Annotated in this window: 105 protein-coding genes and 1 pseudogene (1 of these 106 running past the window's edge); 68 read left to right on the top strand and 38 right to left on the bottom strand. The window is 32.0% G+C overall.

Features of this window, described 5'->3' with window-relative positions; genetic code table 11:
• The 3 genes from CN692_RS18390 to CN692_RS18375 form a co-directional block, all read left to right on the top strand.
• A protein-coding gene (locus CN692_RS18390; protein ID WP_098120606.1) for a GerAB/ArcD/ProY family transporter crosses the window boundary here: on the top strand, positions 1 to 508 show its final stretch. Its footprint begins 590 nt before the window's first position; 508 of the gene's 1,098 nt are visible here — the last part of the coding sequence; the start codon falls outside the window, past its left edge; it ends in the stop codon at positions 506 to 508.
• A 559-nt stretch (positions 509 to 1,067) separates the two neighbouring features.
• Positions 1,068 to 2,108, top strand: coding sequence for a CotS family spore coat protein (locus tag CN692_RS18380; protein ID WP_179874478.1), 1,041 nt, complete (start codon positions 1,068 to 1,070; stop codon positions 2,106 to 2,108).
• Between the two features lie 246 nt (positions 2,109 to 2,354).
• Entirely contained in the window at positions 2,355 to 2,687 is a 333-nt protein-coding gene (locus tag CN692_RS18375) for a hypothetical protein (protein WP_257144068.1), read from the top strand.
• 223 nt (positions 2,688 to 2,910) lie between these two features.
• Here the strand turns inward: CN692_RS18375 and CN692_RS18370 are convergent, their stop codons facing one another.
• Genes CN692_RS18370 through CN692_RS26805 form a run of 4 tightly spaced genes read right to left on the bottom strand, consistent with a single transcriptional unit; the run spans position 2,911 to position 6,868 of the window.
• A complete protein-coding gene (locus CN692_RS18370) occupies positions 2,911 to 4,074 on the bottom strand; it encodes a Ger(x)C family spore germination protein (protein ID WP_098120603.1) in 1,164 nt (387 codons plus the stop codon).
• Positions 4,061 to 5,164, bottom strand: coding sequence for a GerAB/ArcD/ProY family transporter (locus CN692_RS18365; RefSeq protein WP_098120602.1), 1,104 nt, complete (start codon positions 5,162 to 5,164; stop codon positions 4,061 to 4,063). Before CN692_RS18365 ends, CN692_RS18370 begins: the two co-directional genes overlap by 14 nt.
• A gap of 25 nt (positions 5,165 to 5,189) precedes the next feature.
• Positions 5,190 to 6,737 carry a spore germination protein gene (locus tag CN692_RS18360; protein WP_098120601.1) on the bottom strand — a complete coding sequence of 516 codons (1,548 nt, stop codon included), beginning with the start codon at positions 6,735 to 6,737 and terminating at the stop codon, positions 5,190 to 5,192.
• A gap of 5 nt (positions 6,738 to 6,742) precedes the next feature.
• Positions 6,743 to 6,868 carry a hypothetical protein gene (locus tag CN692_RS26805; protein ID WP_098120600.1) on the bottom strand — a complete coding sequence of 42 codons (126 nt, stop codon included), beginning with the start codon at positions 6,866 to 6,868 and terminating at the stop codon, positions 6,743 to 6,745.
• Positions 6,869 to 7,165: 297 nt separating this feature from the next.
• On the opposite strand from CN692_RS26805, the gene CN692_RS18350 reads away from it, so the two are divergent.
• Both CN692_RS18350 and CN692_RS18345 read left to right on the top strand, forming a co-directional pair.
• Positions 7,166 to 8,449 carry a helix-turn-helix domain-containing protein gene (locus CN692_RS18350; protein WP_098120599.1) on the top strand — a complete coding sequence of 428 codons (1,284 nt, stop codon included), beginning with the start codon at positions 7,166 to 7,168 and terminating at the stop codon, positions 8,447 to 8,449.
• A gap of 299 nt (positions 8,450 to 8,748) precedes the next feature.
• Positions 8,749 to 12,900 carry a S8 family serine peptidase gene (locus CN692_RS18345; protein ID WP_098120598.1) on the top strand — a complete coding sequence of 1,384 codons (4,152 nt, stop codon included), beginning with the start codon at positions 8,749 to 8,751 and terminating at the stop codon, positions 12,898 to 12,900.
• Positions 12,901 to 13,388: 488 nt separating this feature from the next.
• On the opposite strand, the gene CN692_RS18340 is transcribed toward CN692_RS18345, so the two are convergent.
• Complete coding sequence (locus CN692_RS18340) at positions 13,389 to 14,405, bottom strand: NAD-dependent epimerase (protein WP_257144067.1); 1,017 nt, start codon at positions 14,403 to 14,405, stop codon at positions 13,389 to 13,391.
• 251 nt (positions 14,406 to 14,656) lie between these two features.
• Here CN692_RS18340 and CN692_RS18335 point away from each other — a divergent pair, with 251 nt between their 5' ends.
• The 4 genes from CN692_RS18335 (at position 14,657) to CN692_RS18320 (ending at position 20,082) form a co-directional block, all read left to right on the top strand.
• Positions 14,657 to 15,751, top strand: a complete 1,095-nt coding sequence (locus tag CN692_RS18335; RefSeq protein WP_098120596.1) for a CotS family spore coat protein — start codon at positions 14,657 to 14,659, stop codon at positions 15,749 to 15,751.
• Positions 15,751 to 17,454 carry a glycosyltransferase family 4 protein gene (locus tag CN692_RS18330; RefSeq protein WP_098120595.1) on the top strand — a complete coding sequence of 568 codons (1,704 nt, stop codon included), beginning with the start codon at positions 15,751 to 15,753 and terminating at the stop codon, positions 17,452 to 17,454. Before CN692_RS18335 ends, CN692_RS18330 begins: the two co-directional genes overlap by 1 nt.
• A 410-nt stretch (positions 17,455 to 17,864) precedes the next feature.
• Positions 17,865 to 18,770, top strand: a complete 906-nt coding sequence (gene galU, locus CN692_RS18325; protein ID WP_098120594.1) for a UTP--glucose-1-phosphate uridylyltransferase GalU — start codon at positions 17,865 to 17,867, stop codon at positions 18,768 to 18,770.
• A 1-nt stretch (position 18,771) separates the two neighbouring features.
• Positions 18,772 to 20,082 (top strand): UDP-glucose dehydrogenase family protein, encoded by a 1,311-nt coding sequence (locus CN692_RS18320; RefSeq protein WP_098120593.1) that lies wholly within the window; start codon positions 18,772 to 18,774, stop codon positions 20,080 to 20,082.
• Positions 20,083 to 20,124: 42 nt separating this feature from the next.
• On the opposite strand, the gene CN692_RS18315 is transcribed toward CN692_RS18320, so the two are convergent.
• Positions 20,125 to 20,907 (bottom strand): HipA family kinase, encoded by a 783-nt coding sequence (locus CN692_RS18315; RefSeq protein WP_098120592.1) that lies wholly within the window; start codon positions 20,905 to 20,907, stop codon positions 20,125 to 20,127.
• Positions 20,900 to 22,009 carry a glycosyltransferase family 4 protein gene (locus CN692_RS18310; RefSeq protein WP_098120591.1) on the bottom strand — a complete coding sequence of 370 codons (1,110 nt, stop codon included), beginning with the start codon at positions 22,007 to 22,009 and terminating at the stop codon, positions 20,900 to 20,902. The genes CN692_RS18315 and CN692_RS18310 overlap by 8 nt, the downstream gene beginning before the upstream one ends.
• Before the next feature lie 384 nt (positions 22,010 to 22,393).
• On the opposite strand from CN692_RS18310, the gene CN692_RS18305 reads away from it, so the two are divergent.
• Genes CN692_RS18305 through menC form a run of 4 tightly spaced genes read left to right on the top strand, consistent with a single transcriptional unit; the run spans position 22,394 to position 26,415 of the window.
• On the top strand, positions 22,394 to 23,248 hold the full coding sequence (locus CN692_RS18305) for a MurR/RpiR family transcriptional regulator (RefSeq protein ID WP_098120590.1): 855 nt from the start codon (positions 22,394 to 22,396) through the stop codon (positions 23,246 to 23,248).
• 24 nt (positions 23,249 to 23,272) lie between these two features.
• Positions 23,273 to 24,403, top strand: a complete 1,131-nt coding sequence (locus CN692_RS18300) for an amidohydrolase (protein ID WP_098120589.1) — start codon at positions 23,273 to 23,275, stop codon at positions 24,401 to 24,403.
• A gap of 19 nt (positions 24,404 to 24,422) precedes the next feature.
• Positions 24,423 to 25,265: a GNAT family N-acetyltransferase gene (locus CN692_RS18295; RefSeq protein ID WP_257144066.1), complete on the top strand. Its 843-nt coding sequence runs from the start codon at positions 24,423 to 24,425 to the stop codon at positions 25,263 to 25,265.
• A gap of 34 nt (positions 25,266 to 25,299) precedes the next feature.
• On the top strand, positions 25,300 to 26,415 hold the full coding sequence (menC, locus tag CN692_RS18290; RefSeq protein WP_098120588.1) for an o-succinylbenzoate synthase: 1,116 nt from the start codon (positions 25,300 to 25,302) through the stop codon (positions 26,413 to 26,415).
• A 47-nt stretch (positions 26,416 to 26,462) separates the two neighbouring features.
• On the opposite strand, the gene CN692_RS18285 is transcribed toward menC, so the two are convergent.
• The 3 genes from CN692_RS18285 to CN692_RS18275 are packed head-to-tail and all read right to left on the bottom strand — an operon-like array spanning position 26,463 to position 29,815.
• Complete coding sequence (locus CN692_RS18285; protein WP_098120587.1) at positions 26,463 to 27,647, bottom strand: hypothetical protein; 1,185 nt, start codon at positions 27,645 to 27,647, stop codon at positions 26,463 to 26,465.
• Positions 27,648 to 27,664: 17 nt separating this feature from the next.
• Entirely contained in the window at positions 27,665 to 28,864 is a 1,200-nt protein-coding gene (locus tag CN692_RS18280) for a DUF58 domain-containing protein (RefSeq protein WP_098120586.1), read from the bottom strand.
• On the bottom strand, positions 28,865 to 29,815 hold the full coding sequence (locus CN692_RS18275; RefSeq protein ID WP_098120585.1) for an AAA family ATPase: 951 nt from the start codon (positions 29,813 to 29,815) through the stop codon (positions 28,865 to 28,867).
• 349 nt (positions 29,816 to 30,164) lie between these two features.
• On the opposite strand from CN692_RS18275, the gene CN692_RS18270 reads away from it, so the two are divergent.
• From CN692_RS18270 to CN692_RS18250, 5 genes are all read left to right on the top strand, one after another.
• On the top strand, positions 30,165 to 31,334 hold the full coding sequence (locus CN692_RS18270; protein WP_179874477.1) for a CapA family protein: 1,170 nt from the start codon (positions 30,165 to 30,167) through the stop codon (positions 31,332 to 31,334).
• 527 nt (positions 31,335 to 31,861) lie between these two features.
• Positions 31,862 to 32,410, top strand: a complete 549-nt coding sequence (locus CN692_RS18265; RefSeq protein WP_098120583.1) for an RNA polymerase sigma factor — start codon at positions 31,862 to 31,864, stop codon at positions 32,408 to 32,410.
• Positions 32,407 to 32,865 (top strand): zf-HC2 domain-containing protein, encoded by a 459-nt coding sequence (locus CN692_RS18260; RefSeq protein WP_098120582.1) that lies wholly within the window; start codon positions 32,407 to 32,409, stop codon positions 32,863 to 32,865. The genes CN692_RS18265 and CN692_RS18260 overlap by 4 nt, the downstream gene beginning before the upstream one ends.
• Positions 32,866 to 32,879: 14 nt before the next feature.
• On the top strand, positions 32,880 to 33,335 hold the full coding sequence (locus CN692_RS18255; protein WP_098120581.1) for a hypothetical protein: 456 nt from the start codon (positions 32,880 to 32,882) through the stop codon (positions 33,333 to 33,335).
• Positions 33,332 to 34,543: a DUF4097 family beta strand repeat-containing protein gene (locus CN692_RS18250; protein WP_098120580.1), complete on the top strand. Its 1,212-nt coding sequence runs from the start codon at positions 33,332 to 33,334 to the stop codon at positions 34,541 to 34,543. Before CN692_RS18255 ends, CN692_RS18250 begins: the two co-directional genes overlap by 4 nt.
• 63 nt (positions 34,544 to 34,606) lie before the next feature.
• On the opposite strand, the gene CN692_RS18245 is transcribed toward CN692_RS18250, so the two are convergent.
• From CN692_RS18245 to CN692_RS18220, 6 genes are all read right to left on the bottom strand, one after another.
• The gene (locus CN692_RS18245; RefSeq protein WP_098120579.1) at positions 34,607 to 35,533 is read right to left on the bottom strand and encodes a metal ABC transporter substrate-binding protein; all 927 of its coding nucleotides are present in this window, start codon (positions 35,531 to 35,533) and stop codon (positions 34,607 to 34,609) included.
• An 18-nt stretch (positions 35,534 to 35,551) separates the two neighbouring features.
• Positions 35,552 to 36,427, bottom strand: a complete 876-nt coding sequence (locus CN692_RS18240; RefSeq protein ID WP_098120578.1) for a metal ABC transporter permease — start codon at positions 36,425 to 36,427, stop codon at positions 35,552 to 35,554.
• A complete protein-coding gene (locus CN692_RS18235) occupies positions 36,424 to 37,173 on the bottom strand; it encodes a metal ABC transporter ATP-binding protein (protein WP_098120577.1) in 750 nt (249 codons plus the stop codon). Before CN692_RS18235 ends, CN692_RS18240 begins: the two co-directional genes overlap by 4 nt.
• A 284-nt stretch (positions 37,174 to 37,457) precedes the next feature.
• Positions 37,458 to 38,123, bottom strand: coding sequence for a DUF2642 domain-containing protein (locus CN692_RS18230; RefSeq protein WP_098120576.1), 666 nt, complete (start codon positions 38,121 to 38,123; stop codon positions 37,458 to 37,460).
• 35 nt (positions 38,124 to 38,158) lie between these two features.
• A complete protein-coding gene (locus CN692_RS18225) occupies positions 38,159 to 39,517 on the bottom strand; it encodes an arsenic transporter (protein WP_098120575.1) in 1,359 nt (452 codons plus the stop codon).
• 248 nt (positions 39,518 to 39,765) lie between these two features.
• Positions 39,766 to 40,095 carry a DUF1904 family protein gene (locus CN692_RS18220; protein WP_098120574.1) on the bottom strand — a complete coding sequence of 110 codons (330 nt, stop codon included), beginning with the start codon at positions 40,093 to 40,095 and terminating at the stop codon, positions 39,766 to 39,768.
• A gap of 1,004 nt (positions 40,096 to 41,099) precedes the next feature.
• On the opposite strand from CN692_RS18220, the gene qoxA reads away from it, so the two are divergent.
• The 6 genes from qoxA to katG all read left to right on the top strand — a co-directional run bounded on the left by qoxA (position 41,100) and on the right by katG (position 48,418).
• Positions 41,100 to 41,972, top strand: coding sequence for a cytochrome aa3 quinol oxidase subunit II (gene qoxA, locus CN692_RS18215; RefSeq protein ID WP_098120573.1), 873 nt, complete (start codon positions 41,100 to 41,102; stop codon positions 41,970 to 41,972).
• A gap of 2 nt (positions 41,973 to 41,974) precedes the next feature.
• A complete protein-coding gene (qoxB, locus tag CN692_RS18210) occupies positions 41,975 to 43,939 on the top strand; it encodes a cytochrome aa3 quinol oxidase subunit I (protein WP_098120645.1) in 1,965 nt (654 codons plus the stop codon).
• Complete coding sequence (locus CN692_RS18205) at positions 43,908 to 44,507, top strand: cytochrome c oxidase subunit 3 (protein WP_373604976.1); 600 nt, start codon at positions 43,908 to 43,910, stop codon at positions 44,505 to 44,507. Before qoxB ends, CN692_RS18205 begins: the two co-directional genes overlap by 32 nt.
• On the top strand, positions 44,504 to 44,785 hold the full coding sequence (qoxD, locus tag CN692_RS18200) for a cytochrome aa3 quinol oxidase subunit IV (RefSeq protein WP_098120571.1): 282 nt from the start codon (positions 44,504 to 44,506) through the stop codon (positions 44,783 to 44,785). The genes CN692_RS18205 and qoxD overlap by 4 nt, the downstream gene beginning before the upstream one ends.
• A 423-nt stretch (positions 44,786 to 45,208) precedes the next feature.
• Positions 45,209 to 45,703 carry a hypothetical protein gene (locus tag CN692_RS18195; RefSeq protein WP_098120570.1) on the top strand — a complete coding sequence of 165 codons (495 nt, stop codon included), beginning with the start codon at positions 45,209 to 45,211 and terminating at the stop codon, positions 45,701 to 45,703.
• A 516-nt stretch (positions 45,704 to 46,219) separates the two neighbouring features.
• Entirely contained in the window at positions 46,220 to 48,418 is a 2,199-nt protein-coding gene (gene katG / locus CN692_RS18190; RefSeq protein WP_098120569.1) for a catalase/peroxidase HPI, read from the top strand.
• Positions 48,419 to 48,678: 260 nt separating this feature from the next.
• Here the strand turns inward: katG and CN692_RS18185 are convergent, their stop codons facing one another.
• The gene (locus tag CN692_RS18185; protein WP_098120568.1) at positions 48,679 to 49,890 is read right to left on the bottom strand and encodes an MFS transporter; all 1,212 of its coding nucleotides are present in this window, start codon (positions 49,888 to 49,890) and stop codon (positions 48,679 to 48,681) included.
• Between the two features lie 203 nt (positions 49,891 to 50,093).
• Between CN692_RS18185 and CN692_RS18180 the strand changes: the two genes are divergently transcribed.
• Positions 50,094 to 50,738 (top strand): DNA alkylation repair protein, encoded by a 645-nt coding sequence (locus tag CN692_RS18180; protein WP_098120644.1) that lies wholly within the window; start codon positions 50,094 to 50,096, stop codon positions 50,736 to 50,738.
• Positions 50,739 to 51,001: 263 nt separating this feature from the next.
• Positions 51,002 to 52,141 carry a D-alanyl-D-alanine carboxypeptidase family protein gene (locus CN692_RS18175; RefSeq protein ID WP_179874476.1) on the top strand — a complete coding sequence of 380 codons (1,140 nt, stop codon included), beginning with the start codon at positions 51,002 to 51,004 and terminating at the stop codon, positions 52,139 to 52,141.
• Positions 52,142 to 52,227: 86 nt separating this feature from the next.
• Here the strand turns inward: CN692_RS18175 and CN692_RS18170 are convergent, their stop codons facing one another.
• Together CN692_RS18170 and CN692_RS18165 are read right to left on the bottom strand one after the other, a co-directional pair.
• On the bottom strand, positions 52,228 to 53,238 hold the full coding sequence (locus CN692_RS18170; protein WP_098120566.1) for an inorganic phosphate transporter: 1,011 nt from the start codon (positions 53,236 to 53,238) through the stop codon (positions 52,228 to 52,230).
• 11 nt (positions 53,239 to 53,249) lie between these two features.
• Complete coding sequence (locus tag CN692_RS18165; RefSeq protein WP_098120565.1) at positions 53,250 to 53,870, bottom strand: DUF47 domain-containing protein; 621 nt, start codon at positions 53,868 to 53,870, stop codon at positions 53,250 to 53,252.
• A 328-nt stretch (positions 53,871 to 54,198) separates the two neighbouring features.
• Between CN692_RS18165 and CN692_RS18160 the strand changes: the two genes are divergently transcribed.
• The 5 genes from CN692_RS18160 (at position 54,199) to CN692_RS18140 (ending at position 59,396) form a co-directional block, all read left to right on the top strand.
• The gene (locus CN692_RS18160; RefSeq protein WP_257144064.1) at positions 54,199 to 55,587 is read left to right on the top strand and encodes an aldehyde dehydrogenase; all 1,389 of its coding nucleotides are present in this window, start codon (positions 54,199 to 54,201) and stop codon (positions 55,585 to 55,587) included.
• A gap of 111 nt (positions 55,588 to 55,698) precedes the next feature.
• Positions 55,699 to 56,673 carry an ABC transporter ATP-binding protein gene (locus CN692_RS18155; RefSeq protein ID WP_098120563.1) on the top strand — a complete coding sequence of 325 codons (975 nt, stop codon included), beginning with the start codon at positions 55,699 to 55,701 and terminating at the stop codon, positions 56,671 to 56,673.
• Positions 56,670 to 57,521, top strand: coding sequence for an ABC transporter permease (locus CN692_RS18150; RefSeq protein ID WP_098120562.1), 852 nt, complete (start codon positions 56,670 to 56,672; stop codon positions 57,519 to 57,521). Before CN692_RS18155 ends, CN692_RS18150 begins: the two co-directional genes overlap by 4 nt.
• Complete coding sequence (locus CN692_RS18145) at positions 57,522 to 58,322, top strand: ABC transporter permease (RefSeq protein WP_098120561.1); 801 nt, start codon at positions 57,522 to 57,524, stop codon at positions 58,320 to 58,322.
• A 27-nt stretch (positions 58,323 to 58,349) separates the two neighbouring features.
• A complete protein-coding gene (locus CN692_RS18140) occupies positions 58,350 to 59,396 on the top strand; it encodes a polyamine ABC transporter substrate-binding protein (RefSeq protein ID WP_098120560.1) in 1,047 nt (348 codons plus the stop codon).
• Positions 59,397 to 59,465: 69 nt separating this feature from the next.
• Here CN692_RS18140 and CN692_RS18135 read toward each other — a convergent pair whose 3' ends face one another.
• Positions 59,466 to 59,891: a MarR family winged helix-turn-helix transcriptional regulator gene (locus CN692_RS18135; RefSeq protein ID WP_098120559.1), complete on the bottom strand. Its 426-nt coding sequence runs from the start codon at positions 59,889 to 59,891 to the stop codon at positions 59,466 to 59,468.
• Between the two features lie 203 nt (positions 59,892 to 60,094).
• On the opposite strand from CN692_RS18135, the pseudogene CN692_RS27200 reads away from it, so the two are divergent.
• A pseudogene (locus tag CN692_RS27200) lies at positions 60,095 to 60,293 on the top strand (histidinol dehydrogenase); the annotation flags it as partial.
• 250 nt (positions 60,294 to 60,543) lie between these two features.
• On the opposite strand, the gene CN692_RS18125 reads toward CN692_RS27200, so the two are convergent.
• On the bottom strand, positions 60,544 to 61,152 hold the full coding sequence (locus tag CN692_RS18125; RefSeq protein WP_098120643.1) for a YitT family protein: 609 nt from the start codon (positions 61,150 to 61,152) through the stop codon (positions 60,544 to 60,546).
• A gap of 643 nt (positions 61,153 to 61,795) precedes the next feature.
• Here CN692_RS18125 and adhE point away from each other — a divergent pair.
• The 3 genes from adhE (at position 61,796) to CN692_RS18110 (ending at position 66,098) form a co-directional block, all read left to right on the top strand.
• On the top strand, positions 61,796 to 64,399 hold the full coding sequence (gene adhE / locus CN692_RS18120; RefSeq protein ID WP_098120557.1) for a bifunctional acetaldehyde-CoA/alcohol dehydrogenase: 2,604 nt from the start codon (positions 61,796 to 61,798) through the stop codon (positions 64,397 to 64,399).
• Between the two features lie 93 nt (positions 64,400 to 64,492).
• A complete protein-coding gene (locus tag CN692_RS18115; protein WP_098120556.1) occupies positions 64,493 to 65,401 on the top strand; it encodes an RluA family pseudouridine synthase in 909 nt (302 codons plus the stop codon).
• Positions 65,402 to 65,411: 10 nt separating this feature from the next.
• A complete protein-coding gene (locus CN692_RS18110) occupies positions 65,412 to 66,098 on the top strand; it encodes a copper homeostasis protein CutC (RefSeq protein ID WP_098120555.1) in 687 nt (228 codons plus the stop codon).
• A 219-nt stretch (positions 66,099 to 66,317) separates the two neighbouring features.
• Here the strand turns inward: CN692_RS18110 and CN692_RS27195 are convergent, their stop codons facing one another.
• Entirely contained in the window at positions 66,318 to 67,154 is an 837-nt protein-coding gene (locus tag CN692_RS27195) for a CAP domain-containing protein (protein WP_373605043.1), read from the bottom strand.
• Between the two features lie 346 nt (positions 67,155 to 67,500).
• Between CN692_RS27195 and CN692_RS18100 the strand changes: the two genes are divergently transcribed.
• Complete coding sequence (locus CN692_RS18100) at positions 67,501 to 67,812, top strand: cyclic-phosphate processing receiver domain-containing protein (protein ID WP_098120554.1); 312 nt, start codon at positions 67,501 to 67,503, stop codon at positions 67,810 to 67,812.
• Positions 67,813 to 68,461: 649 nt separating this feature from the next.
• Here the strand turns inward: CN692_RS18100 and nagE are convergent.
• From nagE to phaQ, 5 genes are all read right to left on the bottom strand, one after another.
• Positions 68,462 to 69,829 carry an N-acetylglucosamine-specific PTS transporter subunit IIBC gene (gene nagE / locus CN692_RS18095; RefSeq protein WP_098120553.1) on the bottom strand — a complete coding sequence of 456 codons (1,368 nt, stop codon included), beginning with the start codon at positions 69,827 to 69,829 and terminating at the stop codon, positions 68,462 to 68,464.
• 187 nt (positions 69,830 to 70,016) lie between these two features.
• Positions 70,017 to 70,205 (bottom strand): alpha/beta-type small acid-soluble spore protein, encoded by a 189-nt coding sequence (locus CN692_RS18090; protein ID WP_098120552.1) that lies wholly within the window; start codon positions 70,203 to 70,205, stop codon positions 70,017 to 70,019.
• A gap of 90 nt (positions 70,206 to 70,295) precedes the next feature.
• A complete protein-coding gene (locus CN692_RS18085; protein ID WP_098120551.1) occupies positions 70,296 to 70,739 on the bottom strand; it encodes a MaoC family dehydratase in 444 nt (147 codons plus the stop codon).
• 58 nt (positions 70,740 to 70,797) lie between these two features.
• Positions 70,798 to 71,307: a hypothetical protein gene (locus tag CN692_RS18080; RefSeq protein ID WP_098120550.1), complete on the bottom strand. Its 510-nt coding sequence runs from the start codon at positions 71,305 to 71,307 to the stop codon at positions 70,798 to 70,800.
• A 47-nt stretch (positions 71,308 to 71,354) separates the two neighbouring features.
• Positions 71,355 to 71,774, bottom strand: a complete 420-nt coding sequence (gene phaQ, locus CN692_RS18075; protein WP_098120549.1) for a poly-beta-hydroxybutyrate-responsive repressor — start codon at positions 71,772 to 71,774, stop codon at positions 71,355 to 71,357.
• A gap of 202 nt (positions 71,775 to 71,976) precedes the next feature.
• Here phaQ and CN692_RS18070 point away from each other — a divergent pair, with 202 nt between their 5' ends.
• The 6 genes from CN692_RS18070 (at position 71,977) to CN692_RS18045 (ending at position 76,959) form a co-directional block, all read left to right on the top strand.
• On the top strand, positions 71,977 to 72,465 hold the full coding sequence (locus CN692_RS18070; protein WP_098120548.1) for a polyhydroxyalkanoic acid synthase subunit PhaR: 489 nt from the start codon (positions 71,977 to 71,979) through the stop codon (positions 72,463 to 72,465).
• A gap of 25 nt (positions 72,466 to 72,490) precedes the next feature.
• The gene (locus CN692_RS18065; protein WP_098120547.1) at positions 72,491 to 73,231 is read left to right on the top strand and encodes a 3-oxoacyl-ACP reductase; all 741 of its coding nucleotides are present in this window, start codon (positions 72,491 to 72,493) and stop codon (positions 73,229 to 73,231) included.
• 41 nt (positions 73,232 to 73,272) lie between these two features.
• The gene (gene phaC, locus CN692_RS18060; protein ID WP_098120546.1) at positions 73,273 to 74,355 is read left to right on the top strand and encodes a class III poly(R)-hydroxyalkanoic acid synthase subunit PhaC; all 1,083 of its coding nucleotides are present in this window, start codon (positions 73,273 to 73,275) and stop codon (positions 74,353 to 74,355) included.
• Positions 74,356 to 74,462: 107 nt separating this feature from the next.
• On the top strand, positions 74,463 to 75,680 hold the full coding sequence (locus tag CN692_RS18055; protein ID WP_179874475.1) for an NAD(P)/FAD-dependent oxidoreductase: 1,218 nt from the start codon (positions 74,463 to 74,465) through the stop codon (positions 75,678 to 75,680).
• A gap of 80 nt (positions 75,681 to 75,760) precedes the next feature.
• Positions 75,761 to 76,429, top strand: a complete 669-nt coding sequence (locus CN692_RS18050; RefSeq protein WP_098120544.1) for a DUF421 domain-containing protein — start codon at positions 75,761 to 75,763, stop codon at positions 76,427 to 76,429.
• Positions 76,430 to 76,452: 23 nt separating this feature from the next.
• On the top strand, positions 76,453 to 76,959 hold the full coding sequence (locus CN692_RS18045) for a DUF3189 family protein (protein ID WP_098120543.1): 507 nt from the start codon (positions 76,453 to 76,455) through the stop codon (positions 76,957 to 76,959).
• Between the two features lie 37 nt (positions 76,960 to 76,996).
• Here CN692_RS18045 and CN692_RS18040 read toward each other — a convergent pair whose 3' ends face one another.
• Positions 76,997 to 77,476: a spore coat protein gene (locus tag CN692_RS18040; RefSeq protein WP_172445398.1), complete on the bottom strand. Its 480-nt coding sequence runs from the start codon at positions 77,474 to 77,476 to the stop codon at positions 76,997 to 76,999.
• A gap of 152 nt (positions 77,477 to 77,628) precedes the next feature.
• On the opposite strand from CN692_RS18040, the gene CN692_RS18035 reads away from it, so the two are divergent.
• A complete protein-coding gene (locus CN692_RS18035) occupies positions 77,629 to 78,087 on the top strand; it encodes a DinB family protein (RefSeq protein ID WP_098120541.1) in 459 nt (152 codons plus the stop codon).
• 68 nt (positions 78,088 to 78,155) lie between these two features.
• Here the strand turns inward: CN692_RS18035 and CN692_RS18030 are convergent, their stop codons facing one another.
• Positions 78,156 to 78,500, bottom strand: a complete 345-nt coding sequence (locus tag CN692_RS18030) for a DUF3905 domain-containing protein (protein WP_098120540.1) — start codon at positions 78,498 to 78,500, stop codon at positions 78,156 to 78,158.
• Between the two features lie 232 nt (positions 78,501 to 78,732).
• Positions 78,733 to 80,475 (bottom strand): B12-binding domain-containing radical SAM protein, encoded by a 1,743-nt coding sequence (locus tag CN692_RS18025; RefSeq protein WP_098120539.1) that lies wholly within the window; start codon positions 80,473 to 80,475, stop codon positions 78,733 to 78,735.
• 529 nt (positions 80,476 to 81,004) lie between these two features.
• Between CN692_RS18025 and mtnB the strand changes: the two genes are divergently transcribed.
• The 4 genes from mtnB (at position 81,005) to CN692_RS18005 (ending at position 84,882) form a co-directional block, all read left to right on the top strand.
• Positions 81,005 to 81,640 carry a methylthioribulose 1-phosphate dehydratase gene (gene mtnB / locus CN692_RS18020; RefSeq protein WP_098120538.1) on the top strand — a complete coding sequence of 212 codons (636 nt, stop codon included), beginning with the start codon at positions 81,005 to 81,007 and terminating at the stop codon, positions 81,638 to 81,640.
• A 321-nt stretch (positions 81,641 to 81,961) separates the two neighbouring features.
• The gene (locus CN692_RS18015) at positions 81,962 to 82,150 is read left to right on the top strand and encodes an aspartyl-phosphate phosphatase Spo0E family protein (RefSeq protein WP_142317340.1); all 189 of its coding nucleotides are present in this window, start codon (positions 81,962 to 81,964) and stop codon (positions 82,148 to 82,150) included.
• A gap of 69 nt (positions 82,151 to 82,219) precedes the next feature.
• Entirely contained in the window at positions 82,220 to 82,669 is a 450-nt protein-coding gene (locus CN692_RS18010) for a MarR family winged helix-turn-helix transcriptional regulator (protein ID WP_373604977.1), read from the top strand.
• 518 nt (positions 82,670 to 83,187) lie between these two features.
• A complete protein-coding gene (locus tag CN692_RS18005) occupies positions 83,188 to 84,882 on the top strand; it encodes a M3 family oligoendopeptidase (RefSeq protein ID WP_098120535.1) in 1,695 nt (564 codons plus the stop codon).
• Positions 84,883 to 85,162: 280 nt separating this feature from the next.
• On the opposite strand, the gene CN692_RS18000 is transcribed toward CN692_RS18005, so the two are convergent.
• Positions 85,163 to 88,240 (bottom strand): efflux RND transporter permease subunit, encoded by a 3,078-nt coding sequence (locus tag CN692_RS18000; protein ID WP_098120534.1) that lies wholly within the window; start codon positions 88,238 to 88,240, stop codon positions 85,163 to 85,165.
• A gap of 190 nt (positions 88,241 to 88,430) precedes the next feature.
• Here CN692_RS18000 and CN692_RS26795 point away from each other — a divergent pair, with 190 nt between their 5' ends.
• On the top strand, positions 88,431 to 88,541 hold the full coding sequence (locus CN692_RS26795; RefSeq protein WP_257131702.1) for a DUF6254 family protein: 111 nt from the start codon (positions 88,431 to 88,433) through the stop codon (positions 88,539 to 88,541).
• 212 nt (positions 88,542 to 88,753) lie between these two features.
• On the opposite strand, the gene CN692_RS17995 is transcribed toward CN692_RS26795, so the two are convergent.
• Positions 88,754 to 88,939 carry a YkvS family protein gene (locus CN692_RS17995; RefSeq protein ID WP_088067916.1) on the bottom strand — a complete coding sequence of 62 codons (186 nt, stop codon included), beginning with the start codon at positions 88,937 to 88,939 and terminating at the stop codon, positions 88,754 to 88,756.
• 176 nt (positions 88,940 to 89,115) lie between these two features.
• Between CN692_RS17995 and CN692_RS17990 the strand changes: the two genes are divergently transcribed.
• The 6 genes from CN692_RS17990 to CN692_RS17965 all read left to right on the top strand — a co-directional run bounded on the left by CN692_RS17990 (position 89,116) and on the right by CN692_RS17965 (position 94,612).
• Positions 89,116 to 89,424 carry a spore germination protein GerW family protein gene (locus CN692_RS17990; protein ID WP_098120533.1) on the top strand — a complete coding sequence of 103 codons (309 nt, stop codon included), beginning with the start codon at positions 89,116 to 89,118 and terminating at the stop codon, positions 89,422 to 89,424.
• 114 nt (positions 89,425 to 89,538) lie between these two features.
• Complete coding sequence (locus CN692_RS17985) at positions 89,539 to 89,733, top strand: hypothetical protein (RefSeq protein ID WP_098120641.1); 195 nt, start codon at positions 89,539 to 89,541, stop codon at positions 89,731 to 89,733.
• A gap of 368 nt (positions 89,734 to 90,101) precedes the next feature.
• On the top strand, positions 90,102 to 90,461 hold the full coding sequence (gene nrdI / locus CN692_RS17980; protein WP_098120532.1) for a class Ib ribonucleoside-diphosphate reductase assembly flavoprotein NrdI: 360 nt from the start codon (positions 90,102 to 90,104) through the stop codon (positions 90,459 to 90,461).
• Complete coding sequence (gene nrdE / locus CN692_RS17975; RefSeq protein ID WP_098120531.1) at positions 90,448 to 92,532, top strand: class 1b ribonucleoside-diphosphate reductase subunit alpha; 2,085 nt, start codon at positions 90,448 to 90,450, stop codon at positions 92,530 to 92,532. Before nrdI ends, nrdE begins: the two co-directional genes overlap by 14 nt.
• Before the next feature lie 135 nt (positions 92,533 to 92,667).
• Entirely contained in the window at positions 92,668 to 93,636 is a 969-nt protein-coding gene (gene nrdF / locus CN692_RS17970; protein WP_098120530.1) for a class 1b ribonucleoside-diphosphate reductase subunit beta, read from the top strand.
• Positions 93,637 to 93,655: 19 nt separating this feature from the next.
• On the top strand, positions 93,656 to 94,612 hold the full coding sequence (locus tag CN692_RS17965; protein ID WP_098120529.1) for a quinone oxidoreductase family protein: 957 nt from the start codon (positions 93,656 to 93,658) through the stop codon (positions 94,610 to 94,612).
• 177 nt (positions 94,613 to 94,789) lie between these two features.
• On the opposite strand, the gene CN692_RS17960 is transcribed toward CN692_RS17965, so the two are convergent.
• Positions 94,790 to 94,969 (bottom strand): hypothetical protein, encoded by a 180-nt coding sequence (locus tag CN692_RS17960; RefSeq protein ID WP_098120528.1) that lies wholly within the window; start codon positions 94,967 to 94,969, stop codon positions 94,790 to 94,792.
• Between the two features lie 286 nt (positions 94,970 to 95,255).
• Positions 95,256 to 96,488, bottom strand: coding sequence for a two-component system sensor histidine kinase NtrB (locus tag CN692_RS17955; protein ID WP_098120527.1), 1,233 nt, complete (start codon positions 96,486 to 96,488; stop codon positions 95,256 to 95,258).
• A gap of 124 nt (positions 96,489 to 96,612) precedes the next feature.
• Here CN692_RS17955 and CN692_RS17950 point away from each other — a divergent pair, with 124 nt between their 5' ends.
• Complete coding sequence (locus CN692_RS17950) at positions 96,613 to 97,461, top strand: DUF72 domain-containing protein (RefSeq protein ID WP_098120526.1); 849 nt, start codon at positions 96,613 to 96,615, stop codon at positions 97,459 to 97,461.
• Here CN692_RS17950 and CN692_RS17945 read toward each other — a convergent pair.
• Positions 97,458 to 97,871 carry a disulfide oxidoreductase gene (locus CN692_RS17945; protein ID WP_098120525.1) on the bottom strand — a complete coding sequence of 138 codons (414 nt, stop codon included), beginning with the start codon at positions 97,869 to 97,871 and terminating at the stop codon, positions 97,458 to 97,460. The two genes, CN692_RS17950 and CN692_RS17945, sit on opposite strands and share 4 nt — an antisense overlap.
• A gap of 343 nt (positions 97,872 to 98,214) precedes the next feature.
• The gene (deoD, locus tag CN692_RS17940; protein WP_098120524.1) at positions 98,215 to 98,922 is read right to left on the bottom strand and encodes a purine-nucleoside phosphorylase; all 708 of its coding nucleotides are present in this window, start codon (positions 98,920 to 98,922) and stop codon (positions 98,215 to 98,217) included.
• 302 nt (positions 98,923 to 99,224) lie between these two features.
• Here deoD and CN692_RS17935 point away from each other — a divergent pair, with 302 nt between their 5' ends.
• The 6 genes from CN692_RS17935 to CN692_RS17910 all read left to right on the top strand — a co-directional run bounded on the left by CN692_RS17935 (position 99,225) and on the right by CN692_RS17910 (position 105,122).
• Positions 99,225 to 99,953, top strand: a complete 729-nt coding sequence (locus CN692_RS17935) for a hypothetical protein (protein ID WP_098120523.1) — start codon at positions 99,225 to 99,227, stop codon at positions 99,951 to 99,953.
• 10 nt (positions 99,954 to 99,963) lie between these two features.
• Positions 99,964 to 100,785: an HAD family hydrolase gene (locus CN692_RS17930; RefSeq protein WP_098120522.1), complete on the top strand. Its 822-nt coding sequence runs from the start codon at positions 99,964 to 99,966 to the stop codon at positions 100,783 to 100,785.
• A gap of 194 nt (positions 100,786 to 100,979) precedes the next feature.
• A complete protein-coding gene (locus tag CN692_RS17925) occupies positions 100,980 to 101,867 on the top strand; it encodes a ComEC/Rec2 family competence protein (RefSeq protein ID WP_098120521.1) in 888 nt (295 codons plus the stop codon).
• Between the two features lie 674 nt (positions 101,868 to 102,541).
• Positions 102,542 to 103,678, top strand: a complete 1,137-nt coding sequence (gene nagA / locus CN692_RS17920; RefSeq protein ID WP_098120520.1) for an N-acetylglucosamine-6-phosphate deacetylase — start codon at positions 102,542 to 102,544, stop codon at positions 103,676 to 103,678.
• Positions 103,675 to 104,385, top strand: a complete 711-nt coding sequence (nagB, locus tag CN692_RS17915) for a glucosamine-6-phosphate deaminase (protein WP_142317542.1) — start codon at positions 103,675 to 103,677, stop codon at positions 104,383 to 104,385. Before nagA ends, nagB begins: the two co-directional genes overlap by 4 nt.
• Positions 104,385 to 105,122 carry a GntR family transcriptional regulator gene (locus tag CN692_RS17910; RefSeq protein WP_142317541.1) on the top strand — a complete coding sequence of 246 codons (738 nt, stop codon included), beginning with the start codon at positions 104,385 to 104,387 and terminating at the stop codon, positions 105,120 to 105,122. Before nagB ends, CN692_RS17910 begins: the two co-directional genes overlap by 1 nt.
• 631 nt (positions 105,123 to 105,753) lie before the next feature.
• Here the strand turns inward: CN692_RS17910 and CN692_RS17905 are convergent.
• Positions 105,754 to 106,536: a Cof-type HAD-IIB family hydrolase gene (locus CN692_RS17905; protein ID WP_098120519.1), complete on the bottom strand. Its 783-nt coding sequence runs from the start codon at positions 106,534 to 106,536 to the stop codon at positions 105,754 to 105,756.
• A gap of 169 nt (positions 106,537 to 106,705) precedes the next feature.
• On the opposite strand from CN692_RS17905, the gene glcT reads away from it, so the two are divergent.
• From glcT to CN692_RS17880, 5 genes are all read left to right on the top strand, one after another.
• Positions 106,706 to 107,566, top strand: coding sequence for a glucose PTS transporter transcription antiterminator GlcT (gene glcT / locus CN692_RS17900; protein WP_257144063.1), 861 nt, complete (start codon positions 106,706 to 106,708; stop codon positions 107,564 to 107,566).
• 343 nt (positions 107,567 to 107,909) lie between these two features.
• Positions 107,910 to 109,961 (top strand): glucose-specific PTS transporter subunit IIBC, encoded by a 2,052-nt coding sequence (ptsG, locus tag CN692_RS17895; protein ID WP_098120518.1) that lies wholly within the window; start codon positions 107,910 to 107,912, stop codon positions 109,959 to 109,961.
• A 142-nt stretch (positions 109,962 to 110,103) separates the two neighbouring features.
• Positions 110,104 to 110,367 (top strand): phosphocarrier protein HPr, encoded by a 264-nt coding sequence (locus CN692_RS17890; RefSeq protein ID WP_025568635.1) that lies wholly within the window; start codon positions 110,104 to 110,106, stop codon positions 110,365 to 110,367.
• Positions 110,367 to 112,076 carry a phosphoenolpyruvate--protein phosphotransferase gene (gene ptsP, locus CN692_RS17885; RefSeq protein ID WP_098120517.1) on the top strand — a complete coding sequence of 570 codons (1,710 nt, stop codon included), beginning with the start codon at positions 110,367 to 110,369 and terminating at the stop codon, positions 112,074 to 112,076. The genes CN692_RS17890 and ptsP overlap by 1 nt, the downstream gene beginning before the upstream one ends.
• 151 nt (positions 112,077 to 112,227) lie before the next feature.
• Positions 112,228 to 112,527, top strand: coding sequence for an ArsR/SmtB family transcription factor (locus CN692_RS17880; RefSeq protein WP_098120516.1), 300 nt, complete (start codon positions 112,228 to 112,230; stop codon positions 112,525 to 112,527).
• 63 nt (positions 112,528 to 112,590) lie between these two features.
• On the opposite strand, the gene CN692_RS17875 is transcribed toward CN692_RS17880, so the two are convergent.
• Positions 112,591 to 113,205, bottom strand: coding sequence for a nitroreductase family protein (locus CN692_RS17875; RefSeq protein ID WP_098120515.1), 615 nt, complete (start codon positions 113,203 to 113,205; stop codon positions 112,591 to 112,593).
• A gap of 229 nt (positions 113,206 to 113,434) precedes the next feature.
• On the opposite strand from CN692_RS17875, the gene CN692_RS17870 reads away from it, so the two are divergent.
• The gene (locus CN692_RS17870; protein WP_098120638.1) at positions 113,435 to 114,325 is read left to right on the top strand and encodes an NAD(P)-dependent oxidoreductase; all 891 of its coding nucleotides are present in this window, start codon (positions 113,435 to 113,437) and stop codon (positions 114,323 to 114,325) included.
• A 24-nt stretch (positions 114,326 to 114,349) separates the two neighbouring features.
• Positions 114,350 to 114,799 carry an RDD family protein gene (locus CN692_RS17865; protein WP_179865540.1) on the top strand — a complete coding sequence of 150 codons (450 nt, stop codon included), beginning with the start codon at positions 114,350 to 114,352 and terminating at the stop codon, positions 114,797 to 114,799.
• Positions 114,800 to 115,343 lie beyond the last annotated feature (544 nt).

The following is a 115,343-nucleotide window of genomic DNA, read 5'->3' as shown; positions in this document are numbered from 1 at the left end:
GGTTATATTTTTATTATTAATGCATCATTTTGAACGGCCAAATAAAGCAAAAAAAATTGGTTCAATAGGTATGATTTATGCAGGCATATTACTAACTATTTCTGCAATTGTACATGTGGCAAATTTAGGAGAAATTATTTTTAAAGCTTCAACTTATCCAGTATTATCAAGTGTTTCCTTAATCAATATTGGGGACTTCTTTACAAGATTAGAATCATTAGCTGTAGTAGTATTCGTTATTTTAGGTTTTATCAAAATCTCAATCCTATTTTTTGGAGCTGTAGAAGGAACGATGTTATTATTTCAACTAAAAGAAAACTGGATAATTACATTTTTAATAGGAATAATCATATTATTCCTAAGTGTCCTAACTACTGTTTCTTATGCCCAACATGTACATATTGGACTCGATTTAGTTCCAAAATATTTACATATTCCTTTCCAAATTATTTTACCGATTATTTTATTCATTACATTAAAAATTCAAAAAAAATTATCGTTGTCGTAGTTTAACGAACAGCGTAACACCAAAATATATTAGAAAATAACACATTAATACTTTATCGAGTTTTAAGATCCCTACTTTGTTATATGAAAATGCTAACATTAAATAATGTAAATCAAATCCTTGTAATAAGGTAAATATGTAGATCACCAAAAAACTTAAGGATGATAACAAAATAAAAATAAAGATTTCCTTCATAATTACCCTCCTTTGATGAGTAGTATGCGGAAAATTAAGTTTGATTACTCACAATGAAATGAGAATAAGTTTTGCCTCTTTTTTTAAGAGGCTTTTTATTATAAAAATCTAACCAAAAATTGATTCTAATTAAAACAATTTCTAAAAGAATGTAGTATTTAAACAGGTTAAGTGAAAGTAAAATATAGAGAATGAATGCCAGAAATTTGTTTGGGCTGAAAACGAATAAATTGAACTTTGTAATTGCATCAGAATTTATAAAAATAAACTTATATATCCGAAACTCTTAGTAGATTAGCCGTCTCTAAACTTGTACATATTCATAGATTAAAAAGTGGATAAGTATTATTTGGGAGGTATCATTTTGGACGCTTTTTTTAGTGATATCGTAAAAAAAGTAATTTCAAATTACCCATTAGAAGTTAATCAAAGATCATTAGAGTGCATTGATAATCTAAAAGCTGAGTGTCCTTTTGATACTAATTTCGGTGAAGTGTTATTGAAGAAAGTTGAAATTGAGAAAGAATATATTGATTTTATGATTTATGCAATCGAATTACTAAGAGATAATGGAGTATATACACCAGAAATTTTAACAACAAAATTAGGTGACGGTTTTGTAAAAATGAATGATGAGCATTATATGGTGTTTGAAGCAGTAAATGGCAGGCTTCCAAATATAGAGAATGAAGACGATCTCATAATGATGATAAGTGGGATTGCTACATTTCATAAAGCATCAAGAGAAATTGAAATTACAAATGAACAATTACCGTTAGTTCAATCAGATTGGCAAAAAGAGCTACAAAATAAATATTTAACATTAACGAAATGGAAAGAAGAACGCACTAAAGCTAAAAATCCAACTGAAATCGATAAGCTGTTTTTAAAAAATATTAATACAATATTAGTACAATGTGAGAAATCTATCACATTAATAGATAAATACTATCATGCGAAAGAAGCAGAAGCGACAGCAAGTATGAAATCATTGAGTTGTCAAAATATAGAAAATAACAATTTTTCAATTGGAGAAGATGGTAATTTATATTTCTTAAATATGAGTAAAATAAAAATCGAATTACCGATACATGATATTAGAAGAATTTTATATATGGCAATGAAAAACGAAAAAACTTGGAGTTTAAGTTTAATGAAGAAAATAATCAAATCATATCAAGAGATCAACCCTTTAACATGTATGCTGTTTAAGTTGCTTAAAGCCGAATTAATGTTTCCTCATTTATTTTATGAAACATTTTTAGCGTATTATGAAAATAAAGAAACAAATCGTGTTGAAGCTAGTTCAGTTTCAATGATAAAAAAGAACGTTGCATTAGAATTAAGTAAAGAGAGAGTAATATATACATTCTTTACACAATCAAAAGAAGTACTTAATGATTAAACAAAAAATCTTAATTATTTAAATGAAAAGCTCGAATCCTTTTTGAATGTGGATTCGAGCTTTATTTTTATTGGCAAGAACTATTTGATTTGTATAAAATCTTTTGTTGGATTTACTAGTCTAAATTAATCTCTAAATAGGTTGTTTTAAAAATGTAAATTTATTCAGAACGTAAATTCACCTATTTGGGAATAATATGTAATGATATAATAAGAATAATAAACCGAATAGAAAGGAATGATTTATATGGTCAAAGAAGTAAAAGAGGTATACAAAATTTCTCAACGAGATTTATTGAACGTTAAAGATTATATTCGCTCTCTTAGACGCCCTAGTACTATCTTTGTATGTGAAACTCCTATTACAGTTATTGAGGAGGAACATGAATTGGTCATTAAACCTGAAAAGAAGAGATTAACAAAAGAAGAGAAATTAGCCCTATCTAAAAAGTTAGCTGGAAGCGTAGATCGTTTTTCTCTAGAAGGCGTTGAAGAAACGATTCGTATTGCGAATAGAGAATATGACGAGGATTATAAGAATTTTCAAGATAAGTATAAAGCGTCTAGGACTACGAATTAAATCTATGAAAATATTAAACTCAATTTTTACAAGGGGTTATATAAGCTAATTTTTGTTTATCTCCTTTCTCACTAGACGAACGGTTATTTCCTCTAAATTTAATTCACTTTATGAAAGTCTCCTTGAATAACAACCACATTTTTCTAATTATAAAAAAGTACCCTATAGAGCTCACTTTTTAGGTTCTACTCGATAGGGTAGATTTTAATTTAGCGGAGTATATCTATTTTTCTTTTTTCTTTCCGATCATTCCATAATCTCTTATTGTAATATTTACATCGTAATTTATTTTAGCTTTACTAAATAGTTCATCCCAATTTTTACTCATTTTATTCCATTTTTTCGGGTAATGAATTCTTACTTGGTTACCAAATCCAGCAACATCGGTTTTATATTCATTTTGTAGCTTGTTTGTTACATTGTCTACAATGTTTGTTACTTCCTTTTCGGTTGCTCTTTCAATTCTTTTTACATTTTTCTCTTTAAATACAGACCTTAATTTAGGATTCCAATATTCAGCAACTCTACCTTCTGATTCAATTTTTACGTCAAAAGAGATTTTGTCACCTTTTATATGAGGAGTCACTTTACTTTTCATGGATTCAATTTGAAACCAAGTTGGTCCATCAGATTTTTTGGTGAATGCCTTTACCGCACCACCTTTACCTTGTGCAGTGATCCAATTAATTCCTTCTACTTCTTGTGTACTAAGAGTGCCAATCATTTTATTTTTCTTACCATTAAAAATTGCCCCTCCTGAAAACTTAGCACCTTCATCAGTTGTTTCTAATAATTGTAGAAGGAAACTAGAACCAGAGTTCATTAATCCACCAATTTTAATTAACGGTGTTTTACTGACAATTTCCGAAGTTGCTGATTCGTTAGCAATTTCAACGATTCGTAATGCAGGAATCTTATTTGCTTCATTCGTTTCCAGTGTTTCTTTGGCTTTGCCTTTTGCTATAAAAATTAGAGTACTCCCACGAATATCAATATCTCGAAAATAAAGGTCAGTAAGTTCACGTAGGTTTATTTCTCTAGCAAGGTCTTCACTAATGACAACACATTTTTGATGCGCTCCAAAAATGTACCCATCTCTACTTAGAGTTGTTTCCCATCCAGAGGGTTCTAACGAAATACCTTCTCCGACCACATTTATATAAGGTTTTGTTGGGTTAACTCCACCTGACTTTGTGGTCATTGCCTCAGGAACAACATATTGTAGAGTCGATCTTAATTTTCCGTTGTCATCTTTATCTATAGCAGAACCTACAATAATGTTTAAATCCTCAATAGGTTTACTACTCCAGCAACCCGATAATAAAATTAAGAGAATTATATTAATAATTGAGCTTATAAATATTCGTTTTACCTTACATATTTTCATTAAATTTTTTCCTCACAAATGAAATCACTAGTAGGAGAAGAGGGATAATTCCATATAAATAAAATGCAGTATTTCCGATTGCATCGGCCATTTTTAAAGTTTGATTTATATCCTTTGGAATCATTGCGATAATGTAAATAAATGGTAACGTACCAAACATAAAAGGTTTAATATTTTTTTTATTGAAAATTTGAGCCATACCAAGTGAGCCAATATAGAATGCAATAATATAAGTGGCAAAAATTTGCATGATCCAGATTACTAGAAGTAATGAATCAAATCTTTCTACAATAAGACCTTGTATATCGTAACTGCGAATATAAGTAAGTACGGGCCAAGTTTGCAGTAAAACACCATCAACTGAGAAAGCACCGACTACAGCAACAACTGTAATCGAATAAAATACAAATGGTATACCTATTCCATAGATAATTGCTTTTGATATTTTCTTTTTATCCTTCATAAACATGTAGATAAATAAAACCACTTCAAATCCGGAAAATGAGAGAGAAGTTGTTTTAAGTCCATTAAGGACAGGCTTGAAACCATTACCAAGGACAGGACGTAAGTTGTCTATGTCTATGATTTCGATTCCTAAAAAAATAACTAATAAAAAGAAAAATACAGTGATTGGAAAAATAAGTTCTAATATTCTGGCAATTGGGTTGATTCCGCCAAGAACTATATATAAACCAATCCACAAGAATGGAATTAATATAGCCCAAGAAGGAGTGCCTTGTAGTAAGAATAATCTAGTCGTTTCTGACATGAGCCGAACCTCTAAAGCTGAAAGGCAAGTATAATAAATGATTATAATAATACCTAATGGAATTCCTAAATATTTACCAATTATTTTTTGAGTAAATTGATAATATGTTTCGTTCGGATATTGTTTACATAGCATAACTAGCAAGAACACTAAGAGTAAAATTAATAATCCGGATATGACGACAGAAATCCAACCATCAGGCGTTTTTACTTTATCCGTAATCGTTCTTGGTAAGATTAAAATACCTGCACCAAAAATAAAATTAACCATAAGCATTACAACTTGATTCGTTGATATACGATCAATAGGCTCTGAATTCATAACTTTTTACTCCTCCTTTCTTATACTATTTCATTCTTCTTGTTCTTTTTGACTGCAAGCTTTTTGGTCTATTTTTCATCATAAATGATGGAGCTCTTACGATGAAATCTTTCCAGTCGCTAAATCTTATTGGAGCAGCTGGACTTAGATAAGGGACTCCAAAGCTTTTAAGTTTAACTAAATGACTACATAGTAATAGGAAAAATAATACGACTCCATATAATCCAAATATACTTGCAAAAATCATGGAAATAAAACGAAGCATACGTAGTGCAATTCCTACATTGTATTGCGGAAGTGTAAAGGAGGAAATTGCTGTTACTGCAACAACAATAACCATGATCGTACTTACAATACCTGCTTCAACTGCAGCCTGGCCAATAATTAAACCGCCAACAATTCCTAAAGATTGCCCAATCGGTTTTGGTAAACGAAGTCCGGCTTCCCTTAATACTTCGATAGAAATTTCCATTATTAGTGCTTCGATTAATGGAGGAAATGGAACCCCACCTCTAGTTGCTGCTATATGGAATACTAGCTTTGTTGGGATTAACCCTTGATGAAATGAAATAAATGCAATGTATAAAGATGGAGCAAATAAAGCAATAAAACATGAAAAATATCGTAATAATCGTACTAAAGTAGCAGCGAACCATCTCTCATAATAATCCTCAGGCGATTGTAGTAACATCTGAAAAGTAACAGGAGCAATTAGTGCGAATGGGGATCCATCTAATATAATAGCAACTCGACCTTCCATTAAAGCACTCATAACTCGATCAGGGCGCTCGGTACTTTGAATCTGAGGGAAAGGACTTAAGTAATTATCTTCTATCAATTGTTCAATATAGCCGGAATCTGGAGCGCTATCAATTTCAATTCTTTTAATTCTTTTTTTTACTTCTTCAATTAGTTTTGAATCCGCAATACTTGAAATATAAGCTATAACTAATTCTTTTTTTGAAACTTCACCAATCTCGAATCCGATCATTGTTAAATCTGGATTTTTTCCAGAACGTCTTAACATGGCAGTGTTATCTGCTAAATTTTCAACAAAGCCAAGCCTTGGACCACGAACAAGTGCTTCTGAATCAGGTTCCTTTATATCTCTTGATTTTGTTAGTGCTTCCCCTATTAAAAAGCATTCAGAAATGCCATCTATTAACAAGGCTATTGAACCAAATAAAATATCTGATTTTAATTTTTTAAAAGTACTAACACCTTCAATCGTACAAACAGTGAGAGATCGCTCTTTAATACAACTATTAATTTCATTTATGTTCAGAGATTGCCCATTATTTTTTTGATCAGTGACAACGGCAGTGAGTCCCGACATTAGTTCGCCTAAAATATGCTTTTGAATTAAATCTGCATTCGATAAGCCATCAATAAAAATAATTGCTAGTTGAATATTTGTATCGCCTAATAGAAATTCTCTAAACTTTACATCAGAATTATGTCCGATTTCATTAAAAATCCAACTTAAATTTTCTTGGAGATCACATGACAAATTCTCATTATTATTTTGAGATACATGATTTTCCTGATTCATATTGGATCTCAGCTGCTTCATCTAAATCACTCTTCTTCCATATGATGAACCCATTTAAAAAACTTCCATAAGCCTACAGGAACTATAAAAGTAACAAATGCCTGGATAAAAATCGGATATTCAGGAATTAATGAAATAATTTTTTTGAGCATTAAATCATCCCTAACAAAGTTTTATAAAATATAAAGGTATTATTTCCCATTAGAGGAAAATAATTCGGTGCGTAAATCTTTTCCTTCAACTTTTTAAGTCTCAGCTTAATCATGGCTTGAAAAATTAATTAACTTTAATCAAATAATTGAATATTTCCTATTTTAAAAAAACGACAAAATAGTATAATTAACCTAATAGATTACGTGCGATAGTACCTAATTGTCCTTTTCTTAACTAGACAAAAAGGTGGGGACGATGAACAGAAAGATTATTACCTTGTATGGAGAGGAAAGCCCATGAATCAGATACTTCTATATGATTTTCTTACAATAATGAATGACAAAAATTGGAATAAAGCTGATTTAGCCAAATATTCTGGAATCCATATTAGTGATATTAGTAGAGTATTTAATAATAAAAAGCCACTTTCTTTACATTATTTAGATGCAATTACAGAAGCGTTCGGTTTGGCAGAAGGTCATTTTTACTCAGGCTATACACAATTATGTTTTAATCAGAATCGATATTTGGACAAACGAAGAAGTGTAGCATTCATTTATAAATGTGCAATAAATGGATTTAATCAAGAATTAAATTTTATCGTATCAGAAATGTTAGAGGAAAAATCTAAAACCATTCGTACGAAGAATTTGCAGAATTTATTTGAGATAGCTGAAAAGTTATTTGCTGAAGGAAAAGAGAAAGAGGCGCTGCCTTTATATGAAATCATTATTCACCATATGCCCGATCAAACAGCAGAGGAAGTTGCAATTAGCTATTTTAGAAAGTATTATTTAAATCGATTAACAGAAGAAGGACCAGCTACTCTTGTACATGTTTTAGAATATGTTAGTTATATGCCAGATGATTTTCAAGAACTAACAATTTTATGGATCACGGCTACTTACTATATGTTAAAACAATGGGACAAGGTTCTTCATTATGCAAAGAGATTAGAAAAAATGGCAAGGAATGAAAAGCACTTTGGTTATGCGTTAGTATATCAGGGTTTCGCTTTAAATAGGTTAAGTAATTCGATCGAAGAAGTGCTAAAAATAATTAATAAATATAGCAAGATCAATGATTTTTTCGCAGAGGCTGCAGTAGGTAATCGATATGTAACCTTACTAGATTTCGGCGAGTTACATTATGTCGATGAATACTATGACTGGCTTAAAAATAGAGATGATCTATATGTAGGTATTCCGAGAATTATAGAATCCTATTTAAAATTAGGAAGATTAGAAGACGCTTCAATCGTAATCACTCTCCATGAAAAAGAGATTATTGAAATGGCAAACAGTTCTAATTTGCATAAACAACAATTGTATTTAGACTTTTGCTATGCACAATCATTATTAAAATGTGAAAACAAGCAATATATTGAAGGGTTAAATGAATTAATCAATGTTGCAAGAAAGGTGAAGAATGCAGGAATCATCGAAAAATTTAAATTATGCTTATTATCAATTTGGCATTATAGAGAACATTTAACAGATCAATTAAATGAGGACTATATTCATATGTTAAGTGACGATAAGAATAATCAAGCGAGCAAAGTTTACGCAATGAGCCCATAAATTGCTTTTAGTTTGCATGCTCTGCGCACGCTTTTTTTGATTGCTTCATCAGCCGAATGCTATTCATGGACAATATTAGTAACCCCAATCTGCGAGAATTTTACATTCAGTCTGAAAAATGAATTTTTGTATTTTGCTCGAAAGCCCATAAACATGGGCTTTTTATTTATGATTAAGCAGAAATAGAAGACAAAAAATATTTAAATTTGACAGAATTTTTAAAATAATAAAATTACATAAACTCTTTCTATAATCAATTTGTAAGGCAACATATTGAAATTGGGGGAGAGAAAAGTAAGATGAATCGTTTAATTAAGAGTACAGCAATTTTAACCTTAAGTACTGGTGTTATATTAAGCTCATTTCCAGTTAAACACCACACGCCTTTAGTAAAAGCTGCAACACAATCTTCAATTGAGGATGTACTAGCTAAACTAACACTAGAGCAACGCCAAGCTTTAAATCAATTGGAGCTTACTAGTCAAGAAGGTTTACAGCTACCTTCATCAGTAGATTTAAATAGTTCTAAAAATCTATCTGTTATCGTTGAATTAAAAGATAAGCCAGCAAAAGTTGCTGTAATTGAAGAAGCGGCAAACGGAAATAGTTTATCGCTTTCAGCTGCCGAGCAAAAAGCAGATACAGCTCAAGAAACATTTAAAAATGATTTGCAAACAATTTATAAGGATGACTTAAAAGAGAATAAAAACGTTTATAAAATTAAACGTACATATACAAGCTCTTTAAACGGAGTTTCGATCGAGCTTCCTGCAAATAAAGTAAAGTCATTATTAAAATCAAAAGCTGTTAAAGCTGTTTGGCCAAATAATGTTATACAAATTGAGCCTCCTAAAGCTACAGAAGCTGCACAGGATACTAAGAAAATTGCAACTGAAGTATTCCCTGGAGTAAATAAACTGCATGATGAAGGAATAACTGGAAAAGGAATTAAAGTTGGGGTAATTGATACAGGAATTGATTATAATCATCCAGATTTAACGGATGCATACAAAGGCTATCGTGCACAACCTGGTGTAGATCCAAAGTCAATTAATCCAAGTTTAGTAAAAGGGTGGGACTTTGTAGATAACGACGCTGATCCAATGGAAACAACATATGACGATTGGAAAAAATCTGGTTTTGATCAACCAACAGGTAGTTCATCTTATTTTACAGAGCATGGTACACATGTTTCTGGAATTATCGCTGGACGCGGAAAAAATAACACAGATTACGCGGTAACTGGTGTGGCACCAGATGCTGATTTATATGTTTATCGTGTATTAGGACCATTTGGTTCTGGTTCAACCGAAAGTGTATTAGCAGGTATAGATAAGTCTATAGCTGACGGAATGGATGTTATTAACTTATCATTAGGAAGTAATTCAAATGACCCATTAAATATTGAAAGCCTTGCCTTAAATAATGCAGTTCTATCTGGTGTAACTGCTGTTGTAGCTGCGGGTAACTCAGGGGATGGAATGTACACTTTAGGTGCACCGGGAGCGTCTGCATTAGCAATTACTGTTGGGGCTAACGATACAAGGACCGAGATTGCTACGTCTAAAGGAACTTTACATGGTACAGCAGATGTTTCTGCTGATTTAAAATTGTTAGGTAATGGCTTCGGCGATAATGTTGATAGTTTAAAAGGTAAAAACTTACAGATTGTTAAAGTACCAAATACCGGTTCGGATGCTGACTATAAATCAATTGATGTTAATGGAAAAATCGCATTAGTAAATCGAGGAACAGTTGCACTAGTTGATAAAATTAAATTTGCTAAAAATCATGGAGCTGTTGCAGTCATCATTACAAACAATGTTGCTGGTGAAGGATTTATTCCAGCGTACTTAGGTGGAGGCTATGGTTTAGTTCCGACTTTTACTATGTCTGCTGAACAAGCAACTGCAATGACTTCAAAACTTGGTACGACTTCAACATTCTCATTTGATGAGATGGGGAAAGTAGTAGATGAAGGTAGTAAATTAGCGTCATTCAGTTCTCGTGGACCTGCTCGTATCACATATGATATAAAACCTGAAGTTACAGCACCAGGTGTAGCTGTTTTCTCTACAGTTCCTTCTTATATGCACGGCGAAGATCAAACTGGAAAATATGAATATGCATATGACAATCTATCGGGTACATCAATGGCAACTCCTAATGTAGCCGGTGTTGCAGCATTAATGTTACAGGCTAATCCGAATTTAACACCAGCAGAAATTAAAGAAACACTAATGAACACGGCTGATCCTTTAAACGGAGATTATAGTGTGTTTGAAACTGGTGCAGGACAAGTAGATCCATATGAAGCAATTCATTCAAAAACTAGAATTGAAGTTGTAGATGAAACAAAAGGTCTAACTGATAAAAAAGGTACTTTAAAAACAGTTAAAGATCTAACTGGAGCACTTTCATTTGGCGTATTCACTCCTGCTGGCCAAAATATAAGTGATCAACGTTCACTTAACATTTATAACAATAGTAATCAAGCAAAAACATATGATGTAAAAGTAACGTTTCAAAAAGACCGACGAGGTTCTTTAGATGCTGATAACAATGGAGTTATGATTGTTACTGATAAATCAATTAAGGTCGGTGCAAATTCGAAAAAGAAATCAACTGTCGCAATTGCAGTTCCAAAATCAGCAAAATTAGGTATTTACGAAGGATATGTTACTTATACGAATCACGATAATCCTGAGGAAACATTCCAAGTTCCATTTGGTATTAAAACAGTGGAAGAAGGAATGGGCTCTCTCGAGATGACTCCTCAAGCATTTACTCAAGTATTTGATTCAGCTTATGCTGGTCAGTTAATTTATACAAATGCACTTATGAGTATTAAATCTCACATGCGTACGTTAGATGTTATTCTTGAAGATGGGACTACTGGAAAAGAGATTGGGTTTGTAGGTACAATGGATGGCTTAGGAATGGATGAAAATATTACTTATGGTGTATCCAAAATATTTAATGGATATTACTACAAATTCACAGGAGATGATAATCAGCCAATCGCCTATGATACAGATTTAGCAAAACCCGGCTATTATAAGTTGAAAATAATTGGTACGAATGATGCAGGAACACAATATTCAATTGATGCACCTTTCTATTTTGATAATACAGCACCAAAAATGACGATTAATAGCCCTGATGTATTAGAATATAAAAACGGCCTAACTAGCGTAACAATTACTGGTTCGGTTTATGATAAAGAAACGGAAGAAATGCAAAAACTCGGTATGAAAGTCAATCAAGGAAGTACAAAAGTTTATTATCAAGATCAATTAGGTGGAAGAGCAATTGCAGTACCTGTAAATCCAGATGGAACGTTCACTGCTACAATTCCAACAAACACAACTAGAGCTATGTTACCAGCATTCTACGCAATGGATGCAGCGTCAAATAAAACTTTTAAAGAAGGTAGAGAAGTTTTTGTTACACGCGACGATGTAACTTATGGATTTATGCAGCCTGAAAAGCGTACTTTGAAGAATGGTGAAACTGCTCATGCAACGCTAAAATTAAATAAAGCAAATGGTGTAAAACAAGCTGTTTATAAGTTCTATCATAATACAAGCGTAGCATCGATGAATATAGCTCCAAATCCAAGTGTAGCAGATAAAGTTGATGTGAAAGTTGATGATAAAGTTTGGAGTGGAGATTTATATGAAGCAACAGTGACAATTACAACAAAAGATGGCATTTCTCCATTATCTGGTGACTTAAATCTAGCTGATTTAACGTTTAAAACAGGAAAAGATTATGTGCCTTCTCCGGTTATTTGGCCAGCTTATATGTACAGTGTTAGTGTTACAGATACAACTAATACGACAAAAGCAGTTCCAAGTGGTAATCCTACGATTTTTTATGGGGACCCAACTCAATCTTTATTCCGTGTAGCTAAAAGAGCCGAGGCTTTCTTAGATGCGGCTGGTGCAGCATTACAACAATTTGATTATGCAAAAATGGGCGTAAAAGAAATGGCAATCAGTTCTAATGGAACAGTATATAACGGAAAAAACAACTCTTCTGTTGTTACAGAGATCCACAATTTACCACTAACTGATGATCATTATGAATTTATACTTGATGTTCCTGGACACTTTACAGTACACAAAGACTTTACTATTGGATTTCATGAAGATGGCAAAGTTACAAATCAAAATCTTTTCTATAAGTTAAATCCAGCGATTGCAGGCGACGTAAATAAAGATGATGTAATCGACATTATGGATGTTCTATACTTACAAACTTATTGGGGAACAAATAAACGTGCAGCAGATATTAACTTTGATGGCACAGTAGATGCTAAAGACTTTGCATTTGTTGAGAAAAATTACTTAATGCAAAATCCAACAATTAAATTTGCACCAACGCCTAAAAAGAAATACAAATCTCAAACTTTAGAAACAGTTAAGAGTGCGTTAGGAATAGAATGATCATTTGGAAATCTCAAAGTACTAGTACTTTGAGATTTCTTTTTTGTATTGAATGGTGGCGTGGCGCATAAAGATTAAACGCTGGAAAAGTCATTTGTTTATAAAAACCAGAGATTTGTTCATAAAGCATTGAGTTTTGTTCATAAACCGCTGAGTTTTTTCATAAGGCACCTATTTTCGTGCATAAATCATTGGTTTTGGTTCATAGAGCATTTATGGTGACTTCTTTATATTGAAATGTACCGAACATTAAGTGAACAATATTGATAAAGTTGTGAACTTCGTTGATATACCACAAAACTTCGTTGATCGCACGCAAAAAAACTCGATATCAACCTCATGATAAATAGCTCAAACACATTGAAATCTTATTCAGATTCTTGGCAATCGCCAAAGATTACCTCTAGAGTGTGGATTTTCCACCGAGAAATACAAATAAACCACAAGGAAATTATGATCCTTGTGGTTATTTTCATTATATACGCTATTTAGTTTATCTTTTTATACCCCTTAAACCATTCTACGAATTTAGCGATGCCTTCTTCGATTGAAGTAGATGGGCTATATTGAATATCGTGAACTAGCTGGTCAATATCTGCATATGTTTCAAGTACCTCTCCTGGTACCATCGGCATGTATTGAATGTTTGCTTTTGTACCAAGTTGCTTTTCTAATGTTTCAATAAAATAGTTTAAGTTTACTGGGCTATGATTTCCAATGTTGTAAAGCTTATAGTAAGAAGAAGAATCTGTAGGTGGTCCATTTTTAATGATTCTTACAATTGATTCAATTACGTCATCGATATAAGTAAAATCTCGTTTCATATTCCCATAATTGTATACTTCAATTGGATTTCCGTTAATGATTGAATTGGCAAATTTAAATAGAGCCATATCTGGTCTACCCCAAGGGCCATAAACAGTAAAGAAGCGTAATCCCGTTGTAGGGAGATTAAACGTATGACTATAAGAATGTGCCATTAATTCATTCGATTTTTTTGTAGCTGCATATAAACTTATTGGATGGTCAACTCGATCATTAATAGAAGAGGGAGTTTTTTTATTATTGCCATAAACAGAGCTTGAAGAGGCATATAAGAGGTGTTTAATTTGATGATTTTTACAACACTCTAATATATTGGCGAAACCTACGAGGTTTGATTGGATATATGACCCAGGATTTTCTAAGCTGTATCTTACGCCAGCTTGTGCTGCTAGATTAATAACTAGATCGAAATCATTTTGTTCGAAAAGCTCCATTAACAAATCCATTTTATCGATCGAACCATTTACAAAATTAAAGCTCTCATATTGTTTTAAAAGATCTAATCTATCAAATTTTAGACGTCTGTCATAGTAATCATTTATATTATCAATGCCTACGATTTGTAAACCTTCTTCTAAAAGACGTTTACTTAAATGGAATCCGATAAATCCAGCACATCCAGTAATCAGGATGCTTTTCGTGTCAGCTTTATTAATGATAAAAACCTCCTTACCTAACAATAGTTGAAATATCATATGTAGTTAGAAACGACAAAGTTCGAATGCATTGAGAAATATGTATATAACTAGATTGAGAGAAAATCTTTTAAATAGACTACACATATACCCTCACAATACTTGTACTAAAACATATTATTACAATAGGTCTTAAACTCAGTTAGAGCATAAAAAATAAAAGCAATTCTTGATTACATTTCCTTCAAATAGAAATGTGAATTTTTTTATGGGCTCTATAAAGTAGGAGGGAGAAATTGAATAATATAATAATTGAGCCATGGATCGTCGATGAGCTTATTCACGATGAGTTCTATGTGCCTGAATATATTGAAAAAATTGGGCTTGAAGTACTTAAGTTTTATAATCTTCAAGTAAACAGCATGCAAGTCATTACTACGAAAGCCGACAAAGGTGGAGCAATTTGGAAAATTGAAACGAACGAAGGACCAAAAAGCTTTAAACTTTTACACAGAAGACCTACTAGAAGTATGTTTAGTTTAGGTGCTCAGAAGTATCTGGTTGAAGTTCAACAAGCTAGAGTTCCAGGAATTGTTCGCACTAGAGACGGCGAGGAATTTGTAGAAGCTGGAGGAAAGCTATGGTTCGTTGCAGAATGGATTGAACAATTGGCTCCAGTTTCAAAAGATTTAGAAGGTGCTAAGCAACTCTGTCATGCACTTGGAGAGTTTCATCGTTTAAGTAAAGGGTATGTACCACCGATTCAAGCAGAGGTTGCATCAAGACTACACAAATGGCCAAAAAGTTATGAAAAAATATATAACAAAATGAATTGGTTCAGAACAATTGCCATAGCTTATGAAGAAATGCCTGCTAGTCAAGATTTATTAAATGTAGTTGATATATTTCAAGAGCAAGCAAGAAAAAGCATGGAAGACTTAAATGCTTCAAATTATTTTAATATGGTAAATGAAGGAAACGCTAGCTGGGGATTAGTTCACCAGGATTACGGTTGGTCAAATGGCCAAATGGGACCAAATGGAATGTGGGTTATTGATTTAGATGGCGTTGCGTATGATTTGCCAATTCGAGATTTAAGGAAACTTATATCTGGTACTATGTCCGACTTATTTGGATGGGATGCTACGTGGGTAAGGGAAATGATAAACGCTTATCATGAAGCAAATCCAATCTCACCAGAATTATATGACGTATTAATGATCGATTTTACAATGCCAAATGAATTTTATAAAAACATTAAAGAAGTACTTTATGAACCAGAATTATTTTTAGGTGAATCTACTAAACAATTAATTCAATCAATCGTTGACCTAGAACAGTCAAAATGGGCAACATTAAATGAGATTCGCAACGACTGGAGTGGAAAATGATGAGAATATTGATGGTTTGTACAGAAAACCTACCAGTACCTCCAGTATTAGGTGGTGCGATTCAGACTTATATAGCAGGTAGTTTACCTTATTTAAGTAAAGTTCATGATATAACGATATTAGGAGTAAACGATCCGTCATTACCAGATGAGGAAACGATTGATGGTGTGGATTATGTACGTGTACCCGGTAAAGTATTAGAGCTATATCGTGAAGGTGTAGTTCAATATATCGAAGGAAAGCAATTTGATTTAATCCACATTTTTAACAGACCACGTCTTGTCCTGCCTATTAGAAAAGTAGCTCCAAAGGCAAAAATCACTTTAAGTATGCACAACGATATGTTTAATATTGGGAAAATTGCTGTTGATGAAGCGAATTTAGTTTTAGAAGAAGTTTCTAGTATTGTTACTGTAAGTGATTATGTTGGAAATGTAATTCGTGAACTATATCCTCAAAGTTCAAATAAAATTAGAACAATTTATTCAGGTGTTGATTCTGATCGTTTCTTACCTGGAAATGATTCAAGAATAGTAAGTACGAGAAATACGCTTAGAAAAGAGTTTGGTTTAGAAAATAAAACGGTTATTTTATTTGCGGGTAGACTTTCAGAAAACAAAGGTGTAGACCGTTTAATTAGAGCATTACCAACACTTTCAAAAACCTTCAAAGACTTAGCTTTAGTCATTGTAGGAAGCAATTGGTTTAGTCAAAACAATGTAACGGACTATGTTGCCTATATTCGTGCGATATCAAAAAAACAAGATGTACCGATTATTACAACAGGATTTGTATCGCCTTTTGAAATCCAAAACTGGTTTGCAGTAGCTGATTTATTTGTATGTACTTCTTTATGGCAAGAGCCACTTGCAAGGGTACACTATGAAGCGATGGCAGCAGGTCTTCCGATTGTAACAACTGCGAGAGGAGGAAACCCTGAAGTAATTATTCCAGGAGAGAATGGTTTAATCGTAGAAAACCCAGTAGATCCAAATGAATTCGCTACCAAAATAACAGAAATATTATCAAACAAATCGTTAATGAAGAATATGGGAATAAGAGGTAGAGAGCTTGCAGTTTCTAAATATGTATGGAGTCGTGTAGCTGATGAAATTCTATCAGTATGGAGCAGAACAGAATATGCTTCTACAATTTCGCCGGAACAATTATTACAATATGAACCTCAAACATTATTTAAATCTGCAGTACAAAATAAACAGTTTATTGTGCCTAATGACATTGTTACTGAAGAAGTAGCACAACCAGCTGAAGAATTTAGTGGAGTAACAGCACTTCCAGCTCCAGAAATCATTGAAGTAACAGCACTCCCAGCTTCAGAAATCATTGAAGTTGAAGAACCAACTGTTGAAACGAAAGTAGAAGAATCAGAATCTCTAATTCAGTCTGAAACAAAAGTAATGGAAGAAGTCCTAGTAGGGCGAGTAAAATCAATCCCTAGAGATAAAGAAATAGTAAAAGCTGAAGAGTATACAGCTAATACTAATCCAAGAGGACTAAAACGTATTAGAAGAGTAACTGATCTAGTCGGTAATAATGTAAATAGAAGCAGAATAGTAAATAGATCTAACAATCTATCTAATAACTCATCTAACAATTCATCTAATAAAGTTAATTCCGAACCATATAAATTAAAAAGAATTACTAGCGTCACTGAAGTATATAGAAACAGAAATCGTTATTAGATCATGTTTTGAGGGGAAAGTCTAAATATAAATCGCTGTCTCATAAGTTTAAATACTTTTGAGACAGTTTTTTTATTTTCATGAGGGATTCGTTTCGTGAGACCATTTAGTGAACTTTGCGGATCAAGTTGTGTACTTGCTTAATTAATGGAGAAAGTGATTTGATTTATGCTCAAACAGCCTTATTAACTTCAAAACTGCCTCAGAAATTATTATATTAGCACAAATAATTCTAATTCAGAGACTAATTGCAATTTCTTCTGTTAGATGGCCTACTAAATGAAGATGTATGCTTAAAAACATCTAGTTTTTAAGGCATAATCTTTCTAAACAGAATAGGTATATATGGTGACAAGTCCTCCTTAATTTACATATAAAGTAGAATGAACAAAAGTTTGGAGGCAAGTATAATGAAAATCCGCAAGGCTATTATTCCCGCTGCCGGTCTCGGGACTCGTTTTTTGCCGGCAACGAAAGCGTTGCCAAAGGAAATGTTACCTATAGTTGATAAACCAACTATTCAATATATTGTTGAAGAAGCTGTAGCTTCTGGAATTGAAGAAATCATTATTATTAGTGGTAGAGGTAAGCGAGCGATTGAGGATCATTTTGATAAATCATATGAATTAGAAGAATCATTATCTCGAAAAAATAAGCTAACAGTATTGGAAGAGATGCAGAAAATATCCAATATGGTGAAGATCTTTTATGTGCGTCAAAAGGAACCAAAAGGATTAGGCGATGCAATATTATGTGCTAAGAGTTTTATAGGAAATGAACCGTTTGCTGTTTTGCTAGGGGATGACATCGTTATGTCCACTACACCTTGTCTACAGCAAATTATTAATGTATACGAAAAACATAAAGCACCAGTTATAGCTGTTCAAGGTGTTCCTGATCAAGAAGTGAGTAAATATGGAGTAATTAAACCTAAAGAAAGTACTTATGATACAAATTTATATCAAGTTGATTGTCTTGTAGAAAAACCAAAATTAGAAGATGCTCCTTCCAACTATGCAATTATGGGACGATACATTCTTACTCCAGAGATATTCGATATTTTATCAACACTATCTGTTGGACAAGGGTGTGAATTGCAATTAACTGATGCGATTAATGAATTAAATAAAAATCAGCCTGTCCTAGCATTTAATTTCGAAGGGAAACGATATGATATTGGAAATAAAATTGGGTTCATTATGGCTACGATCGATTTTGCGATCAATAGAGAAGATATAAAAAATGAAGTGATTGCATTTTTAAATGAGGTCATAGCAGAAGACAATCCAAATATGAAGAATCAGGAAGTGGATTAACTTGAAAATTTCTATATTAGGTACGGGCTATGTAGGTTTAACAACAGGAGTCTGTTTAGCAGAGATAGGCCACACAGTTACTTGTATTGATATAAATGAACTTAAAATCAATAATTTAAGTGCCGGTATATCTCCAATATATGAACCAGGAATAGAAGTATTAATAACTAGAAATATAAAGTTAGGAAAATTATTTTTCACAACCTCATACGAAAATGGGTTAGACGATGCTCAAGTTATTGTTGTTGCAGTAGGTACCCCTCAAGGGGAAGATGGAGCAGCAGATTTAACTTATCTTGAAGGTGCAGCAATTGATATCGCAAAAAATGTTAAAAAGGATGTAATTGTTGCTATTAAAAGTACAGTACCAGTTGGAACGAATGAAATCGTGAAGGAAATTATTCAAAAAAATTGTAGCGAAGATATTGTTGTTGACGTCGTTTCAAATCCTGAGTTCCTTAGACAAGGCTCAGCGATTAAAGATACAATGGAAGCAGATCGAATTATTATTGGTAGCAGTAATCAAGAGTCTGCTAGAATTGTTGAAGAAATGTATAAACCATTAAATGTACCAATCTTAATTACTAGTATTCGAAGTGCAGAGATGATTAAATATGCGTCTAATGCATTTTTAGCTAGCAAAATAAGTTATATAAATGAAATTGCAAACCTATGTGAAGCACTCGGTGCAAATGTTGAAGATGTGGCAAAAGGAATGGGGAAAGATAAACGAATCGGTGAAGCATTTTTATATGCAGGGATTGGCTATGGCGGTTCTTGTTTCCCTAAGGATGTTAAAGCATTATTGCACACAGCTCAGTTAAATGGAGTTGAATTTGGATTTTTAAATGAAATTATTTCAATTAATAAATTCCAACACGAATTGCTTGTAAAGAAGGCTATAGAACGATTTGGTGAATTAGAAGGGAAAAAGATCGCATGTTTAGGACTATCATTTAAACCAGATACTGACGATATGCGAGAAGCACCATCTATTAAAATTGTAAATTCTTTAAGAAAATTAGGTGCAGAAGTAATAGCATATGACCCTGTCGCAATTGAAAATGCCAAAAAAATTCTAGGTAGTAATATTACGTACGCTAGCTCAATAAATGAATGTGTAACAGATGCAGATGCAATTTTTATTGTAACCGAGTGGAGAGAGTTTAGAGAACTTGACTTACCAAGCGTATTAAGTAAAATGAAGAATCCAATTATTTTTGACGGAAGAAACTGTATTATGGAAGATCGAATAAGAGATTGCGAGAAAATAGAATATTATCCAGTTGGTAAACCGTCCATCATTAAATAGAATATAAAAACGACTTCTAAAAATTGAAGTCGTTTTTTCACGTTATTCATTTTGTTCATGTAAAGGACGGTAAATCGTTTTTACGAATTTATGTTTTAGGTATGGGAGAATTTTTTTTCTTCGATTTACTAATCTGCCTACAATTGCTTTTTTGTCATCCTTTGAAAGTAACCAATCATCAGGTGTTAATTCCACAATTTCTTCTAATAAGAGGACTGGGAATCTTTGGATGATTTTCAGTTGTTCATTAAATTTTTCTTCACTTTCTATATACTGGGACATGAATTGATGAGTGGAACTTTTCATAATATTTTGAGGCAAAGTTTCTAACTCTGAAACTAACCAACTGTAGGAACCAAATGCTTCAGCATGATCAATAATCCAAAGCTTAAATTTATCTAAGGTTTCTTCATGTAGTAAAATATTTTTTCGAGTACGGTCTCCATTACACAGCCAGTAGTCAAATAAAATGATCCCAGCTAATTGTTCTTTATTTACTATACTTGGAACTGCTCCAACTTGATGACCATTTAAAGTTTCAGGTACATACAAAGACGCGAACTGAAACTTTGAGAGTTGAAGTTCTTCTAGTTCTAATTCTGGTATTTTATTGGAAAATTCTTCAGGAATCGAGACGATTTGAGCGTAAGGAACAGGCAAATCTAAAAATCTAGCAATGCAATAGGCAACCCATTCGTTTGGTAAAGTTTTCTCAAATCCGGAACGAAAATATTTCACAACATAATCTCTACCATCATTAAAGGTAATTAAATGAGCATTTGATTTTCCTTCAAGTTTTTTTATATATGAAACTGGTTCAATCATTTTGGATCACATCGCTATTATTAATTTCACCAATTTTTAAAAGATACTCGCGATAAATATCGGCTACTTTTTGAATCGCAAAATTTTGTTCAACATGCTTTACGGCATTTTCTGAAAGCTTTTGATGAAGTTTTTGATTATCAACTATTTGATAAATCATCTTTACGGCATCTTGTACATCATGTCCCCGAAATAACATACCGGTTTCGCCTTGGAGAACGATTTCCGAAATAGGCATAATATTAGAGGCAACAACAGGAACTCCACATGCCATGGATTCGATAAATGTATTGCCAAAAGACTCGACTTTTGTTGTAGCGATCGTACAACCGCCTGATTGAAGTACTTTTGCGTAGACGTGAGGCATTTGTTGATATGGAATAACCGGAAACCATTTGATCATATCAGTTAGACCTTCATCCTTCCAAGTCAATGCAAAATCTTCTCGTTGGACACTTTGAGCTCCTCCGATTAACCAAATTTCAATATCTGACCGTTCACTTTTAATCCGCTTTGCAATCTCAACTAACATCGGCCAGTTTTTACGTTTATCTACTCTGCCAATCCAACACACTACTTTTTTGTTAGTTGGAAGTATTGGTTGAACATCATATGAAATTTCATCTGTAGCTAATGGATGGAAAAATGTGGTGTCAACACCATTGTAGATTACTTTAATGGGGATATTATCTGTTAAGATGGAGACTAATCTTTTTTGGTAATTCGATGGTACGACAATTGAAACAGGTTCAACTGACCTGAATTTTTTTAAATGTGGCTGAAGTTTAATTAGCTCTGGCGTTCGTGCTTCTACAATAACTGGGCCTTTGTATTTAGCTTTTTGTAACCATTTATATGCTGCTCCTGTATCTACTACAATGATTGCATCATAGGCATTATTTTTAATAATCCCAATGATTTCGTTTTCATCTTTTGTTAAATAGACAGGTGCAATATCTTCCATTATGTGTAATCCACCATGGTCAGTTGTATATAGAAACTCAGTATGAATACCAAACTTTTTAAAGTAAATTGAACGATTCCTCCAGCCAGCATTAACTCCACCAACTGTTAAGAGACGCCATATTATTAAAACTTTCAAATTTTCCCCTCCTTGGATTTAGGGTATACAAATAACTTTTATATCCATTACGAAAACTATTGTATACACATTTATGGCTTTCGACCGGATTCAAATTTTGAATAGTAGTCCTATTTTAGTTAATTCAAATTAAAGTAAATTGTAAGGGCAATTAACTAATTACTACAAATATTTTACGGGCAAGAAGAGAAGGGAATGCAAGAAATTTATGGGACAAATTAGAAAGTTTTTTACTATTTTTTTAAAAACTTTTTCGTAATCATTTACCTCTACTTTTTCTTGCCCCTGCTTTTTGATTATGATAATGTAAATAATAAAGAAGTATTGACTGCAACTTTCTAAAAAAATGAAGTTTAAACTTCGTTGGCGGAAGGATTTAAAAATATGAAACGACCTAGTTTTAAATTGTTAGTAAAAGAGAAGTTTTCACAATTATCTCCGGGGCAAAAAAAAGTAGCTACTTATATGATTGAAAATTTAGAGGAGTGTGCATTTAAAGCAGCTTATCAAATAGGCAGAAAAGCTGATGTGAGTGAGACTACTGTTATTCGACTTTCATATGCACTCGAATTTGAAGGTTTCAGTGATATGCAGTTAAGCGTTCAAAACGAATTTCTACATTTAAATAAAGCAGATTATATGAAAGAAAAAGAAGAAATTAAGGATGTAAGTGGTCATCATACTTATACAAAAATTATCGAAAATGAAGTAAATATTTTAAGAAATTTATTACAACCTTCCAATATTGAGGAAATATCAAAAGCGGTAGAAGCAATAATTAGCTCCGATCAAGTGTTAATTGTAGGACATCGTGTATCTCATATTGCAGCGTATTGGTTTGCAAATACGTTAAGTTCAATTAGAGGTAATGTAATGTATTGTTCTCCAGCGGGAGATTTTTTTGAAAAATTCTGCAATTTGACGGATAAATCAGTTGTCATTGCATTTTCATTCCCAAGATATGCTAAGGAAACATTAACAATTGCCGAATGTACAAAAGAGAATGGAGTTAAGTTAATATCAGTAACTGATCGATTATTGTCACCGATTGGAAGAATTGCAGATATTGTTCTCACGACAGAAGAGAATGTAGAAAGTGGATCAAACTCGGTAGCATCAGTTATTAGCCTATTAAATTTAGTGATTGCTGGTTTATATGAAAAGGATAAAAAGAGAATTCAAATGTATCAACAAAAATTAGAAAAAATCTATTCAACATATGAAGTCTTTATAGAGTAGAAATTAAGCGAGGAGAAATAGCTAATGAATCCACAATCCTTTCTAGACATTAATAAGGAAGAAATAATACAAACTTATCAAGATTTACATAAGTTAGCTGAACCGAGTTGGCATGAAGAACAAACAGCAAATTATTTAAAAGAACGATTAAACGATGCAGGAATCGAAATTAAAACATTTGAAAGTCATTTTGGATTTATTGCTGAAATAAAGGGTGAAGAAGATACAGTTGTTGCTCTAAGAGCAGATATGGATGCGCTAGTTCAAGAGGTTGACGGTGTTGTAATCGCAAACCATTCTTGTGGCCATGATGCTCATAGTACGATGGTTTTATATACAGCGTTGGCCATGGCAGCTAGTAAGATTAAGCCAAAAAATACGATTCGCTTTATCTTTCAGCCAGCAGAAGAAAAAGGTGAAGGTGCACTCCAAATGATGAATGATGGAGCATTAGATCATGTCATTTCATTATTTGGAGTACATTTAAGACCCGAAAGAGAAGTTCCTTTCCAAAAAGCATCTCCAGTCATCATACATGGTTCAGCTGAAACGATTAAAGGTACAATTCAAGGCATTCAAGCACATGCATCTCGACCGCAGGATGGTATTAATGCGATTGAAGTAGCTGCTGAACTTGTATATAAATTAAAACGATTAAACTTAAATACTGACATCCCATACTCGATTAAAATGACTCAAATTCAAACAGAGAATGAAGCATCAAATACGATACCTGAAACCGTAAAGTTCTCCCTTGATGTAAGAGCTCAAACAAATGAGATTATGAATCAATTAAATGCTCGTGCAGTCGAGGTTTTTGAAGAAACGATGGATGAAACAAAAGCTAAGATTTCGTGGGTAATGGAAGAATTTGTTCCAGCGGCGGTTCAAAACGTTCAAGCAATAAAAATGACTGAAACTGCTATTAAAGAAATGATCGGAGTAGACAACCTAGTGCCTGAATGCATTTCAAATGGAGGCGAGGATTTCCATTTCTATACAAATAAATATCCTCAAATTGCAGCGACAATGGTTGGTTTAGGATGTGGTCTAACTCCAGGATTACACCATCCACATATGAATTTTAACTTAGAGGCTCTGCAATATGGAGCAAAAATTTTAACTCAAGCTATCTTATTAGCATCAGAACAATAAGAAATTAGAGGTGAATAGATTGCTAAACGAACTGAATCAATCCGAAGCTACGAATGGTATTACAATACGTGCTCTTCATTTAATAGAAGAAATGGAGCAGGTTCGAACATTAGAATCAAAAATTTGGGGATTTGAGGATTCAATTCCTACTCATCAAACAATTACAGCTGCAAAGAACGGTGGCTTAGTTTTAGGTGCTTATTTTGAAGGAGAAATGATCGGATTTCAATATAGTTTTCCTGGATTCGATGGTCAAACTGTTTATCTTTGTTCTCATATGCTTGGAATCGATCAAGCGTTTCGTAATAAAGGGATCGGAAAATTGCTTAAAATTGCCCAACGAGAAGAAGCGCTGAAACTCGGTTATAAACTAATAACTTGGACATATGACCCTTTAGAAACTGCAAATGGATATTTAAATATTGCAAAATTAGGTGGAGTTTGTCGTACGTATATTGAAAACTGCTATGGTGAGATGGACGATTTGTTAAATAGTGGAATTCCATCTGATCGTTTCCTAGTTGAATGGCATATTTCTAAAAATGAAGATGAAAAAGAAAATTTAAGACAAGTTGAATTGAGTGAAGCACTTGAACATTCTCTGATTGAATGGGAAGAAAATGAAGACGGATTACCTATTCCGAATATAAAAGATTCTTTTGAAGTGAGTGACTTAGCATTTGTTGCTGTTCCAAAGGATTTCCGAACAATAAGAGAATCAAATATTCATATTGCAAATGAATGGCGAATGAAGACTCGAGAGTCCTTTCAAAATTTATTCCGAAATGGTTGGAAAGTAACAGGATTTTATAAGAATTCGGAAACTAATCTGCCAGTCCATTTTTATATACTAAAAAAATAAAAAACGATTATTTATTATAAGGGAGAGTTCGTAAATGAAAATTAAACAAGTAATATTACGCCATATGAAACTGGATTTATTGCATCCATTTACAACAAGCTTTGGAACAGAGTATGACCGCGAGTTTATTCTATTAGAAGCGATAAGTGAAGACGGAATTTCAGGATGGGCTGAATCTGTTGCAATGCTTGATCCTTTATATAATGAAGAAACTGTAAAAACAAACTGGCATATTCTCGAAGATTATTTAATTCCAATCGTCTTAAATAATGAAATTAATCATCCAGATGAACTTTCAGAAAAGCTATTTTCTCATATTCGAGGAAACTATATGGCTAAAGCTGCCATTGAAGGTGCGATTTGGGATCTATATGCTAAGCAAGAAAACATTTCACTTTCTACTGCAATAGGTGGAACTAAAAAGGAAATTGAAGTTGGAGTTAGCATAGGCATTCAAGATTCAATTGATTCTACAATTAAAATCATTGAAAATCGTCTCGAGGAAGGCTACAAACGATTCAAATTAAAAATTAAACCAGGCTGGGATATTGAACTGATCGATAAAGTTAGAAAGGTGTTTCCAAATATCCCTTTAATGGCAGATGCTAATTCAGCTTACACTTTATCGGATATGGATCAGTTAATCGCTTTAGATGACTATAATTTAATGATGATCGAACAACCACTTGCTTACAACGATATTATCGATCATGCAGATTTACAAGCAAAAATGAAAACGCCTATTTGTTTAGATGAAAGTATTCATTCATTAGAAGATGCTAGAAAAGCGATAAAACTAGGAAGCTGTAAAATTATTAATATTAAAATTGGGAGAGTTGGCGGACTAACTCAATCAAGAAAAATACATGATTTATGCATGGAAAATAACATACCATTATGGTGTGGTGGAATGCTCGAATCAGGTATCGGAAGAGCACATAATATTGCAATTACTTCATTACCTAACTTCATTCTACCAGGTGACACAGCTGCTTCCTCACTATATTGGGCTGAAGACATTATAGAACCAGAAGTAACTGTAGAAAATGGAATGATCACTGTACCAAATAAACCAGGCATAGGCTACGAGCCACACATGAAAAATATCGAAAAATATACAATTGCTACTAAAGCATACAAGAAGGCATAATAAAGAAAAAACACAAATTTTTAATAAAATTTGTGTTTTTTTACCCTTTATCTTTGCTCTTTATCCCTATTCCTAATCATTTCTTTAATCCTCTTTACCTGTTCCTCATACTTTTCAATATCCTTTAATTCAGCTTTACCATAGCGTACTGAATTATATGCATTGATTAGTTCGTCTTCATTTGAAATTTGAATACGTTTAAACCATTCATTTAAAGTTTCACCGTTATGGCGACCCATTTTGTGCTTCGATGCATATTTCTGAAGTTGAAAGATTAGTTTTCTTATATGATCAGTAGGGGCATTTGCTTTAAAAAGTCGTCTTTTTATTCTCATAGATTCTGGAATTGTTTCGTATTCAATACCAATATCTTGTTGGAAAGATTGGTTTTCAATACGAATAAATTTAAGCTTTCTAATAACAAACCAAATTGCGATTAAAACAATTATTAGTATGGCTAGCCAAACCCAAGTAGGTACTGATTCTAAAATAAAATGCTGATTTTTTGGATTTTGTGGTATTTGATTTTTAACTGGATGACGGTTAAGTTTAATTTTTTCAACTTTAAAATTTTTGTGATCAGCAAAGTTGAAAATAGGTGACGCTACAAATCCAACTACTTTAAATAATCCATCAAGTACTTTAAAAATACCCCATTTAAATAATGGTACGACTAACGTGAATATACCAGTTAGTATTGCTGCAATTAGTATTGAACCGAACATGCCGCGAGAGTTTTTAATACTTTGTGTAATAACTGCTTGCTGAAAATATCTCCCTAAACTAAAAAGAATTGTAAACATAATAATTAGCCCATATACGAAACTTTTATACTCATAATGGGATGGCCAGGCAAAAAAGAGTACGAATAAACTTGTAAAATAAAAAATTATTTGCAATTTATTTCGTTCTTCATTCCATAATGAAGTGTCTTTAAGAAAAGCCTCAATTCGAAAAAATATAAAGGAAGCGCATAAAATTGATGTAACCGAATTTAAGCCAAGATTGTAGCCAACTACTCCGCAAAAAATGGCAGCAAAATACGAGCTAACACGAGACACTTTAGATTTATTTAAAGAGTAAAATAAAATTAGATTTCCAATAAGAAAAATGCAAATCATAGCCAAAGTAGGCGGTAGTTGATTTTTTGATTCATATAAAAATAGAACGATTAAATATAAATATAGATATTCTAATGAGAAAAAATATGTAGGTAGTAAACGTAAAATCATTTCATTATCCTTTCGACTTAATTCTGCCCAAATGGAACAAGCTTTGGACTTTCTAAATCATCTTGTAGATAATATATATTTTGACCGCGTTTTCGCATTTGCGCGAAGTATCGATCTCCATGCTTACCGAACGGTCCACATAAAATCACAACAGGAGATTTTCGTTGTTGTTTTTCAACGTAATGTAATAATCGATCGATAGGCTGTGTCGTTCTTGCTCCATTAATACGGGCAAGGATTTCAAAAGTTTTACTTAATTGAGATTTTCCTCCACCAATCGGTAAATGATAAACAGGAACTCCACTTTCCATGTTCAAATTTAGAAAGATTTCATACTGAATATTTTTAAGTGTTGCATATTGGACCATATAGGCAATATTACTTGCAATCGATTCAATATTCTCAACGATACTTAGTCTGAAATTTTCATGGTTTGGATTTCTTAAGTTGATGATAAACGTAAATGAATAATCAGCAGTTCGTTCATATATTTTAGTTTGTAGTACTTGCGTCTTGGCACTTGCTTTCCAGTGAATTCGATGAAATGAGTCCGAATATACATAATCTCTAGTTCCAATCGGAGCTAGAAAATCTTCAAAAATACTAGATGGTGTCACAAAATTACCATATGAATTAGTTGACATTATTTGGTCAATTTGAGGTACAGGAATTAAGCTTGGATAAACGATTATTTCTTTTTGTAAAAGTGGTTTATAAGTTAAATGTACATAACCTAAGCCAAAAAAATTTGAAATGGTTAGCTCCAATTCTTTTATTCTCGTAACTCCACGTTTTGTCGCCAAGAGCGGTAAAGAAAGCTGAACAGTCTCATTACCTTTTAATTGAATAGGTATAATTAGTTCTAAATTCGAATCATTACTGATTGTTTTAAACTTTTCACCTTCTAAAATTGGATTTAATTTTATTCGGACTGTAGCGTTTATGATCGGTAACCAATTATTTTGTTTAATTTTGACTGGTAATATAAATTGATCTCCAACGGTAACATGAATTGGTAATCGATCGTTTTCAATCGTAAGGTGATCAGCTATATGATTTAAATAATATCTACTCATTAAACTAAGAATGATTAGAAAAGCACCTAGAAACATTAACAAGTATGAAGACTGATAGAAATTAATAATTAAAAAGATTGCGCCAAAAATAATAAGTACATCAAGGGAGTTCTTTCCATTAATCTCTTTATGCCAAGTCATTTATTGACCAGCTCCAGCTTCTACAGGGACCTCAACTTGTTTTAAAATTGATTCAATAACTTGTATAGCATTGTATTTAAAGGATGCTTCAAGGTTTAATACGATTCTGTGTGAGAGAATATAGGCCGCAACATCTTTTACATCTTGAGGTGTAACAAATGTTCGATTATTAATATAAGCTTTGCCTTGCGACGCTCTCATTAATGCCAATGTACCACGTGGACTAACCCCAAGCTGAACATCTTCATGATTTCGAGTTAGATGTACAATTTTTAAAATATAATCTTCCACTTCATCTGAAATCTTAACAGTCTTCACTTGTTCTTTCATTTCATAAATTTCATCTAATGTTAATACTGTATTTAAGTTCGAAAATGGACTATTTAAACGATATGATTTCATAATGCTTTTTTCTTCTTCAAAAGTAGGATACTTCAAACTGATTTGCATAAAGAAGCGATCCATTTGTGCTTCAGGTAATGGGAATGTACCTTGCTGCGATTCAATTGGATTTTGTGTTGCAATAACGATAAATGGGTTAGGTAGACTAATCGTTTCTCCATCGATTGTTACTTGTCGCTCTTCCATTACCTCTAATAAACTAGCTTGAGTTCTAGGGGTAGCACGGTTTATTTCATCAGCTAATAAGATATTCGTCATAACAGGACCGATTCGAAGTTGAAAATCTTGTTCCTTTGGATGAAAAAATTGAATTCCAGTTACATCACTCGGTAATAAATCTGGAGTAAATTGTATCCGCTTAAACGAACCATTAATCGTTTTTGCAAAGCTTTTAGCTAATTGAGTCTTACCCGTTCCAGGTACACTTTCCAATAAAATATGTCCATTATTTATTAAAGCAATGAAAATCATTTCAACGACATTATCCTTACCGATAATGACGTTGCTTATTTCTTTTTTTAACTGTAATAACTTTTCTGATATACCCATTTTACTCTCCTAACACTTTCGAAATTTAATAGCCTCATAATAATAAGAATTTCGATATTAATTAAAACCGAAAAAGTCATTCATATTGACCATATTATTATTTTAATAGTTCTTTCATACTTAAGTCCAATAATTCTTAATTTTTAAAAAATGTTATCGTAAAGTATTAATAATGATTGATATTTATTAATAAACAATGTAGAATTAAATGCCCATTTGTAAAAAAATGGGAAAGGATTAAATGGATTAGATAATAAATATTAATATGGGACAACTTAAAAATGGACTATTCTTAACCTATCAATAGGCTAAAATCTTTAATCGAGTCCCGAACTTTGGAGAGAAAAATGTGAAAAAATTTATAATCATATCGATAACTTGTATTTTTGCTATATTGACTGCTTGCTCAAAAAATAATCAAGAAAATAATGTAAAAGAAAATAAATCAAAAACAGAACAGGTCAAAAGACCGAATGAAACTGTTGAGAAAAAAGATGAGGTTGTTTCGAAAGTTACTGTTGGTGCTGTCGGTGATATATTAATACATAATGAAGTTTATGAGGATGCTATGCTTCCAAACGGTGTTTACAATTTTAATAAAATGTTTGATGAAGTTAGAAAAACGATGGAACAACCAGATATTTTAGTAGCAAATCAAGAAACAATGATAGGTGGAAAGCAGTTTGGATTATCAACGTATCCAGCATTTAATAGTCCATATGAAGTCGGTGATGCACTAAAAGGTGCTGGAGTTGATTTTGTAACATTAGCAAATAATCATTCACTTGATCGCGGTGAAAAAATAATCCAAAGTGCACTTTCTCATTGGAATGCAATTCACATGCCATATACTGGGGCATTTAAATCGAAGGCGGACCATGACCAAATAAGAGTTTTAGCAAAAAATAATATACGCTTCTCATTTCTTGCTTATACATTTGGTACAAACGGAATCCCTGTTCCTAAAGGCAAAGACTATTTAGTAAATTTAATTGACCTAACCAAAATTAACCGTGATATTGAGAGAGCTAAAAAAATATCTGATGTCGTAGTAGTTGCGATGCATTGGGGTACTGAATATGAAAGAATGCCAAATAATACTCAAAAGGAAATGGCAAAAAAATTAGCAGATATGGGAGTTCAAATTATTATTGGTAATCATCCACATGTACTACAACCACCGGCATGGATAACAGGAAAAACGGGGAATAAATCAATTGTCTTTTACTCGTTAGGAAACTATTTATCAGCTCAAGATGAAATATATGAGTTAATTGGTGGCCTTGCTACAGTAGACGTAGTAAAAACTCAAAAAAACAAAGATGTAAAAATTGAATTAACTAATCCAAGTTTTTTCCCCACTTATAATTATTATCGAGATAATCGAAACTTTAAAATTATGTCTTTAGAAAATATAAATGAAGTAAATTTAAAAAATGGCAAATTGAGATATGAAGAAATAATGAAACATATGCGCACCTATATAAAGGATTTACATAGTATTCCTGAAGTTCAATGAAAATTAAGTAAATCGCAATTAAAATTGGAGAATCGCAAATAAAAAAGGCAAATCGCAATTAAAATCGGAGAATCGCAAATAAAAAGGGCAAATCGCAATTAAAATCGGAGTATCGCAAATAAAAAAGGCAAATCGCAATTAAAATCTGGGAATCGTAAAAAAACAGGGCAATTCACAATTGAAAATGTAAAAACTTAAATAAAGTAGATCAATATTTGATCAAAACAATGTAAAATCAGTCAAAACATACAAAATTACAAAAAAATTGACTGATTACATAAATTTTTTCCTTAAAACTTCACAACCGACGAAACAAAAAAAGCTTGTATTGATCAATATAAGCTTTTTTTTTGTTCATTTATTCATTAAATAAGTATTTTCCCACAAACTACTTAATAGCTGATTTACATGACTTTTTAGCTTTCATTTATATCTTTAAAAATTTTATTAAAAAAACTTTTAAATTTTTGCAGGGATTTTAAAATTGTCTTCGTCTAAAGTTATGGATAGGGAAAAGAGGTGATGCAATGGAGTCGGATGAACAATTAGTAAAAAATATATTAAAGGGAAATCATCAACTATTTAAGGAATTAATTTTAAGATACGAAGCAAAGGTATTTGCAGTAGCATTGAAAGTTTCAACTAATCAAAAGGATGCTGAAGATATTTCACAAGAAGTCTTTCTCCAATTGTATCGTTCTCTTGAAAACTTTAACGGAGAATCAAGTTTGGCAACATGGATTTATCGAATTACAATGAATAAAGCAATTGATTTTAAAAGAAAACAAGTTAAACAACAGGAGCATGAAACGGGTGAGTTACTTTCTACTTTACTAGAAGAGAATATTTTAACACCTGAGGAAGCTTTACTAAAAACGATCGATAAAGAACTTATTCATTCATATTTAATTGAATTGCCACAAGCATATAGCGATGTATTGAAATTGTATTATTTTGAAGAACTGACCTACGCTGAAATAGCTATGAAATTAAATGTAGCCGTTAAAACTGTGGAGTCACGCTTATATCGAGCCAAACGATTAATTAAAGACAAGCATAAAGGAGGGGTCATTTGAAACATTTAACTTCTGATCAATTATTATCGTATCAACAAAATAAGCTTTCAAAAAAAGAATCTCTTATGCTTGAACAGCATTTAAATGAATGTAGCTCATGCGAGGCTGAACTTGAACTTCTTAATGAATTACAAGAGGAATGGATGAATCCACCTGATTATCACTTTTCTGATGACTTCGTGAACGAGATTATGAAGCAAACTGAGTTAATCGAGATTAAGGATCAAGTTAACGAAATGAAATCGAATAATCATAATTCCAAAAAAGTTCGCTTTATCCATTTAGTATTGGCTGCAGCAGCAACATTTTTATTTTTCCAATTTCAATTAGCTGAGCGAATTTCAAATTCAAATCGTCAAGTTGTACAAACAATCGATCAGACATCTTCATTAATTGAAAAAAGTGAAAAAATAACAATATCTATTCCAAAAATATTGAAAGAAAATAAAAAATAATGGAGGTACAAACTTTGAAATCACGTAAAAGATTAGTTTATATATTATCAATTTTACCTGGGCTTGGTCATTTCTATTTAGGATTAATGAGTCGAGGATTGCAGTTTATGCTACTTTTTTTCGGAACAATATTTTTAACAAATTTAATTTCAAGTTTCGGATTTTTTATACCAGTTATTGTATTTTATAGCTATTTTGATGCTCTACAATACCATAGCAAATATCGAGAGGATATCGAATTAATCGATGAGCCAATTTTAAATAATCATTTTAAAGTTAATAAATTTTTAATTGGTTGGGTATTAATCGGTTTCGGTTGCTTATCATTATTAGAAAATGCCTCAGATTATATCTCAAGACACTACAATCTATTTATTGATTATCATCTAGTTCAAAATTTAATAATTAGTTTCGTGTTTGTTGTACTTGGTATTAAATTATTAACTGGAAAGCCGAAGAAAGAAGTATGAGAAACTGGAAAGTTGGCACTATAACTGCTGGAATTATTTTGATTGCAATTGGTGTATTGTGGTTTCTACAAAGTTTTATTTCGATACCATATACGAAGTTTTTAATTAATGCTTGGCCAGTTGCTTGTATTTTATTAGGGATTGAAGTCTTGTTCTTTCATTTAGTAAGAAAAGAAGACACACTCCGTTTTCATGGATTTAGTATTTTTCTACTTGTTTTAGTAATGATCGTTTCAATTGTTTTTAGTATAGGACATTTTTTTATTAAAGAAATTGGATACACGTTTAAATCCAAAAATATGGAAATAAATGATTCACAAACTATTTCTACATCAATTAATGAAGTTATTATTAAAGCAACGGATGGAGAAATAAATGTAAATGGAACTGACTCGAATTCGTTAAAAGTAAACGGTACGATCCGAATACCTGATAATGGTAAAAAAGAAACAGGGAAGTTATCAGATTATTATTCGGTAAAAACACTTGGAAATAAAATGGTTATAGAAATTAATGATGATGACAATAACATATTCCATTTTGGATATAAAAAGGCTGAGTTATCGATTGATTTGCCGAAAAGTATGATGACGAATATTAAAGTAGACGATGGTTCGGTAAATTTAACGAATAAGGCTAATGATACAGTAATTAATTCGAATGACGGTCAAATAAATGTTGAAAATGTATCCGGAAACTTAGTTGCAAAAACTAGAAATGGCTCAATTAGCCTAACTAAAGTGAATTTAACAAATGAAAGTGAAATTGCAACACGTGACGGAGAAATTATAGTTAGGAATATATCTGGCTATTTAAATGCAAGCACAAAAGATGGTAGAATTTCGTTTGACCATGCGAATATGGAAGGTAGAAGTGAAATCATTACAAATGATGGCGAAATAACCCTGAATGAGTTTAAAGGTGAAGTTAACGCAAAAACAAACAACGGTTCAGTTAATGTCGACGATGCATTATTATTTGGTAGTAGTAACATTACTTCAGATGACGGTGAACTTCAAATCAACTTGCTAAAAGATAATAGCATTGCAATTAATGCAGAAACAAATGATGGAAACTTTGATGGGAATATAGGCTGGAAAATGAAAAATAAAGATGAAATCCATTCAAATCAAGCGATTGTTGGAAGTGGAGAAAACCATCTTAATTTAAAAACGAAGAATGGATCGATTTACGTTAATAAAGATTAGAAGATTAATATAGTTAAAGTTAAAAGCCCCAAGCATGGAATGGGGCTTTTTTGTTTTAAGTTATTATTTATTTAACGCGTTAATGATTGTTTTTGTATTCCATTCCATCATACCTAGGTAAGTATCACCAGCTTTACCTGGTTTACCTAAGGAGTCTGTAAAAACAGTACCAGCTATTGGTGAGCCTGTTTCCCGTGACACTGTTTCCATACTCCGTGGATCAACACTAGTTTCCACGAAAAGAACTTTTACATTTTTTTCTTTAATTAAATCAACTACATTTTTTATTTGGCTAGGGGTACCTTGACCTTCAGAATTAATTTCCCAAATATAGCCTGATTGTAAATGATAGGCTTCACTAAAATATTTAAATGCGCCTTCACTAGTAATTAGGAAGCGTTTTTCCATCGGAATTTTATTTAATTCTGTTAAAGTATTTGCATGTAGCTTTTCTAATTTTTGAATATACTCATCTGCATTTTTTTGATAATATGCTTTATTTTTTGGATCTTCTTTTATTAATGCATCTCGTATATTTTTAGTGAAAATGATTCCATTTCGAATATCAAGCCAAGCGTGTGGATCTGTTTCACCTTCTAAACCATTTGACTCTAAGTAAATAGGTTTTACATTTTTACTAACCATATAAACAGGAGCGTCCTTGCCCGACTTATTGGAACTTTTTAAAAGCTTTTTAAACCATGAATTACCTTGTTCAAGATTTAACCCATTATAAAATACAACATCTGCATCAGTTGTTTTCATTAAATCTTTTGGAAGGGGATCATATTCATGAGGATTTGCTCCAATTGGAACTAAACTATGAATCTCAACTTTATTGCCTCCTATATTTTTTACTAGATCAAAAAGAATAGAATAAGTTGTAACGACTTTAAGTTTTTTATTTTTCTCGACCTTTTCATTTGAACAAGCTGATAATGCTATTATGAATAGTAACATCAATGGTATAAATTTCTTTAATATCCTCATGTCTATTACCTCCTTTAATTACTTATGAAATGAAATACTTTTTTTATTTTTCTTTGTCTTCATTAATTTCCATAATAGGCCTTGAGAAGGAGAGAAGAAAAATGCCATTGCAAAGAAGAATGCTGCTACAAGTACAATAGTTGCTCCGGATGCCAAATTGTAAGTGAAGCTAAAATATAGTCCGATGACGGATGATACTACTCCTAATGAAGCAGCTAAATAAATCATGATCCAAAGACGATTTGTTAATAAGTAAGCAGTCGCTGCTGGAGTGATCAGCATGGCAACGACAAGAATAATACCTACTGTTTGTAAAGAGGCGACAGTAACTAAAGTTAAAAGAACCATTAAGCCATATTGAATCCATTTTGTAGGTAAACCATAGCTTTGTGCCATCGTTGGGTCGAAGGTTGAAACAAGTAATTCTTTATAAAATAAATAGACAAGGCTAATGACAACGATACCGATACAGGCTGTAATCAACATATCAGAAGAACGGACTGATAATACATTTCCAAATAAAATATGATATAAATCTGCACTGCTTTTCATAAAAGTGACGAGGATGATACCGACTGCAAATACAGATGTAAACATAATTCCTATTGCCATATCATGTTTAATTCGACTATTTTGGCTAACAAATCCAATTCCGATAGCTGTTAATATGCCAGTAACAACCGCACCGATAAAAAAGTTAAATCCTAACATATATGAAATCGCAACCCCTGGCAGAACAGCGTGTGAAATCGCGTCACCTATTAATGCCATTCCTCTTAAAACAATAAAGCAACCAATGACCCCACAAATAATTCCAACAATAATTGATGTAAATAATGCCTTTTGTAAGAAATCATACGTCATTAATGCTTCAAAAAAATTGAGTACACTCATATTAAATTTACCTTATCCCTTTCAACAGAATAGAATGGATGATTTGTATATGCTTTAGATATAATTGTAGGATTTAGAACTTCCTCAACCGATCCATAGTGAATAAGACGTTGATTCAGTAATAATAATTCGTCAAAGTAAGTTTGTGCCTTAGTTAAGTCATGATGTACTACAATGATTGTTTTACCTGCATTACGCAATTCTTTTAAGATTTTGATAATTGTATCTTCACTTGTCATATCAATGCCTACAAAAGGTTCATCCAAAAATAAAATGTCAGTATTTTGTGCTAAAGCTCTTGCTAAAAATACACGCTGTTGCTGGCCACCTGAAAGTTCTCCTATTTGTCTATTTTTAAAAGATTCCATTCCAACTTTTTTTAAACATTCCATTGCAAACAATTTTTCATTTTTTTTAGGCTTTCTAAAAAAGCCAAGATGAGGAAATGTACCTAATAGTACAACATCTAAAACAGTGATTGGAAAATCCCAATCGATATTATTTCTCTGGGGAACATAAGCGACCATTTTTCGATTTGTTCGAATGGCACTTCCGTTAACTTTAATTGATCCTTTATCGTGTGGAATTAATTCAAGAATTGCCTTTATTAAGGTTGATTTTCCAGCTCCATTCGGACCGATGATCCCAACAAGCTTCCCTTGTTCTACTTCAAAAGAAACATCTTGAATGACAGGGTTTCCATGATAGGATACAAAAAGCTCCTTAATTGTAATTGAATGGCTCATAAATACGCCTCCTTTTTACCTTGTCTATAAATTTTGTGTTAGGGCAACTTTTTAATCAAAAAAATATTGATTTAAAGCATTGTATGTAAGTTAACATTAAAAGATGATTAGAAATGTTGCTCTTGTACAACTTTTTTGTGTTTATCAAAATTGTAATTGCTACCATAAAATTTGTAAAGAAAAAATTAGAATCGTTTAATGTAAAGAATGAGGATAGGGAGAAACGTAGCTTTTTAAGCAAAAAAAAACCTTTAAATACAACGCGTATCAAAGGTCTTATCTAGCTATGGTAGGTGAACAGATTTTATATGTGCTAGCTTTAAATAAACATTTTCTCCACTTGCTACACAAAGCTCTAATTGATTATTATCTACTTTGTTTAAACGCCCAATTTTCATTGGATCTGTTCCACCATCGAAAATGACCAACTTTCCAATTTCCTTTTTTATCTGACTTTCAAAAGATCTGTGTAATGGAGTGGTAGAAGGATGAACAGATAAAGTATCATCATTCAAATTATATGGAACAACTTTATGATTATATGGCGTTATCCATTTTAAATGTGATAAAGAGATATACATTGTATGAAATACAGGTGAATAAAAGACTAAATAATCACTTAGTACATTCATAACATATCCATGAAAAGTTATATTACCAGTTACATAGATTTCTGAAAAGATACCTTTAGCATTTTGTAAAATTTTACGATAAGAAATTGTCTCCATTTCTTGAGTAATGGATGGTTCATTAGGGTTCTTTATTTTTTCTTTCAATTCCTCCGTTTGATATACCATATGGATATGCATCCAAGGAATGTAATAATATTTTATGCCATTGAAAAGGACTAAAATATCTTGTCCTAAATCAGTAAGAATACCTTCGAAAATCACATCTCCAGATAGTTTTACTGAAACTTGTTCACCAAGCAATGTTGATACATCACTCACTTTAATCTCCTCCTATAGGTAATTAAAGAACTAAATTAATGAGCAAAAAATAATTGGATCCAATAAAATAATAATATTAATGTAATAATAGTAGTTAATGGGATCACAATTATTGTAACGCTTAAATAATCTTTCCATTTTACTTTAATTTTATTTTCTTTTAATATGTGCATCCAAATTAAAGATGCTAATGTTCCAATCGGTAATAATAGTGAGCCAATATCACTACCGATAATATTTGCAAGATAGATAGCTTTTAGGGTGACTGGATTTAGACCCATCTCAGTTAAACTAATTGTGCCAATCATAAGAGCAGGGTGATTGTTAAATAAATTTGATAATAGACTTACTAATCCACCCATTACTAAAGTAGCATTAAATAGGCCTTGGTTAACGACTGGTTCAAGTTCTTTTACAAGAAAATCTGTTAGACCAGCATTATGAAGCCCAAAAATAATTACATACATTGAGAATGCAAACAAAAGTATTTGCCAAGGGGTCTTTTTTAAGATATCCACTGGGTTTGTTCTTAAATGGTACCATCTCCATACAAGTAAAATGAGTGAGCCGAGTACCGCAACAAATTCAATTGGAATCGAAATAAAGGATGCAACGAAAAGCAAACATCTCATAACAAATACGAAAGTTAATATTTTAAGCATAAACTTTGTTCTTTTTCTTTTCGTTTCTACAGAGATTTTTGTTTTTAAAGGATGAAAATTTTTGATGAAAAATGATTCTTCAATGTCATTTGTTGAAGCAGGTAAAACTTCTGGAAATTTACTCTTTAATACGAAATACATCATGAGTGACATAAAGGATAAGCCGATCATTGTTGGTACAAACATCATTAACGGCTGCATATATAGTGGCATGTGAACGATTTTTAAACCGATTAAATTTACGATATTACTTACGCCTATTGGAGCACTCGAAGCGGTAGCAATTAATGCACCGGATAATAGGTAAGGTATTTGTTGATGTGGTTTTAGGCGGAGATTTTTTAAAAGAATAATTAGAATTGGTGTTGTTATTAGGATACTACCATCATTATTAAATAGCAGTGTCATTAAAAAACATAGTAATTGGATATACCAGTATAGGCGATAACTTGATCCTTTAGCTAATGTTACTAGGCGTGCTGCGGACCAGTGGAAAAATCCAAAGCTTTCTAAAATAACTGCCATAACAATTGTTGCAATAATTGTTATAGAGGCCCCACCAATTTTACTAATGATGTCAAGAAGGTCATGGCGACTGACGATTCCAGTTAGTAGTATTATTACTGCCCCAATAGTAGCAGGCCATGCTTCATGAATTCCTTTTGGTCTCCAGAAAATGACAGCCATTGTCATTATGAAAACAAAAGCAGTCACAATAATTTCAAAGTTCATTCTCATTCACCTTTCTCTAATCGGAAGTATTTTGGTTACCTACTTGTCCGATTAATATACTAATATTCAATTTTATCGATCATGTACTTAGTTAGATAACTATTTTTTTTAGTTTGTATATTTGTCCACATAGTAAAAATACCGTGAAATGACATTGTCCTATAGGTACAGTTGACCTATAAAAAATGGAAATTATATAAAATAAAAAGGCCAGTGGATTCACTGGACTTTGTTATTTAGATATAGTATTATTCGAATCTCTTTCCATTAATATAATAGCTATCTTCTTTATATGTAATAAATGCTATTTCAAACTCTGGAATATTTAATAAATTAACATGTTTTTCGATTGTTGCAGCGAAACGATCTCTTGTATCAACACCCCGTTCAAACCACTTTACTTCAATAAATGGAAAACTATCTACGACTTCACCATCAAAGATTGAGGTAGAATGGATACAATCGATCGTAAAATTGTCGGTTCCACATTCGCAAACATTTGCAAGTTCTTCTATTAATGGCTTGCTAATTTTGCAAATATCATTTGTTGAAATACCTTTAATTAATAATTGCGGCATACTTTTCCCACCTTTTTTCTACAATTATAACCTATTTGATTTCTAATATTAAACGAGATTGAATTTTAACAATTGGATTTAGAAAATAAATCAACATACTAAAAAATATGAAATGGATGAAAACAATGGTGATCTGTCATCGTATGAGGTAAAGGCGGTTGGGCATGGAAAGAAGTAAAAAAATTATTAGTGAATGCAGGACATATAGTATTTAAGGCATGATAATGTTTTACTGCTTTATAAAAAATTACAATAATTGGTATTGATAATCATTTTCATTTATGGTAATCTAGGATTATAAAAGAAGTGTAAGAAAAAGCCATTGTTTTTCTTAGTTCTTCGATTGGATACACATTTTAAAATTAATGTGGAATGCAACCCTAGAACCCCCCCAACCCTATGAAGAGAAGAACATGCTAGGACAGTAGTTTTTCTCTTCACTAAATTAATAACCCTGTTTTTGACGCAGAGAGATCTGCGTTATTTTTTTTGTTCATTTAGAAAGTATCAATTGGCAACGGTGAAGATAAATCGACGTAGATGCCACTTTTAGGGATAAGTGCAACTACGCCTTTGTATTCACCTGACGGATTGCAAATCGGTGAGTTTTCTTTGTCCGAAAATACTGATTATTCCGTAAAAACTGTTCAAAATTATTATACTAATTTAATAATATGGAATTTTGAAATTGTGAACAAAAAAGTTAATCTAAATCTAATATTTGTCTAAAATGTGAACGTTGTGAAAAAGTGAGCATACATATCTATTCCTTGATACATATAGGTTTTTAGGAAAAAGACATATTTGTAAATATGTCTAAATTGTGAACACTTATTTTTTCCTTTCAAAATAGAAATTAATTGTTTGTTTTTTTAATTAAAGTATCTTACTATAACTGTGGACATTGTTTGTCATTTTGGTGACAATTTATAAAAATACTTAACTAAGAAGCAATTCAAAAAACTGTTTTGTACTTTTACTTACTTAAAGGAAGGAAGAGCGAGATGAAAAAATTTCTAATGAGCATGATGATCATGCTGGTTGCATTAGTATTGGGTGCTTGTGACAAGATTGCAGTTCTTAATCCAAAAGGTCCTGTTGCTAAAACGCAAGCAGATACGATTATCTTCTCAATGTTAATGATGTTAGGAGTTTTACTAGTAGTTTACATTCTCTATATAGTTATTCTTTATAAATATCGAGCTAGTAAACTTCCAAAGGATTACGAACCACCTCACGAAGAGGGAAGTAAAACTCTTGAAATTATTTGGACGGTTATACCGATCATAATTGTTGCAGTTTTATCAGTAGTAACTGTTAAAACAACAAATGCAGTAGAAAGTGTTCCAAAAGGTCATGAAACTGATAAACCACTTGTTATTTATGCAAGTTCTTCAAACTGGAAATGGCATTTCTCATATCCAGAACAAGGAATTGAAACAGTTAACTACGTGAACATTCCAACGAATAGAAACGTAGAATTCCGACTATATTCATTTGGTCCGATTACAAGTTTTTGGATTCCTCAATTAGGCGGTCAAAAATACGCAATGAGTGACATGGTAACTAAATTAAACTTTGTTGCTTCAAATGAAGGTTCATTTATGGGTAAAAACAGTAACTTCAATGGTAAAGGCTTTGCTGGAATGGAATTTGAAGTACTGGCAATGAACAATAAAGATTTTGACGGCTGGGTTAAAGACGTTAAAAATACGGCTCCTGCTTTAACAGAAAAAGAGTTTAATAAATTGCTAAAAATTGAGCATTTAGGCAGAAAGACATATTCTTCAACCCACTTAGAATTTAGACCAGCTCCAGAAGGAAAAAATGCAGGTCATGATCATGGTTCTATGGATAATATGGAGGGGATGAAATAATGATGGGTTATAAATGGGATCACTTTTTTGTAACAGGTGAGCCAATGATCTATGGCGCAATGGTGAGTATCGTTATTGTTTCTCTCGCTATTGTTATTGGTTTAACCAAATTTAAAAAATGGGGTTATTTATGGAAAGAATGGTTAACAACAGTTGACCATAAACGTATCGGTGTAATGTATATTCTTTGTGCATTATTAATGCTTTTCCGTGGCGGAGTTGATGCCTTATTAATGAGGGCACAATTAGCAGGACCAGATTTAAAAATATTAGACGCACAACATTATAATGAAATTTTTACAACTCACGGCTTAATTATGATTTTATTCATGGCGATGCCTTTCATTATTGGTTTAATGAATATCGTCATTCCATTACAAATCGGAGCACGTGACGTAGCATTCCCTTATTTAAATGCAGTTAGTTTCTGGTTATTCTTCGCAGGCGCAATGCTTTTAAACTTAAGCTTTGTTATCGGTGGATCACCTGATGCTGGTTGGACAGCTTACTTCCCACTAGCTAGTAAAGCATTCAGTCCAGGTGTTGGAAATAACTATTACGCAATCTCGCTTCAAATTGCTGGTCTGGGTACATTAATGACTGGTATAAACTTTATCGTAACAATTTTAAAAATGCGTGCACCAGGTTTGAAATTAATGAAATTACCAATGTTTACTTGGAGTATCTTAATTACAAACGTTATTATCGTATTCGCATTCCCAGTATTAACAGTAGCTTTAGCATTAATGATGTTTGACCGTGAATTTGGAACACAGTTCTTCACGATGGCACATGGTAATGATATGCTTTGGGCGAACTTATTCTGGATTTGGGGACATCCTGAAGTTTATATTGTTATTCTTCCAGCTTTCGGTATTTATAGTGAGATTATTTCAACATTCTCAAGAAAGAATTTATACGGATATAAGAGCATGGTTGTCAGTATGATCGCAATCTCTGCTTTAAGTTTCGTTGTTTGGGTTCACCATTTCTATACAATGGGTCAAGGTTCTGTTGTAAATGGCTTCTTTAGTATTACAACAATGGCCATAAGTATACCAACCGGTGTAAAAATCTTTAACTGGTTGTTCACATTAAGGAAAGGTAAAATCGAATTTACCGTTCCAATGCTTTATTCATTAGCATTTATTCCGATTTTTACAATCGGTGGTGTTACAGGGGTAATGCTTGCAATGGCAAGTGCTGACTATCAATATCATAATACGATGTTCCTAGTTGCTCACTTCCATTACGTATTAATACCAGGTACAGTATTTGCTGTAATTGCAGGTTTCTACTACTGGTTCCCAAAAGTTTTCGGTTTCAAATTAGATGAAAAAATTGGTAAAATTACGTTCTGGACAATTATTGTAAGTTTTAACGTAACATTCTTCCCATTATTCTTATTAGGATTAAAAGGTATGACTCGTCGTACTTATACGTATAGTGCAGATTCAGGTTTTGGTCCTTTAAACTTGATTGCTTCAATCGGTGCTGTAGGGTTAGCAATCGGATTTATGTTACTTGTTTACAATATTTATTACAGTGTACGTTATGCACCAAGAGAAACTAGTGGTGATCCATGGAATGCAAGAACTTTAGAGTGGGCTACAAGCAGTCCAATTGCTCCTTATAACTTTGCAGTAATTCCGAAAGTAGATTCATTAGATCCATTCTGGAAAGCTAAAAAAGAAGGTAAATCTTTACTTGAGGGTGAGATTACAGATATTCATATGCCAAGTAATAGTGGTATACCATTCATTTTAGGTATGGCATTTATGGCATTTGGTTTCTTCTTGATTTTTGAATGGTGGGTTCCAATGATAGTATTTGCAGTTCCGATTGCACTTTGCTTAATCGCACGTTCATTCCAACGTGATCATGGATTCCATATTCATAAAGAAGAAATTATTGAAACAGAGAAAAAATTACGAGGTGATCATTATGAACAGCAAGCCTCTATATAGTCTAGGTGAAGAAAGTTCTAATAAGATTCTAGGTTTCTGGATCTTTTTAGGAGCTGAGATTGCTTTATTCGGTACATTATTCGCAGTTTATTTCACTTTAGCAAATAACACAGGTACAGCACCTACTCAAAAAGAATTATTTGAGATGAAAGGTGTAATGATTGAAACATTTGCCTTATTAACTAGTAGTTTTACGATCGGTTTAGTTGTTAACACTATTAAATTACATTCAAAAAAAGCTTTTATTAGCTTCCTTATTATTACTTTAGCTTTAGGTGCAGTTTTCTTAGGAGTAGAGATTACAGAATTCTTTACTTATGTACATGAAGGTGCGACGATCCAAAGTAGTGGAGCTTTATCAGCGTTATTCGTATTATTAGGTACTCACGGTGCCCACGTATCATTCGGTATGTTATGGGGTATTGCAATTTTAATTCAAGTATCTCGTGAAGGTATTACTGAAACTACTGCAAACAAAACATTTATTTATTCATTATACTGGCACTTCTTAGACGTAGTATGGATCTTTATCTTTAGTTTTGTTTACGTGAAAGGACTGATTGGATGAGCGCGTTATTCCCTAAGCATCAAGTGGTTGGCTTCATCCAATCACTTGTTCTAACAATCATAGCTTTAAGTGTTTACTATTTACATTTACCTTTTAATGTGTCACTTATTATCTTAATAGTAACGGCATTATTACAAGGTGGTCTTCAATTAATTGTTTTCATGCACATGAACGAAAATGAAAATAAAAATGTATTATATATCAATTTAGGTTACGCAGTATTTATTGCAGTGGCAATAGTATTTGGTACTCTTTGGACATTAGTTTGGGGTATGTAATATGAGAAAAGCTCTTCGGTGATCGAAGAGCTTTTTTATTTTGTTAAGGTAAATTGAAGTAAGAAGAATAATTGTATAAGGAATTTACAAAGCTAAAAATTAGGGTTGATTATAAGCAAGGAAGTTATTCAATTGGTTGTTTTAGAAATAAGCCATTTTAATGTTGATTCAGCTTGCAATATAAGAGAAGGTTTTATAAAATTTTTTGAGCAACTTACTCTTTTTTAAGTAAATTTAGTAATTACTCTAAGGAGCGTTTCTCTGAGAGAAAGGAACACTTCTTTTTTTTGTGTATATGGCAGAATAGTTGAATAAGTTACACATCAAATTCAACGAAAAAAGTCAATTTACCACTAATTACAAATATCGCTATGTTAGATATAATGACCATATTGTATTACTTGAAATCCAGGAGGAATGAAATTGGAAGATCCAATCTTTCTTTACAAAAATAAACCATTTGGAATTATTTTAATGGATGTAATTTTACTAAGTGGTATTTTGGGTTTGATAGCGTGTTTCATAATAGGAATCGTTAAAATGGATTGGCTTTTCATTGTTATGACAATCATATTTGCATTGATGTTTTATTTTTTATTTATTCCTGAACGAAAAAAAATACGAGGGTATGTAGCTGTATATTCGAATAATATCATTGAAAAGAAAAAAACTACAAAAGAAGTAAAATTGAACGATGTTATAGAAGTGAGATATATAAAGAAAGAAGAATATATTGCAAAACAGCCTTGGAATATTGATTATTTACAATTTTATCTCAATAACCATGATGAACCTATTTTAATTCAGCCTTCATTTGGCGGTACGGTTGCACCTTATAATATGAATGATGAAACAAAGGAGATCCTATCATTTATAAGAGGGAAATTTCCAGATATTAAGGTAACTAAGGAAAAATAAAGACTTAACATTGGATATCGCGTTTTTAGCTATTGCATTTCGACCGTTGGATAATAAATGGGGAGTAAACTTATATTAAAGTTTATAAGCTGCTTAATAGCAGTTTTTTTTGTAGTAAATGGCAGGATACTAGAACAAGGAAAACAGGAATAAAGTATAGAATTAATTACTAGAATAGTACAAGCAAATGATTGTAAAATTTCATTCATTGAATGACTATTCTAGTTGAGATTTTATAAAAGTGTTACCTGTTAAGCAAAGTAATTATAAGAGTTAGTGGAGGGTTGAAGAACGAATAGGTTATATTAATCGATAGAGTATGAACAAACTCACTAACCAAAAATCTATTTTACTAATGACATACAATGTTCATAGATTTATCGAAAAATTCATAATAGTAATACTTATTTCTGTTAATATAAGTAATAGTTTAATATAATGATTACATAATCATTATCATATCTTGTTAGTTACGTATATTTACGTATACATAAACTCTTGAGGAGGAAAACAAATATGGAAACTAATGAAACTTCTAACATTGCAAAGTGCCCGTTTAATCACGGTAGCGCTACTACTCCCAAATCATCTGGTACTGCAAATAAAGACTGGTGGCCAAACCAGCTAAACTTGAACATTCTACATCAGAATGACAGAAAATCAAATCCCATGGACGAAGAATTTAATTATGCAGAAGAATTTATGAAGTTAGACTATCAATCTCTTAAGCAAGATCTCCATATTCTTATGACAAACAGTCAAGATTGGTGGCCTGCTGACTATGGACATTATGGTCCGTTCTTTATTCGTATGGCTTGGCACTCTGCTGGCACATATCGTACGGGTGACGGCCGTGGTGGAGGGGGAACTGGTACACAGCGTTTTGCCCCACTTAATAGTTGGCCAGACAACGGAAATCTTGATAAAGCCCGTCGACTTCTATGGCCGATTAAGCAAAAATATGGCAACAAAATCTCTTGGGCAGATTTATTTATTCTAACAGGAAATGTTGCTATTGAATCAATGGGTGGAAAAACATTTGGATTTGGTGGAGGACGTGCAGACGTTTGGCATCCAGAAGAAGATATATACTGGGGTAATGAAACAGAGTGGCTAGGAGATAAGCGATACAAGGGTGATCGTGAGCTTGAGAATCCACTTGCTGCTGTTCAGATGGGACTTATTTACGTTAACCCTGAAGGTCCAAATGGTAACCCAGATCCGGTTGCAAGTGGTCGTGATATACGCGAAACCTTTGCACGTATGGGAATGAATGATGAAGAAACAGTTGCATTAATCGCTGGGGGGCATACTTTTGGAAAAGCTCACGGTGCTGGAGATGCTGCTCATGTTGGACGAGAACCAGAAGCTGCTCCTGTTGAAGCTCAGGGCTTAGGCTGGCTAAGTACTCATGGCTCTGGAAAAGGTCGAGACACGATCACTAGTGGAATTGAAGGTGCTTGGACTGCAAATCCAACAAAGTGGGATAATGGTTATTTTGAACTATTGTTTGGATATCAATGGTGGCTTACTAAGAGTCCTGCAGGTGCGTATCAATGGCTTGCTGTAAATCCTCATGAGAAGGATCTTGCACCAGACGCTGAAGATCAATCTGTTCGTGTTCCTACAATGATGACTACAGCCGATATGGCATTACGATATGATCCAGAATATGAAAAAATTTCTCGTCGTTTCTATGAGAATCCAGAAGAATTTGCTGATGTATTTGCTCGTGCATGGTTTAAACTAACTCATAGAGACATGGGGCCACGTTCAAGATATTTAGGTCCTGAAGTTCCAGAAGAGGTGTTAATTTGGCAAGATCCTATACCTGCTTTAGAAAATGAAATAACTGATGCAGACGTTGAAAAGATTAAATTAATGATATTAGACTCAGGACTTACAATTAATGAGCTAGTAAAAACTGCTTGGGCTTCAGCAAGTACTTTCCGTGGTTCAGATATGCGCGGAGGTGCTAATGGAGCACGAATCAGACTTGCCCCACAGAAGGATTGGGAAGTAAATCAACCTGAACAAATTACAAAAGTACTAAATGTACTTACAAATATTCAAAATCATCTAGAAAAGAATGTTAGCTTGGCGGACTTGATTGTACTTGGTGGTAGTGCCGCTATAGAAAAAGCTGCACAGGATGCAGGCTTTGATGTATTAGTTCCATTTTCTCCAGGACGTGGCGATGCATCGCAAGAACAAACAGATATCGAAAGTTTTGCAGTGCTTGAGCCGATTGCTGATGGATTTATTAACTATCAAAAGAAACAGTATAATGTAAGTTCAGCAGAGCTACTAGTTGATAAGGCACAGCTACTAGGTCTTACTGCACCAGAAATGACTGCACTAATTGGCGGTATGCGTGTCCTAGATACTAACTATAATGGTACAAAACATGGAGTTTTCACTGATCGAGTTGGCACGCTAACTAATGACTTCTTTGTAAACTTGCTGGACATGGGAGTAGCGTGGGTGCCTGTAGACGGAGACGTATTTGAAGGACACGATCGTAAGTCAGGTGAAATAACACGTACTGCCACTAGCGTTGACCTAGTGTTCGGCTCAAATTCGGTTCTACGTGCCATTGCAGAAGTGTATGCCCAAGATGATAACAAAGAGAAGTTTGTACGTGACTTTATCGCTTCCTGGGTTAAGGTCATGAATGCAGATCGTTTCGATCTTGTTCGAGGAAGTACACTCTAAAATAACTATGAAAAAAATAAAAATCCTCCTGATATTTTAGGGAGGATTTTTCGATTTCTTTTACTAGTTTAAAATCAGTCGAATTTTGATTAATGCAATAAAAAAGGATTTTATTGTTAGTTAAAAGAATTATTAAAAGGCTGCCTATTTGACAGCCTTTTAAAATTCAAAAACCAGGTTTACTTTATAATGAGCTAATTTATTCAATATTGGCTCACTATGGCCGAAGAGTAGAGTCATTTCTTTTTGCAAAAATATCGTTAAACTGTCTTTTTACGATCATTTGGCAGCATAAATGCTACTAAGCCAAGTAATGGTAAGAAACTACATAAGTTCATAACGAATTTAAGGCTAGTAGCATCGGCAATTACACCTAATAATACAGCTCCTAAAGCACCCATTCCGAATGCTAACCCAACGATTAATCCACTAACTAAACCGACCTTACCAGGTACTAGCTCTTGAGCATAAACGACTATTACACTAAAGGAGCTTGAACTGATGATCCCAATTAAAAATAAAATTGGGATCACTGCTAATAAAGATATGTGAGGAAGCAATAGGGCTAGAGGAAATGTTCCAACTAATGAAAATAAAATCATATTACGTTTTCCAATTTTGTCAGCTAAACTTCCCCCAATAAATGTTCCGATTACACCTGCGATCATAAAGATAAATAAATATAATTGTGTACTTTTAATTGATAATCCATAGCTTTTAATTAAATAAAATTGATAATAGTTGCCTATGCCCGCTGAATACCATGAGCGTGCAAAAGTAATAAAAATTAACAAAATAATAGCAAATTTTACGGCCGATGTTATTTTGATACTTTCAGTTGAAGATTGACCTTTATTTTTTAATTTAAACGGGTTTTCTTTTAATTTATTTCGATACCATGTGGATACATAAATTAACACACAAATACCAATAGCAGCTAGAATAGTAAACCAAGCTGCGCCTTTTTGTCCTAGCGGTACAAATATTAATGCCGTAAATACTGGAGCCAGTGAGTTTCCTGTATTTCCTCCAACTTGATAGATTGCTTGAGATAACCCTCGTTTTGAGCCAGATGCTAAAAACGCTACTTTAGATCCCTCAGGATGGAAGATGGCTGATCCGATACCGATTAATAGAACAGATAATAAAACCATCATTAAATTTGGTGCAAAAGCTAAACAAAGCATACCTAGTAAACTGGATGACATTCCAATTGGAAGGAGAAATGGTGATGGCTTTCGATCTGAAAAAATTCCAAATACAGGTTGCATAACAGAGGAAGTCATATTTAGCGCAAAGGCTATGAATCCAATTTCAGTGTAAGTTAAATTCATCGTCTTTTCTAAAATTGGAAATATGGCAGGTACAACTGCTTGCATCGAGTCATTTAATAAATGACCTAAACTAATAGCAAATAGAATTTGATACATGGTTGATTGATTAATAACCTTTGTATTAACTGCTGGTTGCATAATATCCCCCTTTCTTATTGACTTATCTATCATAAACTAATCTTCAAAAAATTTACACAATTTTGATTCATAGTCTTTTCATTAAACTTTAACCTCTATTATAATAGAGGAAATACATTGAAATGCTTTTCCCGTTAAAGTTAAATAAATAAAATTAGAACATTTAAGGGGAGTTGAAATTGGACAACTATTCTGCAGAGTTAATGAAGTTTTTTAAAGAGCATCAAAACAATGAAAATCGACCTGCAATGGAAGCATATATGAAAAACAAATTTACTTTTTTAGGAATTAGAGCACCAGAACGAAATTCCTTATTGAGGCAATATCGAGAGAGTTATGGTGAGCCGCCAAGTTTAAACTCAATCATAAATATTTGGGGCTTTGAAGAAAGAGAGTTTCAATACATTGCATTAACATTTTTAGACCGCCAATATAAAAAAGCTGAAATTGAACGGATCACATTATATGAACAACTAGTAGTAGAAAAATCTTGGTGGGATACCGTTGATACAATAGCAGGACGGTTGATTAGTTATCATTTTTTAAAATATCCTGAATTGATTGATGAGTACTCAAATAAGTGGATTACTTCTAATAATATGTGGTTAAACAGAGTAGCATTATTATTTCAAATGAAGTTTAAAGAGAAAACTGATCAAGAACGTCTTTTTAAATACTGCAGACTATTATCAGAAAGCAAAGAATTTTTTATTCAAAAAGCGATTGGCTGGGCATTGAGAGAATTCTCATATGTTAATCCTAAAGCCGTTGAATCATTTATAGTAGAGACAAAGTTATCACCTTTAAGCAAAAGGGAGGGGCTAAAAAAAATAGAGAAATCTAGGTAGTAGGAATGTGTCGATTTTCCGGGAAATAACCGATATTTTTTAAAAACAATTCCAACTTTATGTATAGTTGAGACATTAATTTGAAAAGGTTATAATAGGGACATTATTGATTTTTAAAGTGCCATTTTACACTAGAAAATAGTATGGTGAATTGAAAAAATTAAATGAAAAAGTATAAAGGAGATTTAATTTTTTATATGAAATCTACTTTTAATAATATGATAAAATTATGTCTTTGTATTAGCTTAATTAGTGGTTTTTTTATGCAGAAAACTGTACATGCAGATGAACTAAATCTATTTAGTGATAAGGCTATTTCAATATTAGCTGATAATGGAGAAGTTATATATAGTAAGAACAGCAATAAAGTCGATTTCCCAGCTAGTACTACTAAAATAATGACTGCTATGGTCATGATGGATCATTTAAATGAAAATGATAAAATTAAGATGACAAAAAGAAGCATTCAAGAAGAAAAAAGCAATTCTCAAATACTTTTTTCTACAGGCGAAGTGTTAGATCGGAATACGGCATTAACAACGATGATGATTTTGAGCGCAAATGATTTAGCATATGCAATCGGTGAACGAGTTGGCGGGAGTATGGATAATTTTGTAAAAATGATGAATGAAAAAGCTAAAAAGATTGGCGCTTATCATACAAATTTTATGAATCCAAATGGACTGCCCAATACAAACCATTATACGACTGCACATGATTTAGCCCTAATCACAAAGGAAGCTTTAAAATACCCGTTAATTATAAAAGCAATGGGTACAAAAGATGCTCATATTAATACATCTAAACAAAAGAATGTGTATATTTTTAATCGCGGAAAAATGTTTGAAAATCCATATTTTTATGCAGGTAAAACCGGATATACAGATTCTGCTCGAAACACTTTAATTGAAATTGACAAAAAAGACGGTCAAATGATTATTAATATTTTATTGCGCTCTTCGAAACCGCAATATTTACAGGATATTAAATTAATGGATTCATACGCGTTTTCAAGGATTCATAAAAAAACGTTAATTAAGAAAGCAGATTGGCAGAAAAAAGTAACATTAAGTAAAAACTTAATTCAAACGAAAATTTCGAAAGATTTGGCTTTTTTAACTGCTCTTGGGACAAATACAAACTATGATATTAAATTAAAGCCCTCATCAACAATTGGCGAGAAATACAAGGAAAATGGAATTTCTAAAAACCAAAAACTAGGAGAGGTTGAAGTTTGGGCTAATAACGAAAAAGTTTTAAGTACAGATTTATTAGCTGCTAAATCATATAATCGACCTACATTACTTTCATTAAATACATTTTTAATCGCTGGTTCGATTATTTTGCTACTTGTTGTAATTTTTTATATAACAAGACCAAAAAGGAAAAGAGAATATATGTAAAAACTAAAGAAGGTTAGACATATAATTGGGTTTGGCCTTCTACACAAAAAAGACGAACTGTAGTTACGAGTTCGCCTTTTTTATTATTAGATTAAGATTAATTTTAAAATTTGATAGAAGATAGCTGAAACAACTGCTGAAATTGGGATTGTAATAACCCAAGTGATGATCATACGTTTAGCAGTACCCCAGTTTACATCTTTAACACGTTGAGCAGAACCAACACCCATAATAGAAGATGAAATTACGTGTGTTGTACTAACTGGTAAATGTAAAGCAGTAAATGTGAAAATAATTGCGGCCGAAGATAAGTCGGCTGCTGCACCGTTAATCGGGCGTATTTTCATGATTTTTCCACCAACAGTTTTAATGATTTTCCAGCCACCAACTGATGTACCAATTGCCATTGCTGTTGCACAACCAATACGAACCCATAATGGAACGTCAGCACCTGGTCCTTCAATTTTAGCAGCAATTAAAGCAATCATGATAATCCCCATTGCTTTTTGTGCATCATTTGTACCGTGAGTAAATGATTGTAATGAAGCAGTAAGTATTTGTACAAATCTAAAACCTTTATTTGTTTTAGAAAGGTTAGAACGTCGGAAAATCGTTGCTAAAATTGTCATAACGATAAATCCAAGCGTAATTGCAATGACAGGGGAAATTAATAATGCTTCAATAATTTTAACAAAACCATCTGCTTGTAAAACATGAAATCCTTTTGCTGAAATCGCAGCACCAGCTATTGCACCGATGATTGCATGTGAAGAACTACTTGGAATACCAAAAAACCAAGTTACTAAGTTCCAAACAATCCCACCTAACAAGGCAGCAATAACGACAACAAGTCCATTTGCACCTTGAATTGAAATTGGATCAACAATACCAGTAGTAATTGTTTTAGCTACTCCTGTAAATGTAATTGCACCAATGAAGTTCATTATAGCTGCAACTAAAATTGCAGTACGAGGCTTCAAAGCTTTTGTCGAAACAGACGTTGCAATAGCATTTGCTGTATCATGAAATCCATTAATAAAATCAAATAAAAATGCAAAAATCACGATTAATATCGTAAGTAAAAATAAATGTTCCATTTTATAACTCCTTACGCATTTCGCATGATAATTTGCTCAAGAGTGTTTGCAACATCCTGTGCACTATCAGCTACAGATTCTAAACCTTCGTAGATTTCTTTGTACTGTATAATTTTGATAGGATCTTTTTCATTCATAAATAATTGTTTAATTGAAGAACGTAATAATTCATCACATTGAGATTCGTAATCTTTAATTTTTATTGCATGGACACGGATTTCAAGTAATTTCTTATTTGAAAGTAATTTAACCGAAAGTAAAATTTCTTCCACAGCTTTTTGTAGAATATCAACGAATTTGACCATATACTCATCAGCTGATGTAATTGAATACATTTCAAAACGTGCAGAACAATGTTCAAATCCATCTAATACATCGTCCATTTTCATAGCAAGTTGTAAAATATCTTCGCGCTCAATTGGAGTAATGAAAGTTTTGTTTAATTCAACGATTAGAGAGTGAATGAACTTATCACCTTTTGTTTCATAATCTTTCATTTCTTCTTGAAACTTCTTTAAGTCACTTGCATTCTTTATTTTAAAATCAACGTAATACTTTGATGCAACGTCCAAGTTCTCAGCGATCCCTAAAAGCTTTTCAAAGAATACATCTTTTTTTGGTCCAAAAAACATTATGATTCCTCCAACTAAAACATATAATTTATTATCACCTTCACCACTAATCAAAATTTTATTATGTCAGAAACTATGTAAAAATGTCGAAAAAAGTAAAGGCCACGTTAATAATAATAATTGGTTTTTAAAATTAATCAATTAAAAACGTTTAATTAATTTACAAATTTACAATATCTTTACAATTCCTTAACAAAGTTAATAATTCGATTCTTTCATTCGTTTATATTGATATTAGTATTCACAGAAATATTGACTTTATGTGAGTTTTTAATTTAGCATGAGATTATATGTTTAAACGAATCAACTTTAAAAGGATGTGATGATTTTGGAAAGTACATATAGAGCATCTGAAATTACACAATTAGTAAATAAACAAAAAGCATATTTTCAAACTGGAATAACGAAAACGCCTAAATACCGTATTACCCAATTAAAGAAACTATATAAATCAATCGTCGAAAATGAAGAAGAAATAAAGCAGGCATTAAAACAAGACTTAAATAAATCTGATTTTGAAGCTTATATGACTGAAATCGGATTTACATTAAAAGAAATATCAGAAGCAATTAAAAAAATTGAAAAATGGATGAAACCTAAAAAAGTTAAAACTCCAATCACTCATTTTGGAACAAAAGGGTATATTTACAGAGAACCATATGGAGTAACGTTAATAATTTCACCTTGGAATTATCCGTTTCAGTTAGCAATGGCTCCTTTAATTGGGGCAATAATCGGAGGAAATACAGCAGTCATTAAACCGTCAGAATTAACTCCTAATACATCAAAAATAATTCGAAAAATAATTAAAGAGTTATTTGATGAAGACTATATTACGGTAGTTGAAGGTGGAATCGCGGAAAGTACTTTATTATTACAACAAAAGTTTGATTTAATCTTTTTTACAGGCAGTGTTCAGGTCGGAAAAATTGTTATGGAAGCAGCAAGTAAAAATTTAACGCCATTAATACTCGAATTAGGTGGTAAAAGTCCAACAATTGTTCATAGCGATGCAAATATTCAAATTGCAGCTAAAAGGATTGTATGGGGTAAATTTACGAATGCAGGACAGACATGCATTGCTCCTGATTATATATATGTACATGATTCAGTAAAACAAGAATTTATAAATGCACTAAAGAATGAAATTGTTCATTTTTATAATGATAAGCCTTTGTTAAATAATGATTATTCAAAAATAATCAGTGATCGCCATTTTAACCGATTGGTTGATTTTTTGAAAAATGGTCAAGTCGTACATGGTGGAGACTATGATTTGCTAACTCATAAAATTGAGCCTACCTTGATCACTGATATAAATTGGGATTCGCCAATCATGTCTGAAGAAATATTTGGCCCCATTTTACCAATTCTTTCCTATTTTAGTGTTGATGAAGTTTTGAATGAAATTAATCAGCATCCTAAGCCATTAGCACTATATGTATTTACAGAAGATAAAGAATTAGCGAAAAAAGTAATTGAAAAAGTTCCATTTGGTGGTGGATGTGTAAACGATACACTTTATCATATGGCAAATCCAAATTTACCTTTTGGAGGAGTTGGAGAAAGTGGAACCGGGAATTATCACGGTGAATACAGTTTTTCTGCTTTTACTCATGATAAAAGTGTTCTACTACAAACTACAAAAATTGACTTGAAAATTAGATATCATACAACAAAAAACGCTTTACGGTTCATACGTAAATTGTTAAAATAAAGGTTAATGATTAGTTTCTAAGCTCCTTGACAAAAGGGGCTTTTTATATGTTGAAAATAATTTATTCTTTTTTACATAATAATAAAATATTAATATAGATGGGACGCGAAAATGAAAAATATAATTGAAATTGAACAAGTCGAGAAAAGTTTTAGTGAAAATAGTGTTATATCCCCACTTTCATTAGAAATTTATTCGGGAGAGTTTTTAACAATCTTAGGTCCTAGTGGTTGTGGGAAAACTACACTTTTAAGAATGATTGCTGGTTTTGAAGAACCAACATCAGGTTTGATCAAGTTAAACGGTGACACAATTAATAATTTGCCTCCATATAAAAGAGATATGAATTTAGTGTTCCAACATTATGCATTATTTCCACATATGAACGTTGAACGAAATATTCAATTTGGCTTAAAAATGAAAGGTGTTTCGTTAGAGGAACAAAAAGTTCGAGCTAATGAAGCAATGAAACTAACTCAATTAACCGAATTTAGAAATCGTAAGCCTAGCCAACTTTCTGGTGGTCAGCAGCAAAGGGTTGCAATTGCTCGTGCAATAGTGAACAATCCAAAAGTATTATTATTGGATGAACCATTAGGTGCACTAGATTTTAAATTACGCAAAGATTTACAAAGAGAACTTAAAAATCTTCAACGTGAATTAGGAATTACTTTTATATATGTTACTCATGATCAAGAAGAAGCGATGAGTATGAGTGATCGAATCGTCGTAATGAATCATGGGAAAATCGAACAAATTGGAACACCGAAAGAGATTTATCAAAAACCTGCAAGTAAATTTGTTGCGACATTTATAGGTGAAAATAACTTCTTTAAAAAAGGCGATAAAGAGATTGCAGTTAGACCTGAAAATATTAAAGTTTCGCCTGCTACTGATGAATTTACCGAATACTTAGGTACGATTAAAGATGTTGAGTTTGTTGGAACATTAAATAAAGTTTTTATTGATTTACATAAACAAGAACAAACAATTGTTGTTTATCAAATGCCAGACCAAACATCTCTTTCGAGAAACGACAAAGTTGAAATTAGTTGGAAGTCGGAAGATGAGGTGATTATGTATTGAGAAATGGTAAATACATAATTGCACCTACGATTATATGGTTATTAGTCTTTTTCCTAGTACCATTACTTTTAATATTTGGATTTGCATTTATGAAAAACGGTTTGTATGGAGAAATTGAAAAAACATTTACTTTAGAAAACATTATTAAAGTTTTTGATCCACTTTATTTGGAAGTTTTATGGACTACATTTTGGATCGCTTTAGTTACTACAATAATTACACTACTTGTTGGTTATCCTTATGCATATACTGCTACTGTTGTAAATGCAAAATGGCAAAGGATGTTACTTTTATTAATCACGATTCCATTCTGGATTAATTTCTTAGTTAGATCGTATGCTTTAATTGTCATCCTTCGTTCAAAAGGAATCATTAATACTTTGTTAATCCATCTAGGAATTATAAAAGAGCCGTTACAACTACTATATAATACTCCATCTGTCATAATGGGAATGGTCTATACATTATTACCATTTATGGTATTACCAATCTTTGTCGCTATTGAACAGTTAGATAAACGTAAATTAGATGCGGCTAATGATTTAGGAGCGACTCCTTTCCAGACATTTTTATATGTTACACTTCCATTGACTATGAATGGAATTTTTGCAGGCAGTATTTTAGTATTTGTTGCATCATTTGGTATGTTTGTCGTATCAGATGTAATGGGTGGTTCGAAAGTTGCATTAATAGGTAATGTTATTCAAAACCAATTCTTAGCAGCAAGAAACTGGCCATTTGGGTCTGCACTTTCAATTTTCTTAGTTTTAACTTCAATTGGTTTAATTGGACTTTACTATTTAGCGACTAAAAATATTGGTGCTCAAAGAAGTAGAGGTGAGAAATAAATGAAAAAACCGATACTTATTGGATTTTCGACAATTGTATTGATCTGTTTATATTTACCTATTTTGATTTTAATACTATTTTCGTTTAATAAATCAAAGATTAATGCTCAGTGGTCTGGATTTACATTTGACTGGTATTTAAATCTATTTAAGAATCCACAAGTTGTTGATGCTTTAATGAATAGTTTAACGATCGCAATTATAACGACAATCCTTTCTACAATTCTAGGTACGATTTGTGCTTTAGCATTACATAAGCATAAATATAAATTTTCGAGTTTTATTAGTGGACTAGTTTACTTACCAATCGTAGTTCCTGATATTTTAATGGGACTTTCTTTACTAATCCTTTTTACAAATTTCCATATCGAATTAGGTAGTATCACAATTATTATTGCACATGTCACTTTTTGTATTTCATATGTAATTATTCTTTTAGCAGCTAGACTTTCAGGTATGTCTTCTGATTTAGAGGATGCTGCAAGTGACCTAGGTGCAACACCATGGCAAACATTTAGATTTGTTACATTACCGGCACTTATGCCAGGAATAATTGCATCTGCACTTTTATGTTTTACATTAAGTATTGATGATTTTGTTATTAGCTTTTTTGTTTCAGGACCAAGTTCAACTACACTACCAATTTATATATATGGAATGGTTAAAAAAGGTGTAACACCTGAAATAAATGCAATTTCAACCATTTTAATCGTTACAATTATATTCCTAATGGTTGTTTCTGAAGTTTATCGTACAAAAGGAATCAATAATAAAACAGAGAAAAAATCCTATATAGTTTAAGATTAAAGGAGGTAGTCAGTAGGCATTATGAGTAAATTTAAAAAAGTTGCTTCACTAATGGTATCTTTAGGTTTAGTAAGTTTGCTATTATCTGCCTGTTCGGCAGGAAAAAAAGAATTAAATATTTATAGCTGGGCAGATAATTTTGACGAAAAGGTTTTGGAATCATTTGAAAAGAAATATGATGTTAAAATTAATTATCAAGTGTTTGCTAGTAATGAAGAGCTATATGCAAAATTAAAAGCTGGTGGTTCAGATTATGATGTAATTCAGCCTTCAGACTATATGGTTAAACTGATGATCCATCAGAAAATGTTAGCTAAGTTGGATAAAAATAAAATGCCAAACTTAGAAAATATTTCTCCGGAATATACGAATCAAGAGTTTGACCCAAAAGGTGAGTATTCAGTTGTTTATACTGGAGGACTAACAGGGATTGCTTACAATCCAAAATATGTGAAAGAAAACATCGATAGCTGGGATGATCTTTGGAACCCTAAATACAAGGGGCATGTTACTTTATTAGATGATAATAGAGAAGTATTTGGAATGGGATTAATTAAAAATGGTTTTTCAAATAGTTCCACAAATAAAGATGAACTTCAAACTGCCTATAATAATTTAAAAACTTTAACACCTAATTTATTAGCTTTTGACACAGATACAGTAAAGCAAAAGTTTATTACAGAAGATGCATGGATTGGCCAAGTATGGTCAGGTGATGCAGCTTATATTCAAAAAGAACTTAAAGATGTAAAGTGGGTTGTACCAAAAGAAGGCTCATCAAGATGGGCAGATACATTGGCAATCCCTAAAGATGCAAAACAAAAGGATTTAGCAGAAAAATTTATTAATTATATGTATGATCCAAAAGTAAGTGCAAAAAATTATGAATCAATCGGATATGCAGATCCAAATAGTAAATCAGGACCTTATCATTCTGAAGAATATAAACAAAATCCTTATATAAATGTTACAAAACAAGAAACAGATGCAACTAGTTGGATTAAAGATGTTGGAAAACAAACAGAATTATATGATAAGTATTGGACTGAATTGAAAACGGGTAAATAATATTCACTTTCCTGTAAAAAGTTAGACTTATATCAAACAAAAAAGGTTATCTCATTTGAGATAGCCTTTTTAGTTTGAAGTTAATTTGTTTAATAATAGATGGAATTGATCTCTTTCATCTTTTGATAGCTTTTCGAATAATGTAAGCCAAAGCTCTTGTCGAATGTTGAACATGTCTTCAATAATTTGTTTTCCTTCATCTGTGAGTTCCAGCCAAGTCACTCTGCGATCTCGGATATCTCTTTTACGAGTAATTAGATGATTACTTACCAATTTATTTACAGCGGTTGTTATTGAACCTGAAGAAAGACCCATTTGTTTTCCAAGGTCTGAAGCGGAAAGTTTTTGATTTTTATATATTAAATACAATAGTAAGTATTTTGGTGGAGTTAAGGGGTTTTTAGCTTCCTCATCTGTTTTTTGCCAGTTTTTTCGAACTCGAATCATTAAGCTAGTTAAATCATAAATCAAAAGTTTATCGTTTTCAGCTAACAAGGCAATATCCACCTCCTAAATTATGATAAAAAGATAATATTAATGTGGCTATTGTATGTATAATTTATCAATTTTCTTAAGTATTATCAAGAATACTTGATTAATCGTTGGTATTTTTAATTTTGTCAAGTTTTGGTTGTATAGTTTCTATAGTGTTTTGTAAATAGTATGATAAAAGACAACATTGGTAGGGGTGAAGTACAATGTTTAAGTATTTTAAGTTTAAAATAAATGATACTGTTCAATTTGTAAAGAACGATGGCCATTTCTATCGAGTTATTGGATACAGGATCGAAAAAAGTATTTATTTAAATGATGAGTACAGTAGCATTATTTACGAACTCTTACGAGAATTTGATGGTCTACAAGTTGACGCCGAAGAAGAAGAATTAGTAAGTGTATCAAACTTTGATGAGTTTTACGGTTCAATGTTTGAGAAATTAGGTACATTTACAATTAAGTTTGCTAAAAAACAAGAGGAAGTAAATAAGACAAGCATTGAAGAAGGCTCATCTGTGGACGATCTATTAGATAAATATAATGACTACCGAAGACTGGCAATTCTTTTTAAAGATTGTCTTTATGATTTAGCTGCTGAAAATGTTTTAAATGAACTCGTTGACTACTCAGAATCAAAAAAAGATTACACGCATTAAGCGTGTAATCTTTTTTCATTCGTTTTAATTGCAACGGATTTATTTTGTACTTTACCTTCATATACTAATTCAGTTACTTTTGCACAAATAGCGACTGAGAGTATTGTATAACCTACTTCATTCCATGAAAGATAACTAAGTGAACAAAGTAGAATCACAGCATCAAATATAAAATATACTTTACCTATTGAAATTTTTGATTTTTTACTCATTATGATTGTTATTAAGTCATCTCCACCAGTTGCTCCACCACTTCTAAGAATTAACCCTAATCCAAGTCCAGCGAAAATTCCACCTAATATAGCGGGAATCCATAAATGATTTCCAAAATGAAATGTAAAATGTGATGTTTTTTCTATTATAGAATAAAACACCGAAAATGAAATTGCGCCGAGTGTCGTATTAATTAATAATTTTTTACCTAAATACAATCCTGCCAATAAGATAATCGGAATATCGAGAATTAATGTTGTAATTGAAGGGGATATATTAAACGAATTTTTGACTAATAAAGCAATGCCAATAAATCCACCCTCAGCAAGATTGTTTTGATAATGAAAATGGTAAAGTGTAGTGGCTAAAATAAATGAACCAAATAAAATCATTAAGGTCTCACCCAAACGATTGTTACTCATTGTTATTTCCTCTTTTCGTAGTTAGTAGTTAAAAAGTAAAGTTATAAACTAACTACGTACATATAGAGCTCGTAGTTAGTTTTTTGCCTTTCTAACTACAAAGCTATATATCATTGAAGAAATAACATAATCGCCTGTCAACCATAGTTTCGCCTACCTTCAGTTTTATTTTTAGAGTTCTTTTGGTTCTCTAAATTAAAACCGCTAAGTGTAGGATAAATCTTTACGTTGCCAAATGCTCCTTCGAGCAATCATGGTTACACGTCCTTTTTGCCAGTTTTGTTAGAAAAATCTAACAGTTGAAAAATAAGTTCAAATGAACTTACTCTTAATTCTATCATATGCGAAATTATTTGAAAAAAGAAAAGAATTAACAAAAATCTACAAAGATTGAATCTAGGGATATGATAAAGAAAGAAAAAAATGAAAAATCCAAATAAAAACATAAGTAATTGTGAATTATTTCACAAAATAGACATAGCATTTTCAATGAAAAGGATATATATTATATTTGTAAACGATAATGTGAAATATTTCACAATTTAAATTGATAAACGGGACGAATTAAATCCTAATTGGATCTAACTGTCCATCATCAGAGGAGGAGAGCCAAATGGCTGTTCAAGAAAAAATTGTAAATGAAATTAGTAGCGCTTCTGAAATGGTAAATGAATTAGTAGTAAAAGGACAAAAAGCATTAAAGGAATTTGAAAGTTTTAATCAAGAACAAATCAATGAAATCGTACATTCGATGGTTCTAGCTGGTTTGGATCAACATATGCCACTAGCAAAAATGGCAGTTGAGGAAACAGGGCGTGGAGTTTATGAGGATAAAATAATTAAAAATATTTTTGCAACAGAATATATATGGAATTCAATAAAAGATAATAAAACGGTTGGAATCATAAGTGAAGATCAGCAAACAGGAATAACTGAAATAGCAGAGCCTGTTGGTGTAATTGCAGGTGTAACTCCAACAACTAATCCAACATCAACAACATTATTTAAAGCAATAATTGCAATTAAAACTAGAAATCCAATTATTTTTGCATTCCATCCTTCAGCACAAAACTGTAGTAGAGAAGCAGCAAAAATAGTACGTGATGCTGCAGTTAAAGCTGGAGCTCCAGAGAACTGTGTGCAATGGATTGAAGTGCCTTCTATAGAAGCAACAAAATGTTTAATGAATCATGTAGGCGTAGCTCTTGTATTAGCAACTGGAGGAGCGGGCATGGTTAAATCAGCCTATAGTACAGGAAAGCCCGCTTTAGGTGTTGGACCAGGAAATGTACCTTGTTATATTGAAAAATCTGCTGAAATCAAATGTGCAGTTAATGATCTAATTCTCTCAAAAACATTTGATAATGGAATGATTTGTGCATCTGAACAAGCAGTAATTGTTGATGAAGAAATTTATGATGAGGTAAACGCAGAATTAGAAGCAAATAATTGTTATTTTGCAACAATAGAAGATAAAAAGAAATTAGAAAAGCTAGTGATTAACGAGACAACTTGTGCTGTTAATGGGGACATTGTCGGTAAATCAGCTTATGAAATTGCGAAATTAGCTGGAGTAAGTGTTCCTGTGGATACAAAAATTCTAATCGTAGAATGTGACAATGTTGGTGCAAATGAACCTTTAACAAGAGAAAAACTAAGTCCAGTTTTAGCAATAATAAAAGTAAATGACAAAGAAGAAGGCTTTAAACGATGTGAAGAAATATTAGAGCTTGGAGGATTAGGACATTCTGCAGTTATTCACAGTAGTGATGAAGAAATACAAAAAGAATTTGGATTGAGAATGAAAGCATGCCGTGTAATATCAAATGCTCCTTCAGCTCATGGCGGAATTGGTGATTTATATAACGCATTTATTCCTTCATTGACACTAGGCTGTGGATCGCACGGTAAGAACTCTGTATCAACAAACGTAACTACAGTCCATCTATTAAATATTAAAAAATTAGGAAGAAGAAATATGAATATGCAATGGGTCAAACTACCACCAAAAATTTATTTTGAAAAATATTCAACTCAGTATTTAGAAAAAATGCCAAATGTCAAAAAAGCATTTATTGTAACTGACGAAGCAATGGTCAAACTTGGTTATGTTGATGTGATTAAATATTATTTAGAAAAGAGACAAGAAAATATTCAGATTGAAATCTTTTCAGATGTAGAACCAGATCCTTCAGATGTTACTGTAATGAAGGGTGCAGACAGTATGAGGGCATTTGAACCAGATACAATCATTGCGTTTGGTGGCGGATCAGCAATGGATGCTGCTAAGGGGATGTGGATGTATTTTGAATATCCAGAAACTACTTTAGACGGACCTAAGCAAAAGTTCTTAGACATTCGAAAAAGAGCTTATAAATATCCAAAATTAGGTCGAAAAGCTCAGTTTGTTGCGATTCCAACGACATCAGGTACTGGCTCAGAAGTAACGCCATTTGCTGTAATTACAGATAAAGCAAATAATATAAAATATCCATTAGCAGATTATGAGTTAACACCAGATGTTGCAATTATTGACCCTCAGTTTGTGTCAACAGTTCCTAAAAGCATTACTGCAGATACAGGAATGGATGTATTAACACATGCTATAGAGGCATATGTAAGTGTATTAGCGAACGATTATACAGATGGACTTGCGTTACAAGCGATCAAATTAGTATTTAAATATTTACCTAGAGCTTATAAAGATGGAAATGATTCTGAAGCACGTGAAAAAATGCATAATGCATCAGCAATAGCAGGAATGGCATTTGCAAATGCATTCTTAGGAATTAACCATAGCTTGGCTCATAAAATCGGTGCGGAATTCCATATTCCACATGGCAGAGCAAATGCGATCTTAATGCCGCACGTAATAAGATATAATGCAAAAAAACCAACTAAATTTACTGCTTTCCCTAAATATAAGCATTTTATTGCAGATGAACGATATGCAGAAATTGCACGCTTCTTAGGACTTCCAGCTACGACAACAGAACAAGGCGTTGAGAGTCTAATTACAGCGGTCATTAAGTTATCGAAAGAATTAAATATAAATATGAGTATCGAATCACAAGGTGTATCTGAAAAAGAATTTAAAGACAAAGTAGCATATTTAGCTGACCGTGCTTTCGAAGACCAATGCACAACTGCAAATCCAAAACTACCTTTAGTAAAGGAATTAGAAGAAGTTTATATGAATGCTTTTAAAGGCTGTTAAATAATTAGTAAACGTAGGGGCACCTGAGAGGGTGCTCCTTTTTTGACTAATCTTATTTTGGTATAATAGCCATATTGAAAGTGGTGATTAGTAATGGAAACTATGAATCAAAATCCTTGGTTTAAGGTTGAAATAAGTAAAGTGCATGAGAATCAAACTGTAGAGTCGTATTTGAAAAGTGCATGGCAATTTCCAAAGAAGTTGCTTCATGAATTAAGAATGGCAAAAGGCTGTAAGATAAATGGAGAAGCAAAGCCTTGGAATACGGTACTAAAGAGTGGTGACCTTGTTGAAATCCAATTGTTTATAGAAGAAGATTATGGAGTTACTCCACAAGAGCAATCGATCGAGATTTGCTTTGAAGATGAACATTTATTGGTAGTAAATAAACCGTATGGAATGGACACACATCCAAATGAAAAAGGACAATTAAACACATTAGCAAATGGTGTAGCCTTTCATTTTCAAAATAAAGGCTTGAAAACTAAAGTTCGACATATACATCGTCTTGATAAAGACACTACTGGCGGAGTCGTATTTGCTAAACATTCCTTGAGTAGTGCAATTCTAGATTCGATGTTAAGTCAGCGGAAAATAAAACGTACATATACTGCAATTGTTGAAGGAAATGTCAAATTACCAAAAGGAACAATTAATGAGGCCATTGGAAGAGACAGACATCATCCTACTAGAAGAAGAGTTTCACCTAAAGGTGATAAAGCCATTACGCATTATAAAAAAATTAAGTATATTTCAAAGCTAAATGTAACGGTTTTAGAATGTCAGTTAGATACAGGAAGAACACATCAAATCCGTGTTCATTTAAGTTTTTTAGGTTATCCATTAGTAGGAGATCAATTATATGGTGGAAAACAAAAAATATTGAATCGTCAAGGACTACACGCAAGCAATGTGTCGTTAAAGCATCCTTTTACAGATGAAATAGTATCAATATCTATTCCATTTCCTAAGGACATACAGCAAATAATTAACGAAAAGTGAGATGAATTAAATGTTATTAGAAGTAATTGCAACTACTGTAAAAGATGCGATAGACGCAGAAAAGTTTGGGGCAAATCGAATCGAGTTAGTTACCGGAATAAAAGAGGGTGGTTTAACACCGAGTTATACTACGATTAAGCAAGTCATACAAAATGTATCAATTCCCGTTCATGTTATGATTCGCCCACATAGTCGATCTTTTATTTATGATTCATATGACCAAGAAGTCATCCTAAATGATATTGAAGTATGTAAAGAAATTGGAGCAACAGGGATTGTTTTTGGAGCTTTAACTGAAGAAAATTCAATAGATGAGGTACTTTTAAAGAAGGTAACAGCTCGTGTGAAAAATATGAATTTTACGTTTCATCGCGCGATTGATGATTCAAATAATATTCTAGAGGCCATTAATACATTAATGCAATATCCAGAGATTACTCATGTTTTAACTTCAGGCGGTGTTGATAGTGCAATTGATGGAAAAGAAACGATTAAAAAAATGGTCGAACTTACAAATAATTCGAATATAAAAATTTTAGCGGGAAGTGGCCTATCAATTGAAAATATTTCAGATTTCATCGAATATACGAATGTAGAAGAAATTCATTTTGGTTCAGGAGTTCGAAAAAATAATTCTGCAATTGATGTAATTGATTCATCTTCAATGGAAAATTTGTTAAAAAAGTTAGTACGTTAATAAGTTTTTGAATAAAATTAAATTATTTTTGTATAATAAAGAAAACTCGCCGATTGGCGAGCCTTTTAGGCGAAGACAGAGGGGTAGTTGCACTTGTACTTAATTCCTAAAATTGGCATCTACGTCGAATGATCCTCACAGTTGCCAATTTATACTTTCTTAATGTGTAAAAAAGTAGTCCGATTTACGGACTACTTTTAAAAAACGATATACTAATTATTATTTACCGATGAATTGTTGAGTCCAAGCATTTGATCTTGAATCATAACCAACACCAATTTGAGTTAAGTTAGGATTTAAGATATTAGCACGGTGACCAGCACTGTTCATCCAAGCAGTAACTACTTCTTCAGGAGTTTTTTGACCTTTAGCAATGTTTTCTGCTGCATAGCTATAAGTGATTCCGAATTGTTTCATCATATCAAATGGTGATCCATAAGTCGGAGAGTTGTGGTCAAAATAATTTTTGTCAGTCATATCTTGTGATTTTAAACGTGCAGTTTTAGATAATGTTGCATTAACTGTAAATGGTTTTAAACCAGCTTTAGTACGTTCAGCATTTGTTAATTCAACTACTTTTGATTCGTAAGCTGATAATGATGCTGTATTAGATGACGTATCAGTTGATGGTGTTGACGGTGTTGTAGGTTTAGATGGTGTAGTTGGTACCGTCGGTTTAGCCGGTGTTGCAGGTTTAGCCGGTGTTGTAGGTTTAGCCGGTGTTGTAGGAACAGTCGGTTTTGTTGTTGTTCCTGGGTTAGCTGGCTTAGTTGTTGAAGCTTGTCCTAATTGTTGCTTAATAGCATCTTGAATTTGCTTCATATCAATGCCATTGCTAGATAATAATTTATTTAAATCAATTTTAATAGTACCATTAGTAGTTGATAAGTTTGGTAGATTAAAATAATTGAATAAAGTATCATTTAAATTGATATTTTGTGTATATGGTTTAGTTGTATTTGTATCCTTAGTAATAGTTGCTGCATTTACGGCACCTACAGGAGCACCTACTAGTAGAGTAGCAGCCACAGTTGATAGAGTTACGATTTTTTTCATGTTCTTTCTCCTCCATTTGTTTGGTTATCGTCTCGCTGTACAAGTAATACTTTAGCATGAAAACGCATGACATAATTATGGGAAATAATGGCGAGCTAAAAATGAGGATTTTTTTGGTAGCACTGTCTTAGTACAGAAATAAAATAAAACGTTGTTATGACTACTATTTTACTAGAATAATATTCATAGGATTACTTGATTTTTTGTTTAAAATTTCCATAAAAAAAATATGAAGTTAAGAAAACACCGTATTATCTCGTTATAATACAGGAAGGAAAACCCAGTTTTGTTTTAATCCGGTTACGATTGTAATCATTCTGTAAAATAAGTATTGTAGGTGAAGGATTTGAAATTATTTGTAGATGATACTAGACCCGTTCCACACGGCTTTATATTGGCAAAATCAGTTGAAGAAGCATTAAAGCAATGCAAATATCAACAATTTGAACAAATTTCTTTAGATTATAACCTAGGATTTAGAAAAGAAACTGGATTAGACTTTATAAAAAGGTTTTTTAAAGAAGGTTACTATGTCCAACACATAAATCTACACAGTGATGATGTATTTGGTGTACATAAAATGGAGAATGCAATTAATGCACATATAATAGAAGAAACGAAACAAAAGATTAAAATTACAAAGATCAGTTATTCATGAAAGGACACTAATGATGCTAGTGTCCTTTTACTTTTCATTTATATATATAAGAACTTGCTTCTTTTTAACTCTTGCCCCCTTTATGAGTAAGGAAATGACAACAATTAGCTTGTTTTTTAACTCATAAGTCCTTTATGAGTAAGAAAAGATCTATTTTGATGGTAAATTTGAAATTTTTTGATGATGTTATTGATTTGTCTTAATAGATAATTTGTATGTGGAATACTAACATACTTTAGTAATTGTTCTTTATGGGAATATAAAATATTGTGATGCTATTATTTGAAAGGCATTTCAATTATTAGTTTTTAAATAGACAATTAATCGATATTAGCAAAATAACCGAGTATTTAATTTCTATTTTTCTCAAAAAAAAGGGGATTAAAAAGGTGCTTTATTGCATGCTTTTGTATTTTGAAGTAGTTGATTGGAACGGAAGGAGGCTCGACTCCTATGGGATAAGCGGGAAGGCTGAGACCCCGCGGGTATCGCTAGGAGGCTCAGGTCTCGCCCCATGGAAAGCGAGAATCCTGTAATAGAAATCATCATCATACAGCTTACTTTACATTGAAAAAAATTGTGTTTAATTGACAAGTTCTTTTTCAACAGCATAAATAAAGCTTGCCCAATTGGACAAGCTTTTGATCAATTATTTAACTTCTTTCTTTAAGTCTTCAGCAACAAACTCTACATTTGTACCTACAACTACTTGAACGTTTTTATCGTCTAATTTAATAACTCCACGAGCACCAGCTTTTTTAAGAAGTGCTTCATTTACTTTAGAAGCATCTTTTACTTGTAAGCGTAAACGAGTTGTACAGTTATCAATATTTGTTAAGTTTTCTTTTCCACCTAAAGCTTGTAGGTATAAAGAATCACCAATTTCAGTTGTTACTTCATCAGTTTCAACTTCATCATCGTCTTCACGACCTGGTGTTTTAATGTTAAATTTCTTAATTGCAAAGTAGAACACGACAAAGTAAATTACACCAAAGATTAAACCGATTAGGAGTAATAGTATAGGTTTAGTTGCGATATTGTAGTTTAGAATGTAGTCCATGAAACCAGCAGAGAATGTAAAGCCATCTTTAATTCCTAAAGCATTTACTAGACCCATTGATAAACCAGTTAAGATTGCATGGAATGTATATAGTACTGGAGCAATGAACATGAATGCAAATTCAATTGGTTCAGTAATACCAGTTAAGAATGATGTTAAAGCAAGTCCGATAAACATACCTGCAACAGTTTTACGTTTTTCAGGTTTTGCAGCAGCGATCATTGCAAATGCAGCAGCAGGAAGACCGAACATCATAATTGGGAAGAAACCAGTCATGAATGCACCAGCAGATTTGTCACCAGCGAAGAATCTGTTTAAGTCACCGTGAACTAATTTACCAGCAGCATCAGTAAAGTCACCTAAGTTGAACCAGAAAATTGTATTTAATACGTGATGTAAACCTAATGGAATTAAAATACGGTTTAAGAAACCAAATACTGCAGCTCCGATTGGACCGATATCAATAATCCAGTTACCAACAGAGTTAATTGCATCTTGAATTGTTGGCCATACATAACCAAATATTCCTGCTAATATCAGCATAGTAGCCGACGTTATGATTGGAACGAATCGTCGTCCACTAAAGAATCCTAACCATTCAGGTAATTTAATACCACTAAATCGGTTGTAAAGCAGACCAGCTACAACCCCTGTAATAATACCACCAAGGGCAGCCATGTTTATATCTTTATTAATAGTAGTTGTTCCTGCAGTTAATACGAAGTAACCGATTGCACCTGCAAGACCGGCGGCCCCATTTCCATCTCTTGAAATACCGATTGCAACACCGATAGCAAAGATTAATGGAAGATTTGAGAAAATTGCATTACCAGCAGCCGCCATAAACGGAATGTCTAGTAGATCTGGTTGTCCAAAGCGCAGTAAAAGACCCGCAGCTGGAAGGACAGCGATTGGAAGCATTAATGCTTTACCAATACGTTGTAAAAAACTAAGCATATTATTTTCCCTCCGAAAATTATTATAATGATTACGCTTTCAATATTAACTTAAAAGGCCCAACTTGTCTATACAACTAGTTAAGATAAATATTGCTATTTTCTTCCAATAAATTTAAAAATAAAAAGGGAAGAATTAATTCTTCCCCTATATTAAGCCATTTTATATAGTTTGTTATTTCTTTAAATCATTGACCCTTTAAATGACTTTGCGCTTGAGCAATTAAACGTTTTGTAATTTCGCCACCAACTGAACCGTTAGAGCGTGCAGTTGTATCTGAACCCAAAGTTACTCCGAATTCATTAGCTATTTCATATTTAAATTGATCTAGTGCTTGCTCTACACCTGGAACTAATAATTTATTTGATCTTGTCATGATAATCTCCCTTTCTGTAAGTAGTAGCTTACAATACTATTTTTTACATTTAGGATTTTATCATGCTTGGTAAATACAGTCATATTAGGTTTAAGTTAACTTTTTAACAACAGCTGATCCTTCCACAACGATTATATTATCCTGATTATATACATTCGTTTGAAGGGTAAGTAATTTTTTATCATCTCGTTTGCTTTTTACACTGACGATTACTTTAATTGTGTCATTAATTTTAACTGGTGCTTTGAAAAATACTTCTTGAGATAGGTAGATGGTGTTTTTGCCGGGTAGTTTAGTACCTAGTACTGAGGAAATAAAGCTGCAAATCAACATGCCATGTGCAATTCTTTCTTTAAAGATGCTTTCTTCAGCAAAATCATCTAATAAGTGAATTGGATTAACATCTGTTGAAATTGCAGCAAATTGTTCAATTAACTCTGCCGTAATTTTTACTTCAAGAGTAGCTTCATCACCAACTGATATGGAGTCAAAATGAACTTCCTGTACATGTCTTGCACTTTCGAAAATATTCATTTTGTTTCATCCTCTCCTTGATGAAATAACTAGCTATTCAAGAAAATCGTTAAAAATTTTATAGTTTTGAGAAAGAAAATTCTTGAATGTTTTTTAACCAATCTTCTTGAGTTTTTTGGAACTGTTGATACATATTCGTCCAAGCAGTGAAAGGTGTGTTATTTAATGGTTGTTTGAAAAATTGTTGAAAAAGTTGTTGTTGTTGATTTGAAAAAGTACTCATAGCTTGAAAAAATGGTTGATATGGATTTTGATTAAAGTTTGACCATAACGATTGGAATGGAGTAAATTGTTCAAATAATTTTTTCCAATTTTTTTCAAATGACTCTTGAGTCATTGTTGGTTTAATTTCATTTAGTAATTTGATCATTTCTTGAAATTGTTCATAAGATTCTTGTTGTTGAAGTTGGACTTGCTCATTTAATGTTTTCCATTGTTTTGCTTGTTCTTGAAATAAAGACTCTGTCCATTGTTGAATTTGTAATTGGTTATCAAGTAAGTATTGAAGCATCTTTTGAAAATTCTCAGTTGCAAGTTCTGTTTGTAATTCGATTGTTTTTTCAGTCATTAGTATTTCCTCCAAAAAAATTTATTATTGAATGCATTGCTGCAATTTCAATCATCTTTAAAACTTTCATCAGAGCTGCTAAATGGAAAGAAGGAATTTGTGTAAATTGAAAAAAATGTTTGGAGCATTTGATTATATTGAGTAAATGAACTATGGCATGTTTTTAAATATTCCTCACCAGCATCAGTAATTGAATAAATACGTTTTGCTGGACCATCGAGTCCATTTTCCCAACTAGATTCAATATAACTTTCTTTTTCGAGTTGTCTTAGAATTCGATACACATTACTCGAATCAAGCGTAGTAAAACCTAAATCAAATAATACTTGCATTAATTTATAGCCATGCATGTTCCATTGCTTAAGGCTTAGAAGTAGAAAGGGAACTAAGAAGTTTTTTGGCAATGTAAGATTGTTGGAAGTTTCCTGTTTTGTTTTTTTACTTGTATCATTTTCATTTGTTGTCATAAAGTATCGTTCCCTCCTATATCGTAGTAAGGAATCATCCCTTAGGTGTAATTTACACTTAGTTAAATTTATTGTCAATGTATTTTAAATATAATGAATATTAAACAACAAATTTCGACAAAATTGTAGAAATATCACGAAAATATTGGATTGTTTTGTTGTTAATATGTTTTCTATACTTAAATGAGTGAGGGGGATTAAGATGTCAGAGCAAAATTATTCAGATCCATTGAAAATGTGGAAGCAAATGTATGATGTTAATGAAAAATACTGGGGAAAAATGATGAACGATCATGTTCATAAAGAAGAATTTTCTGAGTGGATGGGTTCTGTACTAGATTTTAATCTATTTTGTAAAAAAATGATGAATGATCAGTCGAAAACTTTCTTAGATGCTTCGAATATCGCTTCAAAAGAAGATATCGCAAATGTAGCTAGCTTAGTGATTAATTTAGAATCAAAAGTTGATACATTAGAGGACCAATTATACTTAAATACGCAACCAGAGTTAGATGTAACAGCATTGAAAAAAGAGTTAGACATTGTTGCATTAAAACGAGATCTTACAAAAGTGAAAGCTGAAACCAAATCAATCCATCAACAAGTTAGTGAATTAAAGTCTTCAATGTCAAACATTGAACAACTTTTAAAGCAATTAACAACTACAACAACAACAACAACAAAACAATAATTAGTTAAAAAAGGAGAAATGATTAATGGATTTAGTAAATCGTGTAGCGATCGTAACAGGTGGAGCAAAAGGAATAGGAAAAGGTATAGCATTTGCTTTAGCAGAGAAAGGTGCAAAAGTTGTAATCAATTATAATAATAGTGAAGCACACGCAAAAGCAGTTGTAGACGAACTTTTTGAAAATGGTTATGAGGCATTAGCAGTTCAAGCTAATGTTGCTGAATTAGATCAAGCGAAAGCATTAATTGATCGTACAGTTGAGCATTTTGGCCGTTTGGACATTATTGTAAACAATGCCGGAATCACTAGAGATCGTAGTTTCAAAAAGCTAAGTGCTGAAGATTGGCATGAGGTTATTGATGTAAACTTAAGCAGTGTTTATAACACATGTAATTCTGCTTTACCACACTTATTAGAATCTGATAATGCTCGTATCATTAATATCTCATCAGTTATTGGTCAATCGGGCGGTTTTGGTCAAACAAACTATTCTGCTGCAAAAGCCGGTATGATCGGATTTACTAAATCATTAGCTCTTGAATTAGCAAAATCAAATGTTACAGTAAATTCTGTATGTCCAGGGTTTATTGAAACGGATATGGTAAACGAAATACCAGAAAATGTAAAAGAACAAATTATATCTAAAATACCAAAAAGAAGATTTGGTAAAGTTGAGGAAATTGCTAAAGCAGTAGTTTACTTATGCGAAGGCGGCGAGTACATCACTGGTCAACAAATAAATGTAAATGGCGGACTTTACGTTTAAGTCTTATATATAGATGAACTTTATCAAAAGGGGGGAATCGTGTGATTAGTTCACAAAAGTTAGAAGAAGCTACGGAATCACTTCCAAGCGGATTAAAAGAATCATATAAAAGATTGAAGAAAACTGCAGATATTCTTATAAAAGAAGGGGAGCCACTAGTAGGTCAATCTCCTAAAGAAGTCATTTGGACTAAAAATAAGAGTAAATTGTATCATTATATTCCAACTACTTCAAAAAAAGTAAAAAAGACTCCAATCTTACTTATTTATGCGCTAATTAATAAGCCTTATATCCTTGATTTAACGAAAGGTAATTCTTTTGTAGAATATCTTGTTAATGAAGGATTTGATGTTTATCTATTAGACTGGGGTACTTTTGGTTATGAAGATCGCCATTTGAAATTTGACGATTTCATTCATGATTATATTGCGAAAGCTGTAAATCGCGTTCTTCGTTTTTCAGGTGCAGAGGAAATATCATTATTAGGCTATTGTATGGGTGGCACTTTAACTAGTATTTATGCATCTCTTTATGAAAATGCACCAATTAAAAACTTAATATTCGTAACTAGTCCATTTGATTTTTCAGAAACTGGATTATATGGATCGTTTTTAAATGAAAAATACTTTGCATTAGATAAAGCTGTCGACACATTAGGAAATATCCCACCTGAAATGATTGACTTTGGTAATAAAATGTTAAAACCAATTACTAATTTCGTTGGGCCTTATGTAACTTTATTAGATCGATCTGATAATACAAGATTTATTAAGTCGTGGCAGTTAATGCAAAAATGGGTTGCAGACGGTATTCCTTTCCCAGGCGAGTCATATCGTCAATGGATTCGTGAATTTTATCAACAAAACAAATTATTAAATGGTGAACTTGAAATTAGAGGTAGAAAAGTAGATGTATCAAACATACAAGCTAATGTATTAAATATATCTGCAACTAAAGACCATATTGCAATGCCATGCCAAGTGGAAGCTCTAAATGAGCATATTTCTAGCGTAGATAAGCAATATGTATCGATTCCATCTGGTCATGTTTCAATTATGTTTGGACCTGTTTCTCTAAAAACAACATATCCGACAATTGGAAAATGGCTAGTTGAAAGATCATAAAAAATTAAATTTAGCTTAAAAAAAATCTCACTTTGAAAAAAGTGGGATTTTTTTCATTCAACTGACAAAAACTACCTTAAATAATGATTAATGAAAGGAGTAGAAATGTGAAAAGTATTAGCGGTGTTTTATATTGGCCAACAACTTATATTAATTCGCACCCAGAATTAGATAATATTAAATCACTAGATGAGGATCTAGAATGTGATTTTGTAATAGTAGGTAGTGGTGAGTCAGGTGGCTTATCCGCGTATTTCCTAAGTCAAACAGGAGCAAAAGTAGTATTACTAGATAAACGAAAAATTGCTCATGGAAGTACAAGTGCTAATACCGGACTTCTACAATATACAAACGATAAATCCTTAAATTCATTTATTAACTCTTATGGAAGAGAAAAAGCCGTTCGTCATTATCAATTATGTGTTGAAGCAATAAAAGGAATTGAAAAAATGTCAAAAGAAATTGAAATTGATCCAGATTTTATAAAAAGAAAAAGTTTATATTATGCAAGTGACTTAGATGGAAAAGAAAATATTGAATTAGAGTATAAGGTGTTAACGGAAAATGGATTCAATGTTGAGTTATTTACAAAAGCCCAAATAAAAGAGAAGTTTAATTTTACAAAGGAACTTGCACTTTTCACTGGTGATGACGCTGAAGTAAATCCGTATAAATGTGCCCATGGCTTACTTTTATATGCTATGAAGCGAGGCTTAAAGGCATACTCTGATACAGAAGTAACGCGGATCATTGGTTCAAAGGAAGGTGTCCAACTTTTTACGAACACTAAACATACGATTCGTGCTAAAAAAGTTATTTTTGCTGGAGGCTATGAATCTCTAGAAGTAAAAAGTGAAAAAAATGCAGTTTTGACTTCGACATTTGCAATAGCAACACAGCCGTTACTTGAAAATAGTAATGCATGGTATGAAGACAGCTTAATTTGGGAGACTGCAAGGCCGTATCTATACTTGCGCACAACTGTTGATGGAAGAATTATTGTTGGAGGTCTTGATGAACCTACAATCATACCAGAAAAGCGTGAATCAATGTTATTTCATAAAAAAGAGCAGCTTATAAAAAATCTAGTAGAGTTATTTCCGCAACATAAAGATGCAAAAGCGGAATTTTATTGGACAGGCGCATTTGGAGGAACGCATTCCGGCTTACCAATGATTAGAGAATACAATGAATATCCAAACTGTTTGTTTTTAATGGCGTATGGAGGTAATGGAACTGTATATAGCTATGTATTGGCAAAAATATTAAAGGATCTAGTTACGGTTGGCTCTCATCCAGACGCACATCTTTATATGGAAAATTGATTTATTTGGAATTTTTTTCAAGTTATCTATTAAAACTATAAATAGTCAAAAATAGTAAGAAAAATTTAGGAGTGTATTACATGAGCTATCATGAAATGTTTACTGAATTATTTTTCGGATATATAGCACTTTTTATCGTGGTCAAAATTAATGGGAAAACGCAAATAACACAAATAACACCATTTGATTTGATATCATCTCTAGTGCTAGGAAATATACTAGGAGATGGAATATACGACAAGGAAGCAAATCTTCCTAGAATTCTATTTAGTATTTTTACGTGGGGTGCTCTCATCTTAGTCACCGAAATCATAACTCAAAAGTCACGAAGAGCTAGAAAGTTCTTAGAAGGTGATGCTGCAGTCGTAATTAAGCACGGAGCAATTCAATGGAAAGAATTGAAAAGAAATCGTTTAGATACTGATCAATTGATGCAATTATTAAGAGCGAAAGATACATTTTCAGTCAGTGAAGTTGCGTATGCTATTTTAGAAAATGATGGAACAGTCAGTGTCTTAAAGAAATCCAATTTCGATACGCCTACTAAACAAGATTTGAAAATTCAGATGGAAAAAGAATTTTTACCTGTTGTCGTCATTAGTGATGGGCAAATTATAGAAAGAGCACTTAATTCATTGAAAAAAGACGAAAAGTGGGTACATAAAAAACTTTCTGAGTCAAATTTATCACTGAAACAAGTATGTTTTGCGGAATGGGATTCAAAGCAATTACATTTACATACATATTAAAACAAAATTTGAGGATGAGATGAATGAAATATTATATTTATTACTGTTTTGGAGGTACACATTCGTCACCATTGGCTGCTGCTTATCACTTGAAACAATTACCACTTGATCGCCAGCCGACAACGGAAGAAGTAAAGAATACTTATTTATTTAATAAACTAAAACCAAAAGATGGTGGAAAACTATTTTTTCATGGTGAAGACGAGAATGGAGACCAAGTATATACAGTAGCAAAAAGATATACTAAAAATGTGCCGACAGCTATAGAGACGCTAGGGAAAATCTTATTAAATGAGGATGATAAAATTATTTTATCAAGTTCATCGCCAACAGTCCCATTAGCAATGACATTAGGTGGCTTTACTTCAAGATTTTTGCATTTAGATTTTATTGGAGTTCCATTACTTGTATTAGGAGCAAAGCAAACTTATCTAAATTTAATAAAATTAGTTGAAAATACAAAAAGATATAATTACCTAGCAGCTGAAAAGGTCACTTGTTTAGATAATAAGAATTTCAATAAAGATTAAAGAGCAAACAAAAATGGACGTAAAAAACGTCCATTTTTTAATATGGCATTTTTAATACGTCCATTGCCTTTTTAGCGTCGTTTTCGATTAGTTTATTAATATTGTATACTGAATATTGACCCTGTTTTGATAAATAAGTAAAAATTTGAGTGTGCAAATTATTTACGGCTACTAGTTGTTTAACAAATGTGTTATTTAAATCAGGGGTTGCTGTTTCAGTAAGTGCATTTGCATACATTTTAGTTAACACTTTTGTAGCAGATAATAAATCTTCTGCATTCATTTCACTCGCTAATTTATCACTTGCTGCATCTCTTTCTCCGATTGTAATGTTGGTCATAAATTTAAGTAAGTCACGTAAGTTATTTTCAAAAGTAGTAATGGATGTTTTATATAATTCTTTTAATCCTGCATCTGAAACATTTTTTATATTTGTTTTAAGTTTAAATAAAAAGTAAGTTGTAGTTGCTACGATTTCGTGCAACTCTAAAGTCTCATGCCAAGCTAGTGTTCTCATCATAATCCCTCCTCCACTGTACAAATTTATTCAGAAGGACATGATTCTATGACAAATTAAGGACAGAGGGTATGGGAGAGTAGAGCTTATGTAAAGGAGGGAAATGGACTGGTGAAGAGGTAAAAATATCTAAACTTTACCAAGCCTTAAAAATGTATGTAGAAAATGTAATTAATCAATTAAGTTTAAGTGTTAAGACTGTTTTTGAAATGCTTGAGTTAATAACTGAAGAAGATTTAAATTTCAGACCAATTGATGATAAGAAATCGATTGGAGAGTTAGCACAGCATTTGTGTGAGTTAATAGGTGCTGATTTGAAAATTATGAGTGGAGTAAGCCAAGAGGCGATGGTCGTATACTATACCGAAGTCCAATGTACATCTTTAATTGAAATGAAAAAATTATTACAAAAAAATTTTCATGATTTAAAGGAAAACTATTTGAAAATGAATGGACAGGATTTATTTGAAGAAGTTACTTCATATTGGGGATTAAAATACTCTAAATTTGAATGGCTATTAGAAATTCTAGTGCACTTCACACATCATAGAGCCCAGTTACATACACTACTGGTCCAAAAAAAGGGCAAGATCAATATAGCTTTATTTTAAAACGCAAAGTAAGGGTAAAGGTTTTCCCTTTACCCTTTTCTTTCTTATACTTGAGTTTATCCAATTAATCAGTCCCTAGTTTCATGTTGCGGATGCATAAATTGTTTTGTTGGTTCACGCTTTTTCGATTCTAGAAGCGCAGCGTTTTCTGCAGTTGCCCATCCAATATCATTTGTAGGATGAACCCATTCGTCACCTGCCATAACTGAAGGATCTACATCATCTGACCAATTATTTAATGGAGAGTTAGGAGAACTATATTTACTATCGCCGATAACTACACCCTTTGAATTAACAAACGGTTCCTCCATTTTAATGCTTGTTCCCTTAAATGATGGGAAATTTGATATATGTGGTATTGTGTCTTGCATTACTGGTGAGTCGATTTCAGTATTGTCTTTTTTTCTTTTCATATTAATATCACCTCTATTTACAAATTATTATTTGCTAATTAGTGAAATCAATACAAAAGAAGGCTGTCGAAAAATCAACAGCCTTTTCTATTGGCTAAAAACGTAAAGTATGTTTAAACTATAGAAGTACTTCTTTAATTACCACTTTCGGAATGGTGGTTTCCTTTCATAGAGAGCAGTTCATTATTATCTCGCCTGTGTATTTCTATTTTTAAAAAACATTTCAGCTTAATTATGCTTCAATTTTATAAAATGAAGGTGATAACGTTTTTGGTGAGAAATAAATTAACATTGCATATTTACCAGTTCGATATTCTCTAGTCAATAAGAAATGTTCTATATCAAATGATAAAGGTTCAATTATTGTGTGTTTATAAATTTCTTTTTCGTTTAAGCTAAGGTTAATAAAGTTTGAACCAAGTTGTTCAGGATCTTCGATAATTCGCTTATAAATATCTTTCGAAAAGTCTTGAGTCGTTACTTCGTCCCACCAAGGTTTACGAGGTTTGTATTTATGGTTTAAGTAATAATCAACCTTCATAATATCTTTCACGATTGAATCATTTTTAATTTGATAATGAGTTAAAAATTCATTTAATCGTTTAAACAAATCTTCAAGCTGATGCCCGATTCTAGACCAACCGCGTTCCTCCCAGAATGAACCGAATAATTGGAAGAAATCAAACGGACTTTCGAATTCATTTTTAATTAAATATTCTATTGTATTATTTGTTCGATGATCATTCCAATATTTTTCAAGTACGTCTTCAACTTGTTTTATTTTTACAATATCATCGAATGAAAGGACGTTATTACCTAAAACTTCATACGGAGCATAATCCATATAGACATAATCATGCTCATGAGCTCTTAAGCGTACGCCAGTTCCTCTTAGCATTTTTAAGAAACCTAGTTGAAGTTCTTCTGGTCTTAATTCAAATACATCATTGAAAGTTTGACGAAATGAATTGTAATCCTCTTCAGGTAAACCAGCAATTAAATCCAAATGTTGATCTATTTTTTCTCCATCTCGAACTAGTGTGACCGTTCGACAAAGTTTCTCGAAATTCTGTCTTCTCATGACTAGTTCATTTGTAGCATCATTTGTTGATTGAACTCCAATTTCAAATCGGAATAGTCCTTTAGGTGCATTATCATTTAAAAATTCGATGACCTCTGGACGCATAATATCCCCAGTAATCTCAAATTGAAATACGGTTCCTTCCAAATGTTCATCAATTAAAAATTGAAACATATCCATAGCATAACTACGACTAATATTAAAAGTTCGATCTACGAATTTAAAAACTTTTGCTCCGTTTGCCATTAGATAACGTATGTCATCTTTAATGACCTCTCGATTAAAGTATCGAACTCCTACTTCAATAGAAGATAAACAAAATTGACAATTAAAAGGACAGCCTCGGCTTGTTTCGATATATTGAATTCTTTTACTTAAAAATGGTAAATCTTCTTTAAATCGATATGGCGAAGGAATTGTTGTTAATTCAATCTTTTCAGTTTGTGGTTTGATAATATTTTTACCTTCATCTCGATAACCAATGCCATTTATTGAAGTGAAATCTTCCCCATTATCAATGGCCTGAATTAATTTCTTTACAGTAATTTCACCTTCACCAATTGTTATGACATCAATTTCTTTGACTCTGTCTAGCCAATAGTTCACATCATAGCTTACTTCAGGTCCACCAACAAAGATCGTAACAGTAGGATCAATTTTTTTATACATTCGAATGACTTCAATTGTTTGTTCAATATTCCAAATATAACAACTAAAACCAAGAATAGTTGGTTTACGCTTATATAAGTCTGTAATGATATTAAGACTTGGATCTTTAATCGTATATTCTGCTAGTTCGATATCGTATTCAGGTTGTGCATAAGCCTTAATGTAACGAATACCTAAATTAGTATGAATATATTTTGCATTTAATGTTGCCAAAACAATGTTCATTAAAATACCTCATTCTAAAATATTTTCGATTTATTTTATCATAAAATAGTAAGATTACTAAATTTTGAAAGAGTGGGAATGACCTAAATAATGAAATAAATGCTAAACATCTCAAAAACGCATTTTAACAGTATGAATTGAATGAACGAAAGTACGTTTTGTTCTCTAAATACTAATCGGTTCTAGAGAAGATATTCTTCACATTTATTACTAATAAGACATATAATTTACTAAATACAAAAAAGTTTCCTTAGGGAAAGAAGGGATAAGCAAATGAGTAGAAAAATAGTATTTTTCACGTATTTGTGTAATAAAATTGGAGTACTGTCAAATCAAGATGTAAAAAAAGTATTAAATCAATAAGTTCTATCAAAAAACCATAAAAGATGTAGAAAATTGATGTTTGTTCATTTACTTAGAACTATTGACAATGAAGACCGACACATGACATAATTTTAATAAATAGTAAGAATAGTTTGAATTTTTAACGTTGTCCAAATAGATAGTCTAAATAAGTGGAGGTGTAGATATGAGTTTATTTTTAGAACAATGGAAAAAGCTTGCAAATATTAAATGTGATTTGGCAAAAAGAGATTGGTTTTATGGAACGAGCGGGAACCTATCAATGAAAATTTCAGACGACCCATTATTGTTTCTTGTAACAGCAGATGAGAAGGATAAGAGAGCACGTTGTGATGAAGAATTTATCGTTGTTAATAATTTAGGTGAGCCTGTATTTGATACGGTATTAAAACCATCACTTGAAACATTGATTCATGCAAATATTTATGAAAAAACAGCTGCTACTTGTGTGCTGCATGTACATACTGTAGATAATAATGTTATTTCTGAATTATTTGGTGATGAAGGACAGGTAGAGCTTGAAAATAACGAAATGATTCATATATTAACGAGCTCATATTTTGAAAATAAAATAACCGTTCCGATCATTGAAAATGCTCAAGATATGGAATCTTTTAACCGCGCTTATACACCATTTTTAACAAATGACTTCGGGGCAGTTCTAGTTAGAAATCATGGGATAACCGTTTGGGGAAGAAATCCACTAGAAACGAAGAAATGGTTAGAAGGAATCGAATTTCTAATTAGCTATAAAGTTAAATTAATGATGATCCAAGGCCATAAAATAAAAGCAGGCAATTAATTAGAAATGAAAAAGCTGAATTGATAATGGTAAATAATTTCCATTACATTTCGGCTTTTTTATTTTATAATAGTAGATAAAGTAAAGTCTTTTTTGATATTAATTCAAAAATAATTAACTTAAGCAGGATTTAATAAAAAATCGTCAAATTAAATAATATAAGTGGTAATACATAATCAAAAATAGACCTACTAGGTAATTTTGCTTAGTAGGTTTCATATTGTATCTATTTTAACTATTTTAGATAGAATGAATAATAGTTAAAAAATGAAAGACATAATACGTGTAATAAAAACATCCTGTAGAAGGGAAATTAGTCTAATGAATGAATATCAAATCAGCCATTTATTATTATCTATTTCAATAAAAAGAGAAGAAATGGTATTTTTTGCGGAAACTAAAGGTTTGAATGAGCATTTGACCTTAAAAGCCAGTCAAGAATTGGACGAGTTAATTATTTCATACCAAAAAAAACTACTAAGCCTAAATAAATCATTTTCAATGAAATAAACTTAAAAAAGGTTAATCAGTATAAAATAAAAATAGAATCCGAAACGTAAACGAAATTGAAGGGGTATTATTATGGAAGAAACAAATAGAGAAGATATAGAGCTTTCTTTAAAACTATTTATTGTATTATCGCGTGCACATAGAAAAATCAATGATTCAGCTAACAAATCAATTGCTAGCTTTAATTTGAATCCAACTGAATTTGCAGTATTAGAGCTACTGTATCACAAAGGAAATCAACCGCTTCAACATATTGGTGAAAAAATATTAATAGCAAGTGGAAGTATTACATACGTTGTAGATAAACTTGAGAAAAAAGGACTAGTTTATAGAAATCCTTGTAGCGCAGATCGCAGAGTAATCTATGCGGAAATAACTGAAAGTGGAAATAAATTAATGGAAGAAATTTTTCCTATACATGAAAAATTCTTACATGAACAAATGAGTGATCTTTCAAATGAAGAAAAGAATTTCTTAATCCACTTATTAAAAAAAATTGGATATCATGAGTCTAACTGATAAAACGGAGTTAAGAAGATCAAGTTTAAAAGATCATTTTGTATTATATAATTTTCTAAGATAGCACAGGTCTAGTATTGATGTTACTATATGTTGTAACTTAAATAGCACTTAATTGAAGATTGCACCCCTTAAAGTAGATGTTGAAATACCCATAGCCTGGGCAACGTTGATTTTAAGGGGTGTTTTTATAGTCTCTAGTGAAATTGTAGTTTTACTTATCTTAATAGCAGATTCTCTATTTTCAATTGCACTTTGATCTTTATTCCCAGCTTTTGCTTTCTTATTAGTGCAGTCAGCTGTTTTTAACTCTTCAAATTTTATTTAAACTACTTTTCCTTTAACTATATCTTCTAACTTTTTTTACCTTTTTTAGACGATAAACCGAAAAATTCACCAATTATTTTATAGTTTAAATAAAATGTTATTTAAATTGTCAGAAATTTATTGAAAATTAGGTTTTTTTACTAGAAGATTTTATATATAATAGCAATATCACAAAAAATGGAGGGATTAACATGGGTTTTCAAGATTACCAGTATTCTAGACCAAGTATTAAGAACTTAGGTGAACAGTTTAAACGCTCTTTACAAAATTTCTACGATGCTTCAACGGTCTATGAACAAGAATTAGCAATGAATGAAATTAATGACTTAAGAAATGAATTTTCTACAATGGAAAATTTATGTGCAGTTCGCCATTCAGTTGATACGAACGATAAGTTTTATGAGGATGAGCAGGCGTTCTTTGATGAAAACACTCCAATTGTTCAATCGTATGGACAACAATATTATAAAGCATTAATTGGTTCACCATTTAGAGAGCAACTTGAAGCTAAATATGGAAAACAATTATTTGCTTTAGCTGAATGTGAAGTTAAGATCTTAAGTGAGGAAGTCATTCCAGATTTACAAGAAGAAAATAAACTAACAACTGAATATGCTAAGTTAGTAGCGGCTGCTAAACTTCCATTTTACGGTGAAGTGAAAACGTTAGCACAAATTTCAGCGCATTTTGAAGATAAGGACCGAGAAGTTAGGAAAACAGCTTATGATACATACTTTGGATACTTCTCTGAGAATCAAGATAAATTTGATGAAATCTATGATAAATTAGTAAAAATTCGAACTCGTATTGCTACTAAACTTGGTTTTTCAAACTTCATTGAACTAGGCTATGCACGTATGATGAGAACAGATTACGATGCAAATGATGTTAAAAAGTTTAGAGAGCAAGTTCTTGAAACAATTGTTCCAATTGCAACAGAATTAAGAGAGCGTCAAGCTAATCGAATTGGCGTGGATCAACTTTATTATTATGATGATAAATTTGAATTTGTAACAGGCAATGCAACGCCTAAAGGTAGTCCTGAGTGGATTATTGAAAACGGTAAAAAAATGTACGATGAGTTATCGAAAGAAACAAGTGAATTTTTTAACTTTATGTTAAAGGAAAATTTACTAGATTTAGTTGCTAAGGAAGGAAAACAAGGTGGGGGATATTGTACATATATTCCAAACTATAAAGCTCCATTTATTTTCTCGAATTTCAACGGAACATCTGGTGATATTGACGTTTTAACGCATGAAGCAGGCCATGCATTTCAAGTTTACGAGAGTCGTAAATTTGAAACACCTGAGTACAACTGGCCAACATATGAGGCTTGTGAGATTCATTCTATGAGCATGGAATTCTTTACATGGCCTTGGCAAGAAGAGTTCTTTAAGGAAGATACACAAAAATACTATTTTACGCATTTAAGCAGTGCAGTTACATTTATTGGTTATGGCGTTGCTGTAGATGAGTTTCAACATGAAATCTACGCGAATCCTGAATTAACACCTGAAGAACGACACGGGCTTTGGAAGAGAATAGAAGCAAAATATTTACCTCACCGAGCAAACGATGGAAATAGTTATTTAGAAAAAGGTGGATTATGGCAAAGACAAGGTCATATTTATCAATCTCCATTCTATTACATCGATTATACATTAGCTCAAATTTGTGCATTACAATTCTGGAATAAAATGCATGAAGACAGAGATACAGCATGGTCCGATTATGTTGGGTTATGTCAGTTAGGCGGAAGTCAGTCATTCTTAGGATTAGTTAAAGAAGCTAAACTTGAATCACCATTTAATGACGGCTGTATTGAGACAACATTAGAGCCTGTTAGAAAGTGGCTAGCAGGAGTTAATGATAAAAACTTATAAGTAATTAGAGGTGTCCCAAAGTGAAACTTAGGGGCACCTCTTTTTCTTATTTGATGGTATTTTTAAAAAAAGTAGTTAAATATAGATTGGGTGTAAATAAAACCGATGAACATTCAAAGAATGTGAAACGGGTGAATTAGAAATCAGGAACTAAAGCTATAGTTTGTAATTCTAAAAAAAAGCATCGATCGTCTTTTAAGCTATTTGACTATTTCCGGTCCACAATAAAAGGCTGTCGACTAGATCGACAGCCCAAGAGAGCAAGAGTGTATGTTTTTCTTTAATTATTAACTACTTTGGCTATTTCATCAGTTTTAGTATGCTTCTGCGTCTTTTTAGAAAAGAATAACTCATATACAACGGGAATAAACACTAGTGTTAATAAAGTAGATGAAGTTAAGCCACCAATAACTGTAATTGCTAAGCCTTTGGAGATTAGCGTACCACTAGATTTTGTTAGAGCTAATGGTAGTAATGCAGCTATTGTAGCAAAAGCCGTCATTAAAATTGGACGTAGTCGGGTTTTTCCGCCTTCAATTATTGCTTGGCGAAGAGGTAGCCCTTTTTGTTCGATATTTTGTCCAATTCGATCGACTAATACGATTGCATTTGTCGTTACGATCCCAATTAACATTAATAAGCCAATCATTACACTAATAGATAGTGGTTCGTTTGCTATGAAGAGAGCTACGAAAGAACCAATTGGTACAAAAACTAATGCTGATAAAATGATAAATGGTATTCGAGCTTTTCCAAAAGTAATTAACATTGTTAAATAGACTAATCCGATTGCAACTCCCATTGCAACGCCTAAATCTTTAAAGGTTTGAGTCGTATCATCACTTCCACCGCCACCTTTTAATGTTACATCTGATGGTAAAGATACATCTTTTTTTACATCATTGATTACTTCATTAGTTACTTTTGCAATATCTTTTCCCTGAATTTGAGCGGATACTTTCGCGAATATTTTACCATCTAATTTTTGAATGGCAGAATACGTCTCAATCGTTTTAACTAGGGCTACATCTGATAATTTAATCGGTCCTAATTTCCCAAATAAATTTATATTTTTAATATCTTCTACCGATTGTAGGTCCTTATTATAAGTTAATTGTACATTTTGATCTTTACCGTCGATTTTTAATGTACCCATATTTATTGGATTTGTTTGATCGGCAACTAATCCTAGTATCATTCCAGCAGAAAGACCATTTTCTGAAACTTTTTTCTCATCAATTGAAACAACTACTTGCTTTTGTTTTTCAGAGAAATTATTTGTAACATATTTTAAGTGAACGTTATTTTTCATATAGTTTTCAACTTTTTTAGCACTTTCCTCAAGTGCAACTAAGTTATTAGAATATAAATTGATGTCGACGTTATTATTTGTTGGCGGACCTCCTGAAGAGTTTTCTTGTAAGGTTACTTTTGCACCTTGAACTTCTGATTTTGCCAATTTTTCCATTTTTGTTTTTGTGTTTTTAATAAACTGATCGACATCTGCACTTTGTTTTAAATTAATAAAATAGCTAGCTTTATTTTCTGTTTTAAGACCAGTCATAAAGTCACGGCTACCAACGCCAGTAGATACTTCTTTAACTGCATTCATATTTAAGAACATTTTCTCAATTTTCATTGAAACATCATTTGTTTTTGCTATAGAAGTTGATGATGGTAATTCAAGTGAAGCCGTAATTGCTCGTGATGATTCATTTGGAATAAATGTAAAACCAAGTCTTCCAACTAACGAGAAAGATCCCGCAAGCATTACTACAGCAATCACGATTACAATCCATTTACGATTTAATGATTTCTCAATTATCCTTCCATACCATAATTGTATTTTTTCTTCTTTTTCTTCAGCAGGTACTCTCTTAAATGCATACCTACCTAAAATCGGGACAATTGTAATAGAAACTAATAATGAAGCTAATAAAGAAAATACAATTGTTAATGCAAAAGGTAGGAATATTTTACTCGTAAATCCACCAACTACACCTAAAGGTAAGAAAACTACAATTGTTGTAATCGTAGAAGATGTTACTGCTTTTAATATTTCTTTGGTTGAAGATAGAATTAACTCATTTGAAATTCCTTCTTTAGATTTACGTATTCTACGGAAAATATTTTCAATCACTACTATACTATCGTCAACTACACGACCTACAGCTACAGCCATACCACCCAGTGTCATAATATTTAACGTTATATCTAATTTAAGTAAGAAAATTGATGTAATTAATATTGATAACGGAATAGAGATAATAGCAATAAATGTAGCTCGGAAGTTACGCAAGAAAATCAATACTGCTAGTGAAGCGAAAAGTGCTCCAAGTAATCCTTCTTTAATAAGGGATTCAACGGATTGTTTAACGCCTTCTGCAGAACTGTAACCTACTTTATAAGAAAGTTCTTTTTTGTATTTATTTAATACGTTAATGACTTTGTCAGCTACTTCAACCGTATTTGCATCTTGTTTCTTTGTAATTGCCATTGAAATAGCATCGTTTTCGTTATATCGAATTAATTCGTCTTTAGAGTCAACAGATTCAATTTTTGCCACATCACTTAATAACACTTTTGGTGTTTGTGCAGTTTGATTAGGTGTCGTAGAAACCACGGACGCAGGTTGTAGTTCTAAATCCTTTAGTTTTTGAATTGTATCTAACTTTTCCTCGACCCGAATTGGAATCTTAATATTCCCTTCAGTAATTTTTCCAGCAGGGAATGATAGGAATTTTGAACTGATTTGATCTTTGATGCTTGATAGTGATAGCCCTAAATTTGCAATTTTTTGCTTATCTACTTCAATTGAAAGAGCTGTAGATTTTCCACCACCAATTGAAACGCTATTTACACCCTCGATTTTATTTAATGCTGGTACAATTTCATCATTTAAAGTTGTTTCAATATTGGATCCGTTTTTTGAAAACATAGAGATGTAATAAATAGGAAAGGAGCCAAATGAGAATCGATCGACCTTTGTTGTTACATTTTCAGGTAATCCAGCATCTTTTAGTGTATTGTTGATTTGTTGTTCGACTTTGTCCATATCTGTATTAAACGGAAATTCTAGGTTAATAACAGAAACACTTTCGAAAGACGAGCTTGAGAGAGTCTTTATCCCTTCAATTGATTTAAATGAGTTTTCAAGTTTTGTTGTAATCTGGTCATTTATATCATCTGGTGCTGTGCCAGGATAAACAACTTGTACTGAAATTGCAGGAAATTCAATATTTGGAAGTTCTTCTACTTTTAATTTTGAATAAGAGTACAATCCTCCAAAGATTAGTAAAAAAGAGATGATAAAAATTGCTACAGAGTTTTTTAAACTAAACTTTGTTAAAAAGTTCATTCATAACATCCTTCCTATAAATAGTAATTTAGTGCTAGTGTGACTTAATCTGAATTTTCAATCTTTAAAATGCATACCATCAACAGGTTGATACATCTTCCTTGAATTGTTTCGATCTCATTACATAGATTGATCATTTTTGTGAAATGATAAGATAGCGAGAAAGATCTTATCCTAAGGAGTGATAATAATGACAAAATCAAAAAAAGAAAAGGAACGATTTTGGAATGAAAGAAAGTCGAACCATAATCCACACGATAAAGTAAAATCTTTTAAAGAATTGGACAAAGAAACAAAATAGCCATCTCCTTTTCTAAAGAGTAAATGGTTCCAGTATTTACCTGAATTGCCACTAATTATATTTTCACTTGTAATCATAAAAAAAAGTCCCGTGATATACACGGGACCTGAGACTGATTTAAAAAAGAGTTTTAATTAAATTTTAATAGAATGATAAACTATGTAGATTGTACCTTTTAATTTGTGAATATAAGTAGATTCTACTAATTTAATCTATTCTGCTGCTATTACTATTTTATAATTTTTATGGTTTACAACTGTTAGCGGTTCCATTTCTAAATCTCTGAAGTTTTCCATTATGGATATGTCAACAATGACAGAATTTTTATTAACTTTTTGAACTCTACCTTTTAACCCCTGTTTAAACTCAATGATATTTCCTGCTTCTGCAATTTTCATGAGCATATCTCCTAACAAAGTTTTGACTTGACACCTTCTATAATGCATGAAAACGGTTTAAAGGTAAAGAGAAAATTGAAATTTTTTTACAATTATGTCTATTTTCATAAGAAATTATGTTTAAAAACCTTTTGATAGGTAAAAATGGTTGTTAGCACTTTCAGGAGGTTAGTTCGTTGAAAGATTGGTTTGAAGAGTTTGAAGTTGAAATTTCAAATGAAATAAAGGATTTAGTTAGCAGTAATACACTTATTGGAGATCCGATTTTATATTTTGATAAAGTTATTTTAATACCATTTTTTGAAATGATTGTCGTTCTTGGTGAAGCGCATTCATCCTTTGAATTTGCTAGTGTAGGAACTGGTGTTGAAGTTATTCCTAAGGCATTCTTAGTTATAATGGATGGAAAAACAGATGTAATTTTAGTAAATAATAAAAATATGAATTTAGCTGTTTCAGAAAAAATTCTGGACGTAACTTTTTAGTTTCCAATAAGTACATTCTTTGTTAATGTTAACTTTATGAAAGAGGGGAAGGGCAGGAAGAAATTAAAAAATGATTTTTTCTTGAACCCTGATCTAATAATAAAGGGTGAGAAGATGGAACAAAACGAATTTTTACAAGTAATAGATCAACTAGTTAATGGTGAGATTTTAGAAATTCATATTAAGAAAGATGATTTTTTAGCTTTTAGACAAATAATCGTTAATCGAGACGATTTTAAGCACTTTCGTGGTATTGCTAAACACGGAGGCGATGTGACTTATACATATTTGGAAGAAGCCAGAAGTTAAAACAATGTGCTAAATTATTAGGCAAAAAATATTAAAAATTATATTATTTTATTCAAGTACTCATTAAAAGTTTGCGAAAAAAAAAAGTTTTTTAAGCTTTTTTTCTTATTTCGCAAGGCGTTAATGAGTACTTTTTTTGTGAAATGTTAATGACTCCATTTGACAAAAAAATCGTTTTACACATTATTGCACTATCCCCCATAATTTGTTAAATTTCATATATTGTTTCATTTCGAGATATATTGTCGAAATGTTTATTTTCTAATTTCAGCACCTATATATTGTGTTTGTTCTAAAAAGGTAATACAATATGTAGGTATATAATATAAGTATTTTCAATATTCTTACATATGAACGAGGGTGATAATATGGTGATAGTTTACAGTTCAATGACGGGTAATGTTAAACGTTTTGTCAATAAAATTAGAATGCCGTCAATCCAAATAAAGGATGGATTAAAAATTGAAGAACCGTATATTCTCGTAACCTATACAACAGGATTTGGTAATGTACCTGAAACCGTAAATACTTTTTTAAGTAGTAATTCGGAATATTTAAAAGCAGTCAGTGCAAGTGGTAATAAAAACTGGGGAGATTCTTTTGCAGCAAGTGCAGATAAAATAGCATCAGACTATCAAGTGCCAGTGTTATCAAAGTTTGAACTGTCAGGGACAAGTCGAGATGTACAATATTTTATTGAGGGAGTGGAAAAGCTTGAGACATATTGAGCTTAATAATGAATTGACGATTAAAAAAGATGGTTTTTTTGATCTCGCAAAAGATAAAGAAGCACTTCTTTGTTTTTTAAAAGAAGTTGAAGATAAAAAAATTCAGTTTTCTTCTTTGAAAGAACGCTTAAATTATATGATTCAAGAAAACTATTATTATAATGTTGAGTTAGAATACTCCTTTGATGAAATAGAAAAATTATATGAGTTAGTTTACAATGCAGGATTCACTTTTCAATCATATATGGCAGCTTCAAAATACTTTAAAGACTACGCATTAAAAACAAATGATGGTAAGTACTATTTAGAAGGCTACGAAGATCGAATTGCGATCGTTGCACTATATTTAGGAAGAGGCAATATTGAGAAAGCATTGAAGTTAGCGAACATGATGATTCAACAAAACTATCAGCCAGCTACTCCAACATTCTTAAATGCTGGAAGAAGTAGAAGAGGCGAGTTAGTATCATGTTTCTTATTAGAAATGGATGATAGTTTAAATTCGATAGGATTTCAGATAAATACAGCAATGCAGCTTTCAAAAATCGGCGGTGGTGTTGCACTTAATTTATCGAAGCTTAGAGCACGTGGAGAACAAATAAAGGAAATTGATAACGCTGCAAGTGGTGTTGTTCCTGTAATGAAGCTATTAGAAGATTCGTTTTCGTATGCTAACCAGCTTGGACAACGTAAAGGTGCTGGTGCAACCTATTTAAATATTTTCCACTGGGACGTAGTTGAATTTCTTGATACAAAAAAAATCAATGCCGATGAGAAAAGTAGAATTCAGTCACTTTCAATCGGATTAATTGTTCCAAATAAATTCTTTGAACTAGCAGAGAAAAATGAACCATTCTATGTATTTGCTCCATATACAGTGTACAAAGAGTATGGAATTCATTTAGATGATTTTGATATCGATGAAAGATATGAAGAATTAGTAAATAATGATCGCATTAAAAAGAAAAAACTAGATTTAAGTGCACGAGACCTTTTAGTAAAAATTGCTGCGATTCAGTTAGAATCTGGCTATCCATATTTAATGTATAAAAGTAATGCGAATGAGCAGCATGCTTTAAAAGATATTGGCGACATAAAAATGTCTAATTTGTGTACAGAAATCTTTCAACTTCAAGAAACATCAGTCATCAATAACTATGGTGAAGAAGACTTAATCAAACGTGATGTCAATTGTAACTTAGGATCATTAAACATCGTAAATGTAATGGAAAATAAGGCGATTAGAGAATCTGTCCATGTTGGTATAGAAGCTTTAACAGCCGTAGCAGATATGACAGAAATAGAAAATGCACCTACTGTAAAAAAAGCAAATGAGGAGCTTCATTCAGTTGGTTTAGGTGCAATGAATTTGCATGGATTTTTTGCGAAAAATGGCATTGCATATGAAGGTGCTGAGGCAAAAGATTTTGCGAATACATTCTTTATGATGGTTAACTTTTATTCAATCGAAAAAAGTATGTTAATTGCTAAGGAAACAGGTAAAACATTTAAGGATTTCAAAAAGAGTGAATATGCGAAAGGTACTTATTTTGAAAAGTATACTTCAAAATCATTTGAACCTAAAACTGACAAGGTGAAAGAATTATTTAACGGTATTTATATCCCTAATGAATTTGACTGGGTTACATTGAGTAAGCAAGTACAAGCATATGGTTTATATAACAGCTATCGTTTAGCAATTGCACCTACACAATCAATTAGCTATATTCAAAACGCTACTTCATCGGTTATGCCAATCGTAAATGTGATTGAATCTAGAACTTATGCGAATTCAACAACATATTATCCGATGCCTTATTTATCAAAAAATAGTTTTTGGTATTATAAATCAGCATATGATGTGAATCAGTTTAAGCTAATTGACTTAATCGCTGAAATTCAGCAGCATGTCGACCAAGGGATAAGTACTATCCTATATGTAAACAGTGATGTCTCAACAAGAGAGCTTGCAAGATACTATATTTATGCTAATAAAAAAGGATTAAAGAGCTTATATTACACTCGTACTCGTAAACTAAGTGTAGAAGAATGTATTAGTTGTTCAGTATAAAATAATAGTTAAATAGAATAAATTGAATCGAAATTAAATTACTTGATGGTCTAAGTGAGAAGCTCGAATATAGAATGCTCTAAGCATATTGTTCTATATCATCGGGCTTTCTTTATGATTAGGGGGAAAATATAGATGAAAGCTGTTAACTGGAATAAAAAAGAAGATGATTTTAGTTTAGTATTTTGGAAGCAAAATCTATCTCAGTTTTGGACAGAAGAAGAAATCGTCGTTTCATCAGATAAAAATACTTGGAATACATTATCGAAGGAAGAACAATCAGCTTTTAAAAAGGTATTAGGTGGACTAACATTATTAGATACTAAGCAAGGCGGAGAAGGTATGCCATTAATCTTAGTTCATCTTAAAAACTTACAAGCTAAAAGTGTACTAGCATTTATGGGTGCGATGGAAGAAGTGCATGCTAAGAGCTATTCACATATTTTTACGACTCTTGCTACAGAAGATGAAATTGATGAGCTATTTAAATGGGTGGATGAGCATCCAATTTTAACGAAAAAATCAGAGTTAATTTCTTCTTATTATTTAAATTTATTAAAGCGTGATGTTTCAGATGAAGAGCTATACATGGCAATGGTTGCAAGTGTATTTTTAGAAAGCTATTTATTTTATAGTGGATTCTTCTTCCCGTTATATTTAGCAGGTCAAGGGAAAATGACTGCAAGTGGAGAAATTATTAATCTTATTTTACGAGATGAAAGTATTCACGGAGTATTTGTAGGATTGTTAGCACAACAAATTTATGACCAATTTAATGATGAACAAAAAACTCGACTTTTCAATGAAACAATGTCATTATTAGTTCAATTGTATGAGATTGAATTACAATATGCAGATGAAATTTATTCTTCAATTGGTCTAGTAGAGGAAGTTAATAAGTTTATTCGATATAATGCAAACAAGGCATTAATGAACTTAGGATTTGATCCTTATTTTGACGAAGAAGATATTAATCCAATTGTTTTAAATGGACTAAAAACAGATACAAAAAACCATGATTTTTTCTCTGTAAAAGGAAATGGGTATGTAAAAGCAGTTACAGTGGAAAAATTAACAGATGAAGATTTTATTTTTGAATTTTAAAAGGTTAGGAAGTATGTAAATGAAAGCACTAGTTTTTAGAGAGTTTGGTCAATCAGACGTATTAAAATATGAAGAAATCCAGGCACCTAACATTTCAACCGATGAAGTTTTAATTGAAATGAAGGCAGTTGGTGTAAATTTTGCAGACATATACCGTCGCAAAGGGAATTATCATTTAGCAGGTGATCCACCTTATATTTTAGGGTACGAGGGCTCTGGAGTCATTACCGAAGTTGGTTCGAACATTACAGACTATAAAGTGGGTGACCGAGTAGCTTTTGCTGATGTTCCGTTTGCAAATGCAGAGTATGTTGCTGCAAAAGAAACTCATATTGTACCAATTCCGGATGAAATTAGTTTTGAAATTGCTGCTTCTATTATGTTACAAGGATTAACTGCACATTATTTAATTAATGATAGTTATAAAATAAAAGCTGGTGATGTTGCTCTTGTACATGCTGTAGCAGGTGGCGTTGGTCAATTATTAACTCAAATGATCCGTTTAAAAGGCGGCGAGGTAATCGGATTAACCTCATCAACAGAAAAAAGAGACAAAGCTCTATCAATCGGTGCAAAAGAAGTATTTTTATATAATGAAGACTGGGTATCGAAGGTTAAAGAAAAAAATGGTGTGGATGTAGTGTATGAATCAGTAGGTTCGACAATAATGGATAGCTTTGAAGCTACTAAGATTCACGGAACAGTCGTGTTTTACGGAATGGCTGGTGGAGACCCAGTACATATCGATCCTAGAATGTTAATGGATACATCAAAAACACTAACAGGTGGAGACTTGTGGAATGTTTTAATTTCAAAAGAAGAGAGACTACGTAGAAGTAATGAACTATTTAATTGGATTTCAACTAAACAATTAATTGTACAAGAACCTACCGTGTTTCCTTTAAAAGATGGAAAACTGGCACATGACTTATTAGAAAGTAGAAAATCAACAGGTAAAATTATTCTATCTGTATAAATAAAGAGGATGTCCCAGATGTGTAAAGGGGCATCTTCTTTTTTGTTTTATAGAATATTTAAAAGAAAAGTAGTTGAAATAAAGGGCTACGTACAAATAAGAACGTTTACTGTGTAAATTAGAACTGTGAAAAGCGCAAATAAAACAGTGAAATGTACAAATCAGTGATCGGCATGCTTATAATACAATGGAAAGTGCAAATAAGAAAATGAACAGTGCAAATAATACAGCGAAATGTGCAAATAAGAACTCGTAAACTGCAAATAAAAGCGGAACTGCAAATAAAAATAGTGAAACTGCAAATAAAAATCGAGAATCTGCAAATAAAATTAGTGAAACTGCAATTAAAATTAGCAAAACTGCAAATAAATTCCCAAGGTACCTAAAATAGGTAAGATAATACCTATACCGGTTAGGGTATCCAGCCTTAAAAGTAGATGCACAACGATGGAAAAGTAAAAAGTTTTCTCTAATTCTTTCAAATTAGACTTATATAATGAAGAAATCTACTAAAAATCTATAAATGTAGATCCTCAATTCAAATTTAATTGAAAAACGCCGCAAAGATACCCCCTTAAAAAAATAGCGATAATAAAAAGCCGTCGACGTTTCGACAGCTTGTATTCTAAGATGCTATTCCTTATTAAGTAGCAGTGCACTTAATAGGTAATGTAATTGTAAAGGTAGTTCCATTATCTCCACTTAGTACTGAAATTGTGCCATTATGATTTTGAATCAGTTTTTTTGTTAATGGTAAACCAAGTCCGGTACCGTCATCTTTCGTAGAAAAGAAAGGATCAAATATATATGGTAAGTCAGCAGAAGGAATTCCTGTACCGTTATCTTTAAAGGTAATATAAATGATATCATTATCGATAAAAGTAGCAATAGTAATGATCAGTAAATCTTCTTTTTTCGCATCTAATGCATTATGAAATAAGTTTAAAAATACTTGAACAAGTTGATTCTTATCAAAAAATATATGTGTTGCAATTAAATCTTCAGATAAGAAAAATTCAAATTTTACGTTATTTAAAAAGGTCTCACTGAATAATAACTGTTTTATATGATTTGATATAAAATTATTAATATTTATTGCCTCAGGTTTATAGTTTGCATTCTTTGTAATGGATAAAAAATCAGTGATTATGCCATTTGCTCTGTCTAATTCTGGAATCAGAAGATCATTAAACAACTGCTTATATTGAGGTGGGGCTTCTTCTTGTAAAAATTGTAAATAGCCTCTCACTGTCGTAAGTGGATTGCGAACTTCGTGGGCAATCCCTGCAGCAATTCTCCCTGACATAGCTAGTTTTTCAGATTCTCTTGCTTCATTTAAATTATGAAAAATACCGATTACTCTTAAGATTTCTCCATTTATGTCACGGATAATACGAGTGTTAATGATACCGTAGTTAATATTTAAAATTTCTTTATTATAAAATTCTTCGCCGGTAAATAGTGTTTGAAGCAAACAAATCTCTTTATCTTCTATTTTTAACAGATTTCTAATATGTCTACCAATCAGTTCATATTTAGTGATTCTAAAATCATTCGCAACTTGCTGATTGTATAACGTAATAATACCGTTTTTATCTATAAATAAAATATGGTGCGGTAAGGCATCGTAAATTGATTGTAAAGCTCTTTTACTATTCGCAAAAAAGATCGAGTATTTAGTATGTAATGGAAGTTCGTTAATGGAATTACTTATATCTGTATTTCTAGTTAACTGATTTGAGCTAGATAATTCACGAGTTTCATTTGAAAAGATAGACCCAGAAGTAATTGTATTTAAAATAGATTCATATGATATTACTTTTTCTTCAAGTTCAGCAATTTTCTCTTTTAGTTCTTGTATTGTCTCGTTAATCATTTACACTTTACTCCGATTTCTACTAAAATAAGTATATACTTAGTCATTATATCAGACTATATCGTTTATTTTAATGAAAAATAGAAATAATTAATTAATAATTAATGAGCTATTGGAGAGAATTATGGAAATAAAAATAGGAGTTACAGGGTGGGGGGACCATGACAGTTTATACCCTGACCGGATCCACTCATCCAAAAAATTAAGACAATATTGCACCCATTTCCCAATTGTTGAAATAGATTCTTCTTATTATAGTATCATGCCTCAATCAAACTATCATAAATGGGTGAATCAAACTACTTCAGATTTTTCATTTATTGTTAAAGCTTATGGCGGTATAACCGGTCATTCAAGACAAAATTATTCGAAAGAGGAACAAATATTACTTTTAACTCCATTTTTAGAATCAATTCAACCTTTAATTGAAGCGAATAAATTAAAAGGAATCTTATTTCAATTTCCACCTTGGTTTAATTGCAAGAAAGAAAATGTTGAATTGCTTCGAATTATGAAAAGTAAACTGAAAGGACTTCCGGCAATTTTAGAATTTCGAAATCAATCATGGTTTTATCCTCAATTTTATGATCAAACTTTAAAATTTATGGAAGATGAAGGATGGATTCATTCAATTTGCGATGAGCCTCAAGCGGGAAATGGAAGTATACCAATTGTACTACAGCCAACAAATCCGAATTTAACTTTAATCCGTTTTCATGGACGAAACATATATGGATGGAATCATAACGGACAAGATAATTGGCGAGAAGTACGGTATTTATATCGTTATAACGAAGAAGAGCTTTTTGAATGGGTAGCAAGAATTGAACAATTAGCAAAAAATACAAAGGAAATATGTGTTCTTTTTAATAATAACTCTGGTGGAGATGCAGCGGATAATGCTAAACAATTAATGAAGCTGCTAGGTATTGAATTTGGACCTTCATCTACCGAGCAGCTCGAATTGTTTTAGTTTGATTTTCGTAATAAAGAAATGCAACAAATATTAATAAGTAGAAAAGCAACAAACGCTAACATCGGAATTGTAATGAAACCAAACCAATTTAAATAGTCACCAGTACAAGGAACAGGTCCACATTGAGTTGCCGTTTCCTTCATAGCAGGAACTTTTTGAATTAAAATATGATAGATTGAAATGCACATACCAATTAATGATAATGGTAAAACATAAATAACATCTTTTATTTTATTTTTATAAACGGCAATACCGACAATAAAAACAATTGGATACATGAAAATTCGCTGATACCAGCATAATGAACAAGGTGTCCAATGATTAATAACGGAAAAAGATAAACTACTTAGTGTTGCAATAATGCTTACAATCCAAGTGAAAAATAAGATTGATTGATGTTTCTTCATTCTTTACCATCCTTATATTGAAATTCGATAATATTATTGTACCTTTGATTGGGTATAAAGTGGTATTAAAACGGGATATAAGTTTTAACTTTATTGGTTACACAAGAAAAAACAGACCTTTGTCGTCTAAGCTGAAAAAGCGATATATCAATCTATTTTAGTAAAATATCAACGAGAAATTGCTTTTTATCAACGAGATTTAGATCTACATCAACTGAGTTCACAGCTTTAACAATATAGTTCACATAGTATTCGTGTTTTTGTCGCTTAACTAATTAAAAAAGGATGTCTCATAAGTAATTTAACTAATGAGACATCCTTTTTTTATATAAATAATTCTCAACTATTCAGCAATCGCAGCATCTAAAGCAATAACAATCATATCATTGAAAGTTGTTTGTCTTTCTTGCGCAGATGTTTCTTCACCAGTGAAGATGTGATCGCTTACTGTTAAAACAGTAAGTGCATCTACACTATGTTTAGCAGCTATTGTATATAAAGCAGTCGTTTCCATTTCTACTGCAAGAACACCGTATTCACCTAATTTTTCATACATGTCCATACTATCTCGGTAGAATATATCTGATGTTAAAATATTTCCTACTTTTACATTTAACCCTTTATTAACTGCGCCATCATATGCTTTCTTAAGTAAATCAAAGCTAGCACATGGAGAATAATCAAAACCAGGGAATGTTTGACGATTCATATTTGAATCTGTACATGTAGTCATCGCTATAATAACATCACGAATTTTTACATCTTTTTGAAGCCCGCCACAAGTACCTACTCGAATTAATGTTTTTACACCATAGCTATTAATCAACTCATTTACATAAATACCAATTGATGGAATTCCCATTCCAGTACCTTGAACGGAAATTCTTTGACCTTTGTATGTACCAGTAAAACCAAGCATGCCACGTACTTCGTTATAGCAGACAACATCTTCTAAAAATGTTTCAGCGATATATTTTGCTCTTAAAGGGTCACCAGGTAATAAAATTTTATCCGCAATCGCGCCTTGTTCTGCGCCAATATGTATACTCATTTAAATATCCTCCTTAAAAACTCTAATTGAATAGGCCATCCTTTATCAGTATTTTAGTCTCTACATTTAAATAAAAAAACATTCTAATTTATATAGCTACTTAAAGGAAAATGTAAGTCGAACGTAGTAGATAATATATATATAGAAAAAATTATAGACAAAATTAACCAATACAGATAATTTATGGCGAATTTTAATTATTGCATAGGTAATTGAATAATGAAAGAGTTTACAATATGAAATTGAGCTTTCTCGAAATGACAAAAAATTGTTAATTTTAACTATTTAAGGGAGAATGATCTATGAAATTTCGATTTATTGCAACTCTATGTATAGCTATACTTATTATCTTATTAATTAGTAACCGTTTAGTTAACCATAGTATACTATCTAATGGAAGTCAGACTAACTCACTTAAAGTCCAAAAGGTTAAATGGAGTCTTACCACGAAAAATAGTAGGCAAGAAGTAAGTGTGGCCTCTAGATCAATGAGTGTACTACAGCGCGACAAAATTAAAATATTTATTACTAGAGACGACTTAAAATCTTATAAAATTATTACCCCAGATTATAACGGAAATAATCAATTTACATTTAAGTATGCCTTTAAGGAAGATGTTCCATATTTTGTAAGTGTATTTTTAAATAATCAGACACTTGATACGAAGATTTTTCAAAAACAAAAGGATAAAACCGATGATTTATTTCCTACAGCAATTTTGACAAAGAAGAATGATGAATATACAGTCTCGTTGTTATATACATCGATCCTACCAAAAACAAAAAGTCAAATAACATTTGATTTTGAGAAGTTTAAAAAACGTTCGAATTTTACAAATCACCAATTTTATATTATTAATGAAGATGGAACGTATTTTAAGCAAGTAAATAATCCAGATAAAAATTCTAAAGTAAACTATGAACTTGATTTACCTAAAGCGGGTATGTATAAAATATTTTATGAATTTAATCTAAATGACGAAAAACAGACATTTAATTTTATTCTGGATGTAAAAGACAAAGACAGCTAAGGAGTCGCAAATGCATAATTTATTAATGAATTCAAAAGTATTAGTTTTTGATTTAGATGGTACTTTATATGACGGAACAACACATTACGATTACTATGCTAAACTACTAGCAAATGAAGTTAGTCCAGACAAACGTGATTCCTTTTTGAAGGACTATGAAAAAATTAAAGATTATGACCATGCTTTAACAATTGGAAAAATTTACGATTCTGAAAATGATTTAATTATTTCGTTAGATCCAATTACTTTAAAGCCGATTCAGGTTTTCACTTGGGAAGGTCAGCTTCTGTCTAAAGATGAATTACAAGAAAACTATCTTGATCGAATCAATTATGAATTGCCTTACATACCAGTAGGGGATGGTTGGTGGATTCCATTAGTGGCAAGCTATCATTATGGAGCAAAAGACGTATTTCATTGCTATGATAAAACAAAAGAGTTTATGGCAACAAAGGAATTTAGTATTCCGTATATTAAAGGTTTAAAACAAGCCTTAGAGCAAGTAAAAGATACTAAAAAATTAGTCTTGTTAACAAATTCGGACCGCGAGGATGTAACTCGATTACTAAATTTACTTGATTTAAATGGATTGTTCCATTTGGAAATTACAGATGGAAAGAAACCACTAGAAACGGAAAATCATTATAAAAATATAATGAATAAATTCAATGTTTTACCACACGAAGTCGTTTCAATTGGAGACAATTTTATTAATGAAATATCACCTGCTCTAAAATTAGGCATGCACGGCGTATATATTACAAATCAGACTTCTATTCAAGTTAGCGAATCCTTACTAGTTGTAAAAAGATTAGAGGAAGTTTTTGAGTAACATAAAAAATGAATATTGATTCCTTAAAAAACTGTGAGCAAAATTGCTTACAGTTTTTTGAATTGTATAATGAACTGTGATCCGATTTGAACTACATATTCTAAATGATGTATACTCTAAATCCAACTTATTTTACGGAACGCATACATACTTTTGAAATTGCAATGAGAAAATAATAGTAGGAGGAAGTGTGAATGGACAAAAATCGAAAACTCTATTCTCTCGTAATTTCTATCATTATTTTTTTTACTGCTTTTTTTAGTAATAACTTAAATACAGAGGCAAGAACAACAAATTATGGCTACATTACGCATCCTTTATTAGTTTATTTTTTTGACGTAGGTCAAGGAGATAGCATGGTAATGATTTTACCAAATGGAAAGACAGTGTTGATTGATGGAGGAGATGTAGAACATGGTGGAGCTGTTATAAAAAAACTTAAACGACTTCATGTCAATGCAATTGATCTACTTGTAAGTACACATCCAGACATTGATCATATAGGCGGATTATTAAAGGTCATGAATAGCGTCAAAATATCGAAAATCTTAGATAGTGGAAAAAAATATAATTCACACTCTTATTACTTATATAAGAAAGAAGCGTTTCAAAAGAATATCCCAATTAGCATTGCAAGGTTAAATGAGAAAATCGTACTTGATCCAAATGTAGATATCACAGTATTAAATAGTGGGAAAAAATCCTATACAAATAATAATAGTTCAATCGTTTTAAAAGTAAAGTATGCAGACATATCAATTCTATTGACTGGAGATATTGAAAGAAAAGCTGAACAAAGACTAATCAAAAGTGAAAATATTGACGCTCAAGTATTAAAAATTCCACATCACGGTTCATCTACATCAACTTCAGAGGCTTTTTTATTTGCTGTAAACCCAACAGTAGCAATTCTCTCGTATGATAAATTTAATCTATTTGGTCATCCACATAGATCAGTAATGAAGCGGCTAAATCATCTAGGAATCAAGCAATACACAACCGATCAATACGGAGATATCGAATTATCAACAAATGGTCATAACTTATATATTGAAAAACAAGAAGTATTGGTTAATCCTTAAGGATCGATCCAATACTTTTATTTTTTGAGTGGAGAGTGAATTAAACTGACGGTTTTTAACTCATGAGCCCTTTTATGAGTTAAGGAATTAGGTGAATAAACGATATTTTTAACTCATGAACCCTTTATGAGTTAAGAAAATAGGTGAATAAGCGATATTTTTAACTCATGAGCCCTTTATGAGTTAAGAAAATAGGTGAATAAGTGATATTTTTAACTCATGAGCCCTTTATGAGTTAAGAAAATAGATGAATAAGTGATATTTTTAACTCATGAGCCCTTTATGAGTAAAGAAAATAGGTGAATAAGCGATATTTTTAACTCATGAGCCCTTTATGAGTAAAGAAATAAGAAGAATAGGGGATATTTTTAACTCATGCCCTCTATATGAGTAAGGACATTAGATCAAAAATGCTATATCTTAACCAATGCCCCCATATAAAGATGCGTATAAGAGTAAATTACATCCTATTTTATAATGAAAATACGATAATTTTTTATGTCGATATTATGAAATTAACATAGGTAGTATAGACAACTAGGAGTATATATCATACAATGGTTATGTAGAAATCCTAGTATAGATCTAAATGAATGTGAATGATGATTAAGTAAACACTACTTTCTATATGCGGTTATTAATATACTTCTTAGAATTAGGAAAGAGGAGAGTACATGAAATCAATTATTAATGTAAAAATTTATACGGGCACAGAAGTAATTGAAAAGGGTTACATTCGATATGACGAAAAAATTTCTAATATTGGCCACATGGACGGTTATGTAAATGAAGGCGAAGAAATAATTGATGGAAATGGTACAGTTATTATCCCAGGAATGATTGATATTCATATACATGGTGCATATGATGTTGACGCAATGGATGCGGATCCTAACACGATGGTTACTATGAGTAACAAAATGATGAAAGAAGGGGTTACAACCTTTTTTCCAACTACAATGACTCAGTCTAAAGAAAATATAGAAAATGCATTGAAATCTTTAAAGGAAGCTAAAGAGCTTGGTGCGCATTTTGAATATATTCATTTAGAAGGACCATTTGTTAATAAAAATAAAGCTGGAGCGCAGCCTCTAGAGTACATTATAAATCCTGACGTAGAATTATTTAAAAAATGGCAAGAAGCTTCAGGAGGATTAATAAAGTTAGTTACTTATGCACCTGAGGTTGAAGGTGCAAAAGAGCTAGAAGCAGAGCTACAACGAACAAATGTTATTGGAACTGTTGGTCACTCAGATGCTGTAAGTGCAGATTTTGAAGGTAGAAATATTTTTCATGCTACACATCTATACAACCAAATGAGACCTATGCATCATCGTGAAGTAGGTACAGTAGGACATGTACTTTTAGATGAACGAGTTATGGTTGAATTGATACCGGATGGAATTCACATACATCCTGATATGGTTAAGCTTGCTTACCGTTTAAAAGGAGCTAAAAAAATTAGCGTCATTACCGATGCAATGAGAGCAAAAGGTCTTAATGACGGTAAATATGAATTAGGTGGACAACCTGTATTTGTAGCAAACAAAAGTGCACGATTAGAAGACGGCACGCTTGCAGGTAGTATTTTAAAAATGGATGAAGCATTTAGAAATATTATGAAATTTACAGGCTGTACTCCAGAAGAAGCAGTACAAATGACATCAATAAACCAAGCTGAAGAATTTGGGCTTACACATAAGGGAGCATTAAAACCTGGAAAAGATGCTGATTTTGTCCAAATGACTCCAGAGTTTTTCGTAATTAACACTACTAGACAAGGTAAAAATTTTAATGAGGTGACTTTATGAACGTAATCGTAGTAAAAAATGCAGAAGAAATTTCAAAAGTAGCATATGAGAAAATGGTACAAGCAATTGAAGGGAAAGATGAATTTACTCTAGGTTTAGCTACTGGTGGCTCACCTCTAGGTATTTATGAACAATTCCGAATCAATAAACCGGATATGTCTAATGTAATTACAGTTAATCTTGATGAGTATGTTGGATTAGCTGAGGATGATCAAACAAGCTATCATACTTATATGGCAGAACAGTTATTTAATCATTTGAACTTTAAAGAAAACCATTTACCGAATGGAAATACAAAAGACTTAGAAGAAGCATGTAAAAACTATGAGGACTTATTACAGAAGCATCCTGTAGATTTACAACTTCTAGGGATTGGCGAAAATGGACATATCGCATTTAATGAGCCAGGAACTCCTTTCGATACACCGACTCATATCGTAGAGCTAACTGAATCAACACGTAATGCGAATAAAATATATTTTGAGAACGAAGAAGATGTACCAACTCACGCTGTAACTATGGGAATTGGTTCAATTTTAAGAGCTAAAGAAATTATACTAGTAGCATCAGGAATCAAAAAAGCAGAAGCAGTAAAAGAAATGTTAAATGGTAAAGTAGATATTAACTGCCCGGCTACTGCTCTACAACAGCATAATAATGTAACAATTGTGGTTGATGAAGAAGCATACTCACTTTGTAACAAATAATGTTAAGGCTAGATAAAAATTCTCCTTTACCGATTTATTTTCAAATACAAGAGATTTTAAAGGTGAAAATTAGCTCAGGAGAATGGAAACCTGGGGACAGAATCCCTTCTGAGCAAACATTGAGTGAGATGTTAAATGTAAGTAGGATGACAATTAGACAGGCTTTAAACAATCTTGTAAAAGAATCTTTAATAAGTCGGAAGCGTGGAATTGGTACGTTTGTTTCAGTAAAAGATGGAATTGAAGTTGAGGAATCCCTTAAATCATTAAGGAGTTTTTCTGAAGATATTACATCAATTGGATTAACACCTACTAATAAATTACTTGGATTTTCAACAATTGAAGCGGATGAATATTTAGCAGAAGTTTTATCAATTGAAAGCGGATCTGAAGTTTTTAAAATTGAAAGATGTCGTTTAGCAAATGAGCATCCAATTGCAATCGAAACAACGTATTTACCTAAAAATTTAGTAAATCGAATTGATGAAAAAGCATTGAATCATTCTTTATATGAATACTTTGAAGTTTCCTTAGGTTATACAATTAAAAAAGCTACTAAATGGATAAAAGCATCGCTAATGTCGGAAAGAGATTCTTTAATTCTAGAAGTGGCAGAGGATTCTCCAGCATTAGAATTACACCAAATAACATTTATTAATGATGGTTTACCTCTTGAATACGTAAGTTGTATTTATCGAGCTGATCGTTATCGATTTACAATTGATATTGACCGTTAAAAAGGGTGCATGTTTGCACCCTTTTTTGTTGTTGAACTGCGTCATAGGAAGTGCAAATAAAACTGAGTGGAAAGTGCAAATAAAAAAGCTGAAAGTGCAAATAAAAAAGCTGAAAGTGCAAATAAAACTGAGGAAGTGCAAATAAAAAAGCTAAAAGTGCAAATAAAACTGAGGAACTGCAAATAAAAAAGCTGAAAGTGCAAATAAAACTAGTGAAACTGCAAATAAAAAAATCAAATCTGCAAATCAAATCACGATTCAACAAAAAATAGAGCAAATGAATTAAAAAAAGTAAATGGAATCAAATAAAATTAAGTGTGTAGAACCAATTATTAAGCAAAATAGAGTTTAATCATAAAAAAGTATGAATCTTTTCGACGATATCAGCGGAGAACGCTAAATATCAACAAAGCACGCGACCATATCAGCGGGGATTGCTACAATATCAACGAAGAAAGCCAGTATATCAACGAGGATCACTATTATATCAACGAAGAACCCCATTATATCAACGAAGTTCACAACTTTATCAACAAAGTTCACAACTTTATCAACAAAGTTCACTTAGTGTTCGTATATTCCAATACAAATCTACAAACTAAAAGGGTGCTTTTAAAAGCACCCTTACTTTTTACTTCATTTGTAAAACAATTTTAACAGCTTCAGCTACAGAAGGAACTGTATAAGAAGCATATTTTTTAACTTCATCATCAGCGTTTTCCATAGCAAAGCTATTTGGTGTTAATTCAAACATTGAAATATCGTTGTAAGCATCACCTATACAAGCGATTTCGTTAGATTTAATGCCTAGTTTTTCAATTAATATTTGAATTGCAGATCCTTTACTTACATTTACTGGGACAATATCTAAGCAATTTTTTGCTGATATAAAAGAAGTAACATATTCCGGTAATTCTTCCTGTAATTCTTTTTGAAGTTCAAGTAAATCTTCATCTTCGCCTAAAACTACATATTTTTTTGGTGTAATTGACTTACCAAGATCAGATTTTAATGTTTTCAGTTCAACTGCATTCATGCTAGAGTTTTTTTCGATTTCTTTCACTAAGTCAGTTTTCTCTTCAATATAGTAAGTAGAGTTATCGGCTACATAGATTAAAAATTTATCATGTGTAATCATCTCATATACTTTGTCTATGACACTTGGATGAAAAGTAGCATCTAATAAAGCTTCACCTTCATTTGAATAAATATAAGTTCCATTCATACTAATGCGATGGAAGTTATTTCCTAGACTTTCCATAATTTTCACAATTTCATAGTCTAAACGACCTGAAGCAAAACATAATATAACTCCTTGATCTATAAGGTTTTTTAATGCTTCAACGTCATGCTCAAATAGCTGACCTTGGTGAAACATCGTACCATCTAGATCACTTACAAATAATTTAATCATAATACTAAACACCCACTTGATTTATATTTATACTTTTATATTCTATCCTAATATAATAGATAATCAAAAAAATATGATTAATTTATGAAACATAATTCGTGTTTAAACTATTTTTGAAAAATTATGTTATGATATAAAAGCAATTTTTTACTTGGGGGTGATAAAAAAAATGTCAGAGATGTCAGTTTGCTATACAATCAAAAAGGTGCTTAATAATAACGTATTAATTGCTAAAAATCCCGATCATACCGAAGTAGTACTTTTAGGAAAAGGTATCGGTTTTAATAAAACTAGAGGAGATTTAATTTCCGAAGGTGTAGTAGAAAAAATGTTTATTTTAACAGATGAACAAAAACAAAAGCAATATAAATCATTAATTAACTTTATGGATGAAAAATTAATGGGTACACTACAGCAAGCGATTTATTTAATTTCTGAAAGAACGGGATGTACTTTAAATGAGCAAATTCATATTGGATTAACTGACCACTTAATATTTGCGATCAAACGAATTAGAGAAGGCTATAATGTTGATAATCCGTTCTTACAAGAAACAAAAGCAATGTATCCAGAGTATTTTAAAATAGCACAAGAAGTTATTGATTTGATAAATAAAGAAATAGATATAATTTTACCAATAGAAGAAGTAGGCTTTGTTACACTTCATATCGTTAGTAATTTATCGATGGAAGTTGTATCGGATGTAAATAAATTTTCTCAGATCATTAAAGATTTAGTATTATATATAGAAGAATATTTAAAAATCGAAATTGATAAAGAAAGTATTCATTATTCAAGGCTCGTACGTCATTTGAGATTTTTAATAGACCGGATTTTTCATGGTAATTCATCTGAAGAATCACCAGCTTTAGGGATTATCTTAAAAAAAGAATATCCTGTATGCTATGATTTAGCGTGGAAAATTTTGAAATCAATCGAAACTTCATTAAATAAGAAAGCTAGTGAAGCAGAAGTAATATACTTAACGTTACATTTAGAACGACTTGTTCAAAGTAAATTTAAGGAGTAGGAAGAGGGAACCTCACTTTAAATTTGCTGACCTACTTAATGAAATTTTGGCTTTAAAGGGATAAAATATGGTTTTTAAGCTGAAAAATCATTATTTTTTTAAATATAATAAAAAAAATAGGTATTTAGGCTTGATATTTTTAAAATCTATAGATATAATGAAAGCGAAATCATAACAAATCATATTTGAATAGTGTTACACATTAAACGTGTTACTGATTCGATCAGGCATGAGTTGAAAAAGTGTGAATTATAATTCTTGGGTAGGGGAAACTATATCCAGGATTCGTAATTGTCATTTTTTCTGCTCATGCCTTTTTTGTTTGGATAAAAGGAGGATAACAATGTTTAAGAAAATCTTTGGAGTTTTACAAAAAGTTGGTAAAGCGCTTATGCTTCCAGTTGCGATTTTACCAGCTGCCGGATTATTACTTGCATTCGGTAATGCATTTCAAAATCCACAAACATTAAAGTACTTACCATTTCTTGATGCTCACTGGTTCCAGTTAGTAGCTAAAGTTATGGAACAGTCTGGTGACATCATTTTCGGAAATCTGTCATTATTATTTGCAGTAGGTGTTGCCGTTGGTTTAGCAGGAGGAGAAGGTGTTGCTGGATTAGCAGCAATCGTTGGATTCCTGATTATGAATAAAACAATGAGCGTGTTCAAGGATGTTGGACAATACGTTGTTTTAGATAAAGCATTAAATATAGCAAAATTCGATGATCCATCATTCGCATTTGTATTAGGTATCCCTACACTGCAAACAGGTGTATTTGGTGGGATTATCGTTGGTTTAGTAGCTGCATGGGCTTATAACAAATACTTTGAAATTGATTTACCTTCTTACTTAGGTTTCTTCGCAGGTAAACGATTTGTTCCAATTGCTACAGCAGCATTTTCAGTAGTACTTGGTATTTTAATGTGCTTCATTTGGCCGCCAATTCAGCACGGGTTAAACTCATTCTCACATAATATGATTGATGCGAATTTAACATTATCCGCATTCGTATTTGGTGTTATTGAGCGTTCATTAATACCATTTGGTTTACATCATATTTTCTATGCACCATTTTGGTTTGAGTTTGGTTCATATACTGATAAATCAGGTTTGGTTGTTCACGGGGACCAAAAAATCTTCTTCGCTCAATTAAAAGACGGAGTAAAATTAACTGCTGGTACGTTCATGGTAGGTAAATTCCCATTCATGATGTTTGGATTACCAGCTGCAGCATTAGCTATGTATCATGAAGCAAAACCTGAAAATAAAAAAATCGCTGGTGGTATTTTAGCATCAGCAGCATTAACTTCTTTCTTAACAGGTATTACAGAACCAATTGAGTTCTCATTCCTATTCGTTGCACCAGTATTATTCGGAATTCACGCAATTTTTGCTGGTTTATCATTTATGATTATGCAATTATTAAATGTAAAAATCGGTATGACATTCTCTGGTGGTTTAATCGACTACTTATTATTCGGTGTACTACCAAATAGAACTGGCTGGTGGTGGGTAATCATCGTCGGTTTAGGCTTAGCTGTTATTTACTACTTCGGGTTCCGATTTGCGATTAGAAAATGGGATTTAAAAACGCCTGGTCGTGAAGATGCAATCTCTAAAGATACTATAAGCAATACTCCAGCTAATGAGCTACCATATGAAATTTTACAAGCATTAGGTGGAAAAAGTAATATTTCTTCATTAGATGCATGTATTACTCGTTTACGTGTACAAGTAAATTCTAAAGATGAAGTAAATAAAGATCGTTTAAAAGCATTAGGGGCTGCTGGAGTTCTTGAAGTTGGAAACAATATTCAAGCAATTTTCGGACCAAAATCAGATACATTAAAATCACAAATTAAAGATATAATGACCGGCAAAACACCAGTTATTAAAAATGAAGCACATAAAGAAACGGCTTCAGCAGTAGATACTTCAGTTGAGGAAGCTATTATTAATCCAATTGAAGGTGAAATCATCCCAATTACAGAAGTGCCGGATCAGGTATTTTCTGGAAAAATGATGGGTGATGGATTTGCGATTATTCCTTCTGAAGGGACAGTTGTATCTCCAGTAGATGGCGAAATCGTAAATGTATTCCCAACAAAACATGCCATTGGTATTTTATCAAATGGTGGAAAAGAAATTTTAATCCACATCGGTATTGATACTGTTAAATTAAATGGTGAAGGCTTTGAAGTACTTGTATCACAAGGTGAGAAGGTAACAAAAGGTCAACAATTAGTAAAAATTGATTTACATTTCATTCGCGAAAATGCACCATCAACAATAACACCAGTTGTCTTTACAAACTTAGCTGAAGGACAACAAGTTGTAATTGAAAAGCCAGGTAAACAATCAAAAGGTGAAGTAAACATTATAAAGATTAAATAATTCTAATTAAATCGACGTAAAATGTTTAATTTTAAAAGGGGCTGTATAGTTGACACTATGCACCCCTTTTAATAGAATATTTAGAGTAGGCCAAACGTCTATACCAAAAATGTAGATTTAATCACAAAGGAGATAAATGATTATGGAAAAAACTTTCAAAGTAACAGCTGATTCTGGAATTCACGCACGTCCAGCAACATTATTAGTAAATGTAGCAGGTAAATTCAACTCTGATATCAATCTTGAGTACAATGGTAAAACAGTTAACTTAAAATCAATCATGGGTGTAATGTCTTTAGGAATTCAACAAGGAACTGAGATCAAAATTAGTGCTAATGGTGAAGATGCTGAGCAAGCGATTGCAGCAATCGATGATACAATGAAAAAAGAAGGTTTAGGCGAATAATGTCTTTACATATTAAAGGTATTGCCGCTTCTAGTGGAATTGCAATTGCAAAAGCATTTCGCTTAGAAAATCCTGAATTAAATATTGTTAAGAAGCAAATTTCAGATGTTGATGCTGAAATTGCTAAACTTGACAGTGCAATTCAAATTTCTAACACTGAATTAGAAAAAATTCGTGATCATGCGAATGCTGAACTTGGTGAAGATAAAGCTGCAATCTTTTCTGCGCACATCTTAGTTTTAAATGACCCAGAGCTAGTTAACCCAGTTAAAGATAAAATTAAGTCTGAAAATGTAAACGCTGATTTTGCAATGAATGAAGTTGCTTCAATGTTCGTTCAAATGTTTGAAAGCATGGATAATGAATATATGAAGGAACGTGCTGCAGATATTCGTGATGTTACAAAACGCGTAATGGCTCATTTATTAGGCGTTACGATTTCTAATCCTGCTAATATTACTGAAGAAGTAATTATTATCGCAGAAGATTTAACACCATCTGATACAGCTCAATTAAACCGTAAGTTTGCCTTAGGTTTTACAACTGATATCGGAGGTCGTACATCTCACTCAGCGATCATGGCTCGTTCTCTTGAAATTCCAGCAGTAGTTGGAACAAAAGAAGTAACTAGTAAAATCGAAAATGGCGTAATGGTCATTGTAGATGGATTAGACGGTCAAGTAATCGTTGATCCTTCTAATGAAGAATTAGCTGAGTATAAAGCTAAAAAAGAAAAATTTGAGCTTCAAAAAGTTGAATGGGCTAAACTGAAAAATGAACCAACTGTAACTAAAGATGGACACCATGTTGAGTTAGTAGCAAACATCGGTACTCCAAATGATGTAGAAGGTGTTATCAACAATGGTGGTGAAGGTGTAGGCCTTTACCGTACTGAGTTCTTATATATGGGACGCGATAACTTCCCATCAGAAGAGGAACAGTTTGAGTCATATAAATCAGTTCTTGAAAGTATGGGTAATAAACCGGTAGTTGTAAGAACACTAGATATCGGTGGAGATAAAGAATTATCTTATTTACACTTACCAAAAGAAATGAATCCATTCTTAGGATACAGAGCAATTCGTTTATGTTTAGATCAAAAGGATATTTTCCGTACACAGTTACGTGCATTACTTCGTGCTAGTGTTTATGGGAATTTAAAAATTATGTTCCCGATGATTGCAACATTAGATGAGTTCAGAGCTGCTAAAGCTGTATTATTAGAAGAAAAAGAACAGTTAGTAAAAGAAAATGTTCAAGTTTCAGATAATATTGAAATTGGTATGATGGTAGAAATCCCTGCGTCTGCTGTATTAGCAGATGTATTCGCTAAGGAAGTTGATTTCTTTAGTATTGGGACAAACGATTTAATCCAATATACAATGGCTGCGGACCGAATGAATGAACAAGTTGCATATTTATACCAACCATATAACCCATCTATTTTAAGATTAGTTAAAATGGTAATCGATGCTGCAAACAAAGAAGGTAAATGGGCTGGTATGTGTGGAGAAATGGCTGGAGATGAACTAGCTATTCCTTTACTAGTTGGATTAGGCTTACATGAATTCTCAATGAGCGCTACTTCAATCCTACCTGCACGTAGCCAAATGGCTAAACTTTCTAAAGCTGAGATGGAGACATTAGCTGAAAAAGCATTATCAATGTCTACAGCTGAAGAGGTTGTTAACTTAGTTAAAAGTATCTAATAAAAAAACAACAGGTTTCCCTGTTGTTTTTTTATTAATAAACCAAATCTAACTGTTCCTACTGTTGACAAATTCGCTTCTTTAATTTAGTGTATGTTTAAATTATTAAACGAATAAGATTATTTTTGGATAATAAAAGTAGGTGGAAGATTTGAGTAAAGAAGCAATTGAAGTATTTAGAGAATGTATCCCTTTGTTTCAAGCATTAAGTGATCCATTTAGACAGGATATCATTTTAATGTTGTCAGAAGGTGAAGCGCTAACTGTTAATGAGATTACTGAAAAAACTTCATTATCAAGGCCCGCTATTTCACATCATTTAAAGATATTACGTGATAATCAATTAGTACATATTGAGCAAAAAGGTACTCATCGATACTATTCATTAGCAATTGATTCTTCACTAGAATTACTTAAGAAATTAATTGGTACTGTTGAAGAACATTGTTAATTAAACGTAAATGGCATAAAAGGGACTCCGACTTTTGTCAGAATCCCTTTTACTTTTGATTTATTAAATCCAAATAGACATTTCTTTTGCAGAGAAACGAGATGTTTGGTGACCAGGTACTTTTTCTTTACCAATCGCAATAAGCATTGTAGGGATATAGCGATCATCAGTTAAGAAAGTCTCTTTAAATGCTTGTTCGTTAAATCCACCGATTGCACAAGTATTCCAACCTTTTGCAGAAGCGGCCATGATTAATTGCATACCGGCAAGAGAAGAATTTAAAATACCTTGTTCGCGATTACGTTGTTCTGTTGCATAAGCATTTTCAACGTTTGATTTTAATTTATCTTTTGCTTCTTGAGTCATATACCCAGCTTCCACTGCTGGACCGAAAACTAAGTCAACATTCTTTGCTGACTGTGTGTCTGCTAATACAGCAATTACACATGCAGCATCTTTAATTTGTCCTTGGTTATATGCAACAGGTAATAATCTACCTTGCGCATGTTCACCGTGGAATACAACAAATTTCCAATGTTGTAAGTTCCAAGCAGAAGGTGCAGACATTGCTGCATCTAGAAGTTCAGTAATTTCACTGCTGCTAATTTCAGATGAAGAATCAAATACTCTTGTAGAGTTTCGTTCCTTTATCATTTCAAAAAATTGTTCATTTTTCATTTAAAAATACCTCCAAAACATTACATTAGATACATTTTTATGTACTTTTTTAATATAGATAGTTCTACTATTAGAGTCAACAAATTAGGGTCGAAATAACCTAAATTTAAATAGAAGAAAAGTGTAGTGTGGTTATTTTAGTTTTAGAATAGCTCTAGCTTTTTTAATAATATTTTTTATGGTAGTTTTATGTATGGATAATAAAAGAGGAGTGTGTATTATGGAAGCAATTAATTTAAAAGATCTTCAAGTTGGATTTATTGGAATAGGTGTTATGGGTAAAAGTATGGCAAAACATTTAATCAATGCAGGTGCAAAATTACATGTTTATAACCGTACTAAAGAAAAAGCAAATGAATTAATTGATTTAGGTGCAACTTGGTATGATACACCTAAGGAATTAGCATCACATTGTCAGGTAATTTGTACAATGGTCGGATATCCAAGTGACTTAGAAGAAGTTTATTTTGGAGAAAATGGCATCATCCAATCCGCTTCTAAAGGAACAATATTTATCGATTTTACAACTTCAACTCCAACATTAGCTAAAAAAATAGATGAACTAACAAAATCAGTAGGTATGTCTTCTTTAGATGCTCCAGTATCAGGTGGAGATTTAGGAGCAAGAGAAGCAAAATTAGCAATCATGGTCGGTGGGGAAGAAGAAACATTTCATAAAATGTCCACATTATTTAATGTTTTAGGAAAAAATATTGTTTATCATGGAAATGCTGGTAGTGGACAACATGTAAAAATGTGTAATCAAATTGCAATCGCTTCAGGTATGTTGGGCGTTTGTGAAGCAATTGCATATGCGAAGTCAGCAGGTTTAGACGGTGAAAAAGTATTAAGTAGTATTTCTACTGGTGCAGCTGGAAGTTGGTCATTATCTAATTTAGCTCCACGAGTATTAAAAGGTGATTTCGAACCAGGATTCTATATTAAACATTTTATCAAAGATATGGGAATCGCAATTGAAGAAGCGGAAAAGATGGAATTAAATCTTCCAGGACTTTTACTTGCTAAAAAATGTTACGATGAACTGTCTAAAAATGGATTAGATGAAAAAGGAACACAAGCACTTTATACTTTATATGATCCATCTCACCACATTCAATAATATTTAATGAATAGAGGTTTACAAGTGCAGAATTTTCAATTTGCAAAGTTTTATCAACGATTAAGTGCGTTCATATTCGATACGTTTATTGTTTCAGTAGCCTATGGGATCATTATTGCGATCATTACGATGAATCCTGAAAAGCTATTAAGTCGATTTAATTCTACATCAGGAAATTCGACTCTCGATTTAATCGTTATTTCAATAATATTACTCATTTTATTTGTAATCGTTCCGAAATTTAACAAAGGAATGACATTCGGTCAGAGATTTCTAGCTATTAAAATGATAAAAGATAATTATGAAGAAACGACTATGGTCACATTCTTAATCCGTTTTATTATTATAGCCGCTCTGTCAGTTCTATTTTTAGGTGTCCCATTAATTATTAATGTTTATTTAATGTTATTTAGAAAAGATCACAAAACAATTCAGGACTGGCTATTTAAAACAAGTGTTATTCAAACTAGATAAGTTAAAGACGTGATTTCTACTACGGAATCACGTCTTTTTACGCTAGTGAAAAAATATCTTGTCAATTATCAGTAATATTTTTCAATATAAAGGAAGTTTTACGACATTGATTTCCACTCCAGGATTCTCGCTTTCCATGGGGCGACACCTGAGCCTCCTCGGCATGCCTGCGGGGTCTCAGCCTTCCCGCATCTCCCATAGGAGTCGAGAACCCTTCCGTTCCAATCAACTTCATTGAAATAAAAAAGAGTGCGATAAAACTTAGAGAATAATGGAAAATAATTATTCATTATCTTTGTTAATTTAGATAAATCGTCTACTTAAAAACTAAAATTTAAATTTATTCTTCAAACAATTAACATCTTAATAATTAATATACTGAAAAAGAATCAATACCAAAATTTGTTGGTATTCCACAAACAAAATACCTATTAAAATAATTAGCAACATTAATAGGAATTAATCATCAAATAGATCGCTTAGTAACATTTTAATTATTGACTATATTATATTTCATCCATTCTAAAAAGACGTGAAATCATTT

Source organism: Bacillus sp. AFS002410 (genome assembly GCF_002556365.1).
Taxonomy (GTDB): domain Bacteria; phylum Bacillota; class Bacilli; order Bacillales; family Bacillaceae_G; genus Gottfriedia.
Note: the sequence above shows the minus strand (reverse complement) of the source record. Positions and strands in the feature narration are given on the sequence as shown.

Coding starts and splice junctions, on each gene's coding strand:
- CN692_RS18330 (WP_098120595.1), top strand. CDS start 15,751: ATGAGAATATTGATGGTTTGTACAGAAAACCTACCAGTACCTCCAGTA.
- qoxB (WP_098120645.1), top strand. CDS start 41,975: ATGGGTTATAAATGGGATCACTTTTTTGTAACAGGTGAGCCAATGATC.
- CN692_RS18005 (WP_098120535.1), top strand. CDS start 83,188: ATGGGTTTTCAAGATTACCAGTATTCTAGACCAAGTATTAAGAACTTA.
- CN692_RS17910 (WP_142317541.1), top strand. CDS start 104,385: ATGTTAAGGCTAGATAAAAATTCTCCTTTACCGATTTATTTTCAAATA.
- CN692_RS18285 (WP_098120587.1), bottom strand. CDS start 27,647: ATGATTTTACGTTTACTACCTACATATTTTTTCTCATTAGAATATCTA.
- CN692_RS18240 (WP_098120578.1), bottom strand. CDS start 36,427: ATGAGTGTACTCAATTTTTTTGAAGCATTAATGACGTATGATTTCTTA.
- CN692_RS18225 (WP_098120575.1), bottom strand. CDS start 39,517: ATGAACTTTGAAATTATTGTGACTGCTTTTGTTTTCATAATGACAATG.
- CN692_RS18115 (WP_098120556.1), top strand. CDS start 64,493: ATGGAAACTATGAATCAAAATCCTTGGTTTAAGGTTGAAATAAGTAAA.
- CN692_RS18185 (WP_098120568.1), bottom strand. CDS start 49,890: ATGCAACCAGCAGTTAATACAAAGGTTATTAATCAATCAACCATGTAT.
- qoxA (WP_098120573.1), top strand. CDS start 41,100: ATGAAAAAATTTCTAATGAGCATGATGATCATGCTGGTTGCATTAGTA.
- CN692_RS17965 (WP_098120529.1), top strand. CDS start 93,656: ATGAAAGCACTAGTTTTTAGAGAGTTTGGTCAATCAGACGTATTAAAA.
- CN692_RS17945 (WP_098120525.1), bottom strand. CDS start 97,871: ATGAAGAAACATCAATCAATCTTATTTTTCACTTGGATTGTAAGCATT.
- CN692_RS18245 (WP_098120579.1), bottom strand. CDS start 35,533: ATGAGGATATTAAAGAAATTTATACCATTGATGTTACTATTCATAATA.
- CN692_RS17935 (WP_098120523.1), top strand. CDS start 99,225: ATGAAATTTCGATTTATTGCAACTCTATGTATAGCTATACTTATTATC.
- CN692_RS17985 (WP_098120641.1), top strand. CDS start 89,539: ATGGAACAAAACGAATTTTTACAAGTAATAGATCAACTAGTTAATGGT.
- CN692_RS18085 (WP_098120551.1), bottom strand. CDS start 70,739: ATGAATATTTTCGAAAGTGCAAGACATGTACAGGAAGTTCATTTTGAC.
- CN692_RS18280 (WP_098120586.1), bottom strand. CDS start 28,864: ATGACTTGGCATAAAGAGATTAATGGAAAGAACTCCCTTGATGTACTT.
- CN692_RS17905 (WP_098120519.1), bottom strand. CDS start 106,536: ATGATTAAATTATTTGTAAGTGATCTAGATGGTACGATGTTTCACCAA.
- nagB (WP_142317542.1), top strand. CDS start 103,675: ATGAACGTAATCGTAGTAAAAAATGCAGAAGAAATTTCAAAAGTAGCA.
- CN692_RS17995 (WP_088067916.1), bottom strand. CDS start 88,939: ATGAAAATTGCAGAAGCAGGAAATATCATTGAGTTTAAACAGGGGTTA.
- CN692_RS17950 (WP_098120526.1), top strand. CDS start 96,613: ATGGAAATAAAAATAGGAGTTACAGGGTGGGGGGACCATGACAGTTTA.
- CN692_RS18275 (WP_098120585.1), bottom strand. CDS start 29,815: ATGGGTATATCAGAAAAGTTATTACAGTTAAAAAAAGAAATAAGCAAC.
- galU (WP_098120594.1), top strand. CDS start 17,865: ATGAAAATCCGCAAGGCTATTATTCCCGCTGCCGGTCTCGGGACTCGT.
- CN692_RS18080 (WP_098120550.1), bottom strand. CDS start 71,307: ATGACTGAAAAAACAATCGAATTACAAACAGAACTTGCAACTGAGAAT.
- CN692_RS17930 (WP_098120522.1), top strand. CDS start 99,964: ATGCATAATTTATTAATGAATTCAAAAGTATTAGTTTTTGATTTAGAT.
- CN692_RS18170 (WP_098120566.1), bottom strand. CDS start 53,238: ATGGAACATTTATTTTTACTTACGATATTAATCGTGATTTTTGCATTT.
- ptsG (WP_098120518.1), top strand. CDS start 107,910: ATGTTTAAGAAAATCTTTGGAGTTTTACAAAAAGTTGGTAAAGCGCTT.
- CN692_RS17955 (WP_098120527.1), bottom strand. CDS start 96,488: ATGATTAACGAGACAATACAAGAACTAAAAGAGAAAATTGCTGAACTT.
- CN692_RS18315 (WP_098120592.1), bottom strand. CDS start 20,907: ATGATTGAACCAGTTTCATATATAAAAAAACTTGAAGGAAAATCAAAT.
- CN692_RS26795 (WP_257131702.1), top strand. CDS start 88,431: ATGACAAAATCAAAAAAAGAAAAGGAACGATTTTGGAATGAAAGAAAG.
- phaQ (WP_098120549.1), bottom strand. CDS start 71,774: ATGACAACAAATGAAAATGATACAAGTAAAAAAACAAAACAGGAAACT.
- CN692_RS18235 (WP_098120577.1), bottom strand. CDS start 37,173: ATGAGCCATTCAATTACAATTAAGGAGCTTTTTGTATCCTATCATGGA.
- CN692_RS18155 (WP_098120563.1), top strand. CDS start 55,699: ATGAAAAATATAATTGAAATTGAACAAGTCGAGAAAAGTTTTAGTGAA.
- CN692_RS17890 (WP_025568635.1), top strand. CDS start 110,104: ATGGAAAAAACTTTCAAAGTAACAGCTGATTCTGGAATTCACGCACGT.
- CN692_RS18370 (WP_098120603.1), bottom strand. CDS start 4,074: ATGAAAATATGTAAGGTAAAACGAATATTTATAAGCTCAATTATTAAT.
- deoD (WP_098120524.1), bottom strand. CDS start 98,922: ATGAGTATACATATTGGCGCAGAACAAGGCGCGATTGCGGATAAAATT.
- adhE (WP_098120557.1), top strand. CDS start 61,796: ATGGCTGTTCAAGAAAAAATTGTAAATGAAATTAGTAGCGCTTCTGAA.
- CN692_RS18145 (WP_098120561.1), top strand. CDS start 57,522: ATGAAAAAACCGATACTTATTGGATTTTCGACAATTGTATTGATCTGT.
- nrdF (WP_098120530.1), top strand. CDS start 92,668: ATGAAAGCTGTTAACTGGAATAAAAAAGAAGATGATTTTAGTTTAGTA.
- CN692_RS18030 (WP_098120540.1), bottom strand. CDS start 78,500: ATGAAAAGAAAAAAAGACAATACTGAAATCGACTCACCAGTAATGCAA.
- CN692_RS27195 (WP_373605043.1), bottom strand. CDS start 67,154: ATGAAAAAAATCGTAACTCTATCAACTGTGGCTGCTACTCTACTAGTA.
- CN692_RS18110 (WP_098120555.1), top strand. CDS start 65,412: ATGTTATTAGAAGTAATTGCAACTACTGTAAAAGATGCGATAGACGCA.
- CN692_RS17875 (WP_098120515.1), bottom strand. CDS start 113,205: ATGAAAAATGAACAATTTTTTGAAATGATAAAGGAACGAAACTCTACA.
- CN692_RS26805 (WP_098120600.1), bottom strand. CDS start 6,868: ATGCTCAAAAAAATTATTTCATTAATTCCTGAATATCCGATTTTTATC.
- menC (WP_098120588.1), top strand. CDS start 25,300: ATGAAAATTAAACAAGTAATATTACGCCATATGAAACTGGATTTATTG.
- CN692_RS18250 (WP_098120580.1), top strand. CDS start 33,332: ATGAGAAACTGGAAAGTTGGCACTATAACTGCTGGAATTATTTTGATT.
- CN692_RS18025 (WP_098120539.1), bottom strand. CDS start 80,475: ATGAACATTGTTTTGGCAACATTAAATGCAAAATATATTCATACTAAT.
- CN692_RS18045 (WP_098120543.1), top strand. CDS start 76,453: ATGAAATATTATATTTATTACTGTTTTGGAGGTACACATTCGTCACCA.
- CN692_RS18050 (WP_098120544.1), top strand. CDS start 75,761: ATGAGCTATCATGAAATGTTTACTGAATTATTTTTCGGATATATAGCA.
- CN692_RS18000 (WP_098120534.1), bottom strand. CDS start 88,240: ATGAACTTTTTAACAAAGTTTAGTTTAAAAAACTCTGTAGCAATTTTT.
- CN692_RS18015 (WP_142317340.1), top strand. CDS start 81,962: ATGAATGAATATCAAATCAGCCATTTATTATTATCTATTTCAATAAAA.
- CN692_RS18065 (WP_098120547.1), top strand. CDS start 72,491: ATGGATTTAGTAAATCGTGTAGCGATCGTAACAGGTGGAGCAAAAGGA.
- CN692_RS18220 (WP_098120574.1), bottom strand. CDS start 40,095: ATGCCGCAATTATTAATTAAAGGTATTTCAACAAATGATATTTGCAAA.
- CN692_RS18140 (WP_098120560.1), top strand. CDS start 58,350: ATGAGTAAATTTAAAAAAGTTGCTTCACTAATGGTATCTTTAGGTTTA.
- CN692_RS18360 (WP_098120601.1), bottom strand. CDS start 6,737: ATGAAGCAGCTGAGATCCAATATGAATCAGGAAAATCATGTATCTCAA.
- qoxD (WP_098120571.1), top strand. CDS start 44,504: ATGAGCGCGTTATTCCCTAAGCATCAAGTGGTTGGCTTCATCCAATCA.
- glcT (WP_257144063.1), top strand. CDS start 106,706: ATGTCAGAGATGTCAGTTTGCTATACAATCAAAAAGGTGCTTAATAAT.
- CN692_RS18350 (WP_098120599.1), top strand. CDS start 7,166: ATGAATCAGATACTTCTATATGATTTTCTTACAATAATGAATGACAAA.
- CN692_RS18070 (WP_098120548.1), top strand. CDS start 71,977: ATGTCAGAGCAAAATTATTCAGATCCATTGAAAATGTGGAAGCAAATG.
- CN692_RS18345 (WP_098120598.1), top strand. CDS start 8,749: ATGAATCGTTTAATTAAGAGTACAGCAATTTTAACCTTAAGTACTGGT.
- CN692_RS18300 (WP_098120589.1), top strand. CDS start 23,273: ATGAATCCACAATCCTTTCTAGACATTAATAAGGAAGAAATAATACAA.
- CN692_RS18265 (WP_098120583.1), top strand. CDS start 31,862: ATGGAGTCGGATGAACAATTAGTAAAAAATATATTAAAGGGAAATCAT.
- nagE (WP_098120553.1), bottom strand. CDS start 69,829: ATGCTTAGTTTTTTACAACGTATTGGTAAAGCATTAATGCTTCCAATC.
- CN692_RS17925 (WP_098120521.1), top strand. CDS start 100,980: ATGGACAAAAATCGAAAACTCTATTCTCTCGTAATTTCTATCATTATT.
- CN692_RS18165 (WP_098120565.1), bottom strand. CDS start 53,870: ATGTTTTTTGGACCAAAAAAAGATGTATTCTTTGAAAAGCTTTTAGGG.
- CN692_RS18125 (WP_098120643.1), bottom strand. CDS start 61,152: ATGATTTTATTTGGTTCATTTATTTTAGCCACTACACTTTACCATTTT.
- CN692_RS18365 (WP_098120602.1), bottom strand. CDS start 5,164: ATGAATTCAGAGCCTATTGATCGTATATCAACGAATCAAGTTGTAATG.
- CN692_RS18175 (WP_179874476.1), top strand. CDS start 51,002: ATGCAGAAAACTGTACATGCAGATGAACTAAATCTATTTAGTGATAAG.
- CN692_RS18035 (WP_098120541.1), top strand. CDS start 77,629: ATGTATGTAGAAAATGTAATTAATCAATTAAGTTTAAGTGTTAAGACT.
- nagA (WP_098120520.1), top strand. CDS start 102,542: ATGAAATCAATTATTAATGTAAAAATTTATACGGGCACAGAAGTAATT.
- CN692_RS18305 (WP_098120590.1), top strand. CDS start 22,394: ATGAAACGACCTAGTTTTAAATTGTTAGTAAAAGAGAAGTTTTCACAA.
- mtnB (WP_098120538.1), top strand. CDS start 81,005: ATGAGTTTATTTTTAGAACAATGGAAAAAGCTTGCAAATATTAAATGT.
- CN692_RS18180 (WP_098120644.1), top strand. CDS start 50,094: ATGAAGTTTTTTAAAGAGCATCAAAACAATGAAAATCGACCTGCAATG.
- CN692_RS18090 (WP_098120552.1), bottom strand. CDS start 70,205: ATGACAAGATCAAATAAATTATTAGTTCCAGGTGTAGAGCAAGCACTA.
- ptsP (WP_098120517.1), top strand. CDS start 110,367: ATGTCTTTACATATTAAAGGTATTGCCGCTTCTAGTGGAATTGCAATT.
- katG (WP_098120569.1), top strand. CDS start 46,220: ATGGAAACTAATGAAACTTCTAACATTGCAAAGTGCCCGTTTAATCAC.
- CN692_RS18040 (WP_172445398.1), bottom strand. CDS start 77,476: ATGAGAACACTAGCTTGGCATGAGACTTTAGAGTTGCACGAAATCGTA.
- nrdI (WP_098120532.1), top strand. CDS start 90,102: ATGGTGATAGTTTACAGTTCAATGACGGGTAATGTTAAACGTTTTGTC.
- CN692_RS18375 (WP_257144068.1), top strand. CDS start 2,355: ATGGTCAAAGAAGTAAAAGAGGTATACAAAATTTCTCAACGAGATTTA.